This is a genomic window from Polaribacter uvawellassae (genome assembly GCF_039748955.1).
In the GTDB taxonomy this organism is placed as follows: domain Bacteria; phylum Bacteroidota; class Bacteroidia; order Flavobacteriales; family Flavobacteriaceae; genus Polaribacter; species Polaribacter uvawellassae.
Window position 1 is genome coordinate 461371 of the sequence record NZ_JBDIZN010000003.1, and the last position, 115343, is coordinate 576713.

The following is a 115343-nucleotide window of genomic DNA, read 5'->3' on the forward strand; positions in this document are numbered from 1 at the left end:
AATTTGCTTTACACCAAATTTAGCCAACTCAATAAAAGTGGCTTCTTTATCTAGGTTGATAAAAATATCACCAAAATCAAAAACGATATTCTTAATCATTTCTATATATTTTTAAAACATCTTTTTTGATGTTGATTTCTTCAATCAATGTTCCTTTTATTCCTGGTGATTTCACTCCTTTTTCAAATTCATTTTCTCCAACAAAAATCCTGGCTTCATCCCATAAATTTTCATCAATAAAAGTTTGCAACGTTTGCGTTCCGCCTTCTATAATTACAGACTGAATTTGATACTTATGCAACACATCACAAATTTGCTTTGCAATATTTTTAGTAAAATCTATTTCTTCAAAAACTACATTTGCTCTATTTTCTTTCCTCTCTTCTCTTTTTTCTATTAGAACTATCGTCTTCAAATCTCCATCAAAAATACTTGCCTCTTTTGGTATTCTCAAACTTCTATCTAACACAATCCTAATCGGATTATTTCCGCTCCAACTTCTTACATTTAACATCGGGTTATCAGCAATTACTGTATTTGTTCCCACCAAAATTGCATGTTCTTCACTTCGCCATTTATGTACCAATTGTTGCGAATATTGATTGGAAATCCAAATTGGTTTTGCGTCATTGCGAAGCAAATTTATTTGCTGTGGTAATCTTTTTATCGATTTTGAGATTACTTCGCTTTGCTCGTAATGACGAATTGGCGCAACAAAACCATTTTTCGTTGCTGCCCATTTTAAAACAATAAACGGACGCTTTTTATTTTGTACTGTAAAAAATCGCTTGTGATGTTCTTTACATTCGCTTTCTAATACACCAAGAATTACATTAATTCCTGCATTTTTTAATCGCTCAATTCCTTTTCCAGCAACCAAATTGTTAGTATCAACACAGCCAATTACAACATTTTTAAATTGATGTTTTACAATTAAATCTGCACAAGGCGGCGTTTTTCCAACATGAGAACACGGTTCTAAAGTCACATATATTGTCGCTTGTTTTAAAACAGATGTATCTTTAACTGAATTTATTGCATTTACTTCTGCGTGGTTTTCGCCGTAAACGGATGTAAATCCTTCTCCGATAATTGTATCATTTTGCACAATAACCGCTCCAACAGACGGATTTGGACGAGTTGTTCCTATTCCGTTTTTGGCAATTTGCAAACAACGCTGCATGTATTTTTCGTGTTGAGAAATGGGCATTATTTTAATTAAAAATGATAACTTGCTCCTGCAAAAATAGTCTATTAAAGTGAAAACAAAACAACCTATAATTAGAGAGATTCAACCAAAAGACAATCAACAGATTAAAAAAGTAATTCAAGATGTTTTAATTGAATTTGGAGTGCCAAAAGTTGGTACTGCATACGAAGACAAAGCGTTAGACGATATGTTTGAAACCTACAATAAACCAACTTCTGCGTATTATATAATTGATTTGGATGGAAAAATTATTGGCGGCGCGGGCGTTGCTCAATTAGACAATTACGATGGTAATATTTGTGAATTTCAAAAAATGTACTTTTTACCAGAAGCTCGCGGTTTAGGATTGGGAAGCAAAATGATTAGCATTTGTTTACAAAAAGCAAAAGAATTTGGCTTTGAAAAATGCTATTTAGAAACATTGCCGTACATGAAAGCAGCTACAGCTTTGTACAAAAAAAATGGTTTTATTTCTCTCGATAAACCCGTTGGAAACACCGGACATTATTCGTGTAATGTTTGGATGATAAAAGATTTGTGAAAAGAGAAGCAAGACAAAAGACAATGAAAATTAAAGAATTTAGAAATCATTTTAACAATGAGTTATCTGCTGTTTATCCTCAAACAGAAATTGATTCTTTTTTCTTTTTATTAATTGAAAAAGAATTGGGTTTACAGCGAATTGATTTGGCTTTAAATAATCAACTTTCCATTTCTAAAGACAAGTTTAAACATTTATATAATGCGCTTTCTCGCTTAAAATCGCAAGAACCGATTCAATATATTTTAGAAGAAACTGAATTTTATGGTTTGCCTTTTAAAGTAACAAAAGACACCTTGATTCCAAGACCAGAAACTGAAGAATTAGTTGAATGGATTCTTACTGAAGTTACAAAGTTACAAAGTAGCAAAGACACAAGTGAACAAAGTTATCGTGGAAAAAAAATTTCTATTTTAGAAATTGGAACCGGAACAGGTTGCATTCCAATTTCTTTAGCTAAAAACTTACCAAATGCTACAATTACTGCAATTGATATTTCACTAGAAGTAATAAAAATTGCAATGCAAAATGCTGAATTAAATAATGTTCAAATTCATTTTATTGAGCAAGATATTTTAAATACAAACTCGCTAAACGTCATTGCAAATGGAAAGAAGCAATCTCAAAATAATCTTGAGATTACTTCGTCGCAAACTACTCACAACAACATAATGTTCGATATTATTGTTTCCAATCCGCCGTATGTGCGTGAGTTAGAAAAAAAAGAAATACAACCAAATGTGTTAGAAAATGAGCCACATTTAGCACTGTTTGTTAAAGATGAAAATCCGTTAGTTTTTTATAAAAAAATTGCAGAATTGGCTAAAAATCACTTGACAAAAAATGGCGTTTTGTATTTTGAAATCAATCAATATTTAGGAAAAGATACTGTTGAAATGCTTTCTAAAAAAGGTTTTAAAACTGAATTAAAAAAAGACATGTTCGGAAATGATAGAATGACAAAATCTACATTATTATGATCAAAAAATTACTATTCTTATTTACACTCTTTTGTGTTTCTTTTATTGGGGTTTCTCAAACCAAAAACACTACTTTTTCTAAAATTGAATTGATAAAAGCAGCAAAAGAAATTATGAATTCAACCGGAACTTGTGCTTTAATCACACAAGATAAAAACGGAATTTCTAGAGCCAGAACAATGGATCCTTTTCCGCCAGATGAAAACTTAACAGTCTGGTTTGGCACAAATACAACAAGTAGAAAAGTAGCCCAAATCAAACAAAATAATTTGGTAACCATTTATTACAGAGACAATGACGATTCTGGGTATGTAATGCTTCACGGAAAAGCAACTTTAGTGAACAATCCGCAGGAAAAAAAGAAATATTGGAAAGAAACATGGAAATCTTTTTATCCAAATAAAAAAGAGAATTACACCTTAATAAAAGTGGTTCCTATTTGGATGGAAATTGTAAGTCCACCAAGAAACATTGTTGGTAATTCAGAAACTTGGGAACCACCGATGTTGTTTTTCAAATCAAAAAAATAATTTTACCTTTCCATTAAATTAACCAAAACTACAAATATGGAAGGTTCTAAAAGCAGAAGAGATTTTATTAAGAAAAGTATCGCAGCAGGAATTGCAATACCGTTATTAGGTTCAAGTTTTTTAGCCTGTGAAACTGAAAAAACTAAAAAATTAAGAATTTTAATTTTGGGCGGAACCAGTTTTTTAGGACCTCATCAAATTGCATATGCTTTAAAACGCGGACATTCAGTTGCTACTTTTACACGTGGAAAAACAAAATCTTCTGTACACAAAGAATTATTTAATCAAGTTGAACAATTAATTGGGGATAGAAACGATAATTTAAAAGCATTGGAAACTGGTGAATGGGATGTAGTCATTGACAATTCTGGAAGAAATGTACAATGGACTACAGATACAGCCGAGCTACTAAAAGACAGAGCAAAAATCTATATGTATACTTCTTCAACCGGTGTGTATTATCCGTATTTAGGTGATAACATTACAGAAGAAACCGAAACACTTACCAAAGAGCCAGAAACTTTAGAAAGCGAAGATGAAAAGTTAGAATATTGGTATGGCGTTATGAAAACCAATTCTGAAAACGCAGCAATAAAAGCTTTTGGTGCAGATAGAACAATTATTGCAAGACCAACTTATATGTTTGGACCTGGAGATAAAACCAATCGTTTTATTCATTGGCCAGTTCGTTTGGCAAAAGGTGGAGAAGTTTTGGTTCCTGGAAAAACAAATGATTTAGTGCAGTATGCTGATGTTAGAGATGTTGCTGAATTTATGATTCGTTTAGCTGAAAAAAAAATTACTGGAAAATTTAATATTGCTGGACCAACCCAACAACAAACAATGCTAACTTTTGTAAATGAAGCAAAAGGAGCTTTTAATATTGATACAACTATTGTTCCTGTTGATAATTATGATTTCTTACAAGAAAATGGCGTGTATTATTTAGTTCCTTGGATTCCTCCAATTGGTAAAAACTACGGATCTTCTAAAACTGCAAACCAAAAAGCCATTGCTGCTGGTTTAACATTTAGAGATCTAAAAACTTCTGTAAAAGAAATGCACGATTGGTGGTATTCAGACGCCATGACTCAAGAGCAACGAGATAAATTTGAGAAAAACCCTAAAGGTGTTTTAATGAAGGAAGAAGAAATTATTAAAAAGTGGAAAGCCTTAAGTAGTTAATTTAATACTGCTTTTCTCAATATTATTTTTAGCAATATCATTACCAATATATTTTCCAAAAAACGAAAAGAAAAAAGTAATAAGTACAATTGCACCCATAAATAACCAATTTGATTGAAACTTATAAATTGTATCAAAAATTTGATCTTTACTTAATGATTGTAATACAGCAAACGGAAAATAGAAATATTCTTTTAGACCATCATTAAAATTATCAAATCCAAAGAAAATATAAATAAAGGAAAACACATTCCAAGTAACTAAAGCGCTAAGGTTTTTAAAAAATTTAGAAGAAACTTTATAGTATTTATCACAAATAGATTCTATATGTTTAGAATTGCTTTGGTGACAACTCACTCCTTCTTTAATTTTCTTTTTATAACTACACATGTTTTTAAAACTATCAATCATAGAATAGCATAAAAAAATTGGTATGAGCATCATCACAATCGAAGCTGACATAAAGCAAATAAGAAGAATTACATATTCAATATAATCAAAAACTATCTGAGATTGATTGTTTTCTGAAATTTGAAAAACTAAAGGAGTATAAAGAATTAAAACGATTTTTTTCATTCATTTATTTTATGAAACCAATCTCATTCAATTAATTATTAATCTAGGGAAATAGTAAAAAATTCTGTTTAAAATCTATTTAAACAGACAAAAAAGCCGATTTGGTTAGTTGTACCTTCAAATGTAGTTAAAAAAATGTTAAAACCCAGATATTTTTTTTTAAAAAACAGAAAACCAACTTGTTAAGACATCATCTCTAAAACACATAAGTTATAACGAAACACAGAAAACTTACTAAAATTTACAATCAGAATTTCCTTATTTTTGCCGCATGGTAAAAGAGATTCAGTTACGTATTCAATTAAAAGAAGAAAAGATCACAGATATTCTGCTAAAAAAAGCAGCGCATCATTTAAATATTAAACCTTCTACTATTTCTGGCGTAAAAGTATTGCGCAAATCCATTGATGCTCGTAAACCTCAAATTTACTTTAATTACAAAATCGCGATTTATATTAACGAACCTTTGCTAGAAACTTCTGAATATCAGTTTGAATACAAAGATGTTTCTAACGCAAAAGAAGTGCATATTATTGGTTTTGGCCCAGCAGGAATGTACGCAGCATTGCGTTGTATAGAATTAGGTTTTAAACCCATTGTTTTAGAACGAGGAAAAAATGTACAAGACAGACGAAGAGATTTAAAAGCCATTAATCAAGACCATTTTGTAAACGAAGATTCTAATTATTGTTTTGGTGAAGGTGGTGCAGGAACGTATTCTGACGGAAAATTATACACCAGAAGTTTAAAGCGTGGCGATGTTCGTAGAATTTTTGAAAACTTGGTTTTTCATGGAGCTACAGAACAAATTTTAGTTGATGCACATCCACATATTGGAACCAATAAATTACCAAAAATCATTCAGAATATTCGTGAAAATATTATAAATCACGGAGGAGAAATTCATTTTGAAACACGCGTTACAGATTTTGTAATTAAGAACAATAAAATGAAGGCTATTCGATTGCAAAACGGAACAGAAATAACTGTAAATTCGGTGATTTTAGCAACCGGACATTCGGCAAGAGATATTTACGAATTGCTACATAAAAAAGAAATTGCTATCAAAGCAAAATCGTTTGCAATGGGCGTTCGTGTAGAACATCCGCAACACATTATAGATGCTATTCAATATCATTGCGAAGGAAAACGTGACGAATTATTACCAGCCGCAGCATATAGTTTAGTACAACAAGTTAACGAACGTGGCGTGTATTCTTTTTGCATGTGTCCTGGCGGATTTATCGTTCCTGCAGCAACTGCAAATGGCGAAGTTGTCGTAAACGGAATGTCGCCAAGCAAGCGAAATAATTTATATGCAAATTCCGGAATTGTTGTTGAGTTAAACATTGACAAAGATTTTGCAAAGTATGAAAAATTTGGTCCTTTAAAAGGACTAGAATTTCAAAAAGATTTAGAACGATTAGCTTATACTTCTGGCGGAAGAAGTCAAACTGCACCAGCGCAAAGATTAACAGATTTTGTTGAAGGAAATTTATCAACAGATTTGAATTCTACTTCATATCAACCCGGATTAAAATCCGCTCCACTACACTCTTTGCTACCCAAAATAATTGGCAGTAGATTGCGAAAAGGTTTTGAAGCATTCGGGCAAAAAATGCACGGATATTACACATCAGAAGCCAATATTGTTGGTGTAGAATCTAGAACTTCATCGCCTGTAAACATTCCAAGAAAAGAAAATTTAGAACATCCAGAAATATCAGGATTATTTCCTTGTGGAGAAGGCGGTGGTTATGCCGGCGGAATTGTTTCTGCAGCAATGGACGGCGAACGATGTGCAGAAGCAGCAATTGCCAATTTATAAGCTATTAATTTTAAGTTAAAACTGTATTTTTATTTCGTATAAAAATGAATAAAAGTGTATATTCGCTGCTGCTAAAAAAGAAATTTAATCAGGCATAATGAGCAATCAAAAGAGAAAAAGAAAAAAATCTAGAACTAAATTAGTGCATCAGTATTATAAATATACTGGTTTTTATGCGTTCGTTGGAAAAAGCATTCGTAAAGCAATCATTCCAATTTTCTTAGTTGTTGTTGCTTTGATTCTATTCAATAAGTATGTGTACAACATCAATGATGGACTAGAACGCATGACAGAAACTTTTTCAACTTTTGGAGTTTTATCAGTTTTCTTTATTTCTGAAACTTTATTAGGGATTATTCCACCAGAAATTTTTATAGCTTGGTCTAAAAAAACTGATAATCCTGTTGTAACTTTAGCGATTTTAGCTACACTTTCTTACACTGGTGGATTGATTACATATTTTATTGGAAAAGCAACTTTAAAAATAAAAAGTATCAAAAACTTTCTAGAAGTTAAAATGGCAAAACAATTAAAAAACACCAGTAAATGGGGAGGTTTTTTAATTTTAGCTGGAGCTTTATTACCAATTCCGTTTTCTATAACCTGTTTAACCGCAGGAATGATTAAATATTCTTTTAAGAACGTTGTGTTGTTTGGACTCTTTCGTTTTGCTCGTTTTGCTGTGTATGCATTGGCAATTTTCCAAATGGTTGATTAATTAGAAACTATAAATTAGTTTACTTTCATAATTATTTAACTAAAAACTACTTACTTAATTCGAATAACTTATTTTTGTGCTATGGGATTAACAAACAACGATATTTTTAAAAAATTACGTGTAGCTCATAAATTGAGAGATACAGATATCATTGAAATTTGCAAATTGGTAGATTTTAAAGTTTCTAAAGGCGAGTTAGGTGCGTTTTTTAGAAATGAAGAACATCCAAAATATATGGAATGTGGCGATCAAATTTTACGTAATTTTTTAAATGGATTAATTATTCATTTACGTGGACCAATGCCAGCTAAAGGAGAAAAACCACAACAAAAAACAAAACCAAATGACAACAAAAAAGATTTTAAAAAGTAGTTTTTTTATATTAACACTTGCATTGTTAGTTTCTTGTAATCAAGAACCAAAAGTACCTGCAGATTCTTTTACAGTTAGCGGAACCATAAAAGGCTTAGACACAAAGTACATGACAAGAAGCGCTTATGACCGTTCTGGAAAAAGAATTACAGATTCTATCTTTGTAAAAGACGGAACGTTTACCTATACAGCAAAAATTGATAAAGCAGAACACATTATTTTTTGGCCAAATGTAGAACGTACCATTAAAAGATCTGGTAGAGGTTATTATCCAGCAAAATCTTCTCAGTTTGCATTTATTGCAAAACCTGGAGACAACATTATTTTTAATGGAGAAGTTACCGATTTTATAAATGCATATCCAACAGGAACAAAAGGAAATGATGATTTAGCAAAAATCAACAAAAAAGTATTTCCGTTAATGAATGCATCTATAAATTACTTGTTAGAAAGAAACACTTTAGATAAAAACGATCAAAGATTTAAAGTAATTACAAGTTCTATAACAGAGTTAGATAATGAAGTTATTCGTTTAAAAAAGGAATTTGTAAAAAACAACCCAACTTCAGAAGCTGCTGTTTGGTATTTATCTGACATGATGCTTAGACGACAAATAACTAACGAAGAAGCTGTTACCTTTTTTAATAAGTTTGATAAAAACTTAGCAGATTTTACGTATTACAAAGAGCTTGCTTCTAGAATAAAAGGAATTGAAGCTACATTAATTGGCAAAACCGTTCCTGATTTTACAAGCAACAAAACCATTGATGGTTCAGAATTTACATTTAGTTCTCTACGTGGTAAATATGTTTTGATAGATTTCTGGGGAGTTTGGTGCGGACCGTGTGTAGAAGAAATGCCAACAGTAAAAAAATATGCTGATAAATATGCCGATAAATTGACCGTTCTAGGAATAAATAGTGGAGACACAAAAGAAAAAATGGTAAATTTCTTAAAGGAAAATGGATATAATTGGCAACAAGTAATGTCTGGTAAAGATACAGATAATTTGGTTTTAAAGTTTAACGTAGCTGGGTTTCCAACAAAATTTATTATTGATCCTGAAGGAAAAATTTTATATCGTTTCTTGGGTGATTCAGAAAAATCCTTTGCAAAATTAGACGAGTTACTAAAATAAGTGAATTCCTTTTTTTAAAAAAATTACAAGCTATCAGAATTTATTTTTGGTAGCTTTTTTTATACTATAATTATCACTGTTTTTCACATAAAAGTAATCTTGTCAGTTATAGACTTTTGAAGGCATTTAACTTGCTTCTCAACTTCTTTTTTATTATCTTAGCAACAAGCGCTATAACACAATTACAAACCTTAAAACAATACAAATGACAAAATTAAACTCAATCGGTTTAGATGTAGCAAAATCTAAAATTCTAGCAGAAAAACTTAATGAACTTTTAGCAGATTATTCTATCTTTTATCAAAACGTAAGAGGTTATCATTGGAATATAAAAGGAGATAAATTTTTTGAGTTACACGATAAGTTTCAAGAACTTTACGAAGATTTATTTATTAAAATTGATGAAGTAGCAGAACGTATTCGCACACTTGGTCATACTCCAAATCACAAATTTTCGATTTATCAAAAAGAAGCAAAAATAAAAGAAAGTTCTGAAGTAGCAGACGGCGTTCAAGATATGAAAGACACGCTAGAATCATTCAAAATTATTATCACGCTTCAAAGAGAGCTTTTAGATTTATCTGCAGATGCAGAAGATGAAGGAACAAATGCATTAATGAGTGATTATATTAGTGAGCAAGAAAAATTAGTTTGGATGTATTCTGCTTATTTAAAATAAATATATTAATCTCAACGAAACAAATAGAATTAAGAAAGTAGATAACACTAAAATAATACTATTATGAAATATACAGAAAATATTACAGGAATAAATATTAACGTTCAAGCAGTTGATATTTCTATTGAAGATGATGTAAAAGACACGATACGTAAATGCATCGGGCGTCTTAGTAGATTTTATGACAAAATAGAATGGGCAGATGTTTATTTAGAAGACAAAAAAGAAAAAAAGACAGAACAAAAACAAGTTAGTATTCGTTTAGGCATTCCAGGAAATGATCCTTTTGCATCAGAATACGGAAACAACTTTCATGCGTTATTAACAAGTGTAAGTGATAAATTACAAAGACAATTAGAGAAACGTTAATTTCTTGACAAACAGTTTTATCAGTTTAACTATATGATAAAAAGTAAGAGTTTTACTCCCAATTAGTTTTAATTACTAGTTGGGAGTATCTTTTTGTTATCATTAATTAAAAAAAGGCTTTACTCCTATTTCACAATTTATACACTTATCTTATATTACATCTTTTTGATTATAACACATTAAAAATTTTAGCTCAAAATTTAATGAGATTTACACAAACAATATTAAGAGGAATTGGTCAAGTGCTATTTCAAAACAATAGCTATTCTGGATTTTTATTTTTAATAGGAATCTTTTACAATTCTTGGTTATTAGGATTGGCAGCTTTAATCGGCACTATAATTAGCACAATTACTGCCCAAGTTTTAAAATATGAAAAAGCAGCTATTAAAAACGGACTTTATGGCTTTAATGGAACGCTAACAGGCATTGCAGTATTTCTTTTTTTTGAAGTTACTATTGCAACTGTTTTAGCTTTAATTGTTGGCGCAATTTTATCAACAGTTTTAATGAATTTTTTAAAGAAAATTATTCCACAATTTACCGCTCCTTTTGTGTTGGCAACATGGTTTGTAATATATGTATTGTTGCTTATTTTTAACTTTCAGTTAGCGATATCTTCAGAACCAATAGTAAATACGTTTCATTTTTTTACTGCTTTTAGCAATAGTTTTGGTCAAGTTATGTTTCAAGAAAATGTAATAACTGGACTATTTTTTCTATTAGCTATACTCGTAAATAGTAAATTAATGGCGGTTTATGCAATTTACGCTGCAGTTTTAGGTTCATTAACTGGTTGGTTATTGTTGGCATCTAGTTCTCCAATTAATTCTGGGCTCATGGGTTATAATGCTATACTTTGTGCAATTGCACTTACAGGGAAAAAATGGACTGACTTTCTGTGGATTACCATTGCAATAATACTTTCTACATTATTAAATATTGGATTAGAAATGACAGGAATAATTACACTAACCGCTCCTTTTATTTTAGCAACCTGGATAGTTTTGATATTAAAAAAAAGACTACAAAATAGTTAAGTTTGTTTCTAAACTTGTTTTTCGGTAACGTTCTCTAACGTTTGATATAAACATTTATACTGAACTTGTTTAAGTAATTGTAACTTTCGATATTATAAAAGTTATAGCAAATTTTATTTAACAACTAATTTGTAACAAAATGCTCTATTTAAGCGTCTTATTTTTATAAAAAATCATACTTCATGAATATAAGGTTAAAAATAATTTTTCTTGTTTTAAATTTAGTAACTGTTTTAAATTTAAATTCACAGATTGCTTCAGTATTTAATGATTTTAAATTTGGTGACTCTATCAACATTGTCCAAAAGGAATTAAGTAAAATATCCGATTTTATAAAGGTAATTGAAATTTCTAAACCTAAATTTCCTCTAGCAAAACATACTGAAACACATTTACTAGCATACAAAATTAGAATTAAATCAAAAACACTTGAGAAAGCCGTATTTACATTTTCAGATAATCGCCTTTGTTACATTGAAGCTAAAGGCAATGTCTTAAAGGTTTTTGGAGAAAACAGGAATGATAAGCCTCAAAACTTTTTGGGTTATCAAGTCTTTACCAATGACTTATTATTTATAAATAAGAAAGAAGATACTGCTTGGATATTGACTCCAGAATCAACTCATCCTAATTTATTTACCTGGAATAATCCTTTACTTATAGATTCAAATAAATCCATGAATTATAATACATCAGTCAAAATTCCGGAATTTATAGAAATGGGTGGTTCATTAAAAAATGAACTCACAAAATTTGAAAAAGAAAGTCAAATTATACAAGTAGATGACTTAGATGGTTCAGATCCTAATGCACAAATTCAAGTAAATGCATATGGAATTGAATATGCTGGTTTTCCAAGAAAATTTGAAGCTCGCTTCGGAAATGATAAACTTAATATGATTTGGATTCTAACGTCTAACGGAGAAGAGGATCGAATAAGAAAAAAATTAATTAAAGAATATGGTAAGCCAATTTTTATTAATATTAATTGGGAATTTTTTCATAATTGGACTGTAGCATTAAGAAAAGATAAGCCTGAGGTACTTTTTTTAACCAAAGAACTTGGAATGCAATATAAAAAAAGATTAAACAATTAGAAAAACTTACCACAACAAAGAACTAAACTAAAAAACAACTCTTTTTTTATTAATTTTGATCATTAATACTCTAAACTTAGACTTCTTTTTAAACTTTTTTATTCTCATTTTAAAAAACTATTTAGAAGCTAAAAAAAAGAAATATCTCTTCCTAAAATCTTCTTTCCATAAAATACTAGAAACTCGTACATTTGCCAAATGCGTATAGATATTATTACAGTGTCTCCAGAGTTGATACAAAGTCCGTTTGACTATTCTATCATTAAAAGAGCAAGAGATAAAGGTTTGGTTGATGTTCATTTTCACAATTTACGTGAATATGGCTTGGGCAATTACAAACAAATAGACGATACGCAATTTGGCGGCGGCGCAGGAATGGTATTGATGTTAGAACCAATTGATACTTGTATTTCTAAATTAAAATCTGAGCGAACTTACGACGAAATCATTTACATGACGCCAGATGCAAAAACACTAAATCAACAAACAGCAAATACACTTTCTTTACAAGAAAATATCATCATTTTAACCGGACATTATAAAGGTGTAGATCAACGTGTACGCGATTTATTTATCACCAAAGAAATTTCTATTGGCGATTATGTTTTGAGTGGTGGCGAATTGGCTGCAGCAGTTTTATGTGATGCAATTATCAGATTAATTCCTGGTGTTTTGGGCGATGAAACTTCTGCATTAACAGATTCTTTTCAAGATAATTTATTATCTCCGCCAGTTTATACACGTCCGTCTAAGTACAAAGGATTAAAAGTTCCTGAAGTTTTATTGTCGGGTAATTTTCCAAAAATTGATGCTTGGCGAACAGAAAAATCTTACGAAAGAACACAACAAATAAGACCAGATTTACTAAATGAATAAGTTGAAAAACTTCACACAAAAACATCCAGCATTGGCAGTTGTATTCGGATTTCAATTATTCCGTTTTTTACTGCTGCCTTTTATGGGATTGATGCCACAAGATGCCTATTATCATTTTTACGGAGAAAATTTATCGCTTTCGTATTTTGATCATCCAGGAATGATTGGGTATATTTTACGAGGATTTACAGAAGTATTTGGCAAAACAATTTACGTAGTAAAACTTGCCGATTTTGTGGTTACTTCATTTACATTATTAAGTTTTTACAAATTAGCAGGATTATTTTTATCGAAATCAAAGGCGTTACGAGCATTGGTTTTGATAAGTTCTACTTTATGCGTTTCTATTTTATCATTTAATTCAACTCCAGATGTTCCTTTATTATTATTCTGGACATTGACATTGATTTCTTTATACAAAGCAATTTTTGAACAAAAAAAATGGCATTGGATTTTTGCAGGAATCTTTATGGGATTGGCATTTGACAGTAAATACACAGCGTTATTATTACAAATTGGATTGTTGGCATTCTTAGTGTTTTCTTATCAATACAGAAAATTATTATTATCACCTTGGTTATGGCTTTCATTAGTGATTTCTGTTTTGGTAACTTTTCCGGTTTGGTGGTGGAATTACCAGAATGAGTTTGCTTCATTTGCTTTTCAAGGATCTAACAGAACAGGAAGTATTTCGCAATTTAAAATATCTCCCGATTATTTCTTCGGAGCAATCGGACATCAAATAGTTTTATTATTACCCGTTTTATTTGCAGTTTTTATCACATTTACTTTTAAGTTTATTAAAAGAGCATTACTAAAATTCAAATTACCAAAAGCAAAAACATTGTTTTTACTTGCTTTTTTCGTTCCTACTTTTGTTGGGTTTTTCGCTTTAACACCAATTTATTGGGTAAAGTTAAATTGGATGATGCCGTCTTATATTACAGGAATTATTATAGCTGGAATGTTTATCAGCAAAAAATTGATAAAAGCACAAATTATTACTTCCATTGTATTTCATGTATTAATTGCTGCACAAATTCTGTTTTATTTAGTTCCTATAAAAAGTGATGACACTTGGGTTGGCTGGAAAGAGTTAGCTATAGAAACGGAAAAACTACAAGAAGAATATCCAAATACGTTTATATTTTCTAATGATGGTTATAAAACATCCGCAGCATTAACTTTCTTTATGGATGAAAAAATTTATGCACAAAACATCATTGGATTAAATGCTTTACATTTTGATTATCTAGGCGATGATTTATCAGATTTAAATAATAAAAATGCGCTCTTTATAGATTCTGACACACGTTTTAAAAACGCTGACAAAAAAGGTGAAATTCCTGCAGAACTAAATGACTACTTTAAAAAAATAACCGAATTATCGCCAATAATCATTACGTTAAACGGAAAAGAGATTCGTAAATTTTGGGTGTACTACTGTGCTAATTATCAGTATAAAAAATAATATACTAAAAGTGTTCATATTCTAAAATATTTACTAAATTTGCAACCTCAAAATTAACCTCTGACGAAGAAATCGTGTAAGTTGGTTCTTGAAAAACCATAAATAACATTAAAATGGAATCTTTAATAAAATTTGTACAAGACGAATTTGTAACAAAAAACGAAAACCCAGCATTTGCTGCTGGTGATACTATTACAGTATATTACGAAATTAGAGAAGGAGAAAAAGTTAGAACTCAGTTTTTTAGAGGAGTTGTAATTCAACGTAAAGGAACTGGTTTATCAGAAACTTTTACAATCAGAAAAATGTCTGGAACAATTGGAGTTGAGCGTATTTTTCCTGTAAACTTACCATCAATTCAAAAAATTGAAGTAAACAAAAGAGGAAAAGTTAGAAGAGCTCGTATCTTTTACTTTAGAGGTCTTACTGGTAAAAAAGCAAGAATTACTGAGAAAAGAAGATAATTTTCTTTTACCAAAATTATATAAAAAAAGCGTTGTGAATTTCACAACGCTTTTTTTAATGAACAAATGTTCATAAAGCCTGTTTATATCTTGTTGATTACTAATTAGTTGAAATGTTTGTTTTTTAAAAGTTCTATACTATATTTGACTCGTAGAAACGGTGTAACATTATAATTAATCGCAAGAAAAAGCATGGTGTTACATTGAAGAAACAATAAAGTAACGTTCTTTATCATCGTTTTTCATAAACAAAGTAAAAATGATTTACAGCAATGATAATTCATTTTTAGAATTCTAGGGATGTGATCCGTAAAAAGAAAACAAGCGAAAATTCAGAATTAAAGCGAAAGCAGCAATTTCTTTAAATTTGAAAAACACATCGAGTTGTCAACATTAGGATTATATATACAAAATGTGTACGTAAAACTAGACAATTCAACAACTGAAATAAAAGAAGTTAATTTTTTATTGAGGCATAATTATTCACAAGCTGAATAGTTACTTGTAAAGCGTTGTAGGAATACAACAGAATTAACGGAAAGTATTTCAAAGAAGCCATATCATAACAAGCAATTGTTGGATATGGCTTTTATTATTAATAACAAATTCTGTTTTTAGTGTATTTCTTTTATCAAATTCTTATTTTACATAGCGCATTATTAATAATTTGATAGAATTATTCTCACCATTAATCACTAAATTTGCAGCACTTAATTCAATTATAAAAAACACAAGCAATGACAAAATCTGCTAAAATAATTTATACAAAAACTGATGAAGCACCAGCTTTAGCAACCTATTCATTTTTACCTATTGTAGAAGCATTTACAAAAGCATCTGGAATAGAAATAGCAACAAAAGATATTTCTTTAGCAGCAAGAATATTGGCAAACTTGTCAGAATATTTAACAGAAAATCAAAAAGTAAATGATGCTTTAGCAGAATTAGGAGATTTAGCAAAAACTCCAGAAGCAAACATTATAAAATTACCAAATATTAGCGCCTCTGTTCCGCAATTAAAAGCAGCAATAAAAGAATTGCAAGATAGTGGTTTTACCATTCCAAATTATCCAGATGAAGTAATTACAGAAGAAGATAAAAAAGTAATGGCTTGCTATAATAAAGTAAAAGGGTCTGCTGTAAATCCTGTTTTACGTGAAGGAAACTCTGACAGAAGAGCGCCCAAAGCAGTAAAAAATTACGCAAAGAAAAACCCACATTCTATGGGCGCATGGAGTTCAGATTCTAAAACACATGTTGCAACAATGAGCGAAGGAGATTTTTTTCACAATGAAAAATCTGTAACGATAACAAATGCTACTGATGTAAAAATAGAACACTTAGATACAGACGGAAATAGCACAATTTTAAAAGCTTCTACTCCATTGTTAGCTGGCGAAATTATTGACGCAACGGTAATGAGCAAAAAAGCATTGTTAAACTTCTTAGAAAAAGAAATAAATGATGCTAAAGAAAAAGATGTATTGTTTTCTTTACACTTAAAAGCAACGATGATGAAAGTTTCTGATCCAATTATTTTTGGACATGGAGTTCGTGTTTTCTTTAAAGAATTGTTTAAAAAACACGGAGAAACTTTTACTAAAATTGGCGTAGATGTAAATAACGGATTTGGTAATTTAATTAGTAGTTTAGATGAGTTACCAGCTGATAAAAAAGCAGAAATAAAAGCTGATATTGAAACTGCTTTTAAAAATAACCCTGCGGTTGCAATGGTAAATTCTGATAAAGGAATTACCAATTTACATGTACCAAGTGATGTTATTATTGATGCTTCGATGCCAGCAATGATTAGAACTTCTGGGCAAATGTGGAATGCAGCAGGAAAACAACAAGACACAAAAGCTGTAATTCCTGATAGTTCTTACGCTGGAATTTATCAAGCAACCATAGATTTTTGCAAAAAAAATGGCGCTTTTGATCCAACAACAATGGGAACAGTTCCTAATGTTGGTTTGATGGCACAAAAAGCTGAAGAATACGGTTCTCATGACAAAACATTTGAAATTGAAAAAGACGGAATTGTACGTGTTGTAAATTCTGATGGAAAAACAATAATTGAACACAAAGTAGAAGCTGGTGATATTTGGAGAATGTGTCAAGTAAAAGACGCTCCAATTCAAGATTGGATTAAATTAGCTGTAAGTAGAGCAAAAGCTACAGACACGCCTGCAGTATTTTGGTTAGATGAAAATAGAGCACATGATGCAGAAATCATTAAAAAAGTAAATACTTACTTACCAAATTACGATACAACTGAATTAGACATTCAAATTTTAGCACCATTTAATGCAACAGAATTCACGTTAAAAAGAGTCAAAGAAGGAAAAGACACAATTTCTGTTTCTGGAAACGTATTGCGTGATTATTTAACAGATTTATTTCCGATTTTAGAATTAGGAACTTCTGCAAAAATGTTATCAATAGTTCCTTTAATGAATGGCGGTGGATTGTTTGAAACTGGCGCTGGTGGTTCTGCTCCAAAACATGTGCAACAATTTTTAGAAGAAGGTCATTTACGTTGGGATTCTTTAGGAGAATTTTTAGCCTTAGCAGTTTCGTTAGAGCACTTAGGAGTTACAAATAACAATGAAGAAGCCTTGGTTTTAGCAGAAACTTTAGACGACGCTACGGATAAATTTTTAGACAATAAAAAATCTCCATCTCGTAAAGTTGGCGAATTAGACAATAGAGGTTCACATTTTTATTTAGCAACGTATTGGGCAGAAGCTTTGGCCAATCAAAATAAAAATAGTGCACTTAAAAATAGATTTACTGCAATTGCAAACGAGCTAAAAAAGAATGAAAACACAATTATTAACGAGTTAAACGCAGCTCAAGGAAGTGCATTAAACATCAATGGTTATTATTACCCAAGTGAAGAATTAACTTCTAAAGAAATGAGACCAAGTATTACGTTAAATGCAATCTTATCAAAATTTTAAAAAAATAAATATATTATTTAAAGGCGATGTAAAAATTACATCGCCTTTTTTAGTTATTTTTGATTTATGAGTTTTACCAAAACTACAGAACAAGATTCAAAGTACAATCATTTAGAAAAAATGAATGCTTCAACATTGATAAACAATATCAATAATGAAGATAAAACAGTTGCTTTTGCTGTAGAAAAAGCAATTCCACAAATAACCTCTTTAACAGAAGTGCTTGTAGAAAAAATTAAAAATGGTGGACGCTTATTTTATTTAGGCGCAGGAACAAGTGGACGATTAGGAATTTTAGACGCTTCTGAATGTCCGCCAACATTTGGTGTTCCGCATGAATTGGTTGTTGGTTTAATTGCTGGTGGAGATATCGCCATTAGAAAAGCTGTAGAAAATGCTGAAGATTCTACAACTCAAGGTTGGATTGATTTACAACAATACAAAGTATCAGAAAAAGATGTGGTAATCGGAATTGCTGCCTCAGGAACAACACCTTATGTAATTGCAGCATTAGAAACTTGCAATAAACAAAACATTATTACTGGTTGTATTACTTGTAATAAAAACAGTCCGTTGTCTAAAGTTTCTAAATTTGCGATTGAAGTAGTTGTTGGTCCAGAATTTGTAACTGGAAGCTCTAGAATGAAAGCTGGTACTGCACAAAAGATGGTATTAAATATGCTCACAACATCAACCATGATTTTACTAGGAAAAGTAAAAGGAAATAAAATGGTTGACATGCAATTATCTAACGATAAATTGGTAAACAGAGGAATTGAAATGTTAGCAAACGAATTAAACATCGACAAAGCAGCAGCAGCTATTTTGTTAGAAAAATACAAGAATGTTAGAAACGCAATTTTAAACTACAACAATGGGAACTAACACAGATTTACTAGGCAAAGGAATCAAACAATTATTAGTGTTGATTTCACTTTTAATTATTTCTCCAATTACTTTAAATATTGGTTTTAAAGCATTAAACAAAATGGAAGATTCTATGTGGATTGCTTATTTAATTTTAGCGGTTGCAATAGTCTTGTCTATTTCTACATTTATTTTAGCTTTTAAAACAGTTAAAACCTTTTTAGACGGATTGTTTAACAAATAATAATTGAACTCTAAAAGAAACATACAAAGATTACTTAATTGGGAATATTGGCCGAGTTCAATGTTTTATATTCCAAATATTCCTTTTGCTTTTTATCATGCAATAAAGGCAAAAAACTTGGTTTTTTATACTGCTGTTAATCCAGCAATAGAGAATTCTGGAATTGGCACAGAATCTAAGTTCAAAACCATGCAATTAATTCCGAAAGAATATTTGCCTGTAACCATTTTTCACGAAGCAAATTCTGACATTTCTGAATCAATTAAAAAAATCAAAAAACAAAATATTTCTTATCCTTTAATTGCAAAACCAGATATTGGTTTTAGAGGTTTGTTGGTGCAAAAGATTGCCACAGAAAATGAACTGATTCGTTATCTTGAGAAATATCCTATTGATATTTTAATTCAAGAATTTTTAACTGAAAAAAAAGAATGTGGTGTTTTTTATCTTCGTTTTCCAGATAGTCATAATGGAAAAATTACTTCAATTACATTAAAAGAATTTTTGCATGTTGTTGGCGATGGAAAACACACATTAGAAGAACTTGTTTCAACTGACGAACGCGCAAAAAATTATGTTGAAATCATTAAAAAAAATACAACAATTCCTTTAAGTACAATTATCAAAGAAGGTGAAAAAGTACAACTTTCTGATATTGGAAACCACTCAAAAGGAACTCAATTTATAAATGGTAATTACTTAATCTCTAAAAAACTAGAAGAAACAATTACCAAATTAAACAAACAAATTGATGGTTGGTTTTACGGAAGAATAGATATTAAATACAATACTTTTGAAGATTTAGAAAATGGTAAATTTAAAATCTTAGAACTCAACGGAATTTTAGCAGAACCCACTCATATTTATGATGCAAGTAAAACAAATTACTTAAAAGCATTAAAAGAAATGCGTGTTCACTGGAAGGAATTGTATAAAATTGCTAGGATAAATCACGATAAAAATAAGATTCCTTATCGCTCTACAATTGGTTTATTAAAAGATGTAAAAGGGTTGAATAGATATACTAAAAGTATTAAAAGACTCAATAAATATTAAAATATATTTCAATTTTTGTATATTAATACATTGATTACAAAAAACAAGAGTTATCGAAGATGCTATCATAATTATACTATCTTTTCCAGACACAATAGTTAGGCCTGCTTATTGGGAATCTTCAAGTAAAATTTGGCCAAAAATTGGTATTGGAAATAAGCATGCAATTCAAGCTGGTCATTCTGCTCTATTACTGATTAAAAAAAATGATTCTAAAATTAATTATTTTGATTTTGGAAGATATATAACTTCTTATGGAAAAGGGCGTGTAAGGTCAGCTGAGACAGATCCAGAAATTAACATTCCAATTCAAGCTAAATTTAAAAACTACAAATTAATTAACTTAAAAGAGATTTTATTATGGATAGAAAAACATCCCGAAAAAACTCATGGAAATGGTAGATTAGTAGCAAGTGTAAATGATAAAATTAATTACAATAAAGCTCTAAATTTTATTCAAAATTTAATTAGTAAAAAAGAACTTCCTTATGGTGCTTTTGTAAAAAAAGGAAGTAATTGTGCAAGGTTTGTTACGGATACAATTATTAACTCTTGTAGTAAAAAGAATATTATTTTAAAATTAAAAAGCTCATATATACTTACTCCAAGTCCGATTGGAAACACCTTAAAAGGAAAAACTCAGGAAACAGTTTTTACTATAAAAAATCAAATTCTCAAAGAATATAAAAACAGATCTATTTTAAAGGAATACAGAATGACGTTCTTTAAAAAATTTGAAAATGAGCTGAATTTAATTGGCACAGAATTGCCCGATATAGAAAAATTTAATCTAAATAACGCTACTTGGCTGTCTGGAATTGGTAGTGGTGCCTGGTTTAAGATTGAAAACAAACTCAATGACAATTATTATAAAATTGTAAGATATTGTTATAAAGGAAATAAAGATTTTGAGGCTATTTTTACTGTAAATAAATCATGTTTTGATGACAAACAAGAACATCAATTTTTGCATCCAACAAATTGTAAAGAAATAGTTGTTAAACAGAATAACAAAGTTTATATTTTTAAATAAGTAATTAGGATTTCATTTTTGTGTTCATTTTTACCAATCGTATTTTTTTTGTAATTTAGAACTATGAAGGAATGTAATTATGAAAAATAACAACTATTTATTTTTTAAAATCATATTAAGCTGTTTATTAATTTCTTACACAACTTATTCCTATAGTTATGAAAATTCAAATACTTCATTTTCTATAATTCAAACTTCAATTAACAACTATACAATACAAGGAAAAACTATAGACATCAAAACAGGAAAAGCCATTCCGTTTTGTAGTGTTGTTATTGATGGAACTTTTACCGGAACATCAAGTAATGAATTAGGAGAATTTGAAATTAAAGTGGATTCTTTACCTGCAAAACTAATTTTTACGCACTTAAATTATAATCAACAAACTATACATATAACTTCAAATAAGAACCTTGTTATTCAATTAACTCCATTTGTTCACGAGTTAGAAGAAGTTATCATATCAAATAAAAAAGATTTTTATGCATACGAATTAGCTAAAAAAGCGTTTCGAAGAGCAGATGTATATGCTAAAAATAAAAAATACGGAAAAGCATATTACAGACAAAATTCTAAAAACGGAGATGAATATTCTGAGTTTTCTGAAATTATTTATGACATTAAATATTCTACAGAAGGAATCAATGATTGGGATATTTTAGAAGGAAGATATGCACTAAAAGGCGGAGCAGTAAACAACAGGAACTATACCTTATTATCACGAATTTTAAAGTCTTTTCAGCAAAATTCTGAAGATTTAATTTTCCCGTTTAGAGATAATATTGATCATTTTTACAATGTAAAAGTCATTCAAAAAATCAATACAAAAAATGGCAAAATAGCAGTTGTTAGTTTTGATCCGTATTCAAAAATAAAAACACCCATTTTAAAAGCTGAAGCTTATATAAATATGGAAACTAATGAGCTTTTAAAATTAACTGCAACTTTAGAAAATGATGATTTTAAAGCAGTAAATTTTAAAGACGAAAATGCCGAAAAAAAGAAATATGTTTTGACTTATGAAATGGCGTTTAAAAAAGATAGTGTTTTTGATTTGGTAATGGATTATATGAAAGTAGATCAAGAGTTTGATTATTACAGAAATGACAGCTTAAAAACACATGTAACATCAACATCTACTCTTTCGTTTTTTGAGCATTATTTACCAAATTCTAGAAAGCGACTTGGGAGACAATTTGGTAATAACGAAAGTGATTGGCAAAAACTAAATGCAATTGGTTACAACCAAGAATTTTGGAGAGAAAATGCAATTGTAAAAAGAACACCAATTGAAGAAGAAATTATCAATTCTTTTGAAAGAAACAGTTCATTTGAATCAATTTTTTTTAATACAAGAGACCAAATTTCGTTGACACAATCTAATATTTCTGATGATATTTTTATACAAGAAATAGAAAAAAATATTCTTAATTACAATTCATACAAACCGATTGAAAAAGTCTACCTACACACAGACAAAGATTTATTAACCGAAAATGAAAATCTTTGGTTTAGTGCTTACGTTACTTTAGGTACAAAACATCATTATTCTTTTGCAAGCAAAGTTTTATATATTGATTTAATCAATCCGAAAGGAAAAGTTATTCAAAATCAAACAATTCTATTAGAAGAAGGTCGTGGAAAAGGAAGTTTAAAAATTCCAAAAAATAGTGTTTCTGGCGATTATCAAATTAGAGCATATACAAAGTGGATGCAAAATTTTGATGATGCTTTTTTCTTTACAAAAACAATTAAAATAGTTTCTAAAAACACTACAAAAACTCCTTTAAATAATACAAATATCGATTTGCAATTTTTCCCAGAAGGCGGATCAATGATTGCTGGCATAAACGGAAGAGTAGCTTTTAAAGCAATTGGTATTGACGGATTAGGAAAAGAAGTAAAAGGTAAAATTGTAGATTCTAACAATAATTTTATATCCAATATAAAATCAATAGAAAATGGCGCTGGCGTATTTAATTTTAATCCAAAACTTGGAGAAACGTATACTGCAATTGTAAATAATAATTTAAAATTTAAGCTTCCAAAAACAGAAAGTATTGGTTATAAAATGCTTGTAAGTAATATCAATCTAAAAAACATTAAAGTAAAAGTACAAGCCACAGAAAATTTAAGAGGTAAAAAGTTTTATGTAGTTGGGCATATCCATAATGAAAAATATTATCAAGGAAAATTTGAGTTTGGTGGTAAATTATTAGTGGATTTTGAAATACCTAAAAACAAATTACCAACTGGTATTTTTAAATTGACTTTGTTTAGTGAAGAAGGAATTCCTCTGGCAGAAAGAGCTGTGTTTGTTAACAATAATAACGAATTAAATATTACTGCAACTATTGATAATTCTAAACCAATATTAAACAATAAAATAAAAGTAAATATTGAAGTAAAAGACAGTAGAAATTGGCCTGTTTCTACTGGAGTTTCGCTTTCTGTAACCGACGCAGATAAGTTTAAAAGAAAAGAAAATAGTACAAACATTTTAACTCAAATCTTATTTGAATCAGATTTAAAAGGATTTGTAGAAAATCCTGCTTTATTCTTTAATGAAAGTAATAGAGCAACAAGATATCGTTTAGAATTGGTAATGTTAACGCATGGTTGGAGAAATATTGATTGGCAAAAAATTAAAAATGATGCATTAGTAAAGCTTAACAAATATCCTTTTGAACAAGGAATTAAAATTTCTGGAGTTGCTAAAAAATCAGGAGACATTTTGTCTTTTAAAAAAATAAAAATGGTTGCTCTTAGCGAAAATGAATATGCAACTTATACAGCTACAACAAATGATAAAGGTGAGTTTACTTTTGAAGATTTTAACAATATTGGAGAAACTAAAATCAACTTTAACGAAGTTAAAAGTGATGGTAAATTAATAGAAATTGATGTAGTTTTAAACACAACAAAATCAACAAAAAACTTACCTAGCAACTTTAAAAGGTTTACAAGTTTACCTTCAGAGAATGATTTAAAATACTCTAAACTTACTTCTTTAAACTTGATAAATGACTCGATTAATAAAAACGCAACATTATTAAAAGAAGTAAAAATTAAGAGTACAAAAAAGTATGAAAAGAAAGACATTACTAATTACGACAGGGATAATATGTCTGGATACAATATGGTACCTGACCATACAATTTTAACTGAAAAAATTAGTCATGGTGAACATTTACTTGATGTTTTAGCGGATATTCCTGGATTAGAATATATTCAAAACAGAATTCATATTAGAAGAAATCCAAAACCAGCTTTATGGATTATTGATGGAATGGAAGTTTTAGAATTACCTTACAATATGGATTTTTCAAATATTGAAAAAATAGAAGTTTTAAAAAGTGTAATAAGTACTGCAATCTATGGCCCTCGAGGAGTAAATGGAGTTATAATTTTTAAAACCAAAACAACTAAATTAAAAAATTCTAAAATTGATTTTGCTCCAAAGGCAATTATCAACGGACATTCTAAATATACCGAATTTTACAATCCAAAATTTGATGCAAAATCAGAAGCAAAACCTTATAACGAATTTAAAACTACACTTTATTGGAATCCAATGTTATTTACTGATAAAGACGGAAAAGCAACTATTTATTTTGATAAACCCAAAGATGTAAATATTTTTCAAATTGCAATTGAAGGCTTATCAAAATATGGAAATCCTGGTGTTTTAATCAAAACTTTAGAAGAAAAATAAGTGCACAAACTTCATTGAAATTATACTTTCTAAATTTCACTTTTTATTTTTTGGCACGTTCTTTGAAAAATATCTTTCAACGAGGAAGCTGAAAACCGAAAAGAGTAGGCACAATTAAATACTTAGAAATTATGAAAAGAGGATTACTATTATTGTTAGGATTATTGTCTTTTGTTTCTGTTCAGTCAAACGACTTTAACACATCAGCTAAAAAAACTATCATTACAAATCGCTATGATGAGGCTATAACTTTTGTTGAAAAAGGAATTCAATTTCATGTATTTTTAAATGGTGAATTTGAATTTAATAGCCTATCCAGAAACTCAAACTACTATAATTACAACGGTAGAACTTACGGTAATAATTCGATACGAGTAGATAGAGACTATAGAGGTAGAATAAAACGAATTGGAAGAAACTACATTCGCTATGATTACCGAGGAAATGTTACCAAAATAGGAAATATTAAACTGTATTACAAAAGAGGTTTATTAAGACGGATTGGTAATTTAAAGGTTTCTTATAATAAATGGGGCGAACCTTATTTTTATGGAAATGTAAACAGATATTCTAATTACGATTCTGATTTTCATATTTCAATAAACATTGGTCCAATTTTTAGTTATAATGATCGCTTTTTCTATAATAGAAGTTTTAACAACAACTATAAGAAATATAGAGAAGATAAAAAATACTACTATTATAAAGCAAATCCAAATGCTAAAGTTGATAAGAAAAATAAAATAATTAAAAGAAAAAAAGCTACAGTAACAACTAGAAAAAAAACAGTAAACACAAAAAGAAAAGTTGCTCCAAATAAAAGTAACAAACGAGTAAAAAAAGAAGCTACGAAAAGGAAAGTTAATAAAGTGTATGAAAAAAGAAGGAGTTAAACACTGCCAAATAAAAATCCCGCTTTTAAGCGGGATTTTTTTTATGTATTAACGAATCAGTTTTTTGTATTTAAGTCGTTTCGGAATCAAATCTCCTCCTAAACGCTTCTTCTTATTTTCTTCATATTCTGTAAAAGAACCTTCAAAGAAATATACTTGACTATCGCCTTCAAAAGCTAAAATATGTGTACAAACTCTATCTAAAAACCATCTATCGTGACTAATTACAACAGCACAACCAGCAAAATTTTCTAAACCTTCTTCTAAAGCTCTAAGTGTATTTACATCCAAATCATTTGTTGGTTCATCCAATAAAAGAACATTTCCTTCTTCTTTCAATGTCATTGCTAAATGCAACCTATTTCGTTCTCCACCAGAAAGCATTGAAACTTTTTTGTTTTGTTCGCTTCCTGCAAAATTAAATCGGCTTAAATAAGCTCTAGAGTTTACTTGCTTTCCACCCATCATTACCAATTCTTGTCCATCTGAAAAATTTTCCCAAATAGTTTTATCTGAATCGATATTAGAATGACTTTGATCTACGTAAGCAATCTTAGCTGTTTCTCCAACTTTAAAACTTCCAGAATCAGGAGTTTCTTCACCCATAATCATTTTAAAAATGGTTGTTTTCCCTGCTCCATTTGGACCAATAATTCCAACTATTCCAGCTTGCGGTAAATTAAATTCTAAATTTTCATATAATAATTTATCTCCGTACGCTTTAGAAACTCCAATTGCTTCTATCACATTTGTACCTAAACGTGGACCATTTGGAATATAAATCTCCAACTTTTCATCCATTTGTTTTTGATCTTGACTCATCAACTTGTCATAGTTCTTCAAACGTGCTTTTTGCTTTGTTTGACGTCCTTTTGCTCCTTGACGAACCCATTCTAATTCTCTTTCTAAAGTTTTCTGACGTTTAGAAGCAGTTTTACTTTCTTGTGCTAAACGTTTTGATTTTTGATCTAACCAAGACGAGTAATTACCTTTCCAAGGAATTCCTTCTCCTCTATCCAATTCTAAAATCCAACCTGCAATATTGTCTAAGAAGTATCTATCGTGTGTTACAGCAATTACAGTTCCTTTATATTGTGCTAAATGATGCTCTAACCAATGTACAGATTCTGCATCCAAGTGGTTTGTTGGCTCATCCAATAGTAATATTTCTGGTTCTTGCAATAACAATCTACACAAAGCAACTCTACGTCTTTCTCCTCCAGACAATACAGAAATTAATTTATCTGGTTCTGGAGTACGCAAAGCATCCATTGCAATTTCAAGTTTTGTATCTAATTCCCAAGCGTTTGATGCATCAATTTTATCTTGCAACTCTGCTTGTTGATTCATTAACTTTTCCATTTTATCTAGATCAGAATATACTTCTTCTAAACCAAACATGTCGTTAATTTTATTGTACTCGTCTAAAATTGCAACGGTTTCTGCAACGCCTTCTTTTACAATTTCTATGACCGTTTTTGTTTCGTCTAATTCTGGTTCTTGTTCTAAATAACCCACATTATAACCAGGAGAAAAAACAACATCACCTTGATAGTTTTTTTCTTTACCAGCAATAATTCTTAATAAGGTTGATTTACCAGAACCGTTTAAACCTAGAATTCCGATTTTAGCTCCATAAAAGAAACTTAAGTAAATATCTTTTAAAACTTGTTTGTTTGTACTTTGATAGGTTTTAGAAACCTTATTCATCGAAAAGATGACTTTCTTATCGTCTGACATAATTGAAAATAAATTTGAATGAAAAATTTAGAAGCTTACACTCTTCCTTTTAAAGCATTAAATACCCACGCAACTGCAAAGAAACCAACTCCAACAGCTGCAAAACCCCAACCAGCGACATCGTCATATCTAAAAGCTCCAAGAGCAATTAAGCCTAAGCCTACAAGAATCATAATAAATGTAGCCCAAGCCAATACGGTATTTTTATTCATTGCCATAATCGTTATGTATTTAATAGTTTAAAAGCAAATATCGTAATTATTTGTGGATAAAAATAGTTAGAAATGAATGAGTTTTAAATTTCTGCTGCCAATCTACATCCTTGGTTAATGGCTCTTTTTGCGTCTAATTCTGCTGCAACATCTGCTCCACCGATTACATGAACTTTTACATTTGCTTCTTCTAACGGAGAAAGCAATTCTTTAAACGGAAGTTGACCAGCACAAATTACAATTGTATCAACTTCTAAAACCTTAACTTCCTCATTTTGTATATAATGCAAACCAACATCATCAATTTTTGTATATTCTACTCTATTGATAAATTGTACGTTTTTCTTTTTTAATGTAGAACGGTGAATCCAACCAGTAGTTTTTCCTAAGTTTCCACCAAATTTTCCTTTGCTTCGTTTTAGCATATAAATTTCTCTAGGTGATGGGTCAATTTTTGACTCAACACCTTCAATTCCGCTTCTTGCAGTTAAGGTTTTATCGATTCCCCATTCTTTTAACCAAGCATCAATATTTAGAGAAGTACTTTCACCTTCGTGTGCTAAATATTCTGAAACATCAAATCCAATTCCGCCTGCTCCAATAACAGCAACACGTTTTCCGACTGGTTTTTTATGTTTTAAAACATCTAAGTAATTCAATACTTTTTTATTCTCGATTCCAACAATGTTTGGCGTTCTAGGTTTTATTCCTGTTGCTAAAACAATTTCATCAAAATTTTCTTTAATTAAATCATCTGCAGAAACTCTAGTATTTAATTTTACAGTAACATGATGCAAGTCCAACTGTTTTTTAAAATAGCGAATGGTTTCATAAAACTCTTCTTTACCAGGAATTTGTTTCGCAATATTAAACTGCCCGCCAATATCAGATTCTGCATCAAACAAAGTTACCTGATGACCTCTTTGACCAGCAATAGAAGCAGCAGCTAATCCAGCTGGACCAGCACCAACAACTGCAATTTTCTTTTTATTTTCTGTTTGATTATAATTTAATTCTGTTTCATGACAAGCTCTCGGATTCACCAAACAACTTGCTACTTTTTGCTGAAATACATGATCTAAACACGCTTGATTACAACCAATACATGTATTTATTTCATCATCTTTTTCTTGTGCTGCTTTATTTACCCATTCTGGATCAGCCAAAAAAGGACGCGCCATAGAAATCATATCTGCATCGCCATTAGCCAAAACTTCTTCTGCAGTTTCTGGCATATTTATTCTATTTGTAGTTACTAAAGGGATAGAAACTTCTTTCTTCATTTTTTTTGTAACCCAAGTAAAAGCAGCTCTAGGAACAGAAGTTGCAATCGTAGGAATTCTAGCTTCGTGCCAACCAATTCCTGTATTAATAATGGTTGCTCCTGCTTTTTCAATTTCTTTTGCTAGCTGCACAATTTCTTCCCAATCACTTCCATTTTCTACTAAATCTAACATAGAAAGTCTAAAAATGATGATATAATCCTTGCCAACCGCTGCTCTAGTTTGTTTTACTAACTCAATTGGTAAACGCATTCTGTTTTCATAAACTCCACCCCATCTATCCATTCGTTTATTGGTTCTTTTTGCAATAAATTGATTGATTAAATAGCCTTCTGAACCCATAATTTCTACTCCGTCATAACCAGCAATTTTTGACAATTTTGCACTATTTACAAAATCTTTTATAGTTCTTTTTATTCCAGATTCAGTTAATTGGAAAGGTTTAAAAGGAGTAATTGGCGATTTAATATTTGATGGAGCTACACTAAACGGATGATATCCATAACGCCCAGAATGTAAAATTTGCATACAAATCTTTCCGCCGTATTTATGAACTTCTTCTGTAATTAATTTATGACTTTCAGCGTGTTTTCTGGTTGACATTCTTGCAGAAAATGGTGCTGTCCAACCTTGTCTATTGGGAGCAATACCTCCAGTCACAATTAATCCTACTCCACCTTTTGCACGTTCACCATAATATTTTGCAATTCTTTCTAATCCGTTTTTCTCTTCTTCTAAACCGGTATGCATAGAACCCATTAAAATTCTATTTTTTAAGGTTGTAAATCCTAAATCTAAAGGTTGAAAAATGTGCTTATATTTTGTCATTTATTGTTCTTTTTAAAACTAGTTTACTATGCATGCATAATAATTAAGCAAGTTAGACTATTTTTATGAAAACAAAAAAACTCAAGAAAATAATTCTTGAGTTTTTTTAAATATAATACTATTAAAAATTAATATAAATATCCCATTTTTCCTTGCTGATAATCTCTCATTGCTTCTAAAATCTCCGTTTGTGTATTCATAACATACGGTCCGTATTGAGCAACTTTTTCATGAATTGGTTCTCCTGAAATAACAATTAATTTACTTTCTTTTGTTGTTGCAATCTTAATTGTATTACCATCAGCATTAAAAACAGCCATTTGAAAACTTCCTTTAGTTAATGTTGTTTCATCATTTACCTGTACTTCTCCATCTAACAAATACACCAAACTTTCATGAGTTTGTGGAATCTTAATTTCCAATTCACCTTTTCCAGTTGCTTCAATCATAAAAACATTGACCGAGGTTTGAGTTTTAATCCTTCCAAATTTTCCGTTTTGCTCTCCAGCTACAATTTTTAAGTTGATGTTTTTTGATGCGTCCTGAATACTTGGCATTTCATCACTTTTTACATGCTGATAATTTGCAGGAATCATTTTATATTTTGCAGGTAAATTTAACCACAACTGAATCCCTTCTATTGTTCCGCCTTTTTTTACAAACTCTTTTGTTGGTCCTTCAGCATGAATAATTCCTCTTCCAGCAGTTGTCCATTGAACATCACCAGCTTTTACTAAACTTTCATTTCCTAAAGAATCTCTGTGCAATTGTTCACCTTGAAATAATAATGTAATTGGCTCGAATCCTCTATGTGGATGTGGCCCTAAATCAAACGGATTGTTAAATTCACTGATTGCATACGGTCCGTAATGATGTAATAAAATAAACGGATTTACATTTTCTACTTCAGCAGTTGGTATTGGTTGTCGTAAACGGATTGGTCCCATATTTACTAACGGACTTTCTCCTAAATGTTTAATACTTTTATATGTTTTCATTATTTTTTTATCTAATTTTATCTAGCAAATCACTTAGTGTTTTTGCTTCTTCTTCTGTTAGATTGTCTAAAAATGATCTGTTATTTTGTTCATCAATTTTTGATAATAGTTTTAATCCAATATCAGAAATATTGATATAAACAACTCTCCTATCATCCTCGCAACGCTCTCTTTCAATGAGTTTTTTATCGCATAATTTATCCATTAATCGAGTTGCATTTGGGGCGCGCTCAATCATTCGTTCTTTTATCAACTGAACTTTTATTGGTTTTGCTGCACCTCTTAAAATTCTTAAAATATTATACTGCTGAGGTGAAATTCCGTAAGGTTTAAAGAATTCTGTTTCTTTACTACTTAGCCAATTTGCAGTATATTTAATGTTGATAAGGGCTTTTACTTTATTGCTCTTAAATTTCGAATTGATGTCTTTTGAAATATCTCCCATGTTCAAAAAGTTAAAAATTTTGATTGATAATCAATCTTACTCTTATTTTTCTGTTTCTTGTTTCTAAAACTTACGCTCTCAATTTTAAGTCTTGCATAATCTTATTAAACTCTTCAGTTGTTGGTGTTAAATAAATTTTATCATCCACAAATAATGTAGGAAATTTTATAGTTCCGTTATACAGTTCTTTTGTATGATTATTGGCTAATTTATCTTTTGAAATATCTTTATAAACATAAGGAACATCTGTTGCGTTTAAAAAATTCTTAAACGCAACTGTGTAAGAATGACCTTGTTTACCGTATAAAACTATTTTCATCTTTTTTTTTAAATTTAATGTAATCAATTACGCTTTAAAATCAATTTTTCTATGCATTCCATCGCAAAAAGGTTTGTTTTCTGATGCACCACATCTACAGAAAGCTGTAACTTTATCTCTTGTTTCTTTAGTCCCATCAGAATGTATAATTTCAATATTTCCTTTAATCATTAAAGGACCATTTTCTACACATTGTGCATTAATGATTTCAGCTGCATTGGTTTTGATTTCGTTTTCCATTTTTAAACTCAATGCTTTAGACGGACAAGCATTTACTTGATTTTTAATTCTCTCTGTAGTAGCTCCTTCCATGTTTATCCAAGGTCTATTCTTAGGATTAAAAACCTGAATTAAACCTTCCCAACATTTTTTTGAATGAATACACATATCTGGTTTCCAAACAACTGTAATATCATTATTACTATATTCTTTTATAATTTCTTTTTGGTTTGCCATAATGATCGTTTTTAAATTAATTTTTCAAATTCCTGAATAGCATCAAAAAGTTGCTTTTTAAAATCCTCTTTTACAAGTTCTCCGTTTTTAAAATTATCCGAAAAATTTGGTAAAGAAAAAGTTACAATTTCGCCTGCTCCATTTCTAGGAAACCTAGAAACTGCAGCTTCTAAAACAGATTTACCTCCTCTTCCACCAGGTGAAGCTGCCATTAATAGTAAAGGTTTCTCTCTAAATACATTGTTTTTAATTCTAGAACTCCAATCAAAAATATTTTTAAAAGCAGCAGCATAAGAACCATTGTGTTCTGCTAAAGAAAGTACAAATCCGTCATAATTATCTAATAAGTTTGTAAAGCGAATCACATCTTTTGGAAAACCGTCTTCTTTTTGTTTGTCTTCACTAAATATTGGCAATTCAAAATCTCGTAAATCAATTAAATCGTATGTAGTGTTTTTTAAATTTTCAGCTGCATATGTTACTAGTTTTTTATTGATAGATGTTGAGCTTGTGCTACCCGCAAATGCTAATATTTTCTTCATTCTTTAAAATTATAATTTTATGTGAATTTAAACAGTAATCAAATTAAAAACTGCCAACTTATTTAATCTTATTCTCTACTCTTGTTTCTCCTTTTACCATTCTTGCAACTGGACATTTACCAGCGATTTCGAGTAATTTTGTTCTTTGGTCGTCCGTAATTTCCTTTTCAAAAGATATTTCTTCAGATACATATTTACCATTTTCATCTTCATTTTGAGTAACATTTACAGTAATCTCACCAAGTTCCCAACCTTTTCTTTCTGAATACATTCTTAATGTAATTGCAACGCAACCGCCAATTGCAGTTAATAAATATTCAACAGGTGTTGGCGCATTGTCGTCTCCACCAAGAGAAACTGGTTCATCTATAACTGCAAAATGATTTCTCATTTTTGCTTCTGCTAAGTAATTTCTGTTTGTTAAAACAACATTCGAGTTTGCGTTTGACATTATTTTATTTTTTTATAAGTTATATAAGAAGTAAGAAGTAGTATCATTGCAATGATTGCACTAATTTGCTCTCCATCACCAATCATAAAATGTGCAAAAAAAGCTAATATAAATGCAAAGAAAAAACCAGAATAAGTCCATTCTTTTATGACTTTATTATCTATAAACCAAATTGAAATCAACCCTAATAATTTTAAAATTCCATATGGATAAATGATGTATGTTGGATATCCAAAACTAGTATACATTACTGCAACTTCTTCAAAATTAAAAAGGTTCATACCTGCTGAAAAAAGCAATAACATAGTTAACAAACCAGTAGAAACGTAATAAACAATTTTTGATGTTTTCATAATTGAAATGTAAATTTAGACAGCCACAAAAATACAACAAATTAAATTAGTTTCCAAGGAATATAATTTAATGGAAAATATCTAATCAAATCTATCACTAAAAACGGATAAAAATTTTCTTATTTTTACAGTCTAAATTTCAAGAATAAATGGACATCAACTTCAATAAAAACGAAGATTATAATAAACTTTTAGCTTCTGATTTAAAAAACAGATTGGTAAAAGTAAAACTTGGCGGTGGAAAAAGCAGAATAGAAAAACACAAAGCAAAAGTGAAACTAACTGCAAGAGAAAGAATAGATTACTTGCTAGACAGCAAATCAAAAAGCATAGAAATTGGCGCATTTGCTGGCGAAGATATGTATGCAGAACACGGTGGTTGTCCTTCTGGCGGAGTTGTTGTAAAGATTGGATATATCAAAGGAAAACAATGTATTGTTGTAGCAAATGACGCAACTGTAAAAGCTGGAGCATGGTTTCCTATCACAGGGAAAAAGAATTTAAGAGCGCAAGAAATATCTATAGAAAACAAATTACCAATTATTTATTTGGTTGATTCTGCTGGAGTTTATTTACCAATGCAAGACGAAATTTTTCCAGACAAAGAACATTTTGGGCGTATTTTTAGAAATAACGCAGTAATGAGCAGCATGGGAATTACACAAATTTCTGCAATTATGGGAAGTTGTGTTGCTGGTGGAGCCTATTTACCAATTATGAGCGATGAAGCTTTAATTGTTGATAAAACTGGAAGTATTTTCTTAGCAGGAAGTTATTTGGTAAAAGCAGCTATCGGAGAATCTATTGATAATGAAACTTTAGGCGGAGCAACAACACATTGCGAAATTTCTGGAGTTACCGATTACAAAGCGTTAAACGATAAAGATGCATTAGATAAAATCAAGAATATTATTGATAAAATTGGCGATTTTGACAAAGCTGGATTTAGCAAAACGGAATCTTTTCCTCCGAAAGAAAAAGAAGACGACATTTTCGGAATCCTACCAAAAGAAAGAAACGCACAATACGATATGTTAGAAATTATCAAACGTTTAGTTGATAATTCTGAGTTTGATCAATACAAAGAAGGCTACGGAAAAACCATTTTAACTGGTTATGCAAGAATTGATGGTTGGGCAGTTGGAATTGTTGCTAATCAACGAAAATTAGTAAAAACTAAAAAAGGCGAAATGCAATTTGGTGGCGTTATTTATAACGATTCTGCGGATAAAGCAACACGTTTTATTGCAAACTGTAATCAGAAAAAAATTCCGTTAGTATTTTTACAAGATGTAACTGGATTTATGGTTGGAAGCAAATCTGAACACGGCGGAATTATAAAAGATGGAGCAAAAATGGTAAATGCAGTTAGTAATTCTGTAGTTCCAAAATTCACAATTATTATTGGTAATTCTTACGGAGCAGGAAATTATGCTATGTGTGGAAAAGCATATGATCCTAGATTAATTGTTGCTTGGCCAAGTGCAGCATTAGCAGTTATGAGCGGAAATTCTGCTGCAAAAGTGTTGCTGCAAATTGAAACCGCATCTTTAAAAAAGAAAGGTGAAGAAATTACTCCAGAAAAAGAAACTGAACTTTTTAATAAAATAAAAGACAGATACGACAAACAAATATCTCCATATTATGCAGCTGCAAGAATTTGGACAGATGCAGTTATCAATCCGTTAGATACTAGAACCTGGATTTCTATGGGAATTGAAGCAGCAAATCATGCTCCAATAGAAAAGCAATTTAATTTGGGAGTTATACAAGTTTAGTTTTAATTTGTATTCGTAAAAATAAAAATCAGAATTTAGAAATGGGAAGAGCATTCGAATTTAGGAAAGCAAGAAAAATGAAACGTTGGTCTGCAATGGCAAAAACTTTTACCAGAATTGGTAAAGATATTGTAATGGCGGTTAAAGAAGGCGGACCAAATCCAGATACAAATTCCCGTTTAAGAGCAGTTATACAAAATGCCAAGGCAGCAAATATGCCAAAGGAAAATGTAGAACGTGCTATAAAAAAAGCAACTAATAAAGATACTGCTGATTTTAAAGAAGTTTTATTTGAAGGATATGCTCCTCACGGAATTGCTATTGTTGTAGAAACCGCAACAGATAACAACAACAGAACTGTTGCTAATGTTAGAGCAATCTTTAATAAATGTGATGGAAACTTCGGGACTTCAGGATCGGTAATTTTTATGTTTGATCATACTTGTAATTTTACTGTAAAAAAAGAAGATATTTCTGTTGATATGGAAGAATTAGAACTTGAACTAATTGATTTTGAAGTCGAAGAAATTTTTGATGATGAAGAAGGAGTTATCATTTATGCTCCGTTTGAACAATTTGGATCTATTCAGTCTTACTTTGAAGAGAATAAAATAGAAATATTATCTTCTGGTTTTGAAAGAATTCCTACTACAACTAAAAAACTAACTGAAGAAGAACAAGCTGATGTAGAAAAATTGTTAGAACGCTTAGAAGAAGATGATGATGTACAAAACGTATATCATTCAATGGAAATGTAAACTGTAAAAAAATAATAAAAATTAAAAAGCCACATCAATATAGATGCGGCTTTTTTACATTTAATAAATTAGTTGTTGATTATTTGATTTATCCCCCGACTTCAGCACAATCTTCCCTTTAACTCATCTAAATGTATAATTCAAATGTAAATTATATTTTTAACAAGCAATAATACCTACATACAACTAATGTACTACAGCATACATTTTATTGGTAAAAAACTACTACATTTATACATTATTGAGATTTTTATGAAAAAAAATAAAAAAAACATTTACAAAAGCATCATAATTTTATTTTTCTTTTTTTTAAACAATGCTACTTATAGTCAAGAAGTATTAATTAAAAATGGTGACAAATGGAGTTATTATGACAACGGCTACCTAGAAAGCAATTGGCACAAAAATCAAAATTTTAATGATTGGAAAACGGGCATTTCTCCTTTAGGTTATGGAGATAATCAAATTGCAACAACAATTAGTTTTGGAGATAATCCAAAAAAAAAGGAAATCATAAAATATTTTTCGAAAACAATTAACATTAAAGACATATCAAATTTTAAAGGATATGAATTTAAACTTTTACGTGATGATGGTGCTGTAATATATCTTAATGGAGAAGAACTATACAGAGAAAATATGTATAACGGCACAGTTACAAACAGTACAGTTGCAAAAACTTTTGTAGATAATGAACAAGAACAAACCTATTATGTTAAGGTTTTTGATTCATCAATTTTTAAACAAGGTGACAATACAATAAATATACAAATTCATCAAAGTAGCGAAGATTCTTCAGACTGTATTTTTAGCTTAGAGTTAATTGCTCATACAGATCCTAGCATTCTTATTGATGTTGTTAATGAACAAATAGAAACAAAGGATGTTTTAGAATCAAAAATTGATATTTTAAATTATAGCTTTATATTAAAAAATACAATAACACAATTAGAAATTTATAAAAACTCAAATCAAAATTTATACTTTTTACTGGCTGTAGTTGGTGGCTTATTGATTATAACTATAATTGGTAGTTTTATTGTTTATTTTAAAAACCGAAACAATGAAAATGTTTTTAACAATACTATTCAAAAGCTAAACAATGAAGTTTTGGAAAACGAAAAGCAAATGATTTCATTTTCTACACAACTTTTACATTACAAACAATATTTAAAAGAAATAAAAGCAGATTTAAATTTTATAAAAACTGACAATACAAAAGCACTAAATAACACCATTAAACAAATAGATTTTATTCTTGAGAGCAATGATGAATGGGAGCAATTAAAGCTACATTTTGACACTGTATTTAGTGGGTTTTATGACAATCTTCTTAGTAAATGTCCTACACTTACAGAAACTGAATTAAGACATTGTATGTTTATAAAATTACACATTCAAACAAAAGAAATCGCCAGAATTTTAAATGTTGACCCAAGATCTGTGCAAACTGCTAGATATAGAATAAAGAAAAAATTAGATTTATCTGAAGATCAAGATTTACGAAATTTTTTAATTACTATTTAAAAGCAAATCCAACGTCTTTTTCCGTTGTATTTTTTTTGTTGCAGTTTCAATAAATGCATCAACAAAATAAATTGCTTTTGGTGTTTCGAACCTAGAAAGTGTTTTTGCTTTACTTAAAATTATTGTTGTTTTTTTTCCTTCAACAACTAAAATAAGTTTTTCACCCAGGTTTGCATCAGGAACACCAGCAACAAAAAAACGTTGCTTCATAATCTTTGCTAATTTTTTTTCTATTGCTTCTGGATGTAATTTAATTCCGCCCGAATTGATTACATTATCAAATCTACCGAGCCATTTAAATTTATTTTTAGAAATTATTTTTACAACATCGTTGGTAACTATTTTTACATCCGAAACTTTTGGAGCATTAATCACCAAACAATTTCTAACATCTTTAGTTATTGAAACATTTGGCAAGGTTATAAAATGAGATTTTTCTACTTCGCTAGAAGTTCGGTTTTTAAATCCATTTAATTGCTTAACAGCAATATGAGTAATCGTTTCTGTCATCCCAAATGTTGCAAAAATTTTGGTTGATACATTCTGAATTTTAGAAACCAATTCTTCTGAAACCATTGCGCCACCAACAATTAACTTATCAATTCTATGAATTTGAGAAAGTGAACTTTCTAATTGCATTGGCACCATCGCAGAAAAATCGTAGGTTTTTTCTGTTTCTTCTAACGGATTTGAAACTGGCTCAACAATGTCTAAATTCCAACCTAAAACAATTGCTCTAACCAACATCATCTTTCCTGCAATAAAATCGGTCGACATACACAACAACGCTGTGGTGTTTTCTTTTAAATCAAAAAAAGAACCAGTTGCTAACGCCGAATTTATCATAAACTCTTTTTTGATCTGAATGGTTTTTGGTTTTCCTGTAGAACCAGAAGTTTGCACTTCAATAAACTCTGAATCAGAAAACCAATCGATAAAAAATTGCTTTGTTACTTCAGAAATTTCTTTAGAAAAAGAAATCAATTCATCCGAAGTGGAAAAAGAAATTCCGTTGAGTTTAAAGCTTATATGTAATTGATTATTGTTCACCAATTACAGGAATTTCTACTTTACCAACTAGTTTATTTTTCCAATTTGCCCAACCATATTTTTTTGAAAAAACAAGCAACAATAATGGATACAGCACAAAAACACCTATAAACATTTCTGCTCCAACTGACGGTTCTGATGTATCAACATACAATGCGTCTGTTCTAAAAACCATCCAATCTGTAGTTACTAAAAATGCTGCTACAATATTATTAGATGCATGTAAACCTAATGCTAATTCTGTTCCTTCATCCATCAACGTTGTAATTCCGTACAACAAACCTGTCCCGATATAAAACACCATTAAAATATAACCCAAACGTTCTACTTCTGGGTTCATTCCGTGTAATAAACCAAAAATTACGGATGTAACTATTAACGGAAACCATCTGTTTTTTACTAACGTTCCTAATCCTTGCATTAAATAACCTCTAAAAACCAATTCTTCTGCACTTGTTTGAAATGGTAAAAACACAAAAGAAACAAATAGCAATGTAAAAAACGGAATCGGTTTAAAATTCCAAGTATAATTTTCTGGAGACAAATACATTCCTATAAAAATTGATACAACAGAAATAATTCCCCATAAAGCAAACGCAAAGAAAACACGTTTCCAATCTATTTTATTTCTTGATGTTACAATAGAAACAAACTTCTTTTTATGTAAATATTTTACACATAAAAACAAAGTTAAAAGCGCAATCATAAAAGTAAAAATCATTAAAAACAAGAATAAACTAGTGTTCATTCCTATATCCATAAAATTAGATTTTAAGCCTTCTTGAAACTTATCTAAATCTCCATCGACTTCAAAAAAAGCAGCAATAACTAATGGTAAACCTGCTATTTGAATTCCAATAAACACCAAAACCATGGTAAGAATATATCGCCAAGAATCATTTTTCCCTGTAAAACCTTTTTGTATAAAGTCCATTTTTATGATAAATTAAAATTCCAGTTTTTGGAATTATTATATGTTAAACTCCCTTTTTGTATTTCTAAAGGAGAGTCAAAATTATTTGTATATAAACCTCCGGTTCCCAAACCTTGCGGCATCTTGTTTTGCAATGTAAACGTAAATTGTGCAATGGCATTTAACCCAACATTACTTTCTAAAGCAGATGTAATCCACCAATCAATATTGTATTTTTTTGCCAATTTAATCCACTGTTCACTTCCATTAAATCCGCCAATTAAACTCGGCTTTAAAATTATGAATTGCGGTTGAACTATTTGTAGTATTTCTTCTTTATTTGTTACAGAAAAAACACCAATTAACTCTTCATCTAAAGCAATTGGCAAAGGTGTTTTTTCGCATAAAATTGCCATTTCTTCTAATTGTCCTTGTTTGATTGGTTGCTCAATAGAATGAATTTCTATATCTGATAATCGTTTTAGTTTTTCTAATGCTTCTTTTGGAGTGAATCCTCCGTTTGCATCAACGCGTAATTCTATTTCTTTGGAGGAAAATTCTTTTCGGATTGACGTTAGTAAATCTAGTTCTGTTTCAAAATCGATTGCGCCAATTTTCATTTTAATACACGAAAAACCTGAAGCTATTTTTTCTTTAATTTGAGTTTTCATAAACTCTTTTGTTCCCATCCAAACCAATCCATTAATTGGAATTGATTTTTTACCTTTTGTAAATTCTGATGGAAATAATTCGAATGTTGCTTGACTTTCTAATGATAGAAATGCTTGTTCTAAACCAAATTGTATGCTCGGGAACTCACAGAGTTCTTTTAGCAAAACATTTAAACCTAAATATATATTTTGACACGTCCATTTTAGTTTTTCTTCATAATCTGGTCTGTCATCAACACTTAATGTTCTTAGAATTCCGCATTCTCCAATTCCTTGCTTTCCATCTTTAGTTAAAATGATAAACCAAGTTTCTTTGGTTTTTAAAATTCCTCGCGATGTTCCGCTTGGTCTTTTAAAGTTGAGAATATATTTGTGATACGTTGCTTGCAAAGTTTTACTGATTATACAAAGCGATTCTATTTCCTTCAGAATCTATAATTTGTGCCATGTATCCTATTTCATTTGAAATCAACGTTTTTGGTTGTAATATTTTTCCACCAGCTGCTACAACTCGAGACAGTTCATCAGAAATATCTCCAGATTGAGAATTAAAATACACAACAGAACCATGCGTTGCAGACGGAATATAATTTCCTTCACTTTTAACCAAAGAACCACTTATTCCCGGTACAGTAATGTCTTCGGCTGGCGGAAACCATCCCATTAATACGCCTCCAAAATCTTGAATTGAAATTTCTACATTAAAAACTGTTTCGTAAAACTTCTTAGCTCTGTCCATATCTAAAACAGGAACTTCGAACCAACTAATCATATTTACTTCCATAATTATTGCTTTTCTATATAAATTTTAAAATCTTCTAAATACTTTTGATCTATGTCTGTAAATGTTCCTTTAAAATAAGGGAACAAACAACTCATTAAATACGATTCGCTTTTACAAATTACATCTTTTACAATTGTGGTTTTTCCTTCAGAAAAGCTAAAATTATAATCGTCTGTTTTTAACATGTCATCAGCATCAAAAAACAAGGTTACTTTTTTGTTTGGGATAAAAGCCATCACTTTTTCATTCATCTCCATTTCTTTTCCTTGATTTTCTACAACCATTTTATATTCGCTTCCAACAATACCAGGTTTAACGTTTATCGGTGTTATCGACTTTACATCTTTTAACCATTCAGTCATTAATTCTTGATTATTGAACACAGAAAAAACCGTATCTAGCGGTTTATCAATTTCTACTTTTACTTGATAAGTTGTTTCTTTTATGATTAATCCGGTTGAAAAAAACACGATAACCAAAGCGGTTATAATACCTAAAATAATTTTAACTCCTTTCATTTTATAATTCGATTGAACTTCCTATTTCTAATAAAATAAGTTCTTTAGATTTTGATTTAAATTGTTGTTTTGCTTTTTCTGTATTAATTTCTATTGGCGGAAATGTATTAAAATGACAACCAATAACTCTATTACACTCTATAAAATCACTCGCAATAATTGCCTCATTAACATCCATTGTAAACACATCTCCGATTGGTAAAATTGCCGTAGTTAATTTGGTAAACATCGGAATTAGTTTCATATCAAAAGTAAGTGCGGTATCACCAGCAATATAAATTGATTGATTTTTTACTGTGAGTACAAATCCGCCAGGTTGACCACCGTAAGTTCCGTCTGCGAAAGATGAAGTGTGAATTGCATTTACATATTTTGCAGAAAAATATTCCGTTTTAAAAGTTCCGCCAAAATTTAGATGAGAACCTTTTAAATCTTTTGCCATAAAATAATTGACAATTTCGAAGTTAGAAAGTATAATTGCTCCAGTATTTTGAGCGATTTTCTCTACATCTAACACATGATCTTGGTGAGCATGCGTAACCAAAATGTAATCTGCTTTTAAAGAATTTACATCAATATGTGATGCTCTTGGATTGCCAGAAATAAATGGATCTACAATAATATGAATATTGTCGAATTCTATTCCAAAACAAGAATGTCCGTAAAAAATTATTTTCATTGTTTTTATTTTGTTCTTAATCTTCTTTTTCTAAGATAGAAAAATAGAAGGAACAAAATAATGATAAAAGGCCAAATATGTATCAAATACAAGAAGAAATCTTTCACATTTTCAAATCCTTTTTTAAATGCTTTAGAAATTTGACCAATAAAACTAGTTTCGATTGCAGAAATTTGCTTGTAAAAGGTGATGCTTAATGTTGAAAAAGAAACTTGATTTTGTAAATATTTTAAACGTCCTTCTGTTGATTCTATATCGGCTCTTAATTTACCTAATTCTCTTTCTACATCTAAAATTTCTCTAACAGTTTTTGCTTTTTTAAGAATTTCTAAATACTTAACTTCTAACGTCTTTTTCGTTTTTAATCTTGCCTCAACATCTAAAAACTGTTCTGTTACATCAGAAATTCTGATATTTTTTGAATCAAACTTCTCAACTCCTTTTGCAATTTCATTTAAAATTACATCAAATTTTTCGGCAGGAATTCGAGTAGAAATTGTAGTGCTAATTCTATCGTCAGATTTGTATTCGTTATCGCTTGCAATATAACCGTTGTATTGATTTACTAAATCAACAATAGTTTTTCTGGTTTTGTCTAAGTCTTTCGTTTCAAAAGAAACATTCCCAGTTTTAATTAATTTTCTTTGAGAATTTGACTCGTTTTGATTTGATTGCGGTTGTTCTAATTTTAATTTCTGACTTGTTACTGCCGATTTTCTTGAAGTTGTCGCGTCGTATTGCATCATTTCAAGTTCAGCTGCTCTTTCTTGATTAGAATCACAAGAAACTGTGATTAATAAGATACTTAAAAATAGAACTATTCTTTTCATGTTAAGATGATTTAATTTATAGAACCTGACCTAATCCAAAAAGAATGCCAAACAGAAAAGTACTTAACGCTACTTTTTTTAATTCGCCATCTAAACCTGCTTCATTGGTGTTTTTCATCACAAAAAGAAGATGTTTTAACAAAGGAAAATACGCAATCAAAAACAAAAACTGTATTGGATTTTTATATTGAATAACAACATATAAAAATGCAAATAAGAATGAAGCAATGATTAAAACAGAATGATACACCTTTGCAGATTCTGCTCCAATTTTAACAACCAATGTGTTTTTATGAGCTTTCTTATCATTTTCTCTATCACGCATATTGTTTAAGTTCAACACGGCAGTACTTAATAAACCAACAGAAAATGCTGGAAGAAAAATAATAAAATTTAGTTCTTTAGTAAATAAAAAGTAAGAACCAACAACACTTAACAATCCGAAGAAAACAAATACAAAGACATCTCCAAACCCGCTATAACCATAAGCCGATTTACCAACTGTGTATTTTATGGCTGCTGCAATGGATGCTATTCCCAATCCAAAAAACACGATAGAATTTATAAAATCATCTTTTCCAAATGCCACGTAAATTAACAACAAAGCAATAATTAGTGTGATAATTGTTGTAAGTATCATGGCCGATTTCATTTGCTTCGGAGAAATCGCACCAGAAGCAACCAATCTTTTTTCCCCTGTTCTGTTGTCGTCAGTTCCTTTGATTCCGTCTCCGTAATCATTTGCAAAATTTGATAAAACCTGAAATCCAATTGTTGTTAAAATTGCTAGCCAAAAAATGGATGATGTGTAAATTGGACCTGCTCCAATTGATATTTTTGTATTAAAAAGACTTTCTGAAATTCTAATTGTACTATCATTGTTTCCTAAAAAACTTCCAACAATAATTCCGGAAACCGACAAGGGCAATGTTCTTAATCTAGCTGCTTGAATATATTTTTTTACATCCATGGATTTGTGCTTGTTTGTACTTTGAATAAAGTATAATTATAAATTCTGTATGCTTCTTCAGCTTTTAAACACGGAATTCTTATTTTCCCAGATGCTGTTTGAAAAACAATATCCATAATGTTTTTTCTTTGCTGGAAAACTGTTTGTCTCATTTTTATGTTTTGCACTTTAAACAATGGCAAATAAGTACTGTGAGTTTCAATTCTTCCGCTTCTTATCAATAACAAATCGTCATCAATTTTATAATATTGCTTTTTATACTTTAAATGAATTAAATATAGTGATAAAGGAATTAATAACAGATTTATAAAAAACCAATACAATGTGAGCAATAAACTATAACCAATGATGTTAATAAAAAGCAATCCTATAAAGCTTCTAAAATACATTCTTACTTTATAATAAGAATCTGGCTTGTGTTTTTCTGATGCTTCTACTGTTTTATAATCAAATAATAAATTTTTAATTATTTCTATTTGATGTGATTCACATCCTACAATTTTAATCTGTTTGTTTTGCTTTTGATTGACTTTTCCGCTAACAGCTTGTTTAAAAACCACAAACGAAATGCCTAATAATTTTTTAATAGGATTGGTTGATATGGTAATATTCTGAACTTTTTCTTTTTTTAAAATGATGGATTTTTTGGTTAACAAGCCTTGATTTATTTCAAAAGACTCGTTTTTTATAAAAACGGATAAATTAAAATGGAAAAGTAAAACCCGTACAAATGAGCTAATAAATCCAACACTAATGAGCAATATCACAATAAATAACAAGACGATAAGGTTGCTAAACAAGGCATTAGAATCTACTTCTAAATATTTATCAAACTCTTCATTTTTACCGAAACCGTCAAAAGCATCTCTAACTTGTTGAAATATTCCAAAAAGTAATGCAGTAAAAATCAACAAACTTTGTAGGTGGTTTTCAGTAACGCTAACTTTTAATAATTCCTTAAAGTTAATTGTTAAAAGGGGTGTATCTTCATTTAGTTTTACAGCTTCTTCATTGTCTTTTTTATGTAAAGACATTTGCTCTTTTAGCAATTGTGCATCTTCATAGCTAAGCGCTTTAATATCTATTTCTGTTGTATTTGAACCCGCTGTTTCAAGACTAACTTGATATACATTGATAAGCTGCTGAATGATATTTTGCTTAAAATTTATATTCTGAATTCTATCAAAAGGAATTGCCGTGTCTGTTTTTTTTAAAATTCCTTGTTGTAAAATAAAATACTTGTTTTCAATTTTAAATTGAAACGCTCTATATACTAAATAAGCTCTAACAAACAGAAAAATTAAAACCGCGGCAATAAACAAGTAAAAGTAAATAATTTTATCAGCTGGTATTTGTGTTATTCTTCTGATAAATATAAAGATTAAAACCCACGTTAATTTTAAGGTTTTAAAAAGAAGTGCAAAATAAATAACGAGAATTCCTTTTGGCGATTGTCTAGAAAATTCAGAAAAATTAGATGTATTATTCATTAATTTTTTCGGTAATAAACTCTTTTATCTTATAAGTTTCTTCTTTTTTCAAACCTTTAATTACAAGGTCGTCACTACTATCACCAGCCGTAAAAACACTAATTGCCGCTAGGTTAAATAACCTAGAAATTGGCGCTTCATCTATTTCTACATGCTGAATTCTAGAAAAAGGAACTGTTGTAATTTTTTTAATCAAAACACCACTTTTATATGATATATCCTTATCTCTAATTGCATAAGCTCGTCTAGAAAAACCGATTATTGAAAAAATAATTATCAGTAAAAAAACTATTGAAACTCCAACATAAAGGTAGGTTGTGTACTCAGGAATTGCCTCGTTTAAGTTGTATTGTATCAAAAAGAAAAGTCCGACAAAAACAACAATCATAACGGTTACAATTGTCATTAAAAGCACCTTTAAATAATCTTTATGGATTTTATGAAACGTTACTTTTGAAATATCTGGAAACTGATGAACTGTACTATTTTTAAAATGGTCCAATATTTATTGTTTTAATGCTTCTTTAATCTGAATGGATGTGTCATTTTTTTCAGCTTGTACAAATGCTCCTGGATATTTTGCTAACAAACTTCTCCTATAACTTCTAGCTTCTTTATACGATTCAAAAGCACCCAATCTATATTTATACAATCCGTTTTCATTAACAATTGTAACATCATTAATCATTTCAAATTTTTTATTTGCTGATGTAAATGCTCCAATCTGAACCTTAAAAGTTAAGGGTTGTACTTTTATTTCTTCGTCAACAACTTTAACTGGTGTCTCAACTTTTTTAACAGGAAGAACAACTTCTTTTCCTTTTGGAGTTTTATCTCCACAAGAAATGAATACTAAAAATAAACTTATTAAAAATACTTGTAGTGTCTTCATATTATTTTGTTTTATAATTGATTCGCTTGTGCAATAAGCTCTGCGATATCTAACACAGCAACTTCTGCTTCTTTTTCTTTAAATTTTATGCCATCTGTCATCATTGTGTTACAATAAGGACAACCCGTTGCAATAATTTCTGGCTGTGTTTCTAACGCATCTTCTGTTCTTAACACGTTAATGTCTTTATCACCTTTTTCTGGTTCTTTAAACATTTGCGCTCCACCAGCTCCACAACATAAAGCGGTAGATTTGTTGCGTTTCATTTCAGTTAAATTAACACCCAAACGTTTAATCAAGTCTCTCGGTGATTCATATTCGTCATTTCCTCTTCCTAAATAACAAGGATCATGAAAAGTAACTTTTTTGCCTTTTAAGAGTGCATCATTAATTTCTAATCTTCCGTCTGCAATTAATTTTTTGATGTATTGTGTGTGATGAAAAACTTCATACTTTCCTCCTAAACTCGGATATTCATTTTTCAGCGTATTAAACGAATGAGGATCGCAAGTAACAATGGTTTTTACTTCGTACGCATTTAACACTTCTATATTTGTAACGGCTTGCATTTGAAATAAAAATTCATTTCCTGCTCTTTTTGCTGCGTCTCCAGTAGAACTTTCTTCAGTTCCTAAAACAGCAAAATCTACATTTGCTTGATGCAGAATTTTCACAAAAGCACGTGTAATTTTCTTAGCTCTATCATCAAAACTACCTGCTGCTCCAACCCAAAACAACACTTCTGGTTGTTTTTCTTGAGCCATCATATCTGCCATTGTTGGTACTATCATAAATTGCAAATTTTGAATTATGAATTATGAATTAATACAATTCGTAATTGATAATTGTTAATTAAAAAATTGTTTTTATTCTTCGTCTTTCCAGTTCAATCGATCCATTTGATTGTATTGCCAAGGTGCTCCATTATTCTCGATGTTTGTCATCATTGCATTTAATTCTTGAGGCGCAGCACTTTCTTCCATTACCAAATATCTACGCATATCAATAATGATTGATAATGGGTCAATATTAACAGGACATTCTTCAACACAAGCATTACAGCTTGTACACGCCCACAATTCTTCTGGAGTAATATAATCGTTTAACAATTGTTTTCCATCGTCTTTAAAAACTCCTCCGTTGGCATCAATATTTTTACCAACCTCTTCCATTCTATCACGCGTATCCATCATGATTTTTCTTGGCGATAATTCTTTTCCTGTAAGATTTGCCGGACAAGCAGATGTACATCGACCACATTCTGTACACGTATATGCATTCATCAATTGTACCCAATTTAAATCGGTTACATCAGAAGCTCCAAATTTTTCTGGCACTTCATCTTCTGCTCCTTCTACAGGCGCAGCGTATGGATCTGCACTTGGATCCATCATTAATTGTACTTCTTTGGTTACTGCTTCTAAATTATCCAATTGCCCTTTTGGCTGTAATTTTGCATAAAACGTATTCGGAAACGCTAATAAAATATGCAAATGTTTAGAATAGTATAAGTAGTTTAAAAATGCTAAAATTCCTACAATATGAATCCACCAAGCTGTTTTTTCAACAAGGTGTAGAGTTTCTGGTGAAAATCCGTTTAACATTGGATATACAAACTGGCTAATTGGATTTCCAACTCCTGCCTTTTGAAAATCGATATCAGAAGCGTTCATTATAATAAAAAGAGTCATTAAAACCATTTCGAAATACAAAATGATATTTCCATCATTTTTTGGCCAACCTGTCATTTCTTTGTTCCAAAAACGTTTAACTCTAATAACATTTCTACGAATCCAAAAAACAACAACAGAAACAAACACTATAGCTGCTAATATTTCAAAAGTTCCGATTAAAAAACCATAAAGAGCATCGCCTAAAAGAGGTTGAAAAACTCTATGTGTTCCAAACAATCCATCGATAATAATTTCTAAAACCTCAATATTAATAATGATAAATCCCAAATAAACGGCAACGTGCAAAATTCCAGAAACCGGACGACGAACCATTTTGTATTGCCCTAAAGCAATTTTTGCCATGTTTTTCCATCGCGCTGCTTTATTATCTGATCTATCTACATCTTTCCCTAAGTTGATATTGCGAATAAGTTTGCGAATATTCTTGACAAAAAAACCGATTCCGGCAATTAGTATCAGTGCAAAAATGATGTTTGGTAGGTATTGCATATCTATGTATTTGGTCCGTTTATTTTATTGATTTTCCAATTAACTTCGTCATCAGAATTTATTGAAATAATCTTTTTTAGTTATTAAGAAAAAACTTCTTTAATTACTGGTTTCGTTCTTTTTATTCTTTTCTGGATCATAAGGAACAGCACGTTTACCAAATAAAGAAAAGTGTACAAAACGCTTTGGATTCAATTTCATTTCTCTAATTAACTCTTCCAATTCTTTAGACATATTGGTTAAGTTATTATACATTGCATCGTCTTTAACTAATTTCCCCAAAGAGCCTTCTCCTTTTTGAATTCCAACCATTAATTGATTTACATAGTCTAAAGATGCCTGTGCTTTTTTAATTGTTAATCCGATATTTGCATTTACCAAAGTATCAGACAATTTCATTAAATTTTCTGTAATAACTCTAGTATTATCAAAGGTGTTTTTTATACCAACTTTACTAGAATCTAATAATTGATTTACAGAACTTAATGTGCTTCCTACATCTGCAAGCATAAATTCTAAACCTAAAATACTATTGTTTAAACTTTTTCTGGCTTTAACATCTAAGGTTTGATTTAAACCCAACAATAATGAATCTGCACTTACAATAACGCTTTCTACTTTTGCTTGAAGCGGATTTAACTTCTCACCAACTGTTGAAAAAATATCTGACTCTACTTCTCCTGTTAAATAATCTCCATCAACAGCTAATTCGCCATCATAAGATGGAATAATTGCTAAAGATTGACCGCCCATTAAACTTGCACTATAAATTTTTGCAATAGAGTTTTTTGAAAACTGAAAATCATTTTCAATTAGCATTTCTACTACTAATTTTCCTTTTTTATCTGGGCTCGAATTAAAATTTATATCAACAACACTACCAACTTGTAAACCATTAATTGTAACTGCACTAGACTTTTTTAAACCTTGAATATTATTATATTCTACAAAGAAATGACGTTGATTTTTAGCAAAAATATTTTCTCCTTTCAAGAAGTTAAAACCCCAAATAAAAAGAGCAATAACTACAACTGCAACAAATCCCGTTTTTAGTTCTCTAGACATACATTCTTATTTAAGTAACAATATTACTAATAATTTTTTTGAGATTATGTGTAAATCACCTTGTTTTTAATGCTTCTTTTACTGAAATTTTTTTTCCGTTCTTAAAAGCGGCAATGAAGGCTGATGAATATCCTTTCTTTTTTACTCGCTTTAGTAATGATTGTATGTTTTTATAATTGGCTGTTTTACCATAATAATATTTATAAAACCTTCCAACTTTTACACTTTCTACGTTTTTTAATCCTTTAAAATTATACGATTTTGTAGCTATTTTTTTTCTACTAGAAGCAATCTGAATTTTATATTCAATTGCTGTTTTTTTTACTTCATTTTTAGTCTCTACAACAATTGGATTATCATCAACGATAGTAATATCAGCATCAACGGTGTTTAATTTTAATTGATTTACATAAGATACAATAGAATTTGCAATGTTTTTTGCCATTGCTAGCTGACCGCTTTTAGAATTTAAAAAACGCCCTTCTTTTTTATTGGTTAAAAATCCTAGTTCTACTAATACACTTGGCATAATGGTTTCTCGCAATACTTGAAAATTATCCATTTTTACATATCTATTATGGCGTTTTAATTTTGTGACAAGATTATTTTGAATAATACTAGCCAATTGCAAACTTTGATCTAAATTTTCTTCTTGTAATAAGGATAAACCAATTACAGATTCTGGTGAATTTGGATCGTAATTATAGTTTTGTTTGTAATCTTTTTCTAAAAGAATTACGCTGTTTTCTCTTTTTGCAATTTCTAGATTTTGTCGATTTCCTCTAGCTCCTAAAACAAAAGTTCCTGCTCCATAAGCGTTTGAAGTATGAGAATCGCAATGAATAGACACAAACAAATCTGCTTTTATATCATTGGCAATACTTCCACGTTTCCATAATTCTACAAAAACATCATTTTTACGTGTAAAAACAACTTTAATATCTTTTTCTTTCCCAATGATTTTACCAACCTCTAATGCTACTTTTAGAGCTATGTTTTTTTCTCGATAACCGTTGCCAATATTTCCAGGATCATGCCCGCCATGACCAGCATCTAAAACAATTATATATGTTTTTTTCTGTGCAAAACTAAATTGTGTTGTACTTAAAAAAAACAAGCTGCAAATAAAAAGGGTAAAAAGCTTCGTTTTATGATTATATTTAAGGCGTTCTACTATTGACATCAATATTTTTACTTAATTTTGGCTTTTCAAATTTGGCACTTCAACAATTGAAGTATATTTTTACATTTGTCACAAAAATAGCATTAAAAGCGTTGCAATCAAACATACCACACATACTTTTATTTAGCTTACTTAGCCTTTTTTGCTTACAAACTAGTTTTGCTCAAGATATAAAACCAAAAACCAAACCAATTCTACTTCTTAAAGATAAAAAATCTTCCTTAAAAAAGGACAGTCTTTTGCTAAAGAATAAGTTGGATACCATTAAAATTGACACGATTGTAAAACCTAAAAGCTCAATAACATCTAAAATAACTCACAATGCTGTAGATTATATTTTACAAAATGCTAAAACAAAGCAAATTGAATTATACAATAAAGCTCATGTAACTTATGAAGATATCGATTTAAAAGCTGGCTATATTTTAATAGACAATAAGAATAACACACTTTTTGCAAGAGGAATAAAAGATAGCTTAGGTTATACGCAAAGACCTGTTTTTAAACAAGGTTCTCAAGAGTCTGAACAAGATTCTATTTTGTATAATTTTAAAACAAAACGCACACTTATTTACAACATCAAAACCAATCAATCTGGAATGATTACGTATGGCGAAAAGATGAAAAAAGTAAATGATTCTACAATATTTTTAAGAGACATAAAATTTACAACTTCAGATAAAGTAAATCCAGATTACTACATCAAAACCAGAAAAGCAAAATTAGTTCCTGGTAAAAAAATTATCGTCGGACTTAGTAATTTGGTTATTGCAGATGTTCCAACGCCAGTTGCAATTCCGTTTGCTTATTTTCCAATGACTGATAAAAGAGCCTCTGGCTTTATCATTCCAACTTGGGGAGAAGCTAGTAATCAAGGTTATTTTTTGCAAAACGGTGGTTATTATTTAGCGCTAAATGATTATTTAGATATTTCTTTAATGGGAGATGTTTACACAAACGGAAGTTGGGGTTTACGATCAGAATCTAGCTATGTTGTTCGCTATAAATACAATGGAAACTTTAGTTTTAGATACGAAAACTTAATCAGAAGTGTAAAAGGTTTTGATGATTATAGTAAATCGGCTAACTTTAACCTTCAATGGTCTCATAATCAAGATTCAAAATCAAATCCAAATGCTCGTTTTTCTGCTTCTGTAAATTTAGGAAGTAGTAAATATTTTAGAGAATCTTTAAACGAAGTAAATAGTTCTGATTTTTTAACAAACACGCTAAGCTCTTCCATTTCGTATTATAAAAAATTCGTTGGCACACCTTTTAATTTAAACGCAACTGCAAGTCATTCTCAAAATACAAACACACAAGAAATTAACATGACATTGCCTTCTTTACAAGTAAATATGGATAGAATTTATCCGTTTGCAGGTAAAAACGGAGTTAAGAAAAATGCTTTACAAAAAGTTGGTTTAAATTACAGTATGAAAGGAGATTATAGAATTAAAACTACAGATTCTCTTTTCTTTAAACCAGCAATGTTTGAAACTGCAAAAGCAGGAATACAACACACAACATCTGCAAGCACAAATATGAAAGTATTAAAATACTTTACCTTATCACCAAGTGCAAATTTTAAAGAAGTTTGGAATTTTGATTATATCAACAGGTATTATGATGCAGCTTCTGGAACTGCAATTAAAGACACAGTTAGAGGTTTTAAAAGCTTTAGAGAATATAGCGCTGGCGTTACTTTAGGAACAACTATTTATGGTGATTTTTCTTTAAAAAAAGGAGATATAAAATTACGCCATACAATGAGACCTTCAATTACGTACGGATACAGGCCTGATTTTGCCGATAAATACAATCAACAAGTACAGCAAAGTGTCGATCCTACAGATATTTTAACCTATTCTCCTTTTGAAGAAGGAATTTATGGAAGACCCGGAGCTGGTTTATCAAACTCAATTGGAATTAACCTTGATAATGTTTTAGAAGCAAAAATTGCATCAAAAGATTCTTTAGACACTGAAGACAAAAAAATAACATTATTAAATAATTTAAATTTTAGGACTAGTTATAATATTGCTTCAGACAGTTTAAAATGGAGTCCTGTTTCTGTTACAGCTGGAACTCGCTTTTTTAAAGATAAATTGTCAATCAATTTTGGAGCAACTTTAGATCCTTATCAAATTGATGGAAATGGAACTAGAATTAACAAAATAAATAGTAACATTTTTAGACTAACAAGCGCAAATATTACTGCAAATGTTTCGCTTTCTAGCAAGGATTTTGAGAAAAAAGAAAAAACATCTTCTAATAATACAAATCAAAATCAGTTTGGCGATTCTTCTCCCAATGCAACTAATAATAAAGATAAAAACGTAAAAGAAACCAAATTATATAAAGCCACAATTCCTTGGAATATTAGCATTGCTTACGCCATAAATTATTCTAATTACGGAATTACAAACAGCGGAATTGGCTCTAATTCTTTAATGTTTAATGGAAATTTAGAACTATCTCCAAAATGGAAAGTGAGATATAGTTCTGGTTACGATTTTAAAAATAAAGGATTTTCGTATACTCGTTTAGGATTTACACGAGATTTAGATAGTTGGAGTTTTAATTTTGATTGGTCTCCGTTTGGAAACAACAAATCTTACTATTTTAGAATTGGTGTAAATTCAAGTATGTTAAGCGATTTAAAATGGGATAAACGTAGTTTACGTGATAAATTATTATTTTAGGAATTAGGAATTAGGAATTAGGAATTAGGAATTAGGAATTAGGAATTAGGAATTAGGAATTAGGAATTAGGAATTAGGAATTAGGAATTAGGAATTAGGAAAAACTAAAATTTTGAAACTTACAAAACAATAAAACTTGTAACTTTTTTCACTTTGCTACTCTGAACCTCTGAACCTCTGAACCTCTGCAACTTTGAACCTTTAAACCTTTGAACCTCTGAACCTCTGAACCTCTGAACCTCTGAACCTCTGAACCTTTGAATCTTTAAACCATAAAAAAACAAAAACATGAAAACAATCATTACAACATCAAAAGCACCAGCGCCAATCGGGCCTTATAATCAAGCAACATTAGTTGGAAATACCTTATATACTTCTGGACAAATTGCGATAAATCCTGCAAATGGCGAATTGGTTTTAGATGATATTTCTACAGAAACCAAACAAGTAATGGAAAACGTAAAAGCGGTGCTAGAAGCTGCAGAAATGACGTTCGAAAACATTGTAAAAACCTCTATTTTTATTTCTGATATGAAAAATTTCGGAGCAATAAACGAAGTGTATGCAACTTATTTTAACGAAGCAACTGCGCCAGCAAGAGAAACTGTAGAAGTTGCCAATTTACCAAAATATGTAAATGTAGAAATTAGTGTGATTGCTGTGAAATAATGAGAAAATATATTCTTCCGAGTGCAATTAGTATTGTTCTATTTTTTATAATAATTAAACCTGGTATATTTAATTTAATTCCTTATTCAATACATCAAAGTTTTTTTAAATCATTAATTCAAGAGCACATTTTTATTTATATTTTTGATTTCTTGTTTTGTTTATTAATTTGGGTAATTATTTTTTCATTAACAAACAAAAAAAATAGATAATTAAATAAACTGATTTAAATTAATTCAAATCGCTTTTCAACTACAAAGAAGCAGAATACTCAAGTAAATCTAACAACTTTACGGAATATCCCATTTCATTATCGTACCAAGAAACTACTTTTACAAAGTTATCGTTTAGTGCAATTCCGGCATTGGCATCAAAAATTGAAATTCGTGGGTCGCTCACAAAATCTTGAGAAACAACTTCGTCTTCTGTATATCCTAAAATTCCTTTCATTTCATTTTCAGAAGCTTTTTTCATTGCTGCTTTAATAGTTTCATAAGAAGTTGGTTTGTCTAATCGAACTGTTAAATCAACTACAGAAACATCCATTGTCGGAATTCTAAATGACATTCCAGTTAATTTTCCGTTCATTTCAGGAATCACTTTTCCAACTGCTTTTGCTGCTCCTGTAGAAGACGGAATGATATTATGAATTGCAGATCTTCCAATTCGCCAGTTTTTAGAAGCTGGACCATCAACCGTGTTTTGAGATGAAGTTGCTGCATGTACTGTTGTCATTAATCCTTCTACAATTCCGAAATTATCATGCAATACTTTCACAATTGGCGCTAAACAATTTGTGGTACAAGATGCATTTGAAATAACGGTATCTTTTTTTGTTAACTTCGTATGATTTACGCCCATTACAAACATTGGTGCGTCTTTAGACGGCGCAGAAACAATTACTTTTTTTGCGCCAGCATTTATATGTAAATTTCCTTGTGCAATAGATTTAAAAATTCCTGTACATTCTAACACATAATCTGCGTTAACTTCATTCCATTTTAAATCTTCTGGATTTTTTTCGGCAGTAATTCTGATTTCATTTCCATTCACAATTAATTTTCCGTCTTTAACCTCAACTTCTCCATTAAATCTTCCGTGAACAGAATCGTATTTTAACATGTAAGCTAAATAATCTACATCCAATAAATCATTAATCGCTACAACTTGCATATTTTCTCTTTCTGCTGCTGCTCTAAAAGCCAATCTTCCTATTCTACCAAATCCGTTAATTCCTATTTTTATCATATATTCTGTTTTTTATGTTGACATAATATCAGAAACTCTTAAAAGTTCTTGATTTATTACATGTCCACCTTTTATTGCTTCTTGAAGTTCTGTCGTTATTACTTCATTATCTTTTAAACCGACCATTAAATTAGATTTATTTTCTAATAATAATTCTACTGCTTTTACGCCTAATCTACTTGCTAAAACTCTGTCAAAACAACTTGGCGAACCACCGCGTTGCATATGACCTAAAACTGAAACCCTTACTTCGTATTCTGGTAAATTATCTTCTACATATTTTGCTAATTCGTACACATTTTTTCCAGATTTATCTCCTTCTGCTACTACAACAATACTTGATGACTTTCCGGAATTTCTACTTCTTTTTAATGACTCTAACATTCTGTCTAAACCTAAATCTTCTTCAGGAATTAAAATCTCTTCTGCTCCTGCTCCAACACCAGCATTTAAAGCGATAAAACCTGCATCTCTTCCCATCACCTCAACAAAAAATAATCTATTATGAGAAGATGCGGTATCTCTAATTTTATCAATTGCTTCTACAGCAGTATTTAATGCTGTATCATAACCCAACGTGTGCGAAGTTCCAAAAATATCATTATCAATAGTTCCAGGAATTCCGATTACCGGAAAATTAAACTCTTCATTAAAAGTCATTGCTCCAGTAAAAGAACCATCTCCACCAATGATAACAAGTCCGTCAATATGGTTTTTTTGCAATTGTTCGAACGCTTTTTTTCGTCCTTCAGCAGTTCTAAAATCTTTTGACCTTGCTGTTTTAAGAATCGTTCCGCCTTTATTGATTATGTTATTTACAGTTCTTGCTTTTAATTCGATAAAATCGCCTTCAATCATTCCTTGAAAACCGCGATAAATACCAACACATTCTTTTTTATAATACGCACAAGTTCTAACAACTGATCGTATTGCTGCGTTCATTCCTGGCGAATCTCCACCAGAAGTCATAACTGCTATTTTTTTCATTGTATTCATACCTCTAATTGTAAAGTTAAGAAATATTAACTCATTTTAATAATATATTGGCTGGTATAAAAATTATTTTAACGCTTTAATAAACGCTGTAATTTCTGGAAAATGATTTGTGATTTTTTCAACAAATACAAATTGATTTTTTGCTCTCTCTAAATTATGATTTTGATGCTTGGTTTTAAAGTAGACATCATTATTTAGATAATCTGTTAAAAAACGCATACCCATAATAAAAGGCAATATTTTTATACTGATTGGCAGTAAATCGATTTCTTCTTTTGTAGCACTTTTAAAGCTTCGAAAAAAACCTTCAGTATAACTTTTAAAATACTCGAAATTAAACTCAATTTTACTTACATCAATTTCATCTTCATCAGCAGTATTACACAATGTTCTAATAGCATCGCCATAATCGAAATGCAAAACACCTTGCATTACAGTATCTGTATCAATTAAACACAATGCTTTATTTTCTTTTGAAAATAAAATATTTGAAATTTTAGTATCGTTATGTGTAAGTCTTAACGGTAATTTATGTTGTTGAATTGCAATATCAATTTCTTGCATTTTGTTGATATGCGTTTCTATAAAATCAATCAATTCTTTAGATTGATTGATTTTCTCTTCCGAAGCATTTTGTTGCGCTTTTTTAAATTGTTGATAACGAATCGTTACAGAATGAAAATCTTCTAAAGTAGTTGTGATTTTTGAAAGATCTATATCTTTTGTCAATTCTAAAAATGCTCCTGTAATTTTACCAGCTTCAAAAGCAATCTGAGTATTTTCTGCTTTTAAATAAGTAATAGAATCTTCGATAAAAATAGAAGCATTCCAAAAGTTGCCATCTGTATCTTCATAAAAAAAAGTACCGTCTTTTGCTTTTACAAAACACAATACTTTTTGCTGAATTTCTTCTTGAGGTAAATCCTTTAATTTGTGTTGTAAATGATCGCTAACACAAATTTTATTTTCAATTAATTCTTTCGCTTTCGGAAAAACAGTTTTATTAATTTTCTGTAAAACGTACTGCGGTTTGTGAGTTGTTTTAATTAAAAAAGTATCATTAATATGTCCAGAATTTAGTTCTTGATACGATTCAAATTCTGATTGAATTTCAAACTGATTAATGATACTTATTAATATGTTTTCCATTACCAAAGTTTTGGCGGATACACATTTTGCTGAATTAGTTCTTTTACTTTATTTACAACAACTTCTTTGTCTTCTTTGTAAGTAACGCCCATCCATTTTGCATTTGTACTTAATACTTTCATTTTGGCTTTGTTCATTTTTATTAAGTTGTCTACCACTAAAGGCAAAAAGAATTCTGCTTTTAATTCCTGACTGCTTTCTTCTAAAAATGCTTCGAACTCACTATCTAAAAAGTCTAAGAAAGTTGGCGTAAATCCAAAGAAATTCATAGATACAATTGTATCTCTAGACATAATTGCTTCGTTACCTTCTTCGTTTTCGAAAACAATTTCTTCTCCTCTTTTTGTAATGGCTGTTCTTTCTTTTATTTGCTGTAAATTATTATCTTTATCTGCAAAAGTTTCTCCTCTAGAAACGCTTCCGTTTTCTGACAACGTATTGTAAATTGGATAACCAACCATTGCGTAATCTGTTGATGATTCATCTGCATTCTTTAAGAAAGAAATAATCGTTTCAAAAGCATCTAATCCGTAAAAATCATCTGCGTTAATTACACAAAAATTATCTTTAATTTGATCTTTTGCAACTAGCAATGCATGTGCTGTTCCCCAAGGTTTTACACGGTTATTTTTACTATATTTTTCTGGCACTTTAGAAGTTTCTTGAATTGCATATTCAACTTCTACTTTACCTTCTAATTTTGCGCCAAAATCGGTTTTTACTTCTTCTAAGATATCTTTTCGAACAATAAACACAACCTTTGTAAATCCGGCTTTAATTGCATCAAACAAAGAAAAATCCATAATGGTTTCTCCGTGTTCTGATATTCCGTCGAGTTGTTTTGTTCCTCCATATCTACTTCCCATTCCTGCTGCTAAAATTACTAGTGTAAAGTCTTTCATATTTAATTTTTGGTTTTTGTTGGTTTAAACTCTGTAAAACGATTTGTTTTTGCTGTTTTAACAGAGTCTTTTTCTATATTAATTTCTTTCTTCTTTTTTAATCCTATTTTTCTAAGCAAATCTACTAAATTATTAAAATCTACTTGATATGTTAAACCGATTCCTTGAGTATAACCTTCTTCTTCTGTTGAATATTGAATTTCATTTTGACGATTAAAAATTACTGCTCTAAAATTTCCTCTTTCGTTTAATAAAACTTCAACCTTCACTTCTCCTACAACACTAGATTGCGTTTTAGAACCAACTGGCACACCAACTTTTCCGTTAACCATAACTCTGTCAGAAATTTGTGTACCAACAGCAAAGTTTACCAAATCGTCATTTATCACATTATTTACATCTGTTTTATCTGTAATTTCATAATCTACATCAAACTGAACTTTACCATCTTCGCTACTAATTAAACCTGAAACCAAATTTGAGATTGCATTAGATGTTGTTCCTATAATTGCATTTGAGCTATTAAAATTAGACTTATCTGGATTATGAAATGTGTTTAACACGAGCAAAGATAAAAATTGTTTGGTTTTTTCGTTTACATCATTGTCATTTAATTTAAATTCTAATTCTGATGCAATTGCGTTATTTACATTCGGAATTTCAATATCAAATTCTTGATTAGATGTAAATAAACCTCCGCTAATTCTTGTAATTAAATTTACAGGTATTTTTTTACTAGAGTTAAAGTTTTCTAACAACATAGACGGATTTGCCTTTGTTGTATAAACCGCAGTAATATTTAAATCCGCATCAGACGGACTTCCATCCCAAGAAATGGTTCCTCCTTTATTTACGTTAAATGTTTTATTTACTAAACCACCGTATTTAAATTCATATTTTCCTTCATCAACAATAAAGTTTCCGTCCATTCTAAATTTTCCTCTCGTATCAATTTCTATTTTTAAATTTCCATTTCCTCTACCATTTAGCAAACTTCCGTTAGATTTATCTATTACTATTTCTGCAATAGCATCTTTAGTTACTTCTAAATTTATGTCTAATGTTAATCCTTTTAATGCGTTTAATTCAAATTCTTCAATTTCTTTTTCGGTAGTAACTGTTTTACTACTTCTAAACTGAATTAGCTTGTAATTATCTACAATTTTAATATCATTTAACGGAATTACAAATTTTGTATTTGGATTTGTGGTTGCATTTACATCAATAAATAAGTTGTCTGTAAAACCATAAATTTTTGCATTTCCATTGATAAATGCTGTTCCGTAATACAAAGATTCTTCAGTTTCTTTGGTATCTAACACAACTAAATTATTGGTTAAGATATTTAAATCCATTTTCCAATATTTAAAATCTTCGTGTGATATCGTTCCACTAAAATCTCCTCTTGTATTATATTTAGTATCTAACAATTTTAATTCTTCAAAAATAAACTTTTGTTGATCTAACTTAATTTTTGTGATGCCTTCAAAATCATAATCAACATTTAAATACGGAAATAATAAACCTGCGTCTTTTAATTCTAATTCGCCTTTCATATTAGGATTTCTTAAAAATCCAGAAACATTAAATTGACCAGATGCTTCTCCTCTTAATTTAGACAACACATCTTGACCTAAAGGACTAAAGGCTTTTAATTGAAATTTATCGAGTGTTACTTTTAAATCTATAATTGGTCTTTCATCAGTAAAATCTATAAAGCCGTTTGCAAAAATACTTTTACGATCCGAGCTTTTTAAGGTTAAATCTACTGCATATTTTTCGTAAGAATTCTCTCCTACAATATTTAAATCTAAATCTCCTTGAGCAAAAGAATTTATTTTAAAATTAGAAACCGATAAGTTTCCCTTTGGACTATATTGTCCATCTTTTTGAAGGAAGTCTAACTTTCCGTTTAAAATTCCGTTTAAAGACAAACTATCTATTTCTGGCAACAAGCTAGATAATTTTACTTTCTTAAAATCTATTTTTAAATCTTTATGAGTTGAGTCTTTTACAATACCTTGAAAAGTAATTTCTTGTTCTTTTGATCTTAAATAAAAAGGGCTAAACTTAAACTCCTCTTTCTTTAAATCGAAAACTACTTTGCTGTTTTTATTATCCTGCGGATTAATTTTCCAGATATTATTCTCAAAATCGAAACTAGATTTTTGAATTCCTAAAACAGATTTTTTTTCTTGGTTAAGCGTATAAAAGAAATCTAAATTAAAGGTTTCATCAGGATTTAAATCTCCTTTAAATTCTGATTTTACAAACAGCGTATCATTCTTTGTTTTATTGATTAAGTTAAACTTGGTAGCATTAAAATAATCTGTATTAATTTTAGCAACTCTTAAATGCGTATTAAAGGCAATATTTTTATTATTAACGTAAAGATTAATTGAATCTAATGAACTGCCATAAGCGATAACTTTTGGGGTTGTTAAGTTTAATTTAAAGATATTTTTAGCAGTATTTATTTCTCCGTTTAAATTGGTGTTTTCATCAATATAAATATCTGGAAAAAACACATCTACAATTTGATTATAAATATTTAAATTATAGTTTATTGTTTGATTTGGCGCCACTTTATGCGGAATGTAATTTGCATAAATACTTCCCAAAGCATTTTGTGTTAAAGGTATAAGTTCACTAAACTTAAAATTGCCTTTTATATATCCTTGAGCAATTCCGTTTGCTTCAGAATTGCTATTTATATCGATAGATTTAATGTCGTCTTTAACTGTAGATGTTACTACAAATCTTTTAAAAGTATAAGATTTTTTTGGGCTTGTATATTCTACATTGTTAAACGTAGTAACACCAATAATGTCATCAAAAGTATTACCAACAATATCAAACTTTAATTCTCCTTTTATTTTAGAAATACTATCTCTTGTAAACAAGTTGGTTTTAACCAAATCTGCATCTTCTATAGTTGCTGTAAAATCGAACCTATTTACTTTTGATGAAAAATCTGCTAAACCGTTAAATCGCATTTTTAGAAACTCATCACTTACGTTTAAGTTTCCGTTAAAAAGTTTGTTTTGAAACAATCCGTTTACGTTAATATCTTTGTAAGTATATTCATTAAGATCTATTTTTTTAATAACGCCAATAATTCCAGTATTTATATTATCTACTCTAAATCCTGTACCGTTTACATCACCGTTTAAGGTTATTTTACCAACAAGTGGCTCGTTAAAAAATTTACCAATATTAAAGTTTATCAACTCTACATTTCCTTTATAATTTGCATTATCTATATTGGCAATGTTTGTAAGTTTTAAATCTGCTTTTGTAGTTCCTATTTTAGAAAAAATAACAACATTTAAATCTAGATTATTTTCGTTGACAAAGGTTTTACCTTTTAACGTAAAATCTCCCAACCTCTTAAATTCCGTTGGCAATATGTTTCCTAATAAATTAGGCAATACATTTTTTAATTCTTGATAGTTTGCAGTTACGTTTTGTAAATCTCCATCAAAAGAAAACCCTTTTTCTGTATCAATTGCATTTATAAACTTTAAATCTCCGTTGATAACAATTCCGTGATCAGAATTAATATCTAATTGATTTACTTTAAAATCATTTAACGTACCAACCAAAATTCCGTCTAAATTTAACACATCACCAACACCAAACTCACCATAAAAATTACTTAAATCTTCTAAAGAAACTCTACTCTTAGAAAAATCTGCTTTTATAGAAACTTTATCGTTAAAAAACTGTAAATCTTCTCTTTTATAAGTAAAAGTAATGTCTGCATTTATTTGAGAAGTTTCTGTTTCTAACACTGTTTTTTTAAACAGCATATTGGTTGTAGAGTACGTAAAATCTGTTGTTAAATTAGTTACTTGTAAACCGTTTTTTTCTCTAAAATATAAACCTCTAATTTTTGCAGTAACATCTGGTCCAAGAATTTTAAAATCGCTTAAACTACCACCGGCATTTTTAACATAAAATGGTAAACTGTCCTTTTTGTTTGCATCAATCAACTTAAAATTTAAGCTGTTCAAATACATATTAGAGCTGCTTAAATAAAATGGTTCGGATAAAGAATCTCTTGGAGAATTATCTTCAAAACTTTCAATAAAAATTGACAAGTTATCGTTTGTTTCTCCTTTATGAGTTTTTAAATGAAAATCAACTCCTTCTAAAGAAACACTTCCTAAATTTACTTTATTGTTAAATACTTTTTTTGCATTCAATAAAGAAGTGCTTAATTTATCTACAAAAATTAAGGTGTCGTTATGATGATCTCTAATTTCAACTCCTTTTAACCGAACAGAACCCAAAAAAGACAAGTCAACTGTTTTAATTACAATACTTGTATTAAATGATTTCTTTAAACTTTTGGTTAAAGTTCTAGCCAACCTAGTTTGTACTCCCGGAATTGAAAAGATAATACTTATCAAAAACAAGAATAGCAGCACATAGGCTAAAAATCTTACAAATATTTTAATCTTGTTTTTAATAATCAATTTTTTTCTAAAAGTGGAATAATCAGTGAATTCTAATCAAAAATATTGCCATTTATTGCAAAGAAAGTTGAAATTTTGGTAACTATTGAATTTGAATCAATATTTTTGCAACACAATTTAAACCTTTTAACCTTTTGAACCAAAAATCGATTTATATTTTAGGAATAGAATCTTCTTGCGACGACACAAGCGCCTCTGTAATTTACAACGGAAAAGTATTGAGTAATGTTATTGCAAATCAAGAAATACACGCTAAATATGGCGGAGTTGTTCCGGAATTGGCTTCGAGAGCACATCAACAAAACATTGTGCCTGTTGTACAGCAAGCTTTAGAACAAGCAAATATTGATACAAATCAACTATCTGCTATTGCATTTACGCGCGGACCAGGATTAATGGGCTCTTTATTAGTTGGCACTTCATTTGCAAAATCGTTGGCGTTAGGTTTACAAATTCCTTTGATTGATGTAAATCATATGCAAGCACATATTTTAGCGCACTTTATTGTAGAAGAAAACGCTAAAATTCCGCCTTTTCCTTTTATTTGTTTAACGATTAGTGGCGGACATACACAAATTGTAAAAGTGACCAATCATTTTGAAATGGAAATTCTTGGTGAAACTATTGATGATGCTGTTGGAGAAGCTTTTGACAAATCTGCTAAAATTTTAGGATTGCCATATCCTGGCGGACCGTTAATTGATAAATATGCGCAAGAAGGAAATCCGAAAGCTTTTCAATTTACAAAACCAAAAGTGGGCGATTTAGATTTTAGTTTTAGCGGATTAAAAACTGCTATTTTATATTTTATTCAGAAAAAAGTAAAAGAAAATCCGAATTTTATCGAAGAAAATTTGGTAGATATTTGCGCTTCTATTCAATATACAATTATTGAAATTTTAATGGAAAAATTAAAAAATGCGGTTAAGCAAACTGGCATCAAACATATTGCAATTGCTGGAGGCGTTTCTGCTAATTCAGAAATTAGAAAAAGATTGCTTTTGGCAGAAAAGCATTTTGGATGGACAACCTACATTCCGAAGTTTGAATACACCACAGACAATGCTGCTATGATTGCCATAACTGGATATCTAAAATATTTAAACAACACGTATTCTGAAATCGGAATTACCGCACAAGCAAGATTAAAAGTTACCGAATAATTTAAGTATCTTTAAAACATCTAAAAAGATACATGATGAAAACTAAAACGATTGTTTCACTATTTTTTATACTGCTAATTGTTATTTTTTCTTTACAAAATTCAGAAATTACAGATGTAGATTTTCTCTTTTGGAAAATTTCTGTTTCTCGGATACTAATCATTTTGGGAAGTTTTTCTTTTGGTGTTTTGGTTGGCATTTTGGTTTCTATGAAAAGAAAGACAACCTCAACAACAGGTACAAAATTAGAAGCATAAAAAAAGCGAGCTAATTCTTAAATTAACTCGCGTTTTAATTTTATAAATTGCTTTTTATCCTAAAATTTCTGTTAGCACTTTTGCTAATCTAATTCCGCCTTTTTGCAACTGAGTTCTTACTGTTAGAAAATGATCGTACATATAACGGTAGCTTAATTTTTCTCCTGATTTTGCAGAACCGTAAATCATTTGAGCCAATCCTTTAGATTCGTTTACCCAATCTACAACAGTACCTTTTTGTAATTCTTTTATCTGCGCTTTACTTAAAACTGCAGTATTTGATGCCAATTCTGTATAGGTCATATTAAAACTATCAATCATTTGGCTGTCCCAAACTCTGTGCATATTTGTTCCTCTGTTAAACCAATTTACTTGAAAATCGTTTCCTCCTCTATCAGTAACTCTACCAACATGCATTGGTTGATGTAAATCACCAATTAAATGCACCAACATTTTTAAATGAAAAACCTTGTCTTCTTTAGACGCATTATCATCCAACAAAACTTGCTTACATTTTTCAATTCCCATTACTAAATCTCCTTTTGGATTTTTAGTTGATGTTTGATATGTTTCATCATCATTTAAATTTACATAATGCCAAGTTGAATATTTTCTATATGCATTATCAGATTTAATATCATCGGCAAAAGTAGAAATCATTGCTAAACTTTGTCCGTTTAACAATTCTTTAATTTTTTTCTGTACTCTTTTTGATAAATGTTTTGTTGCAATTTCGCCAACTGCTCTATGACCTGTATTTCCCCAAATTATTTCTTTTTCACCATCAGACGCAAAAGAAAAATTGCTAATAAATACAAATGCTAGTATGTATAAAATCTTTGTTTTCATTTTTATGTTTTAAAATTTCGTTTGGCTAATTTATAAAAATAATACCTGATAAGTTTGGAAATATCAAAAAAAAACATATATCTTTATGATATCAATTTAATATCATAATAAAATACATATATCATGAGTAACGAAAAAAGCATAAAACCAGCAAACGGATATGTAATGTTTGCATTAGTATTAGTACTATTTATTGGAGGAATTGTAATGGCAATTAAACAAGAAAATCCTATTTGGATTTTAGTAACTGTAGTTGCTTTCATTTGTACATTTGGATTTATTTTAGTCAATCCAAATTCATCAAAAGTAATTTTACTTTTTGGTAAATATATCGGAACCGTAAAAACAAACGGTTTGTATTGGGCAAATCCGTTGTACAAAAAAAGAACCATTTCTTTAAGAGCAAGTAACTTTGATAGCGAACGCTTAAAAGTAAACGACAAATTGGGTAATCCAATTATGATAAGCACCATTTTAGTTTGGAGAGTAACAGATACTCATAAAGCTGCTTTTGATGTTGATAATTACGAGAATTTTGTAAGAGTACAAACTGATGCTGCTGTTAGAAAATTAGCAAGCATGTATCCGTACGATAATTTTGCAGACGAAGGAACAGAAGAAGATATTACTTTACGATCTAGCGTAAATGAAGTAAGTGAAGCTTTAGAAAAAGAAGTTGAAGAACGTTTGTCTATTGCAGGAATTGAAGTTCTAGAAGCAAGAATTGGTTATTTAGCATATGCACAAGAAATTGCAAACGCCATGTTAAAAAGGCAACAAGCTACGGCAATTGTTGCTGCGCGTCATAAGATTGTTGAAGGTGCGGTAAGTATGGTAGAAATGGCTTTAGAAGAATTAGGCAAAAAGAATATTGTTGATTTAGACGACGAACGTAAAGCAGCAATGGTAAGTAATTTAATGGTTATTTTATGTGGAGATAAAGATGCTTCTCCTGTTTTAAATACCGGAACTTTAAATCATTAAGATGATTATAATTGCTTTAAAATTAACAGCCATTTTTATAAGTTTTATCTCGGTACTACTCATCTATATATTTAAATAAAAGCAAGCGTATGTTAAGGTTTCAAATTAAAAACAAAAAAATACTTTTTATACTATTCGCTATTTTTATAGCACTAATTAGTTTTGGTGTTTTACTTTTAACAAGTAAATAGAATGAATAACAAAAACGCTTTTATCGGAATGATATTTGGAGCCGGAATCGGAATCATTTTTAACAGCACAGGTTTAGGTTTACCAATGGGAGCTGGTGTAGGATTGGTTATTGGCCTGATGTTAGACAAACAAAGTAAGAAAAACAATGAGTGAAAAACAAATTTTAGCAATTGCTATTGGAACAGCTTTAGGTACAAGTATAGGGACAACCTTTGGAGTTGTGTTTGACAATATTGCTATCGGAATTTCTATTGGATCTGGAGTTGGAACAGCAATTGGAACCGCATTAGCGTTTATTAATTTTGGAGAAAAGAAAGAATGTAAAGACAAACAATTATGAAAGAATATAAAGTAGTAAAATGGAAAATGGGTTTAACCAAAAATGAAGAAAGATTAGAAGACACCTTAAATGAACATGCTAGAAGCGGTTGGCAAGTAATTCATATTGGAGAACAAAACACACGCATTGTTTTAGAAAGAGATAAAAATAGATAATGAGAATTTTTAAAGAAGAACAGCGTTTTACACAAAGCTGGTTGATTGTTTTAATAACAATTAGTATGCTCGTTCCTTTATTCATCATCATTAAAGAATTTTCTAAAGAAAACTCAACAATGAGCATGAATGAATTTCTCTTTTCTATTATCCTAATACCATTATGCATACTACCAATATTCTTCTTTAAATTAAAAACAAGAATCGATGAAAAAGGAATTCATTATCAATTTTTTCCGTTTCATTTTAAAGCAAAAACAATTACTTGGTCAGAAATAAAAATGGCAAATACTAGAAAATATTTTGCCATCACAGAGTATGGTGGCTGGGGATTAAAAACCAGCTTTCTTTCAAGAAAAAAGAAAGGAATTGCTTATAGTGTTTCTGGAGATTTGGGTTTACAACTCCAATTAAAAAACGGAAAGAAAATTTTAATTGGTACACAGCTTATAGATGAAGTAAATTCCGTTTTAAAAACATACGAAGATAAAATACAAACAGATGAAAACTAAATTTTTATATATCTTTTTATTGATTTTCGCTGTTACTAACGGACAGTCAAAAATTACATCAGAAGAAATTTTGATAAAAAATGATTCCATCGAGTTACCAGGAACTTTAACATATTCAAATACAAAAACTCCGTTGGTAATTTGGGTTCACGGTTCTGGAAATGTAGACAGAAACGGAAATCAAGGTGCAATTGTAAAAGCAAATTACATCAAACAATTTAGAGACGAAATCAACAAAGAAAATATTGCTTTTTTTAGTTTCGACAAAAGAACATCAAACCCAAAGAACTTTAAGTTTTTAAAAGGAATTGTATTTGAAGATTTCATAAGTGATGTAGAAAAAATAATCGCACATTTTAAAGATGATAAACGTTTTACAGAAATTATAGTAGTTGGTCACAGTCAAGGTTCTTTAATAGCAATGTTGACTTCCAAAAACGCAACCAAATATGTTTCTCTAGCTGGTCCAGGAGCATCGATAGATCAAACAATGGTAAAACAAATTACTGCACAAAATGCACTTTTAGGCGAAGCAGCTGCAGCACATTTTAAAGAATTAAAGGAAACAGGAAACGTTAAAGAAGTAAATCCTTTATTAATTTCTATTTTCTCAAAACCTAATCTTCCTTTTTTTAAATCTTGGGCAAGTTATAATCCTATTATAGAAATTAAAAAACTAACAATTCCGGTTTTAATTATCAACGGGACAAAAGATTTACAAGTAAAGGTTGAAGATGCAAATGCCTTACACAACGCAAAACCATCATCAAAATTAGTGATTATAGAAAACATGAATCACGTTTTAAAAAACATCGAAAAAGATGCAGATAATATGAAATCGTACTATTCAGCAGATTATTCATTATCAAAAAAATTAATTACAACTGTTGTTGCATTTATAAAAAAGTAACCATGGCAAAAAAGAAAGCATTCGCACTGCGGATAAATGAAGATATGATGAAAGCTATTGAAAAATGGGCTTCGGATGAGTTTCGATCTACCAACGGACAGATTGAATGGATGCTCATGCAAAGTTTAAAAGAAGCCAAAAGAGAACCAAAAAAGAAAAGCGAAGAATAACATTCTTCGCTTTTCTTTTTTGGAATGATTTTAGCATTGAAGGTAATAAATACTAATTATGAGAAATTTAATTCTATGCTTTTTACTTTCTTTAAATTTCAACTCATTCTCTCAAGAACAGAAAAAAGATTCTTTATTTATTAAATTAGATAAAAAATACCTAGAAATTACAGAATTTCATAAATCTAAAGGTTTTCAATATTATAGTCTTATACAAGACAGAAATCATCATCCAGAAGATTGGTTTTATTTTTCTGAAGAAAAAATAATATACAATTTAAAACCAATAAAAATATTTAACATTATAGAAGTATTAAAAAAAGCAAATGCTTTTTATCAAATAAACAAATATGATGAATTTGATTTTTATCAATATTTAGAAAAAAAATATGATAAAATTTTTCTAATTACAAAAAACAGATTTATTCAGGTTGACATCAATTATTTTATAGAATAATACAACCCTAAGAATAACATTCCTTACATTTTTGTTAAAAAACACTCAAAAATTTTTGAGTTTTTTTTTGTTTCGTATCTTGTTGCTCTTAAAATAAAAAACAACTAACCTAAATACCATGAAAAAATTACTCTCATTACTTTTTCTACTTACAACTACTTTGATGTTTTCTCAAGAGTTCTCAATGGATCTTGTAAAAAACATGAAACCAAGAAATATTGGTCCTGGTGGAATGAGTGGACGTGTTACAGCCATTGATGTTGTACAATCTGACACAAATATTATGTATGCCGGAACTGCTTCTGGTGGTTTATGGAAATCTACTTCTGCTGGAGTGAAATGGGAACCAATTTTCGATAATGAATTAACGGCTTCTATTGGTGCGGTTGCCATTCAACAATCTAATCCAAGTGTAATTTGGGTTGGAACTGGAGAAGGAAATCCTAGAAATAGTTTAAATGGTGGATTCGGAATTTATAAATCTTTAGATGCCGGAAAAACTTGGAAAGCAATGGGATTAGAAAAAACACGTCATATTCATCGTGTTATTGTAGATCCAACAAATCCAGATATCGTGTATGCCGCAGCAATCGGTTCGCCTTGGGGAGAACATCCGGAACGTGGCGTTTATAAAACTACGGATGGAGGAAAATCTTGGAAACAAATTTTATTCAATAATAATAAAACTGGAGCTGCAGATTTGGTAATGGATCCATCAAATCCAAATAAATTAATTGCTGCCATGTGGGAACACAAACGCGAGCCTTGGTTTTTTAAATCTGGTGGAGAAGGAAGTGGTATGTACATTACACATGATGGAGGAGATTCTTGGAAAAAAGTGACTGACAAAGAAGGTTTCCCAAAAGGAGAATTAGGAAGAATTGGAGTTGCTATTTCTAGAAGCAATCCAAATACAATTTACGCATTGGTAGAGTCTAAAAAGAATGCGCTTTATAAAAGTATTGATGGCGGATTTAAATGGAGAAAAATAAATGAAAAATCAGAAATTGGAACACGTCCTTTTTATTATTCAGAAATTTATGTAGATCCACAAAACGAAAATAGATTGTATTCTATTTTTACTTACGTGAATGTTTCTGATGATGGTGGAAAAAGCTTCAGTCAGTTAATGCCAGCTTATGGTGTAAATAACGGAATACATCCAGATCATCATGCTTGGTGGATTCATCCAGAAAATGGAAACTTTATGATTGATGGAAATGATGGTGGATTAAACATTACAAAAGACAAAGGAAAATCTTGGCGTTTTATAGGTAATCTTCCTGTGGCGCAGTTTTATCATATTAATGTAGATAATGATTTTCCGTATAATGTGTATGGCGGAATGCAAGATAACGGATCTTGGGGCGGTCCAGCATATGTTTGGAAAGCACAAGGAATTAGAAATTCATACTGGCAAGAATTAGCATTTGGTGACGGTTTTGATGTGGTTCCAGATAAAGAAGATTCTCGTTACGGATACGCAATGAGCCAACAAGGTGCTGTTTCTAGATACGATCAAAAAACAGGTTATAGTTATTCTATACAACCAACGCATCCAGATCCAAATGTAAAATTACGTTTTAACTGGAACAGTGCTATTGGTCAAGATCCTTTTGACAATGCTACCGTTTATTTTGGAAGTCAATTTGTACATAAAAGTACAGACAAAGGAACTACCTGGAATGTGATTTCTCCAGATTTAACAACAAACGATCCAAACAAACAAAAACAATCTGAAAGTGGTGGTTTAAGCATGGATGCAACTGGTGCAGAAAACCATACAACAATTTTAGTAATTGAGCCATCGCCTTTAGAAAAAGACATGCTTTGGGTTGGTTCTGATGACGGAAGAGTTCACGTTACCAGAAATGGCGGCGCAACTTGGCAAGATGTATCAAAAAACTTAAAAGGATTGCCAAAAGGAAGTTGGATTGCACAAATAAAAGCATCAAACAAAAACAAAGGAGAAGCTTTATTAATTGCCAATGATTACCGTCGTTTTAATTATACGCCTTATGCATATAGAACTAAAAATTATGGAAGAACTTGGACACGCATTGTTGATGAAAACGATGTACAAAGTTATACCTTAAGTATTGTTGAAGATCTTGAAAATCCGAATTTACTGTTCTTAGGAACTGATGACGGATTGTACATTTCTTTAAATGCTGGAGATAAATGGACAAAATGGACGAATGGTTTTCCAACAGTTCCTGTAAAAGATTTGGTTATTCATCCAAGAGAGCACGATTTAGTAATCGGAACTTTTGGTAGAGCTGCTTGGGTTTTAGATGATATCAAACCTTTAAGAGCGTTGGCAAAAAGTAGTAAAAGTTTTGCCACGAAATTAGAAATGTTTGAACCACCAATTGCATATCAAGCAAGTTTTATACAACCAACAGGAAGCAGATTTGGTGCAGATGCTTTGTATCAAGGAGAAAACAGAAGACGTGGCGCACCAATTTCTTTTTACATCAACAAACCAGAAGCTGATAAAAAAAGCAAGGTAAAATGGGATGAAATTAAATTAGAAATTTTTGATGGAACGCGTTTAATTAGAACTCTAAAACAAAAAACTCCAAAAGAAAACGGTGTACATAAAATGTATTGGTTCTTAGATGAAAAAGGAGTTGCAAGAGCATCAAGATCTTTAAGAACATCAACTAGAGAACCAAGCGGAATTAGAGTAAAACCAGGAACATACAAACTAAAAATGAGTTTTGGAAACCAAGTTTCTGAGCAAACAATTAAAGTTGAATTTGATCCTAGATTAACTTATTCTAAAACAGACTTATCTACTCGCTATGAAATGAGCAAACAATTAGAGGCAAATAGTAAAACCATTGCAGAGGTTGTGAAACAATTAGTAGAAAGCAAAAATACTGTAAAAGAGATTTCTGAAAAATTATCGAAAACGGATAAGAAAAAATATGCTGCTCAAATAAAATCATCCAAAGAAATTACTAATAAAATTGACACATTAATTAGCATGTATCTTGGAACGATTGATAGAAGACAAGGAATTACTAGAAATCCTGAGATTACTGTAAATCAAAGATACGGAGCCGCAAGAAGATATTTAGGTGCGCGTTTTGGGAAAATCACCAAAACAGAAACTGAATTGATTAATCACTTTAAAGACGAATTGAAGAATGCATTAGATAAAACAAATACGTTTTTTAGTTCTGATTGGACAAAGTATAAAACCGAAGTGGAATCCATTCAGATTTCGCCGTTTAAAGAAACCAAAAGTTTTTCTGCAAACTAAACTAAAAACGAAGCTTTACCGCTTCGTTTTTTTTGTGCCTATAATTTTAATACTTTAGCCAAAAATATTTTATAATGACAGCACCAATTTTTACAAATGACGCAATTGTTTTCGGACTCTTAATGCTTTCTTTAGGATTTGTATTTTATACAGAATCAAAAACATCTGGTTTTTGGCACAAATTCTACAAGATTGTTCCGGGTTTATTTATGGCGTATTTTGTGCCAGCAATATTTACAACACTTGGAATTATTGCACCTGAATGGGAAACCACAAACAACCTTGGAGAAACCGTGAAACAAAGCTCGAGTTTGTATTATGTTTCTAGTCGATTTTTATTACCAGCAGCGTTGGTTTTAATGACCTTAAGCATCGATTTAAAAGCCATTTTTAATTTAGGTTCTAAAGCATTAATTATGTTTTTTACAGGAACTGTAGGAATTATTATTGGTGGACCAATTGCTATTTTATTAATTTCTGTTTTCTCGCCAGAAACTGTTGGTGGAGCAGATTTTGATGCTGTTTGGAGAGGACTTTCTACATTAGCTGGAAGTTGGATTGGCGGTGGCGCAAATCAAACAGCCATGTTAGAAATTTACCAATACAATCCACAGAAATATGGCGGAATGGTGTTTGTTGATATTGTAATCGCAAATATTTGGATGGCAATTTTATTAATCGGAATTGGTAAAAAAGATAAAATAGACAAATGGTTAAAAGCAGATACATCTGCCATTGAAGATTTAAAAAACAAAGTTACTTCATTTACCCAGAAAGTAAAAAGAAATCCTACGTTAACAGATTTAATGATTATGCTTGCAATTGCTTTTGGAACGGTTGGTTTTGGACATTTTGCTTCTAAATATTTAAGTCAGTTTTTTGGAAATTTAGTTGCCGGAATAGAATCTCAAACCGTTAAAAATATGTTTACCTTTTTAGATTCTCAATTTTTCTGGTTGATAAGTATTTCTACAATCGTAGCGCTTATTTTATCGTACACAAAAGCGAGAAATTACGAAGGTGCTGGCGCATCAAAATTAGGAAGCGTTTTTATTTATGTGTTGGTTGCAACTATTGGAATGAAAATGGATTTAATGATGATTTTTGACAATCTAGGATTAATTGCTATTGGAGCAGTTTGGATGTCAATTCATGCAGGATTATTGATTTTAGTTGCAAAACTAATCAGAGCTCCGTATTTCTTTTTAGCGGTTGGTAGTCAAGCAAACGTTGGTGGTGCTGCCTCTGCTCCTATTGTGGCGCAAGCATTTCATCCATCATTAGCAACTGTCGGAGTTTTATTAGCAGTATTTGGGTATGCAATCGGAACCGTTGGTGCAATTCTTGCTACAATTTTACTAGAATTAGCGTCAAAAGTTTAATAGAAATACGCATATTTGCAAACGCAAAAAATTATACTTTATAATGAAAAAAATACTTGTTTTAGGTTTCGCAATACTAATTGCTTCTTGTTCTTCTAAGAAAGAAGGAAACATGATTGTAAACGGTCAAATAAAAGGATTAAAAAAAGGAACTTTGTATTTACAAAAAATAGAAAAGGACACTATTTTAAAAACAATAGATTCGGTTTCGGTGTTAGGAAGTGATCACTTTACATTAACCGCAAATGTTGAAGAACCAGAAATGTATTACCTAACTTTTGATGGAAATACAACCAACAAATACATTACTTTTTTTGCTGATAAAGGCACCATTAATATTACAGACGATGTTTCTAAATTTGGTTTAAATCCTGTGATTACAGGTTCTAAAAACCAAGATATTTTAAATAATTACACAAAAATATCTAGACGTTTTAACGATCAAAACTTAGATTTAATTCAACGTAAATTTTACGCACAAAGATCAAACAATAAAGATTCTGTAGCTATTATTACCAAAGAATATGAAACGCTGTTAAGAAGACGTTATATGGTTACTGTTAACTTTGCATTGAATAACAAAGACAATCATGTTGCTCCGTATTTAGCGTTAACAGAATTGGTAAACGCAAATGTAAAATGGTTAGACACCATTAACAAATCGTTATCCGATGAAGTTAAAAATTCTATTTACGGTAAAAAATTAGAAAAATTTGTTGCTGACATAAAAAAATCAGAAATAAAAGAATAGAATCTTTCTAAATTTAATTCGTTTATTATTACTCGTTTTACTGCAATAAAAAAAAGCAGCTCATTGTATTTTTTATAGGGGATTAAAAATACAATGACACTACTTTCTTAAGTTAACCAAACTAAAAAGTTCTTGAGATATTAAATCCTAAGTGAATATCTCCTTTAAAAAAGTTACCCGTAGTTTCTGTAATAAAGCTTTTTTCTATCATGGTTATTGCGTTTGATAGAATTAACTGAAACACATGTCCGCCAGTTTCAATGTCAACTCCAAAAGCCATTGAATTTGTGGTTTTTAAAGATGATAAATGATCTAAAGCATAAAAATATTCGCTATTAAAAGAAACTCTTTTACTTAGTTTTATTCTTGTACCTAAACCAACTGCAAAAATATCGTGTGGATCTGCTTCAACTTTTACACTATTTCTATGCACATAAGTTGGTGTAATTTGAAAAGAAAAAGAAGGACTTACTTTTCTTGCAATTAAAACCTGACCAACATAAAATAAGCTTTCTTTAAAGGTTCTTTTATCTGCTGGATCGTAATCTTTTATTGTTTTTGCTGCTACACTTCCAAAAAGCGACACTGCAAAAGGAAATGATTTTTCTCCTTTTTTTTGTTTTAATAAACTATATTTAAGGAAAACATCATATGTTTTCTCAAAACTACTTCTTCCAAAACCCGCAGTTAAATTATCATTTAAGCCATATTCTAAAGCAAATCTAATATTTGATTGATCTAAACCAAACAGCTCATCAAAACCTAAATTAATTGCTCCGAACCTATGAGAAATAATAAATTCTAATTCTTTGTTTTTTCTGTTTTCAATAGAATGGCCGTTTATAATTCTGGTTCCTTTAAAAGTTGATGTTACTACATTATTTGATTTTGGTGTTTCTAAATCTAAAACATCTAGTAAGTCTTGTGCAGAAACCTGCAAACTTAAAATCATTAAAAAAATGGTTAGTGAAATTTTTCTCATAATACTATTTTTTATACGGTGTATGGTTAAACTCAAAACTTACTTTAATTTTTTTGGCGATATTCTTTACAACTACAGCCGGAATTTCAATATTAAAATCTGCCACTTTTAAATAGAATTCTCCTTTTACTAAAATTGATTCTGAAGTTTTTGTAAAACTTGCTGGAATAGTTATTTCTTTAGAAATTCCATGAATGGTAATGACTCCTTTTACTTCCGCTTTTGTATCAGACACATTTATAGAATCAAAATTTAAAATATCTCCTTTAAAAATTGCCTTTGGATATTTATCTGACTCCACATAATTTTCATTAAAATGCTCTTGCATTAATGCTTTTTTAAACATAAATGATTTCATTAAAATTGAAATTGCCATTTTTCCATTACTAGTATCAATTATGCTTAGCACTTGGTTGTTATCTGCTTTTATATCTTCCATTGCTGCAGAAGAGAAAAAAGTTACAGTACCATTTTTAGTTAAAAAACGTTCTTGTCCGTTTGCTATATTTATAAATAAAAAACAGGCAAGCATTGTATAAATTAGTTTCATTGTATTAAATTTTAGTTGGTTAATATTTCAGATTTCACAAGAATAACATCCATTAAATATCCTGTACAAATTCCTTTAACAGAAATTGTTTGTCCTTCTTTAAAATTGTGCATTTTTTTTGTTGATTCTTCTGATAAATGACAAAGTACACTTCCAAAATCATCATTTGTTTTTAAAGAAATGATTCCTAAACCTTTTTCAGTTTTTAATGATGCTATTTCTCCTTTTACTTCAATAATTTTTTCTAAATATTTTGTATTTGCATCGTTTTCATCCGACGAAAAATCTTTTAAAATTTTATTTGCGCTTAAAGAAATGTCTGCTTTAGAATTGGCAACATTTACATGTGGTTTATTGTAGATTTTATAAGCGACAAAAGCGCCAATAATTCCTAAAATTAAAATTGCTGATAGTATTTTTTTCCTTTTCATAATCTTAATTATTTAAAGCTCCACTATCAATCCAACTTACAATTACATTAATTTCTGCATTCGTTAGAGAACCGCCAAGCGGCATTCTTCTGCTAGAAACTGCACTTTTTACACTTGTTTTATTTGCACTAATAGTACTAAAACTTCTTAAATCTGGAAATTGACTCCCGTTATGACATTGAATACAGTTTGCATCAATAATTGGTTTTACATCTGTTGTAAAAGAAAAAGTTTCACCATTACCAGGATCATCTGGTTCTGTCATTTCTTCTATGTGATTTGTACATGAGAAAAAGAAAATACTTAGAAGAAGTATTAATAACTCTTTTCTAATTTTAAAATTGGTTTTCATATTTAGTTGGTTTTATAATTATTACGACAAAGTAACTACCAACTAAGGCTTTAGAAAGAATTAAGTTTTATGAAAGGGAAATATGAATGGTTAAAAAGGAAAAAAAAGCGTTAAATAGTATATTGATACTGCTGAAATTTAGCAATTAGGTTTACATATTTAGCCACTGTTTAAATTCTGCAGCTTTGTTTTTACTAATTATTATTTCTTCAGAAGTTTTAGATTGCAATAAAATTTTAAGTTGACTATTTCCGTATTTTATAATTTTATCTATTGCTGTAATACTAATAATAAATTGTCTGTTTGCTCTAAAAAACAATGTTGCATCTAAATTTGTGTACATATCATCTAAGCTTATATTTGTTGTAGATTTTTTTCCTTCAAAAGTTACCACATATGTAATTGTGTTTTCTGTATACACAAATGCAATATCTCCAATTGGAATAGAAACTAATTCATTTCTAATATATGTAAGAATTCTTTGACGCTCTTTATCAAGCGCCTCTTCTGTTTTATTCTCATTAGAAATTTCAACCACTTTTTCTTTATATGAAACTAAATCTGTATTTAATTTAGATAAATTTATTACCTCAGATGCTAAAGTAGAATTCTTTAACTCTAATTGTTTTTCATAAGCGCTTCCAATAATTCTAACTGCAAAAAAGGAAAGTACAATTACTACAACTCCCATAATTAAGAAGATTAAGTAAAAGTTTGTTTTTAATGCACTCATTTGAGCTGTAATACTAACTATATTTACATTAGCTGCAACGATTAAATCTGAATTTTTAACTGGAGATATATAAATTATTTCTGATGTATTTTCTTTTCTATTAACTAATATTTCATATAAGTCATCAGAATTATTTTTCACTTTTAAAGATGACAACAATGCTTCATTAGAATTAACTTGTTGACCAACTTTTGTTTTATCTGGATGACAAACTTCTTTTCCACCCCAATTAAAAACACTAATAAACCAACTATCTGAATTAGAACCTTCTATTGTTTTTTGAATATTTTCTATAATTTTTTCTTTTTTTATTCCTGATAAAAGCTGAAAACCTACAAGTTTAGCAATTTCATTTGCTTCTCTTTTACTAGATTCTACTTGGACTTCGATCAATTGATTTGCACTTGTTTTTATAAAATATTGTGATGCAATAGAAGCTATCAATAAAAAAATAACTGCAATAGATAAGAAAGTTAAAAAATATAATTTGTCCTTTTTCATTTTTAAAATCTTGGAAGATTATCAAAGCAAAAATAGAATAATATTTTACGCTTCTTTATAAAATTACAAAAATTGCAATTTATTCAACCGCTATTTTTCCTTTTTAAAGCCAAAAATTACCTTTCAGATAACTTTTTTAGTTTGCAGTTCAATGTTTTGTTTGATTTGCCCCAACATTAATATAAAACTAAAAAAAATGAAAAATTTTAAAAATCAAATTTCAATTTATGTTCTAATTTTATCATCAGCTTTAATAGTAAGTTGCTCTTCTAATAATGTTGAAGAAACATTAGAACCACAATTAACAGGAAGATCTAAAGTGTATAATTTAGCCGCTTTAACCAACACAAACATCTCTGGAACTGCAACCTTTTTAGAATATGAAGACAGCTCTACAGGAATAAAATTAGACTTACAAAACACAACTACCGGTAATACACATCCAGCACACATACATTTGAATACAGCTGTAGAAGGTGGAGAAGTTAAAATCACATTAGCACCAGTTGATGGAGCAACCGGAAAAAGTACTATCAATATTAAAACTAAAGATGACGGCTCTTCAATTACATATAATGAGTTGTTAGAATATAATGGATACATAAACATTCATTTAAGTGCATCACAAGCTGCAACAATAGTAGCTCAAGGTGATATTGGACAAAATGAATTAACTGGAAAACTAAAAGAATACCCTTTAGCAACAAAAGATGTTGCAGGAATTGATGGTGTTGCCAAATTTTATGAACGAGTAAATGGATCAACTTTAGCTGTAATTATTTTAAACAACCCAAAACCAGCTGGTTCATATCCAGTTCACATTCATTCTGGAGCTGCTGGAACTGGTGGTGGAATTATTTTACCTTTAAATAATGTTGATGGCGCAACAGGAAAAAGCAAAACACAAATTACAAAACTTGCTGATAATACAGATTTACCATATTCAGAAATTAAAAACTTAGATGGATATATTAATGTGCATAAAAGTGCTGCAGAAATTAGCACAATTGTTGCGCAAGGAAACATTGGAATTAACGATGGGAAACCTGTAATTACAAAAAACTATAATGTAACTAATACTGGTGGAACTGCTTATGTATTTAATAATGATGTTTTAACAAATGCAAGCAATCCAAACTTCACTTTAAAAAGAGGAAAAACATATACATTTAAAGTAAACACACCAGGACATCCATTTCTAATAAAATCTGTACAAGGAACTGGTACATCAGATATGTATAATGATGGTGTAACAGATAATGGAACCGCTTCTGGTACTATCACATTTACAGTTCCAGCAAATGCCCCAAATAAATTATTTTATAATTGTGAATTTCATGGAGTAATGACTGGCGAAATCACAATAGTTGATTAGTTTTGTAAATTGAGTTATCTTTGAGTAAAATCGGTATTAATACCGATTTTACTTTTAGATTTTTATAGATAATCTAAATTAAGACCATGGCAAAAAGAAATATATTCTTACTAATTTTAATCAGCATTTTGTTGATTATTAGTATGTATTTATATTTCAGAGTTTCAAAAGAAGCAACAATCAACATTGTTTCTGCTACAACTTCTTATAAAATAAATTCAGAGGATTTAGTTTCTGATTTTATTACTGAAGAAACGCTCACTAATAAAAAATTTGCTGGTAAAATAATTGAAATAAAAGGAAAAGTTAAAGAAATTTCTTTTCTTAACAATACAAACACAGTTATTTTATTTGGCAATGAAAACTCAGGTATTATTTGTGATTTCAATAAAAACCAAACTGAAGAAATAAAAGCACTAACCAAAAATCAAACAGTTATAATTAAAGGAATCTGCAAAGGTTTTTTAAAAGATGTTATTCTTTTAAACTGTTTATTAATTACCAAACAAAAGGATGAATAAATTAATTCCATTCATATTTTTTCTCACTTTTTTAGCTGATTTTAATGCTAATCAGAATCAATTTATTGCCAGGCAAGGGCAAATTTCTTTCTTTTCTTATACGTCTGTTGAGAATATTGAAGCCAAAAATAATCAGGTTTTAAGCATACTTGATATAGAGAAAAAAGAAATTGCAATAAGTATGTTAATGCGTGCATTTATCTTTAAAAAAGATTTAATGTATGAGCACTTTAACGAAAGTTATATAGAATCTGACTTACATCCAAAAGCCGTTTTTGAAGGCAAAATAATTGACTTTAATCCTTTAGAAAAAACACAAACTAGAATTGTTCGTGGTAAACTTACAATACACGGAATTACAAAAGAAATAGACATTAAATCAACAATAGAGAACTTAGATAAAAACTATATAATATTTGGAAGTTTTAACGTTTTAGTAAAAGATTTTGACATTAAAATTCCGCCTATTTTATCTAGTAATATTGCCAAAAACATCTCTGTCAAATTTAGATTTCAATACCAACCTTATGAAGAATAAAACAATATTTCAATTAATAACTTTAATTTTTTTGGTATGTTCATCTTCCATAAACGGACAAGATTTATTAGACAAATTAAATAAAGAATTTCCAGACAAACCAATTTTTGAGATTGCAACTTTTAAAACGACAAGAATTGCATTAGGTCATTCTATAGAAACACGTAAAAAAGGTGCTTTAGAAATTTCTTTCTATAACAGATATTGGAACATTCCTAACTTTCAAGGGCAACGTTTTTTAGCAGATAAAATAAGCACCCGTTTTGGTTTAGAATATGCTTTTTCAGATAATTTTACAGTAGGTTTTGGATATACAAATTTTGATAAAATCTCTGACAGCTATATAAAACACCGATTAATCAGGCAACAAAAAGGAGCTAAAAAAACACCTATTAGCATTACTATTTTTCAAGGAATGTCTCATAGAACAAGTACAAACAATGCTTTATACGGAGGGAATTCTTCTGATAAATATGCCTTTACAAGTCAGCTTTTAATAGCCAGAAAATTTAATTCTAACTTTTCTTTACAAATTGCTCCAACATTTATTCATAGAGCAGCAAACAATTTAAACAACAACCCTAACAATCAATTTTCAATTGGTTTTAGCGGAAGGTATAAAATTGGTGGTCATGCTTCTTTTGTTTCTGAATATTATCATGTTACAAATCCATTAAAATCTATAAATACATTCAATACTTTTACTGTTGGCGTAAATTGGGAATTGAGTTATTTACAATTACAGTTTCATGTTACAAATGCAAGAAATTTTGCTGAAGACACATTTATTACACAAACCACAAATAATTTTAATTTTAACGACCCAAATTTTCATTTTGGGTTTAATGCTACATTTGTATTACACACACGTAAAAATAAATTAAAGTAATCGCTTTATAATTTTGATTACAAGCTTTCTTGTTAAATGGCACACAAACAAAAGGGACAACTTACTAGTTTTGGAGAATTCCATAAACACTTACGGAAAATAGGAAAACGCTTTTTCTGGAAAAGTGAGCGTACTGCCCAAAAAAAAGAAATTGAAAAAGAAATTAGTAACAACTAATTTTTTTCTAATTCTAAATAAAAACAATTAACTTGTTCAAAATATCTATTTGATATTAAATTAATAACATCTCATTTTATGAAAAATTATTTAAATTTTTTAGCAGCAGTAATTATCGTATTTACAAGTTGCGATACAAGCACAACAGAAACTGTTGAAGTAAGTAAAACAACGCTTGGAAAACATATTGAACGTTTGGCTTCCGATGATTTTTTAGGAAGAAAACCTTTTACAAAAGGAGAAGAAATTACTGTAAATTATTTAAAAGATGAGTTTAAAAAACTAGGACTTTTACCAGGAAATGGCGATAGTTTTTATCAAGATGTTCCGTTGGTAGAAATTACGGGAACGCCATCAGAAAATATGGTAATTGCTGGCAAAAAAGGAAAATTCAATTTAAAAGTGTTGAAAGATTTTGTAGCAACAACTAATAGAGTTGAAGGAAATGTAAGTCTTAAAAATTCTGAACTTGTTTTTGCAGGATACGGAATTGTTGCTCCAGAATATGGTTGGAATGATTACGAAGGCATCGATTGGAAAGGAAAAACTGCTGTGGTTTTAGTAAATGATCCAGGTTTTAAATCTGGAGATTCAACCTTATTTAAAGGAAACGAAATGACCTATTATGGTCGTTGGACGTACAAATACGAAGAAGCAGCAAGACAAGGCGCAGCTGGAGTAATTATTATTCATGATACAGAACCTGCATCTTATGGTTGGAATGTTGTAGAAGCTGGTTGGAGCGGCTCAAGATTAACCATAGAAAGTGATGCTCCGCAGTTGAATGTAGAATCTTGGATTAGTGGAGAAAGCGCAGCAAAAATGTTTGCTATATCGACCATGAAAGGGAAAGATTACAAAACAATGGCGAGAGAAAAAGGTTTTAAACCCGTTCCGTTAGCAGTAAATGTTTCGGTTGATATTAAAAACAACATTAAAAAAGACATTTCTAAAAATGTGGTTGCCATGATTCCGGGAACCGACAGAAAAGATGAATATATTATTTACTCTGCGCATTGGGATCATTTTGGAATTGGAAAACCGATTGACGGAGATTCTATTTACAACGGTGCTGTTGATAACGCGTCTGGAACGGCAGGTTTATTAGCCATTGCAGAAGCCTTTAAAAAAGGAAAAGCACCAAAACGTTCTATTGTGTTTTTAGCGGTTACAGCAGAAGAACAAGGTTTGTTGGGTTCTGCGTATTATGCGGCGTATCCAATTTTTGATCCGAAGAAAACGGTGGCAAATATTAATATTGATGCGCTAGACAGTCCAGGAAAAATGAAAGATTTAACGATTACTGGTTTTGGACAATCTGAAATGGACGAATATGCTGAAGAAGCTGCGTTGCAACAAAACAGATATATCATTCCAGATCCTGTTGCAGAGAAAGGCTATTTCTTTAGATCAGATCATTTTAATTTTGCGAAAATCGGAATTCCTGCTTTGTACGCAAGTGGTTCTTATGAAGGATTTGATAAAAGTATTGAAGAAATAAAAGCCTACAACGATTCTTATGGCAAAAATAAATACCACCAACCTTCTGATGAATACAATGCAACCACAGAATTAAGCGGCGTACAATTAGATTTACAGCTCTTTTTTAATGTAGGAAGCAAATTAGCAAACGAAGATTATTTTCCGAAATGGTACGATGGCAGCGAGTTTAAAGCAGCTAGAGAATAATAACTAAATTGGTTTACAATTTTTAGTATCTTTATTAAAAATTGTAAACCAAAGGTATAACTTGTTGTTTCTCATTAATTAAACGGGGGTAATATTACAAAACATACACATAGAACGAGTTGGCAACAATATAAACAAACGACCAAATTAGAAATAAAATATGAATAAAGAGAGAGCTATAACTTATAGCCTATTAGCACACATAAGGAATAAAGGAACATTAATAAAAGGTCCGTTAGATATATTTAAACCTCTTGTCCAACGTGTAATCTCATTGTTAAATAATAAAGGTATCTATAGTGGAAAAAGCACAATGGAAATCAAAAAGGAATTTGACCAAAACTATAATATCAACATCCCAATTCCTGTCTTAAATAATATATTAAAACAAATTGCTAGTGATGTAAACACTACGGACAAAATATCTTTTGAACTCTATAAAGATAATTCGTTTAGCATAACAAAATACACCTTTTTAGACTATGAGGAAACAATCGCTGAAAAAGAAACAGCGATAAATGATATTGAAGAACTCTTCCAAAAATTCTGTGAGACATCTGATTTTGAAATAGAAGATAGCAGCTCAATTTTTAAATTCATAGAAAAAAATAAATTTTCTTTGTCAAAATACTTTTCGATTGAAACAGATTTAAATGGAGAAGATTACACAGCTGAGGCACAGTTTATAAACTTTTTTAGAAAAATACCTACCGTTTATAATCAAATAAAAGAGATTTATATTGGGTCAATAATATCAGGATTTATCCAATATAATCCAAGTGAAACTAAAATTGAGGTTGAACTTTTATTTGATACCAATTTCATAGTTGGATTATTAAACTTAAATACACCAGAATCAACACATACCTGCAAAACATTGATTGAAATTTCTAAGAATCAAAATTTCAAAATTAGAGTTTTAAAAGATACTATCGAGGAAACAAAACATCTTCTTAACCAAAAAGCTAAATATTTTGATTCTTCCTTTTTACAAAGGAAAGTATATCCAGAAGATATTTACAATGCTTGTGACAGACGTGGTTTAAAAAAAATGATTTGGAACGTATTTCAGACAACTTGGAAATTGAAATATCAAAATTTGGAATTTCCATAATCAATGATGAAAAGATTAAAAAAGAAGCTAAATACTCAAAGGAGTATCAAAAGTTAAAAGAATATAGACACAGTTCAGTATCTGCACTTCACGATGCAACAGCAGTAACATATGTTAAAAAGGTTAGGAAGAAAAAAATTAAACAATTCGATAAAGTAAATTGTTGGTTTGTTAATAATGTTACTTCAAGAGAAAGTTCGAACTTAGAAAATCAATACGAGTTTCAACCTGAAATAATAAAAGCGGATGATTTACTAAATATCTTGTGGCTAAGTAATCCACAAACAAAATTAAAAATGGATTCGGATGACCTTGCTGACATAGGATTAACATCTTCCATTGCCATAACATTAAATAAAGATTTACCTAAATCTAAAATTCTAAGAGAATTAGATGATAACATTCATAAATACGCAAGTGAAAGTTTAAGTGATTCAGATATAGTCAGAATTTCAACTAGAATTACTAACAAACAACTTAAAGATATTAAGGAACTAAATCAGTTAGCGTCAACTAAAAAAGAAGAATTTGTAAAACGACTTGAAGAAGAAGCTAATAAACAAAAAAAGATTGAAGAACATCGTAGTAAACGACTTGAAAATGTGCTTAAAGAATTCTCAAAAAAATCAGAGGAATTCCAAAAAAGTAGAAAAAAAATAGAAGTAACTGATGAATTAAAACAACAAAAAATTGAGAAACTTGAATCAACCAATCTTGAATTGCAAGAAAGATTAATTGATTCTAGAATGAAAAATTGGCAAAGAAAAAGTTTACTAATCTTGTTCGGAATTTATGTATTAATAAGTATCATTTTTTTAGTGATAATGTATTTCAACTCTTGGAATTTGGAAGCAGCGACTAAATATATAACCGATTTCAAATCAAATTTTATCATTTCATTCATAATATGGTCTTTAGCTGCAATTTTAAATGTTTTTGGTTTTAAACTAGTTTATGACAGATATTTTAATAATTCTAATATTAACAATAAAAGAAAAACAATTAAACTAAAATAAATACTGTTGCCAACAAAGAACAAAGCTAAAAAAACAACTCTTTTCTTCTTAAGCCGTATATAATTAAATATTTAAAAAATCATGCTAACATCCATCAATCCAAAATTACCGATGCGTAACAAAAAAGTGACGAGAGATTTTTACATCCAACAATTGGGTTTTAAAGAATTTGGCACAACAGATTATGACTATTATTTAATGCTAGAAAAAGACCACATTCAATTACACTTTTTTGAATTTAAGGAATTGAATCCAAAAGAAAATTATGGTCAAGTGTATATTAGAACAGACAATATTAAGGATTTTTATCAAACTTTATTAGATCATAAAACGAGGATTCACCCAAACGGTTTGCTAGAAACAAAACCTTGGGGACAAAAAGAATTTTCAATCCTAGATCCAGATAAAAATCTGTTAACATTTGGAGAAGCTATTTAAAAATAAAGCCTAACATCAAAGGTCTCAAATAAATTCCTTTTTACGCGCATAAAACATCTTGCATCACTTTTAAAGCACTAAGATTTAACGTAAATTGCCTTCCTAAATTAAGACAGGATTATGGAAGACACTACAAGGATCAATTATTTAAAAGATGTTTTAAAAAATATGCCAACAGATTGGCTAAACCTAACAACACATCAACTAGATATTTATGATGAAAAACTGGCAAAAACACAGTTTTTAGATCAGTTTGAAACTTTGTTTAATAACAATAATGCTACGTCTTCTGCATTGCGTAAATTACCAACTGCCTACGATTATATTCGATTAGGACATCCATTATCTTGTGTGTTAGAATGGACAATTGCTAATTTGCATCAGTTAACAGCAGAAAGTGTGATTAGTTTTTCTTCACAAACGGTTCCTGTTTTGGCAATTCTAAGAAAAAACTTATTAGAAAATAAAAAAACACAGATTGTTTATACAGACAAACTACCAGCAACTTTTAATGCTGATATTATAAAAAGTGTGTACGGTTATCAATTTGAATTGAAGAAAGTTGAAAATGAAGCTGACATTACTGCTTTTGATGGAAGCGTTATTTTTATTTCTGAACAAAATCAAATTTCTACAACAATACTTTCTAAAAACGTTGATTTTTATATCAATTTATACAACGGATTGGGAAGTGTTTTATTGGTAAATGGTGAAGAAAACAAGAATTACATTTCAGAAATTCAACATGTACGAAGAAGAGAAACCATTGCGATGACGCCAGCAAATTCTTTGATCGCTTTAAAATCGTTGACAGAAAATACTGCAATTGCTATTCAAAACAGCGATGTTACAACAAACAAAAAACGTGTTACAGATTTAATTAAAAGCATCACAGGTTCTAACACAAAAGCATTGGTTGGCTCAAGCGGATTGTCTGTTCAATATGCAATTATGATGGGATTAATTGATGATGCCATAGAAAATCACAAAGGAAAAGCGATTAAATTTATTGTTCCGCCAAATTGTTACGGTGGCACAAACGATCAAGCAAGACGCGTTGCTGCTTGTTTAGAAAATGTAGAAGTGGTGGATTTACCCGTTGATGGCGATAACGACATGGTACAAAGTATTGATGCGGTTTTAACTAAAATCGCTAGTGAAGATGCTGTTCCTTATATTATTGCAGAAATCCCGACAAATCCAAGAGTTGAAGTTCCGGATTTAATCCAATTAAAAAATGTTTTAAGTCAAGAACGCAAAACGCCAAATGGAAACATTGCGGTTGATCCCGTTTTTATTTTAGACCAAACTTTTTGTCCGAATGTACATTTCTTAGGAGAAGGAGAAATCCTATCAACAGTAAGAACTATTTCATATGCAAGCGGATCTAAATTTCCGAGTGGCGGAAAATGTACTGCTGGTTATGTCATCGGAAATACAAAAACGAATGCGTTGCTAGATAAAATCGAAATCCATTTAACGTTGTGTGATAATGAAGCTACCAATCTTCAATATGAAATTTTAGCAGCACAAATGCCATCAATGAAACAACGAATTAGCGATGCGTATAAAAATACACGAGAATTTGTAAACTTTATCAAAGAAACTTTACCAACTGCAAAAATTAATTTTGTTTCAGAAGAATTGGCAGCACAAGAATTTACGCCATCAGTTTTTTCATTAGATCTTCCAACAAAAGGGAAATCTGCCGAAGAAAAAGAAGCATATAAACGTGCATTGAATCTTCAATTAATCAATTTAATGATTGCTGAAATTCCGAATGAAAGCAAGTATTGTGTAAGTTATGGTCAGTTAAAAGGTTGTTATTGGACGATTCCTGCAACCTCCACACAAGGAACTACAAAAGAAGGCGATAAAGATTATATTATCCGTACAGCACTTTCTCCGAATATGGATTTAGAATTGCATAAAAAAGTTTTTTTAGATTTTGTAAAAACTATTTAAAATATAGATTTCTTAAGAGAAAAAAACATCCTTTTTCTAGAAAAGAATTTTAACACTTCACCTTTTTAAAAAACAGTTAAAACCAAACGGTTATTCAAGCTTTTATCCTTAAATTTGTGAACTTTTATTTTATACTTTTCAAAGATGAAAAAATTCTTAAATATACTTTACTCAACTCGTTTAATGGCTGTTTTATTTTTCCTATTTGCAGCTGCAATGGGAGTAGCCACTTTTATAGAAAATGATTACGGAACGCAAACATCAAAAGCTTTAGTTTATAATACTTGGTGGTTTGAAGCAATCATGATCTTCTTTGTAATTAACTTTTTCGGTAATATTTTTAGATATCGTTTACATAAAAAAGAAAAATGGCCTGTATTATTATTTCACGTATCTTTTTTATTCATATTAATTGGCGCAGGAATTACGCGTTATATTGGTTATGAAGGTTTAATGATTATTAAAGAAGGAGAAGTTACCAATAAATTTATTTCAGAAACAACCTATTTAAATGTTGTTATTGATGATAGCTCTCAACAAAAACCAACCATTCACGAACCTATTTTATTATCAGCTTGGGGAAGTAATAACTGGGGTTTTTCTACAAAATTTATAGATCAAAAAGTAGATTTTAAATTGGTAGAATACATTCCGTGGGCAGAAAAAAAATTTATTGAAGATGAAAATGGAGATGAATATTTATTCTTTGTAGAATCTAGCGAAGGTACAAGACACGAGCATTATATTAAAAAAGGTACTTCACAAAATATTCATAATGTTTTAGTTGGGTTTGATTCTGGAGAAAATTCAACAATCAATTTTACAACCGTAGATGGAGAATTAAAAATGTTGTCTAAAGAAGAAGGAACTTGGCTTAGAATGGCAGATCAAGCAAAAGGAAACATTACCAAAGATTCTTTAGCTACATTCAAATATTTATCACTTCACAATATTTCTGGTTTACAATTTGTTATACCAAAACCTGCCGAAAAAGGTATTTTAAAAATGATGAGTGGTCCAAAAAATGATCAAAAATATGACATCATCGTTGTAGATATTACTACAAATAATAAAACAGAAAGAGTTCAATTATTAGGTGGAAAATTTAATACACAAAACTCAGAAGAAGTTACTGTAGATAACTTGAATTTTAGAATGTTATATGGTTCTAAAACGCTGGAAACACCTTTTCATGTGAAATTAAGAGATTTTCAATTAGAAAAATATCCTGGATCAGAAAGTGCAGCTTCGTATGCGAGTGAAGTAACTGTAATTACAAAAGAAGAAACGTATGATTACAGAATTTATATGAATCATATTTTAGATTATAAAGGCTACAAATTATTTCAATCTAGCTACGATAATTCTAAAGAAGTAGAAGAAACCCATTTATCTGTAAATCATGATTTTTGGGGAACACTTTTTACCTACATCGGCTATTCGATGTTGTATTTTGGTATGATTAGTATTCTGTTTGCAAAAAAGACACGTTTTGATTACTTAAAAAATACATTGAAAAAAATTAGAAAGAAAAAAGCAGCTTTATCACTTATTGGATTGTTGTTTGTTTCTGTATCTGTTTCTGCACAACATCAAGAACATGCAATTTCAGAACAACAAATAGATTCTATTTTAGCAGCAAATATTGTAGATGCTAAACATGCCGATTTATTTAACACGTTGGTAATACAAGATGCTGGTGGACGAATGAAACCAGCGCATACTTTTGCCTCAGAATTGGTAAGAAAAGTAACACATCAAGAGACTTTTAAAGGAATGACACCGAGTCAAGTTTTTCTTTCTATAAAAGAAAATCCAAGATTTTGGGAAGTTGTTCCGATGGTGTATTTAGAAAAGGGAAATACTGAAGTTAGAGAAATTTTAGGCATATCAAAAGATGCAACACATGCAAGTTTAAAAGACTTTTTAACTACAAAAGGTGTTTATAAAATAAGAACAAGAATTGATGACGCTCAAAAGAAAAATGTAAAAAACAAGTTTGAAAAAGACTTAATAAACATTGATAAAAGAGTTGGATTAGTTTATGGGGCTTTATATGGTAATATCTTTAAAATATTTCCAATTCCGAATGATCCAAATAACACATGGGTTTCTCAACCAGAAACATTACATGCTGGTTTTAAAGGAACCGATTCTGTTTTTGTTCGTCAGGTTTTACCTGTTTATATTCAAATGCTACAAAAAGCAAAAGAATCTAAAGATTATACGCAGGCTGATAAAATATTATCCGGAATTAAAAATTTTCAAAAGAAATTTGGCGCAAATGTAATTCCTTCAGATGATAGAATTGATTTAGAAATAGCGTACAATAAATTTAGTATTTTTAGCCGATTAGCTAACTATTTTGGTATTGCTGGCGCATTATTAATTATTGTAGTTATCGCTCAAATATTTTCTGACAAAAAGGTATTTAGTTATCTAATAAAAGGACTAATTGCAATCATTATTGGGTTGTTTGTTTTCCACACTTTAGGATTAGGTGCGCGTTGGTATATTAGCGGAAATGCTCCTTGGAGTAATGCATACGAATCCATTATTTATGTTGCTTGGGCAACCATGTTGTTTGGTTTATCCTTCGGAAGAAGATCTGCTTTAACAATTGCAGCAACTACATTTTTAACTGCAGTTATTTTAGCATTTGCACATCAAAACTGGTTAGATCCAGAGATTGCAAACTTACAACCTGTTTTAAACTCATATTGGTTATTAATTCACGTTTCAATTATTGTTGCTAGTTACGGACCATTTTCTTTAAGTATGATTTTAGGAATCTTTGTATTGTTCTTAATGATCTTTACAAATGAAAAAAACAAAAAGAAATTAGATTTAGCAATCAAAGAATTGACCGTAATTAACGAAATGTCTATTACAGTTGGTTTAATAATGTTAACCATTGGAAACTTTTTAGGCGGAATGTGGGCTAACGAAAGTTGGGGACGTTATTGGGGTTGGGATCCAAAAGAGACTTGGGCGTTAATTAGTATTATGTTATATGCTTTTGTATTACACATGCGTTTAATTCCTGGTTTAAGAAGTAGATTTACTTTTAACTTGTGGTCTATTATTACGTATGCTTCTATTATGATGACGTATTTTGGAGTGAATTTCTACTTATCTGGATTGCATTCGTATGCAAGTGGAGACAAAGTAATTACACCAACTTCTGTTTATTACTCTATTGCATTTGTAGCAATAATAGGAACTTTTGCTTGGTTTAAGTATAGAAAATATTATAAAAAATAAGCTCTTAATTTTAAATTTCATTATTGAAATTTGATTAGAGGTGATAGATAAAAATAAAATGAAAGCTGTATTTTTGCTTTCTTAAAATTAAAATAACAATTTATGTTTCATAAAAATTTTAAATTAATTATTGCCGCATTAATTACTGCTTGGTCTGTGTACGAATTTTCGCAAGGGCATATAATGAACGGAATCTCGATTTTATTATTAGCAGGAATTTTTATCCTGTTATATTTTAAAAATGAATTTATTTTATTGGCATTCTTACAATTGCGTAAACAAAATTTTCCCGGAGCTCAAAAATGGCTGAATTATATTAAAAATCCAAGTGCAGCGTTAACCAGAAAACAAGAAGGTTATTATAATTTTTTACACGGAATTATGTTATCGCAAACAAATATTACACAAGCAGAAAAATATTTGAAAAAAGCTGTAAAATTAGGTTTATCGATGGGACATGATTTAGCAATGGCAAAATTACAATTGGCAGGAATTGCAATGACAAAAAGAAGAAAACGTGAAGCAACCATGTTAATGAACGAAGCTAAGAAATTAGACAAACAAGGAATGTTAAACGATCAAATAAAAATGATGAAACAACAGATGAAAAAAATCTAGTTTCTTCTAAATTATACACCAAAAAAGCTTCTGAAAATTCAGAAGCTTTTTTATTATCAATACTTTTGTAAGTACAACAAATTTATATCGACAGATTGGCTAATGTTCTACAAACTAAAAAGTTTCACTCTCGTTATATTTCTTATTGTGCTAAGCGCATGTACTAAGAACTCATTAGAAGAAATAAAAGTTGTTACAGAAGAAAGTCCTTGGATAAATGTAGAAAAACCCTATCCAACAGGAGAAATTGGTTTATTCCCTTTGCATAAAAATCCTATTTACAAAGCTGTAAATGAATTTTCTAATCTAAAAGATGATGATAAAGTAGCCATTGTTAGTTATCAAAATAAAATCAAAGTGTATCCTTATGTATACACAAACAAATATGAAATTGTAAATGATTCTATTGGCGATTATTTTTATGCAGTTTCATATTGTCCACAAACAAAAAGCGCCATTAATTTTAATAGAATTGTACAAAATGATACTTTAGACTTAGTTGCTTCTGGATATTTATACAAAGATAATATGGTTCCTTCTGATAAAGATTACAAGTTTTTTTGGTCGCAAATGCAAATGCAAGGAATAACAAAAGATGCAGATTTTTTAAAACTAAAAACATTAAACTTAATACAAACCAATTGGAAAACTGTGGTAGATTTTTTCCCAAATGCACAAGTATATTATTACAAAGGAGAAATAGCTACACCAAAAAACAATAATAATTCAATAAAATTAAAAACATCAGCAGAAATATCTAATGCAGATCCTGTATTTTCTATTATAGAAAATTTTGACGAAAGTGCAAAAGAAAAAATTGTTCACTCGTATGCAATTAAAGATTTTAGTAACGATATTACATTGCAAGAATTGATTTTAAATAGTGAGAAAACACTTTTAATTGGCAGCAAAAAACATTATTTTTTTACAACATTTATTGTTCCGAACGAATTGACTTTCAAATTAGAAAACAACAATTTTCCACCAACTTTAATTGACAATGAAGGCACAAAATGGAATGCATTTGGTTATGCTTTTGAAGGTCCAAAAAAAGGGCAACAATTGGCATCAGCAAAATCGTATGTTGCTTCTTGGTGGGCTTGGAAAGTTTTCTTTACTACTATTGAAATAAAATAAGTTTACTCAATTCTCTTTAAACTTAAATCTGGTTGAAATTCTAATAAGAACAACCCTCTATTTTGTGAAATACCAAATAGCCTTTTCTTAAAATCAAACTTGCTTTCTACACGGTAAGAAACTCCGTCTTTAAACGTGTCATACAAGTCTTTTCCAGAAGCTAATCGCATAATTACATCATAGGTAACATCAAAACCACGAGTGGCGTAATCTGAAGGCAAAGCTTTATTTCTTTGTAAATATTGCTTATTAAAAATCCTAGCTGCTAAAGAACTTTCATCAACATACGTATCTGTTACGTACACAAATTCTAATTGTGCAAGCTTGTTATAACCAACATAATCGTACTTATTAAAACCAAATAATTTAACTTTATAATTAGTTTTTTCTTGCGGCTCTTCGCCTTCTTCTGGCTCTGGCGGATCAGGAAAACTAATTAAACTATTAATTGCATTTGAAGCAATAACATTATTATTTGTTGCAATAATTACCCAATTATCAACTTTTGTTGAATCTGGTTTCATCATTTTTAAAAAACGCTCTTGTGCTATATATCCATAATGTGGAATAATTTGATGCACTTCATTAATAGAATCGTGCTGCTTTAAAATATTTGCAATTTGGTTTATCTCTGTAATTGATGTTGTTGTAGAATCACCAACAATAATAATATTTTCGTTTTTATATTCCTTAGAAACATACGACAACAATTTCTCTTTATATAAGTGTTTGTCTGGCGATGTTTTTACAATTCTAGAAGATGTAAAAGACGTTTGTGCATTTGAAAAAACAGGAAAAACCAATGGCGCTTTTACACTATTTGCTAATTTTATCGTTTCATCAGAATAAATAGAACCAATAATTACATCTTTATCTTCTAAAGAATTATCTGTAATAATATCGTTAATTTTTGTATTTCTATCTTCTGTGTCAAAAACAGAAAAATCAATTTGAATTCCTTGATTTCTTAACGAATCTATTGCTAATTCTGCTCCAAGATAAAAATCTGTTACAATATTTGGTAACGCTCTATTTTTAAAAATATCGTGAGATGTAACGGTATCAAAAACTTTTGCTCTAAAAGGCAATAACAGTGCAACTTTTAGTGTTGCATCATCTATTATTGAATCTTTATAAATTACATCTAATTTTTCACCTTCAATACGTTCTTTAATTTTTAATACAGCACCAAGTTTTAATCCGTCAGTTAAAGCTGGATTCAATGCTATTAAATCTGATTTTAACACATTGTAATATCTTGTTAAACTGTAAAAAGTATCGCCTTTTCTTACTGTATGAATTATAAAATCTTCATTTAAATCTTCAATATCATCAAGTTTTTTTATACTATCAGTATCAATTTGAACAGTATCTTTTACAACAATATCTTTCGATTTATCTTTTTTATTTAAGAGTTTAACTGAGCTATTACTTGGAAGTAAAATTTCTGTATCTGGTTTTGGTCTTCTTCCAACATCTGGATTTAAGTTTAATAAATCTTTAGTAGTAATATCTAGTTTTTTTGCAATCGTACGCATTGTTTCACCTTTCTTTACTTTATAGGTGATGTACTTTTTTTGCTGTCCGCAAGAAACGGCAATAGTGAAAATAAAAAAGACAACTAATAATTTAAAATGCTTCATGTAATTTGTTTTTCTGCTTTAAGAAAACGTTTTTCTATAGCTAGCAACTTCTGTAGTATAACACAAAATATGCCAGCTTAGTATATTATTCCCACTCAATTGTTGCTGGTGGCTTAGAGCTTATATCATACACAACTCTATTTACTCCTTTTACTTTATTAATAATATCGTTAGATGTTTTTTGTAAAAAATCATACGGTAAATTAACCCAATCTGCTGTCATACCATCTGTACTTTCAACAGCTCTTAAAGCTACAACTTTTTCGTAAGTTCTTTCATCTCCCATAACTCCGACAGAATTTACAGGCAATAAAATTGCTCCTGCTTGCCAAACTTTATCATATAATCCGCTAGTTTTTAACCCATTGATAAAAACTGCATCAACTTCTTGTAAAATTCTAACTTTTTCTTTTGTGATGTCTCCTAAAATTCTGATTCCCAAACCAGGACCAGGAAAAGGATGTCTTCCTAATAATTCTTTATCAATTCCCATTGATGCGCCAACTCTACGAACCTCATCTTTAAAAATCATACGCAAAGGCTCTACAATTTTCAACTTCATAAAATCTGGTAAACCACCAACATTATGGTGACTTTTTATCGTTGCAGACGGACCACCATTTACAGAAACCGATTCTATAACATCAGGATAAATAGTTCCTTGTGCCAGCCATTTTGCATCTTCTATTTGATTTGCTTCTGCATCAAAAACTTCGATAAATGCATTTCCAATTGCTTTTCTTTTTGCTTCTGGCTCAGAAATTCCTTTTAAAGCATCCATAAAACGATCTGAAGCATCAACACCTTTTACATTTAAGCCCATTCCTTCGTATTGTTTCAATACATCAGTGAATTCGTTTTTACGAAGCAAGCCATTATTTACAAAAATACAATGTAAATTTTCTCCAATTGCTTTGTGTAATAAAACAGCTGCAACGGTAGAATCTACTCCGCCAGAAAGCCCTAAAACAACTTTTTCAGTTCCAACTTTTGCTCTAATTTTTTCAACAGTACTTTCTACAAAAGAATCTGGTGTCCACGTTTGTGCAACTCCAGCAATTTTTACTAAAAAGTTTTCTAACAATTGTTTTCCGTCTGTAGAATGATACACTTCTGGATGAAACTGAATTGCAAATGTTTGTTCGCCTTCAATTTTATACGCTGCATTTTCAACATCATTTGTACTTGCTAAACGCAAACCATTTGTTGGTAATTCTTTAATTGTATCAGAATGACTCATCCAAACTTGGCTTCCTTTAGAAATGTTTTCAAAGAAAATTTCGTCATCTTTTACATATGATAAATTTGCTCTTCCGTATTCTCTTGTGTTTGATTGACCAACCAATCCGCCAGAAAAATGTGCTAAATATTGTGCGCCATAGCAAACAGCCAACAGTGGTTTTTTTCCTCTAATTTCAGATAAATCTGGGTGTGGTGGATCTTCAGAACGAACTGAAGATGGGCTTCCAGAAAGGATTACTGCTTTAAAATTTGTTAAGTCTTTTGGTGGATTGTTGTACGGATGAATCTCACAGTAAATGTTTAATTCTCTAACTCTACGCGCAATTAGTTGCGTGTATTGCGAACCGAAATCTAATATAAGTACGTTGTGTTGTTGCATGCGCAAAAATACTACAAGAATTTAGATTTTTTTACAAGAATTTTCATTTTTTTTATTCATATAAAAATGAAAATTAGTATTTAAAATTGATACACAATAGCATTAATATTCATTCCAGAACCTACAGAAGCAAAAATGACAACATCGCCTTTTTTAACTTCTTGATTTTCTATCTGTCCTTTTAAAACTAAATCCAATAAAGTTGGAACGGTTGCTACAGAACTATTACCATACTTATGAATGTTCATAGGCATTACTCCATCAGGAACTTGCTGCTTAAACAATCTATAAAATCGTTTGATAATTGCTTCATCCATTTTTTCATTTGCTTGATGAATGAACACTTTTTTAACATCATTTATGTGAACTCCACTTTTATCTAAAGCAGATTTCATAGCAGTTGGAACGTGGTTTAATGCAAACTCGTAAATTTTACGCCCTTCCATTTTTATGTATTTTTCATCATCAGTAGCATCTACAGCATTTGATTTTCCAAAGTATAAATAATATGCTTCTTCTTTTGAAAATGTTTGTGTTGCGTGACTTAAAATTCCGATATTATTATCCTTAGTAGTTTCAATAATGCAAGCTCCTGCCCCATCACTAAAAATCATTGAATCTCTATCGCTTTTATCAACAACTCTTGATAAAGTTTCTGCACCAATAACCAACGCTTTTTTCGCCATTCCCGCTTTTATAAACGCATGTGCTTGGATAACACCTTCAATCCAACCAGGACAACCAAATAAGATATCATAAGCAACACAATTCGGATTTTCTATTCCTAAACTATGTTTTACTCTTGTTGCTAAACTTGGTAAAATATCGCTTTGTCCTGCGGGATTTTTTACATCGCCAAAGTTATGCGCTAAAATAATATAATCTAATTCTTCTGGGTTTACACCTGAATCTTCAATTGCTTTTTGAGCAGCAAAAAAAGCCAAATCTGAAGTTGAATATTTACTTGCCGCATATCTTCTTTCTTCAATTCCAGTTATTGATTTAAATTTTTCTATAATTACATCATTACTCGTTTCAAATTTAGAGCCATCTTCATTTAAAAACTCGTGTTCTAAAAATGTGTCGTTTCCTTGAACAACGGTTGGAACGTAACAACCAGTTCCTGTAATTTTTGAATTCATCATTATTAGTACCTATTTAAAGCTTAAACAAGGTAAGACTTTTTACATAATTAATATAAAAATAGAGTGTTCTTTTATTAATTTTTATGAATTCTATAAAATTGAGTTGTGGTTTTTAATAAATATAAATTTAAAAAGAAATAATTTAAACTAATCGTACAATTTAAATTTTACTTGCATTACCATTGCAATAGAATTTGCTCTGTCTTTCATGTTTTGAGCAACTTGACCTTCAAAAGAATCGTCAATTGTAGTTGTTAAATACTCTAACCATTTCGTAAAATGTTTTTTTTCAAAACGAACTTTTTTATCAAAATCTAAATGTTTTTGTAGTACATTGTTTTTATATGTGCTTGTATAAAACAAAATATCTTGCCAAAAATCTGAAATAATATCGATGTGTTTATCTAAATGGTTTTGTTGAACTATCTCTTCAAAAAAAGGAAGCATTTCTAAATCAGAAGTCAACTTTTTATAAAATTCTGTAATAATAAAATGAATATCTTCTCTAGAAGAAATGTCTTTTTTCATTATAAATAAGTGCTATCAAATGAAAAAGGTAATAAAGACAACAGTGAATCTGTTCTAACAATTTTACCTACTTCTCCCATAAAATAAATTTCTATTGGTTCTTTTTGGTTGATTTCGTATTCCGATAATGTTTGTCTACAAGCACCACAAGGACCAACTGGTCTATCCACTTTAGAAATACTAGAACTTGCTGTAATTACCAATTGTTTTACTTTAACTCCAGGGAAATCTGAGCCAGCTTTCCAAATTGCCACTCTTTCTGCACACATTCCTGACGGATATGCAGCACTTTCTTGATTATTTCCTAAAATAATTTGATTGTTTTCTAATAACAATGCTGCGCCAACACTAAATTTAGAATACGGAGCGTATGCATTTTTTCGAGCTTCAATTGCTTTATTCATAAGCATTTGAACATTTGAAGGCAATTCTGAAACATCATCATAAACGGTTGCAGAAGCTACTACATCAATTTTTTTCATATAAAATCGTTAACTGGTATAGAAACGAAGGTACTAATAATCATCATAAATTTCGCCTAAATCAAACGATAAAGAAAAACGTAATGTGTTTTCTAAAGGATGATTTACATTTGAAGAGTTCATTAAATACGATAAATCTAATGAAAAAGATCTCGCTTTAAATCCGCCACCCATCGTAAAATATTGTCTATTTCCTTTGTCTTCACTTTCATGATAATATCCTGCTCTTAAAGCAAAAGCATTATTGTACAAATATTCTGCACCTAAAGCGTAGGTAAATTCTTTTAATTCTTCGCTAAATCCACCCGGAGCATCACCAAAAGAAGAGAACATTCCAGAAATAAATCCTTTGTCTTTATCAGAATTATCTGGTTGTGGAGTTGGCACTAATAATTTTGTAGTTTCTAAATTGATTCCGATAATATTAAAATCATCTAAGATAAAATCAAAACCACCACCTAATCTTAAATTTGTTGGAATAAAATCTTCTTTCCCTGGAACATAAGAAACTTTTGGCCCAATATTAGAAATATTAAATCCTAAACGATATCTTCCATTAAATGTTCCATAATTTTCTTCTAGAGATCTATAATAACCAGAAACATCTACAGAAAAAGAATTGATTGCTTGAATATCTGGATTTTGAACACTTAATTTATAATTAGAATGAATGTATCGCAAACCAACACCCATAGAAAAAGTTTCACTTAACTTTAAAGCGTATGTTCCAGAAACTGCTAATTCGTTAGGGTTTTCTTCTCCAATTGAATTCCCACTAGAATCTGTCAATTCTATTTTACCTAAAGAAAAGTATTTAAAATCTACAGCCCAAGCCGCATTTTCGCTAAATCTATTAACGTAAGAAACTCCTCCAATAAAAATATCATCAACCAAATTACGTAACCAAGGCGTATAATTTACACCAATACTTATTTGATTTGTATTAAATGCTATTTTAGACGGATTGTGGAATAAAGAAAATGCATCTGAAGAAGTTGCAACCCCAATATCTCCCATTCCTCCTGCTCTAGCATCTGGTGTAATTAATAAAAACGGTGCCGCTGTTGTAATAGAGTTAGATTGACTTTGTATGGTATTTAATACCATAACACATAAAATTATTGATAATAAGTAACTTTTCTTCATTTTAAATTTTTGCTTTTTTTGTAATCAAGTTGAGACTAAAGTATGACTAATTTTTCATATTTTTCTGAATACTGATTACTAATCGTTGATTTTACTTTTAATTTATAAATATAAACTCCTTTCCCTAATCGGTTACCAAAATCGTCTAAACCATTCCAATTGATACTTCTAGATAAATTTCCAGTAGTTTGAATTGTTCTATTTATTGTTTTGATAATTTTACCCGAAATGGTAAAAATTTGAACTTGCACCTCTAATGGTTCGTTTGGTTTGTTATGATTAAACCAGAACTCGGTAAAATTAACAAACGGATTTGGATAATTTAACACATTATCTAACACTAATCCGCTATCGCTAACAACCATGAAATTTAACGTAGCTTCAGAAGAATTATTATATGTGTCCCAAGCTTTTATTTTTAGTGTGTGGTTTCCAACCGATAAATCTCGTAATTGATATACCACTTTTCCTTTTGTAAAATCGTTTAATTCGGTTTCGTAATAATCGTTTAGTATAATTGGGTTTGCTTGATCACCATCTAAAATTGCAACAATATCATGATCTATCGAAGTTATTGACGTATTTATTCCGCTTACATCTGATAATGACACGATTAAATTAGGAGATGAATTTGTGTTTCCGCCTTCAATAAAAGATTCGTCATTCATAAAAATTGACAATTCAGGACCAACAGTATCATTTGTTGCATTAGGGTTAATTCCACCAACAACAACATCAAAATTTGCTCCAGATTTATCTTCTTTTTCATCAGATGCATAAAAGCTTAATTTCCCTTTTCCGTAAGCAACTTTAATATCTTTTGGCACAATAAAATCGAATTTAAAAGTACCGTTTGTAACACTAGATTTTCCTCTAAATAATTTACTTTCTCTAGAATCAAAATCCATTTTAATTCCGAAATTATTATTATCCAACGTTGTTTTAAGTATTGGCTTGTCAAAAACTGTTGTAGATAAAGTACCGTTAAAATTGGTTAAAACTTGATTTACATCATCAGTAACAACTCCTTCAAAACTCACTTTAGACAATGCTTTTAAAGTATCTAAAGATTGAGTAATGTTGATGCCATTCATTTTGGTAATTTGAACATTTGGTTTCGGAATTGCCAATTTCATTGCTGGATCACCTAAATAATAAATAAAGAATTTCTGAAAACTAGAAAATCCATTTTTTGCTGCCATCAAAGATTCAGCAATAGATTCATCTTCACCATTAAATTGTAATAAGATTTTTAACAAACGTTCGTTAAAATTTTGTCCGGTAGAAATAAAAACCTCTCTTGTTGTTGTAATTAAACTTACTGCGCCACCATTTTTGTTCCAAAAAATTAACTCACCAGCAGTTGTTCTTAATGGATTATCGAACCTAGAAAACTCACAAGTTACCGTAATAAATAAAGGTAATGTTTTTGGATTTTTTAAACTTTGTATTTGCGGAACTTCTAAAATTCGTTCACTTGCAAAACCATCTTCACCGCCATGACCAAAATAATCTAACATTAAAGTTCCTTTTTCAATAGCATTTGTTAGGGCAGTATTTACTTGCGGATAACGTTCGCCACCAGAAGAATTTTCTTGTTTATATGCATCCGCGTAAATTTTATTGATATTAAAAATTGGTTTATGTTTTTTAATAGAATCTGCAATTCTTTCAACTCCAGCTTGTAAAGTTTCTTCTCCTATTGCATCAATATCATCTGCGACCAACGTAATTGTATTTCTCCAATCACCAAAAGAAGCTGTATTGTAATAGCTTAAAATTTTATCTACAACTTCAGTTGCTTGTTGAACAGTAGAAACCGGAATTCTACCAGAAGCAACATCAATAGTATCTGATGTAAACATTAATCCTTCATTTGGGTCTAACATTACAAAGTAATCGTCTGTTACATAAGAAGTTGCTAAATTAAAACTCTGAGACGATTCAAAAACAGGAACTATATTATTGTTATCTATAATTCTATCTTTATAATCATAAGAACCATCGCCAAAAAAACATACATACTTTAATTTGCTCGCTGCATTTGTGTTTGTATCGTAAACTCGTTTAAGAAAATCTCTAACAGCAGTTATATCTGGTGAACCAGAACCAAATTCATTATAAATTTCTGAAAGTCGAACTACTTTTGTTGATAATCCAGAGTTATCTTGATGATAATCTGCCAATCTTTGTGCTTGTCCAGATAATTCATCATTTGTTATAACAATATAATTCACATCTTTTAACCCTCGTAAATTTTGATTTTTTACTAACGGATTATCACCTACTTCTGGAATAAAATAATCGGATTGATTTATAGCGATATATTCGTTTAAAACTCCACCATTTGCTTTAAATGTAAAATTATTTCCGTTAGATGAATTCGTTATTTTCTTAGGGTTGATAAAATCAGTAACATCCCAAAGTTGAGAAATATTTGTTGCATTTTGTATTTGATACTCTACAATTCCGTTTGTTTTAAAAGCCTCAAAACTTCTGAACGAAAACTGTTTTTCGTTAGCAACTAATTGTTTTTTTCCAATTACTTCTATATAATCTAAGTATGCTTTTGCACCTGGATTTCCATTATTATTATAGGTAATTGAAACGTCAATAGTAGAAGAATTTACATTAATTGTTGAAGAATTAAAATTTGGATAACCCAACGTTAATGAACCGCTTGTTACACTTGGGTAACTAATAGAAAACGCATTCTGAGTATTAACTACTACACTCATTGTTGATGACAAAGCAGAAATTGCTGCGCCTGCAACTTTAACTTTTATTGGGTAATTCGTGTCAATTGTACTAAAATCTAAGTTAAAGTTCTGAACATTTTCTACACTAAAATCTTCTCCGAACCATTGGGTTCCAATAGCAAATAAACTTCTAGTTTCTTTTTCATAAAACACAAAATCATCAAAGACAGAAATTGTTTTTGTAGCAGGATTTGTATTTGTTGGTAATTCTGAAATTCGTTTTCCGTTCGTTTCTGCTATAGTTAAAAAATAATATGCTTTATCAGAAAAAATATTTTGGCGATGACTTGCTGTTTCTAAATTCGGATTTAAAATCCAATCGTGTGGTCCTTTTGCATAAAAGAGTATAAAATCACCCGAATCAAAAGTCCCGTCATCTTCACCTTCAATATAAATTGCATTTTCTTGTAAATCAGCATATCTAAAATCGTTATTTTTTTGCGGCAACATTGCACCGCCGTTTCCGTAAATTCTAATATTTTTAGGGTTTAGATTTGCAGTGTTAATACCCATTTTTTGCAATACAGAAAAATCAATCTTAAATACACCTGTTGTATCCACAGAAAACTTATACCAATTACCGTTAGACAAAACAGAATTTGTAGTTTGTGTAAAACTTAAGGTGCTAAAACCAAAAAGTACTAAAAAAAGGAATTGTATTTTTCTCATTTCTTAATCAAAATAACGCTGTAAAGTTTACGATATTTTAAGCTAATGCAAGAATACTTATAATAAAGCTAAAAAACAATCGTTTATAAATTGAATAATTAAGATAGTCTGTAAAAAAAGTTAATTTTCTTGTTAGAAAACATTATTATTGTAAATTGCAAGGCTAAATAAAAACCCTAATAAATTTAAATAAGATACATGAAAAACTTATTGAAATTTTCTTTCTTAGTAATTGTTAGTTTAACGCTTACTAATTGTAAAACTTGTACAGAATGTACTTCTTCATTAACTGGTTGGAAATTTAACAACCCAGATTATGGAAACTATATAAAAGGTAAATCTTTTGAAGGCTCTAAACCACCTAGTGGAATGGTTGCTATTGAAGGTGGAACTTTTACTATGGGACAAGTACAAGATGACGTAATGTTTGAATGGAACACAACTCCTAAAAAAATGCACATCCGTTCTTTTTATATGGATGAAGCAGAAGTTACAAATGCAGAGTATATGTTGTTTATGCAATACACTAAAAATGTGTTTCCGCCAGAAGACCCAAAATACAAACATATTTATAATTCAGTTTTACCAGACACTTTAGTTTGGAGAAAAAGTTTAGGAAATACTGATTTATTATCAGAAAACTATTTACGTCATCCAGCATATGCAGATTATCCTGTTGTTGGTGTAAGTTGGCTGCAAGCAACTCAATATTGTAAATGGAGAACAAATGCTGTAAACTTAAAAATCTTAATGGACAAAGGTGTTATAAAAAACATCTGGAAAATGGATTCTATTGATTTTAAAGGCAAAAACACTTTTGATACAGATGTTTATTTAGATAATCCTTATGCTCTATTTGAAGGTGATTCTACAATTTATAAAAAAGGATTACCAAGTAATATCAAAAGAAAACCTGGAGATCCTAGACCAGAAAGAGGAGCATTTACTGGAAGACAAGTAACTTCTTCTGATGGAATTTTAGCGCAAAAATATCGTTTACCAACTGAAGCAGAATGGGAATATGCTGCAAAATCTATTATTGAAACCAGAGAATACAATAATCTTAAAGGAAGAAAAAAATATGCTTGGGCTGGAAAATACACGAGAGACAAATCTAAAAGATATAAAGGAGATCAATTAGCAAACTTTAAGCAATCTAAAGGAGATTATAGTGGTTTAGCTGGTTGGAGTAGCGATGGTTCTGATATTCCTATTAAAGTTAAATCATATCCGCCTAACGCTTTTGGTTTATACGATATGTCTGGTAATGTTGCCGAATGGGTTGCAGATGTTTACAGACCACACATCGATGTTGAAGCAAACGATTTTAATTATTTTAGAGGTAATATTTTTACTAAAAAGATGATTAACAAAGATGGTAAAGTTGTTATTGTAGACGAAAACTCTATTGAATATGACACGTTAGATAATGGAAAAATAATTCCGTTATATTTACCAGGAAGTATTAAATATGTTCCGATTACAAAAGATGAAATCTACATGAGAAGAAATTACGGTGTCGCTGACAATTCTAATTTAGGTGATGGTGACAGAAATTCTTCAAGATTTTATCAATCAGATTTAACACAATTTGCTAACGATCCAGCAATGTACAATTCTCCCAAAACACCTAGAGATGAAAGAGATAGCATTGGAAACATTGTTAAAAAATATGACACAAAATTTAGATCTACTTTAATTGGTGATAATACAAGGGTTTATAAAGGTGGTTCTTGGAGTGATAGAGAATATTGGCTAGATCCAGCACAAAGGAGATATTTACCAGAATACATGTCTACAAACTTTATTGGTTTTAGATGTGTTACAGATAGAGTTGGTCCAATGACTTACCAAAGAAGAACTGCAAGAAGCGCAAGAAGGTAATTTTTACTTTTCGAAAAAATATTAGACCTCATTGTATGTTTTTACAGTGAGGTTTTTTATATTTAAAATATGAATATTGAAACTTTATACAACATTTATTCTCAACATTATTTAGTTGATACAGATTCTAGAAAAATCAGAAAGAATACTATCTATTTTGCCTTAAAAGGTGAAAATTTTAATGGAAATATTTTTGCCGAACAAGCAATTTCTAAAGGCGCAATATTTAGTATTGTTGATGAAGAAAAATACGCAGTTAAAGAAAATATTATTTTAGTTGACAATGTTTTAGAAACATTACAGCAACTATCTAACTATCACAGAAAAAAATTAGGTACTCCTATAATTGGTTTAACAGGAAGTAACGGTAAAACAACAACCAAAGAATTAATCAATGCAGTATTAGAAACTCAGTTTAAAACCACAGCGACAATTGGTAATTTAAACAATCATATTGGCGTTCCGTTAACATTGTTATCCATGACACCAAAAACAGAAATTGGTATTGTAGAAATGGGCGCAAATCATCATAAAGAAATTGAGTTTCTTTGTTCTATTTCTAATCCTGATTTTGGCTATATTACAAATTTCGGCAAAGCGCATCTAGAAGGTTTTGGAAGCCTTGAAGGTGTTGTTGAAGCAAAATCAGAATTGTATGAATATTTAAAAAATAATCATAAAACCGCATTTATAAATACAAATGATGTAATTCAGGTTGATAAAACAAAAAACTTAAATACAATTCCTTTAAGCAATTCTATACAATTTATTGACGCAAATCCTTTTGTTAAGATTCAGTTTAAAAATCAAATCATTCAAACCAATTTAATTGGTAGTTATAACTTTAGTAATATTTCAGCAGCGATTACAATTGGACACTATTTTAAAATAACAATTGAGCATATTAAAAAAGCTTTAGAAAATTATGAGTCAACAAATAATAGATCTCAAATAATTAAAACAAAAAATAAGAATACTATTATTTTAGATGCTTATAATGCAAATCCAACTAGCATGAAATTAGCTTTAGAAAATTTTAAAGCGATAGAATCTGACAATAAAATTGCAATTCTTGGAGACATGTTTGAACTCGGTAAAGAAAGTAATAAAGAGCATCAATATATTAATGAGTATTGCACCGAATTAGGATTAGAAAATGTCATTTTAGTTGGTGAATTATTCAATAAAACAACAACACATTTCACCAAATTTCAATCATTTGAATTATTGCAAAAATATTTAGAACATGAAACTATTGAAAACCATCATATATTGATAAAAGGCTCAAGAGGAATGGCTTTAGAAAAATCACTAGATTTTATCGATTGATTTTTTCTTTATGATATTTTACCAAGTTATCAATTGGTCTTTGAATGATTCCTGTGATTTTTAAACCATATTTATTAGCAACAACTTCTAAAATGTCTCTAAAATAGAATGCAATAGATCCTATAAAGTATATTTGAGTTTCAGAAGGTTTCTTTAAAGGTAAAATTCTGTATTTAAAAAAGGTTTTAAATCCCTTCTTAATGATTTTTCGAATGTATTTTTCATCTTTATATTCAAACATAAATTTAGCAAAACCAGCTAAATACATATTTGGATTTTCTTGTCGATATAGATTAAACTTAACCGTATCAACATCTAAATTAAATTCGTTTTTAAATTTTGTAGCAATCGTTTTAGGCATTGTTTCGTAATAAAAATCTCTCAATAAAATTTTACCAAAATAATTCCCGCTTGCTTCATCCATTATTGTATAACCCAATGATGCTGTTTTCATTTCTAAATTTTCTCCATCAAAAAAACAACTGTTAGAGCCAGTTCCTAAAATACAAACTATAGCTGGTTTTTCTCCAGAAGTTGCATAAACAGCAGCTAGCATATCTTCTGCAACAACAACTTTAGCCTTTATAAAAATAGATTCTAATATATCCTTTAAAATTTTAACAGGAATTGGCGTTCCACATCCAGCACCGTAAAAATGGATTTCTGAAATTTGTTCTTTAACAGTTATTAATTCTGAAGCAGCTAAAATTCTTTTTTGTAATTCATTCTCTGATACAACAGCAGGGTTTAAACCAAGAGATTTAACTCTAAAAACTTCTTTTCTATTAGCGTTTAGAGCGATCCAATCAACTTTTGTAGAACCGCCATCAGCAATTAAAATCATAAAATTTAAATAATAAGGTTTTCAAATATATTATAACAAAACCGAATAAGCAATGATATAAAAGATTAGATTTAGATTTATAAAAATTTATAGAGACAATGATATATTCTCTTTTGCTTTAAAATTGTAAATTTGCTTTTAAATATGTATTAAAATGTTGTTTTTAAAAAAGAAAAAAATCCCTTTAACAGAATTGTTTCCAGAAGGTTTTGTTGATATTCATTCTCATTTATTACCGGGAATTGATGATGGAGCAAAAAACTTAAAAAACTCTATAGAATTAATAAAAAAAATGAGTTTTTATGGAATTAAAAACTTCATTACAACTCCGCATGTTTTAGGAGAAATTTATCCAAATAGCAGCTTGATCATCAAAGAAAAACTTATTGAAGTTCAGACTGAATTAAAAAGGCAAAACATTTCTGATGTTACAATTTCTGCAGCTGCGGAATACATGATGGATGAACAGTTTGTTCAACTTTTAGAAAAAGATGATATTTTAACATTAAAGGATAATTATATTTTGGTTGAAATGTCATATTTCAATGCACCATTTAACTTGTATGAAATTATTTTTGAAATTCAACTAAAAGGTTACAAGCCGATATTAGCACATCCAGAACGTTATAATTTTTTTCATACAAATTTTGACAATTATTATAAATTAAAAAAAGCTGGTTGTTTATTTCAATTAAACTTATTATCGTTAACTCCACAATATGGAGGAGCAGTACAAAAAGTAAGTTCAAAGCTTCTACAAGAAGGTCTATATGATTTCGTTGGTACAGATACTCATCATTTAAAACACCTTCAATTATTACAAGAAATTGGAGGAAAAAAAATTAAAAAATCTATTTCTCATTTATTAAAGAACAATATGAAATTTAAATAAAAAAGAGCAACTTTAAGTTGCTCTTTTTTATTTACTAAGATTTATTAAATATTTTTTTATACCAAGGTTTTTCATCAACAACATATCCATAACCATAACCACCATAGCCATAGCCATAACTCCTCTTAGGGTCTGTGTCATTTAAAACCATTGCCATATTTGGTAACCGTTTTTCATTATACAATGTTTGAGGAACAGCTAACAAACGTTTGTCAAGGTAATTAGCCCTAGCAATATACATAAACATATCTGCATATTTTGCTATTAATAATGTATCTGTAACTAAATTTACTGGTGCTGTATCTACAATAACATAATCATAATCATCCTTAATAATTGTAAATAAGTTTTCAACTCTTTTAGTCATTAATAATTCTGCAGGGTTTGGCGGAACAACTCCTGAAGAAATTACATCTAAACTTTTAATTCCGTTAATGTTAAACTTCAAATCATCTAATAATAAATTATCATCAGTAATATAATTTGTTAATCCTTTTCTATCTGGAATACCCAAATACTCAGTTACTTTTGGCGCTCTTAAATCCATTCCCATTAGTAAAACTTTTTTGCCAGAAAGAGCTAAAGAAGCTGCAATATTAATAGAAATAAAAGATTTTCCTTCTCCACTTGTTGTAGATGTAATAAAAATAGTATTAGATTTATTTTTGCTACTAGCTAACATAAAATCTAAATTGGTTCTTATCAATCTAAATGCTTCAGCTGTACTTGAACGAGAGTCATCACCACCAATAACAATTTTATTTTTCTCATCAGATTTTGGAATGTCTCCTAAGAACGGAATAGATAAATTATCTTCTAAATCTTTTTTATTATGAATTTTTGTATCAAAAAGGTTTTTAAGATATATAATAGCAAATGGAATTAATCCCCCAAATAATAATGCCGCTAAATATATAATATTTTTCTTTGGGGAAACTGGTCTTGTACTTCCATAGGCTTTATCAATAATTTTAGCATTTGCTACAGTTACCGCCAATGAAATATCAGTTTCTTCCTTTTTCTTTAATAAATAAGAATATAATCCAGAGATAATTTCTTGTTCTAAACGAATATCTTGTAACTCCAACTCTTGCATTGGAACTCCAGAAATTTTTGATTTAATTTTAGCATCTTCTTTTTCTAATTGATTCAGTTTTAACAAAATTCCTTTCTCAGAATTTTGCAAACTTTTATTTAAACTAGATTTTAAACCATCTACCTGTTCTGTTAAATTAACAACAATAGCATTAATTTTTGTTGCACCCGTTCTAATAGCTCGTTTTCTTTCGAGAATTAATCTATTGTACTCAGAAATTATTTGTGCTATTGAAGCATCATTAGGAACCAAACTAGCTGGTAAAACTTCCTCCTCTTTTCCTTCTTGATTTTTTAATTCTTGATTTAATGATTGTATTAAAGATAAACTGATTTTTGATTCGATAATTTGTTTATTATTTTCAGTCAGAATCGTTAAAATCAATTCAGCTTCTGCTTTTATATCCGTTAATTTATTATCTACTTTAAAGTTTTTTAAGTTATTATTAATGCTCTTTAATGTTATCCCAATTGTATCTAATCTTTCATCAATAAAATTCTTAGTCTTTTCAGAAACTAGGTTTTTATCTGTAATAGCATCTTCATTATACAAAAGGATTAATGTATCTAAAAAATCTTCAGCTTTATTTTTAACCGCATCATTTAATGTTAAGTCAATAACACTTGAATTCTTATTAACTGGAGTTATACTCACTGCTTTTTGATATGAATCTATCAAACCATTTAAAGGTTTAACCGTGATTTTAATTTCTGAATTTAAAAAATTCTCCTGCGACTTAGAATTATTAATAACCTTAAAGGTCATTTTATCATTTTGTATAATTTTATTAAATAAATTTGTACTTACCTCATCACCTGATTCAGATATTAATTTAAATTCAGTACTAGTAATAGGTAAAATTTTGAGGATAGTATCTATTTCATAAAACATTGAATCTTTTTTAACAACATCTATTAAAATGGGTGATTTTTTATTGTACAGTTCTGATTCTTTAACTCTTCCACTAGAAAAATAAGAAACTGTATAGTTTAACCTCTTAATAACATCACCAATAATTTTTCTAGATTTGATAATTTCTATTTCATTATCAATATTGTTAGTAGATCCTCCTAAAATCCCTAAATCTTCAAAAGCTTTCATTTCCGCAGAAATTCCACCTTTCTGATTTTCTTTAATTAAAATAACTGCCTTTGCACTATATTGTGGAGTTGTATATCTTAAGTATAAAAAAGCTAAAGTTATTGACAATATCCCACCTAAAACAAACCACTTCCAGTAGATTAGATATTTTTCTATTTCTTCCCTAATATTTAATGTATCGTTCTCAATATTAAGAGAATTATATTCTTTTTGTTTTTGCATTTTTTATCTAGTTAAAATAGAAATTAGTGAAATCAAAACAGATGCAACAGAAATATATAAACCTGTGTTTTGATTATAGGATGCCGACTGAACTTTTGATTTGTTTGGCTCTACATAAACAACATCATTTTGTTGTAAATAAAAATAAGGTGAAGAATAAATAGTATTTGATTTTAAATCAAGTGTTTTCGTAAGAATTCCTTCATTCGTTTCTCTGATCACTTTAAAAACTCTTTCTCCTGTAATGTTTAAATCTCCAGCTAATGCTAATGCATCTAAAACAGTAACCCTTTCATTTGCTATTTGAAAAGTTCCAGGGTTTTTTACGTCACCCATAACATTAATTTTAAAATTTAAAATCTGAATGTTTATTTGAACTTCTTCTACTTGTGGTTTTATTTTTTCTTTTAATTTCTGAATCGTTTCAACTCTTGTTAAACCTTCTACTTTTATTTTTCCAATTACAGGAAAATCAATTTCTCCATTAGTATCGACTAAATAACTTTGTTGCTTAGGAATTCCATTTACAGTATTAGTAACGGCATTGTATGCAACTGTTGGTAAATTAAATTGCTTTACAATTTCCAAATTTTCAGCAGAAACATTAATTGTTAGTAAATCATCTTTTTTAAATTTTAATGCAAAATTTTTAGCATTTTTATGCATTACCTCTAAATTACCTTGAAAATAAACAACATTCTTCTTTGAAACACAAGATGTTAAAGTAAATATAAAAATTATTAAACTAAGAAAAGTCTTTGTCATATTAATGTGTTTTTTTTTGCGAAAATACCATAAACAATGTTAATTAGCAACAGTAATATCTAATTTTTCATATACCGAATTGTTAGATATATATTCTGGAACTAATTCTTTAATGATACGAACTGTTTTTTGGCTTTTTATTTTTTGATTTTCTACACATAGTTTCTCAATTTGCTGAATAGTTTTTTCAATATCTAATTCCTGAGTTTTTGCTATCATTATTTTTTCATGATAGGTAGAGATGGTGTTTTCTCCAGTTGCTAATAATTCTTCATACAACTTTTCTCCAGGGCGCAAACCTGTAATCTTAATGTCAATATCTTCTGGATATTTTAATCCTGATAAAAAAATCATCTTTTTAGCTATGTCAAATATTTTAACCGATTTCCCCATATCAAATATATATATTTCTCCTCCAACTCCCATTGTTCCTGCCTCTAACACCAATTTACACGCTTCTGGAATCGTCATAAAATAACGAGTAATGTCTTTATGTGTAACTGTTAACGGGCCTCCATTAGCTATCTGTTTCTTAAATAACGGAATTACGGATCCATTAGAACCTAATACATTTCCAAAACGCGTAATTGTAAATCTAGTTGTGTTACTTTTTTTACTCAAACAACTGATATACATTTCAGCTACTCGCTTAGTCGCACCCATTACATTTGTTGGGTTTACGGCTTTATCAGTTGAAACCATTACAAATCGCTCAACATTATATTTAAGTGATAAATCTGCTATTGTTTTTGTTCCAATAACATTCACTTTTACAGCCTCACAAGGGCTTTCTTCCATTAGAGGCACATGTTTGTAAGCTGCTGCATGAAATACTTTTTGAGGAGAAAGCTCTTGAAATAACAACTCCATTCTTTTGTCATCTCTAACATCAGCAACAATAACTTTAAAATTTTGAATTCCGTTTTGTATTAACTCTTGCTGTAACTCATACAAATCAGATTCTGCTTGATCTACTAAAACAAGGAGCTTGTGCTTGTATTTACACAATTGCCTTGATATTTCACTTCCAATTGAGCCCGCAGCACCTGTAACCAAAATAATTTTATCATTTAAATCTCTCTGTAAAATTGGATTATCAATAATAATTGGCGCCCTATCCAGTAAATCTTCAATCTTTACATCTCTAATTTGATTTGCATGTAAATTTCCATCAATCCAAGTAGATAATGGAGGAACAATTTTAACTTCAACATCAAAAGGGATAAAGTAATCCGTGATTTCAAGTAATCGATCTGGTTTTACATTTTGAATTGAAATAATTATTTCATCGATATTGTTTTTCACAATAAAATCAGATGTAATTTTATTTAAACTAAAAATTTTAATTCGATCAATTTTTTTATTGATTTTACGGGTGTCGTCATCAATAAAACCTACTACTTCATAATTATTCTTTGTATCTCTGTTTAATGCTCCATAAGTAATAATACCAGAATCACCAGCTCCATAAATCAATACATGTTTAACTTCCCCTAATTCAGTAGTTAGAACCTCAAAAAAAGCTTTAAAAATAAATCGACTCAATGTTAATATAAATATATTAACTAAATAATGAATAATGATAATTGATATTGGTATTGTAAAATTTGGAAAAAAAATAAAAACCCCATTAAACATTATAACAAAAAAAGTAAGAGTTGTTAATAGCGTAGCAGCCAAAAATACATTAAACACATCTCTAGTACCTGTATGCCTTATAATCCCTTTATAAGAGCCAACGATCAAAAAACTAATAAGAGATAGAATTATTATTAAAGGTATTTGTAGAATTAAATTTTGTGTATCAAAATTAAAGCTAGCATTAAAACGAACAAAATAAGCAAACACAAAAGAGATACTAACAGAAATAATGTCAATTATTAAAACCAGCCATTTAGAAGCGTACCTATTTATCTTCTTTAAAAAAAAATGTTTAACCATTCTCTATTTATTTTTTAGCTAAATTACGATAATTTATGATTTATTATTATTAAACCTCTAAAGAATTGAATAAATGTAAAAAACAATGTTAAAAGTTTAAATTATCAAAACTTTAAAAATGCCTACTAAAAAAAAGAGTTTGAGAAAACTATATTATAAACTAAAACAACCTATTTATAGATTTCCTTAAAAGTCTTAAGAATAATCCCCATATCTTTTAATAAATTACTTTGAGTAATATACTTTAAATTTATTTCCAGTTTCTTAGGCATGATATAATCAATATAAAATTGATTTGGGTTTTTATGTTCTGATAGAATTTTATTTTCATTTATGAATTCAATTGATGCGAGACTTGTAATACCGGGTCTAACACTTAGTGTCTTCATTTGAACTTTAGAATACAAATCTACATACTTTCTAACTTCCGGTCTTGGCCCCACAAAACTCATATCTCCTTTAAAAACATTAAATAATTGTGGAAGTTCGTCTAATTTATATTTCCTTAAATAATAACCAATTGAGGTAATTCTTGAATCTCTATCTCCTATGGTCAATAATCCCTTTTTATGTGAATCAACCTGCATGGTTCTAAATTTAAATATTTTAAAATCCTTATTATCTCTACCGACTCTTGACTGTTTATAAATTGGAAAACCTTTAGAATTAAATCTTATTAAAAAAGAAATTATTAAAAAAAACGGACTTAAAAACAGAATTCCTATAGTCGAAAAAAAAACATCAAATAGCCTCTTCATCTATAAAACCTCTAAACCATAATTCTAGATTAACGATAGCTCTTAATTCTCTTGTATAATCTTGTTCGCCGTTTAAATGTTTTTTTAATATGGTTGATAAATAGTTAATGTTAAAAATTTCTCTACTTTTTAAACTATCACTATTAATAACTTCAGAAACATAATCTTTAAGGTGAGTTTTAAACCATTCGCCAATAGGAACAGTAAACATTTGTTTATCTCTATAGACTATATTTTCTGGTAAATATTTTAAAGCAAACTTTTTAAGAATATATTTAGTTTCACCATCTCTTAATTTAAAATTTCCACTTAAAGATTGTGTTAGTTCAAAAAGTCTGTAATCTAATAATGGGCTTCTAGTTTCTAATGAATTTGCCATTGCCATTTTATCTGGTTTAACTAAATTATTACCAGGCAATAACTGTTTAGTATCGAAGTGAAGTATTTTATTAGTAAAGTCCTTTTTATCAACTTCGTTAATAGTAGATTGAAAAATTTCAAAAGGAATTTTATAATTCACCTCCTTTTTAAAAGTTGGAGTATACAATTCTTCAAATTCATTATCATTTTTAATTAATGAAATACTGTCAAAGTATTCAATTTCTGATTTATCAAAAGAATTAAAGTATTTAGTATATCCTGCAAACGCTTCATCACCTCCATCTCCAGTAAAAACCAATTTATAATCTTTAGCTGCAAATTTTGATAAAATATAAGTTGGTATAAATGAAATATCTCCATGAGGTTGATCATTGTGCCAAGTAGTAGTGTTCCACAAATCAATAATATTACTTTCTAAAATATGAATATTATTATTTAAGTCATAAAGCTTGGCTACTTCTTTTGCCCAATTTGACTCATCAAATCTTTTTTCTTTAAAACCTATTGAATAGGTGTCTAAAGAAATGTTAAACTTTTTTTTAGTCATTGCACAGACTAAACTAGAATCTAAGCCTCCGCTTAAAAAAGCTCCAATTCCTACATCGCTCCTTAGCCTTATTTTAATAGCATCAGTTAAAATTTCATCAATTTTTTCAAACACTTCATCTTCATCTAAGTTTTTAAATTCTTCTTTGTTTTCGATACTCCAATATTCTGTTTCTTTATTATTTAAAGATTTAGTATCTATTTCTAAAAAACATCCAGGTTTTACATGTCTAACTTTAACAAAAATTGTTTCTGGAATCGGAATATAATTAAACTTTAAATAATTATGTATGGACTGTTTGTTTATTTTCTTATCAAAACCATCTAGTTTAAGAAAGGTTTTCATTTCAGATGAAAAATGAATTTCATTTTCATTTTCATAAATATAAAGCGGCTTAACACCTAACCTATCCCTTCCTAAAATAAGCTTTTCCTTTTTTTTATCGAAAATTGCAATTGCAAACATTCCGTTAAATAGCTTAAAACACTCAGTTCCTTTGTACTCGTAAGCTCTTAAAATAACTTCAGTATCACTATTTGTAATAAAGCGAAAACCTTTTTCTCTTAGAATGTCTCGTACTTCAATAAAATTATAAATCTCCCCATTCTGAACAACTATTACATCGTTTCCTTCGTTATAAAATGGTTGTTGACCATGTTGTACATCTATTATACTTAATCTTGTGTTTAAAAGACAAATATTATCTGAAAAATGGTATCCATTTTCATCAGGTCCTCTATGATTTAAATTTTTTATTGTATTTTTTATATATTTTTCTTCGTTAATTTTTTTAAACGAAACAAATCCGGCTATTCCACACATAATTTAGTAACTCCCTTTTTTTAAAACTCTTATCGTCCAAAAAACGATTAACAAGTCTAATTTTAAACTAATTTTTTCACTATAAAAAAGATCATACATTTTCCTACTTTTTACAGATGCATTATGCCTGTTTCGGCATTGAGCCAATCCAGTAATACCAGGTAAAACACTA

Annotated in this window: 108 protein-coding genes and 1 pseudogene (2 of these 109 only partly in view); 56 read left to right on the plus strand and 53 right to left on the minus strand. The window is 29.7% G+C overall.

Annotated elements, in window-relative coordinates; all coding sequences use genetic code 11:
* Positions 1–99, minus strand: the beginning of a protein-coding gene (locus ABDX67_RS09285; RefSeq protein ID WP_347174735.1) for an HAD family hydrolase. 513 nt of this gene lie to the left of the window's left edge; only the first 99 of its 612 coding nucleotides appear in the window; it begins with the start codon at positions 97–99; its stop codon lies beyond the left edge, outside the window.
* The gene (ribD, locus tag ABDX67_RS09290; protein ID WP_347174879.1) at positions 92–1204 is read right to left on the minus strand and encodes a bifunctional diaminohydroxyphosphoribosylaminopyrimidine deaminase/5-amino-6-(5-phosphoribosylamino)uracil reductase RibD; all 1113 of its coding nucleotides are present in this window, start codon (positions 1202–1204) and stop codon (positions 92–94) included. Before ribD ends, ABDX67_RS09285 begins: the two co-directional genes overlap by 8 nt.
* 55 nt (positions 1205–1259) lie before the next feature.
* Here ribD and ABDX67_RS09295 point away from each other — a divergent pair, with 55 nt between their 5' ends.
* Genes ABDX67_RS09295 through ABDX67_RS09310 form a run of 4 tightly spaced genes read left to right on the plus strand, consistent with a single transcriptional unit; the run spans position 1260 to position 4446 of the window.
* Entirely contained in the window at positions 1260–1751 is a 492-nt protein-coding gene (locus ABDX67_RS09295; RefSeq protein WP_347174736.1) for a GNAT family N-acetyltransferase, read from the plus strand.
* Between the two features lie 23 nt (positions 1752–1774).
* The gene (gene prmC / locus ABDX67_RS09300; RefSeq protein WP_347174737.1) at positions 1775–2731 is read left to right on the plus strand and encodes a peptide chain release factor N(5)-glutamine methyltransferase; all 957 of its coding nucleotides are present in this window, start codon (positions 1775–1777) and stop codon (positions 2729–2731) included.
* Positions 2728–3261 carry a pyridoxamine 5'-phosphate oxidase family protein gene (locus ABDX67_RS09305; protein WP_347174738.1) on the plus strand — a complete coding sequence of 178 codons (534 nt, stop codon included), beginning with the start codon at positions 2728–2730 and terminating at the stop codon, positions 3259–3261. Before prmC ends, ABDX67_RS09305 begins: the two co-directional genes overlap by 4 nt.
* 36 nt (positions 3262–3297) lie before the next feature.
* Entirely contained in the window at positions 3298–4446 is a 1149-nt protein-coding gene (locus tag ABDX67_RS09310; RefSeq protein WP_347174739.1) for an NAD-dependent epimerase/dehydratase family protein, read from the plus strand.
* Here the strand turns inward: ABDX67_RS09310 and ABDX67_RS09315 are convergent.
* On the minus strand, positions 4435–5022 hold the full coding sequence (locus tag ABDX67_RS09315) for a hypothetical protein (RefSeq protein ID WP_347174740.1): 588 nt from the start codon (positions 5020–5022) through the stop codon (positions 4435–4437). The genes ABDX67_RS09310 and ABDX67_RS09315 overlap by 12 nt on opposite strands.
* A 271-nt stretch (positions 5023–5293) precedes the next feature.
* Between ABDX67_RS09315 and ABDX67_RS09320 the strand changes: the two genes are divergently transcribed.
* The 19 genes and pseudogenes from ABDX67_RS09320 (at position 5294) to ABDX67_RS09405 (ending at position 25845) form a co-directional block, all read left to right on the plus strand.
* Positions 5294–6850 carry an NAD(P)/FAD-dependent oxidoreductase gene (locus ABDX67_RS09320; protein ID WP_347174741.1) on the plus strand — a complete coding sequence of 519 codons (1557 nt, stop codon included), beginning with the start codon at positions 5294–5296 and terminating at the stop codon, positions 6848–6850.
* Positions 6851–6947: 97 nt separating this feature from the next.
* A complete protein-coding gene (locus ABDX67_RS09325) occupies positions 6948–7568 on the plus strand; it encodes a YqaA family protein (protein WP_347174742.1) in 621 nt (206 codons plus the stop codon).
* Between the two features lie 81 nt (positions 7569–7649).
* Positions 7650–7940, plus strand: coding sequence for a DUF1456 family protein (locus ABDX67_RS09330; RefSeq protein ID WP_347174743.1), 291 nt, complete (start codon positions 7650–7652; stop codon positions 7938–7940).
* Complete coding sequence (locus ABDX67_RS09335) at positions 7912–9078, plus strand: redoxin family protein (RefSeq protein WP_347174744.1); 1167 nt, start codon at positions 7912–7914, stop codon at positions 9076–9078. The genes ABDX67_RS09330 and ABDX67_RS09335 overlap by 29 nt, the downstream gene beginning before the upstream one ends.
* Positions 9079–9283: 205 nt before the next feature.
* Positions 9284–9757, plus strand: coding sequence for a Dps family protein (locus ABDX67_RS09340; RefSeq protein ID WP_347174745.1), 474 nt, complete (start codon positions 9284–9286; stop codon positions 9755–9757).
* Positions 9758–9820: 63 nt separating this feature from the next.
* Entirely contained in the window at positions 9821–10126 is a 306-nt protein-coding gene (gene hpf, locus ABDX67_RS09345) for a ribosome hibernation-promoting factor, HPF/YfiA family (RefSeq protein WP_347174746.1), read from the plus strand.
* Between the two features lie 203 nt (positions 10127–10329).
* Complete coding sequence (locus ABDX67_RS09350; RefSeq protein WP_347174747.1) at positions 10330–11166, plus strand: urea transporter; 837 nt, start codon at positions 10330–10332, stop codon at positions 11164–11166.
* Between the two features lie 182 nt (positions 11167–11348).
* On the plus strand, positions 11349–12263 hold the full coding sequence (locus tag ABDX67_RS09355; RefSeq protein WP_347174748.1) for a hypothetical protein: 915 nt from the start codon (positions 11349–11351) through the stop codon (positions 12261–12263).
* Positions 12264–12461: 198 nt separating this feature from the next.
* Positions 12462–13139 carry a tRNA (guanosine(37)-N1)-methyltransferase TrmD gene (gene trmD, locus ABDX67_RS09360; RefSeq protein ID WP_347174749.1) on the plus strand — a complete coding sequence of 226 codons (678 nt, stop codon included), beginning with the start codon at positions 12462–12464 and terminating at the stop codon, positions 13137–13139.
* Entirely contained in the window at positions 13132–14610 is a 1479-nt protein-coding gene (locus tag ABDX67_RS09365) for a glycosyltransferase family 39 protein (RefSeq protein ID WP_347174750.1), read from the plus strand. Before trmD ends, ABDX67_RS09365 begins: the two co-directional genes overlap by 8 nt.
* A gap of 113 nt (positions 14611–14723) precedes the next feature.
* On the plus strand, positions 14724–15074 hold the full coding sequence (gene rplS, locus ABDX67_RS09370) for a 50S ribosomal protein L19 (RefSeq protein ID WP_347174751.1): 351 nt from the start codon (positions 14724–14726) through the stop codon (positions 15072–15074).
* 737 nt (positions 15075–15811) lie between these two features.
* Positions 15812–18037, plus strand: a complete 2226-nt coding sequence (locus tag ABDX67_RS09375; RefSeq protein ID WP_347174752.1) for an NADP-dependent isocitrate dehydrogenase — start codon at positions 15812–15814, stop codon at positions 18035–18037.
* A 66-nt stretch (positions 18038–18103) separates the two neighbouring features.
* On the plus strand, positions 18104–18922 hold the full coding sequence (gene murQ, locus ABDX67_RS09380) for an N-acetylmuramic acid 6-phosphate etherase (protein ID WP_347174753.1): 819 nt from the start codon (positions 18104–18106) through the stop codon (positions 18920–18922).
* Positions 18912–19148: a DUF6095 family protein gene (locus ABDX67_RS09385; RefSeq protein ID WP_347174754.1), complete on the plus strand. Its 237-nt coding sequence runs from the start codon at positions 18912–18914 to the stop codon at positions 19146–19148. The genes murQ and ABDX67_RS09385 overlap by 11 nt, the downstream gene beginning before the upstream one ends.
* A gap of 3 nt (positions 19149–19151) precedes the next feature.
* Positions 19152–20204, plus strand: a complete 1053-nt coding sequence (locus ABDX67_RS09390; protein ID WP_347174755.1) for an ATP-grasp domain-containing protein — start codon at positions 19152–19154, stop codon at positions 20202–20204.
* Between the two features lie 73 nt (positions 20205–20277).
* Positions 20278–20763 (plus strand): annotated as a pseudogene (locus tag ABDX67_RS13490) (DUF6695 family protein); the annotation flags it as partial.
* 156 nt (positions 20764–20919) lie between these two features.
* A complete protein-coding gene (locus tag ABDX67_RS13495; RefSeq protein WP_488168665.1) occupies positions 20920–21237 on the plus strand; it encodes a DUF6695 family protein in 318 nt (105 codons plus the stop codon).
* 79 nt (positions 21238–21316) lie between these two features.
* Positions 21317–24952, plus strand: a complete 3636-nt coding sequence (locus ABDX67_RS09400) for a carboxypeptidase-like regulatory domain-containing protein (RefSeq protein ID WP_347174756.1) — start codon at positions 21317–21319, stop codon at positions 24950–24952.
* A gap of 131 nt (positions 24953–25083) precedes the next feature.
* On the plus strand, positions 25084–25845 hold the full coding sequence (locus tag ABDX67_RS09405; RefSeq protein WP_347174757.1) for a hypothetical protein: 762 nt from the start codon (positions 25084–25086) through the stop codon (positions 25843–25845).
* 48 nt (positions 25846–25893) lie between these two features.
* Here the strand turns inward: ABDX67_RS09405 and ettA are convergent, their stop codons facing one another.
* The 10 genes from ettA to ABDX67_RS09455 all read right to left on the minus strand — a co-directional run bounded on the left by ettA (position 25894) and on the right by ABDX67_RS09455 (position 33472).
* A complete protein-coding gene (gene ettA / locus ABDX67_RS09410; protein WP_347174758.1) occupies positions 25894–27585 on the minus strand; it encodes an energy-dependent translational throttle protein EttA in 1692 nt (563 codons plus the stop codon).
* A 35-nt stretch (positions 27586–27620) separates the two neighbouring features.
* Positions 27621–27803, minus strand: a complete 183-nt coding sequence (locus ABDX67_RS09415; RefSeq protein WP_347174759.1) for a CAL67264 family membrane protein — start codon at positions 27801–27803, stop codon at positions 27621–27623.
* 77 nt (positions 27804–27880) lie between these two features.
* Entirely contained in the window at positions 27881–29908 is a 2028-nt protein-coding gene (locus ABDX67_RS09420; RefSeq protein WP_347174760.1) for an oxidoreductase, read from the minus strand.
* 128 nt (positions 29909–30036) lie between these two features.
* Entirely contained in the window at positions 30037–30906 is an 870-nt protein-coding gene (locus tag ABDX67_RS09425; protein ID WP_347174761.1) for a pirin family protein, read from the minus strand.
* Between the two features lie 7 nt (positions 30907–30913).
* Positions 30914–31351, minus strand: coding sequence for a MarR family winged helix-turn-helix transcriptional regulator (locus tag ABDX67_RS09430; protein WP_347174762.1), 438 nt, complete (start codon positions 31349–31351; stop codon positions 30914–30916).
* Between the two features lie 70 nt (positions 31352–31421).
* Positions 31422–31670 carry a glutaredoxin family protein gene (locus tag ABDX67_RS09435; protein WP_347174763.1) on the minus strand — a complete coding sequence of 83 codons (249 nt, stop codon included), beginning with the start codon at positions 31668–31670 and terminating at the stop codon, positions 31422–31424.
* Between the two features lie 27 nt (positions 31671–31697).
* Positions 31698–32126, minus strand: a complete 429-nt coding sequence (locus tag ABDX67_RS09440; protein WP_347174764.1) for a (4Fe-4S)-binding protein — start codon at positions 32124–32126, stop codon at positions 31698–31700.
* 11 nt (positions 32127–32137) lie between these two features.
* Positions 32138–32668 (minus strand): NADPH-dependent FMN reductase, encoded by a 531-nt coding sequence (locus tag ABDX67_RS09445; RefSeq protein ID WP_347174765.1) that lies wholly within the window; start codon positions 32666–32668, stop codon positions 32138–32140.
* Positions 32669–32726: 58 nt separating this feature from the next.
* On the minus strand, positions 32727–33119 hold the full coding sequence (locus ABDX67_RS09450) for an OsmC family protein (RefSeq protein WP_347174766.1): 393 nt from the start codon (positions 33117–33119) through the stop codon (positions 32727–32729).
* On the minus strand, positions 33119–33472 hold the full coding sequence (locus tag ABDX67_RS09455; RefSeq protein WP_347174767.1) for a DoxX family protein: 354 nt from the start codon (positions 33470–33472) through the stop codon (positions 33119–33121). The genes ABDX67_RS09450 and ABDX67_RS09455 overlap by 1 nt, the downstream gene beginning before the upstream one ends.
* 149 nt (positions 33473–33621) lie before the next feature.
* On the opposite strand from ABDX67_RS09455, the gene ABDX67_RS09460 reads away from it, so the two are divergent.
* The 3 genes from ABDX67_RS09460 to ABDX67_RS09470 all read left to right on the plus strand — a co-directional run bounded on the left by ABDX67_RS09460 (position 33622) and on the right by ABDX67_RS09470 (position 37535).
* Positions 33622–35250, plus strand: a complete 1629-nt coding sequence (locus tag ABDX67_RS09460) for an acyl-CoA carboxylase subunit beta (RefSeq protein ID WP_347174768.1) — start codon at positions 33622–33624, stop codon at positions 35248–35250.
* Positions 35251–35291: 41 nt separating this feature from the next.
* A complete protein-coding gene (locus ABDX67_RS09465) occupies positions 35292–36008 on the plus strand; it encodes a YebC/PmpR family DNA-binding transcriptional regulator (protein ID WP_347174769.1) in 717 nt (238 codons plus the stop codon).
* A gap of 252 nt (positions 36009–36260) precedes the next feature.
* Positions 36261–37535, plus strand: a complete 1275-nt coding sequence (locus ABDX67_RS09470) for a helix-turn-helix transcriptional regulator (RefSeq protein ID WP_347174770.1) — start codon at positions 36261–36263, stop codon at positions 37533–37535.
* On the opposite strand, the gene ABDX67_RS09475 is transcribed toward ABDX67_RS09470, so the two are convergent.
* The 15 genes from ABDX67_RS09475 to ABDX67_RS09545 all read right to left on the minus strand — a co-directional run bounded on the left by ABDX67_RS09475 (position 37521) and on the right by ABDX67_RS09545 (position 50763).
* Complete coding sequence (locus ABDX67_RS09475) at positions 37521–38585, minus strand: AMP-binding protein (RefSeq protein WP_347174771.1); 1065 nt, start codon at positions 38583–38585, stop codon at positions 37521–37523. The genes ABDX67_RS09470 and ABDX67_RS09475 overlap by 15 nt on opposite strands.
* Entirely contained in the window at positions 38575–39519 is a 945-nt protein-coding gene (locus tag ABDX67_RS09480; protein ID WP_347174772.1) for a CPBP family intramembrane glutamic endopeptidase, read from the minus strand. The genes ABDX67_RS09475 and ABDX67_RS09480 overlap by 11 nt, the downstream gene beginning before the upstream one ends.
* 2 nt (positions 39520–39521) lie before the next feature.
* On the minus strand, positions 39522–40559 hold the full coding sequence (locus ABDX67_RS09485; protein WP_347174773.1) for an o-succinylbenzoate synthase: 1038 nt from the start codon (positions 40557–40559) through the stop codon (positions 39522–39524).
* 4 nt (positions 40560–40563) lie between these two features.
* A complete protein-coding gene (locus tag ABDX67_RS09490; RefSeq protein ID WP_347174774.1) occupies positions 40564–40953 on the minus strand; it encodes a VOC family protein in 390 nt (129 codons plus the stop codon).
* Between the two features lie 2 nt (positions 40954–40955).
* Entirely contained in the window at positions 40956–41471 is a 516-nt protein-coding gene (locus ABDX67_RS09495) for an SRPBCC family protein (protein ID WP_347174775.1), read from the minus strand.
* Position 41472: 1 nt separating this feature from the next.
* Positions 41473–42150, minus strand: coding sequence for a metal-dependent hydrolase (locus ABDX67_RS09500; RefSeq protein WP_347174776.1), 678 nt, complete (start codon positions 42148–42150; stop codon positions 41473–41475).
* 5 nt (positions 42151–42155) lie between these two features.
* Entirely contained in the window at positions 42156–42980 is an 825-nt protein-coding gene (locus ABDX67_RS09505; RefSeq protein ID WP_347174777.1) for a DUF4349 domain-containing protein, read from the minus strand.
* 16 nt (positions 42981–42996) lie between these two features.
* Positions 42997–43950 (minus strand): 1,4-dihydroxy-2-naphthoate octaprenyltransferase, encoded by a 954-nt coding sequence (menA, locus tag ABDX67_RS09510; RefSeq protein ID WP_347174778.1) that lies wholly within the window; start codon positions 43948–43950, stop codon positions 42997–42999.
* The gene (locus ABDX67_RS09515) at positions 43941–45440 is read right to left on the minus strand and encodes a PH domain-containing protein (RefSeq protein WP_347174779.1); all 1500 of its coding nucleotides are present in this window, start codon (positions 45438–45440) and stop codon (positions 43941–43943) included. The genes menA and ABDX67_RS09515 overlap by 10 nt, the downstream gene beginning before the upstream one ends.
* Complete coding sequence (locus tag ABDX67_RS09520; RefSeq protein ID WP_347174780.1) at positions 45433–45942, minus strand: PH domain-containing protein; 510 nt, start codon at positions 45940–45942, stop codon at positions 45433–45435. Before ABDX67_RS09520 ends, ABDX67_RS09515 begins: the two co-directional genes overlap by 8 nt.
* 3 nt (positions 45943–45945) lie before the next feature.
* Complete coding sequence (locus ABDX67_RS09525; protein ID WP_347174781.1) at positions 45946–46332, minus strand: SPOR domain-containing protein; 387 nt, start codon at positions 46330–46332, stop codon at positions 45946–45948.
* A gap of 11 nt (positions 46333–46343) precedes the next feature.
* A complete protein-coding gene (locus tag ABDX67_RS09530; protein ID WP_347174782.1) occupies positions 46344–47123 on the minus strand; it encodes a (Fe-S)-binding protein in 780 nt (259 codons plus the stop codon).
* Between the two features lie 75 nt (positions 47124–47198).
* Positions 47199–48515 (minus strand): 4Fe-4S dicluster domain-containing protein, encoded by a 1317-nt coding sequence (locus ABDX67_RS09535; protein ID WP_347174783.1) that lies wholly within the window; start codon positions 48513–48515, stop codon positions 47199–47201.
* A gap of 99 nt (positions 48516–48614) precedes the next feature.
* Positions 48615–49580: an MlaD family protein gene (locus ABDX67_RS09540; RefSeq protein WP_347174784.1), complete on the minus strand. Its 966-nt coding sequence runs from the start codon at positions 49578–49580 to the stop codon at positions 48615–48617.
* 55 nt (positions 49581–49635) lie between these two features.
* Positions 49636–50763, minus strand: a complete 1128-nt coding sequence (locus ABDX67_RS09545; RefSeq protein ID WP_347174785.1) for an N-acetylmuramoyl-L-alanine amidase family protein — start codon at positions 50761–50763, stop codon at positions 49636–49638.
* A 254-nt stretch (positions 50764–51017) separates the two neighbouring features.
* Here ABDX67_RS09545 and ABDX67_RS09550 point away from each other — a divergent pair, with 254 nt between their 5' ends.
* Both ABDX67_RS09550 and ABDX67_RS09555 read left to right on the plus strand, forming a co-directional pair.
* On the plus strand, positions 51018–53468 hold the full coding sequence (locus ABDX67_RS09550; RefSeq protein ID WP_347174786.1) for a putative LPS assembly protein LptD: 2451 nt from the start codon (positions 51018–51020) through the stop codon (positions 53466–53468).
* Positions 53469–53756: 288 nt separating this feature from the next.
* Positions 53757–54137 carry a Rid family detoxifying hydrolase gene (locus ABDX67_RS09555; RefSeq protein ID WP_347174787.1) on the plus strand — a complete coding sequence of 127 codons (381 nt, stop codon included), beginning with the start codon at positions 53757–53759 and terminating at the stop codon, positions 54135–54137.
* A gap of 252 nt (positions 54138–54389) precedes the next feature.
* Here ABDX67_RS09555 and gap read toward each other — a convergent pair whose 3' ends face one another.
* The 5 genes from gap to ABDX67_RS09580 form a co-directional block, all read right to left on the minus strand.
* Positions 54390–55385, minus strand: a complete 996-nt coding sequence (gene gap, locus ABDX67_RS09560; RefSeq protein ID WP_347174788.1) for a type I glyceraldehyde-3-phosphate dehydrogenase — start codon at positions 55383–55385, stop codon at positions 54390–54392.
* Between the two features lie 12 nt (positions 55386–55397).
* Entirely contained in the window at positions 55398–56381 is a 984-nt protein-coding gene (gene pfkA, locus ABDX67_RS09565) for a 6-phosphofructokinase (protein WP_347174789.1), read from the minus strand.
* Positions 56382–56444: 63 nt separating this feature from the next.
* Entirely contained in the window at positions 56445–57530 is a 1086-nt protein-coding gene (locus ABDX67_RS09570; protein WP_347174790.1) for a phosphotransferase enzyme family protein, read from the minus strand.
* Positions 57530–58432: a nucleotidyltransferase family protein gene (locus ABDX67_RS09575; protein WP_347174791.1), complete on the minus strand. Its 903-nt coding sequence runs from the start codon at positions 58430–58432 to the stop codon at positions 57530–57532. Before ABDX67_RS09575 ends, ABDX67_RS09570 begins: the two co-directional genes overlap by 1 nt.
* 2 nt (positions 58433–58434) lie before the next feature.
* Positions 58435–62805 (minus strand): translocation/assembly module TamB domain-containing protein, encoded by a 4371-nt coding sequence (locus ABDX67_RS09580; protein ID WP_347174792.1) that lies wholly within the window; start codon positions 62803–62805, stop codon positions 58435–58437.
* Between the two features lie 242 nt (positions 62806–63047).
* Here ABDX67_RS09580 and tsaD point away from each other — a divergent pair, with 242 nt between their 5' ends.
* Both tsaD and ABDX67_RS09590 read left to right on the plus strand, forming a co-directional pair.
* A complete protein-coding gene (gene tsaD, locus ABDX67_RS09585; RefSeq protein ID WP_347174793.1) occupies positions 63048–64076 on the plus strand; it encodes a tRNA (adenosine(37)-N6)-threonylcarbamoyltransferase complex transferase subunit TsaD in 1029 nt (342 codons plus the stop codon).
* Positions 64077–64111: 35 nt separating this feature from the next.
* Positions 64112–64333: a LapA family protein gene (locus ABDX67_RS09590; RefSeq protein ID WP_347174794.1), complete on the plus strand. Its 222-nt coding sequence runs from the start codon at positions 64112–64114 to the stop codon at positions 64331–64333.
* Positions 64334–64387: 54 nt separating this feature from the next.
* Here the strand turns inward: ABDX67_RS09590 and ABDX67_RS09595 are convergent, their stop codons facing one another.
* Complete coding sequence (locus ABDX67_RS09595; RefSeq protein WP_347174795.1) at positions 64388–65182, minus strand: S1/P1 nuclease; 795 nt, start codon at positions 65180–65182, stop codon at positions 64388–64390.
* A gap of 123 nt (positions 65183–65305) precedes the next feature.
* Between ABDX67_RS09595 and ABDX67_RS09600 the strand changes: the two genes are divergently transcribed.
* From ABDX67_RS09600 to ABDX67_RS09650, 11 genes are all read left to right on the plus strand, one after another.
* Complete coding sequence (locus ABDX67_RS09600) at positions 65306–66166, plus strand: SPFH domain-containing protein (protein WP_347174796.1); 861 nt, start codon at positions 65306–65308, stop codon at positions 66164–66166.
* Positions 66167–66358: 192 nt separating this feature from the next.
* The gene (locus ABDX67_RS09605) at positions 66359–66511 is read left to right on the plus strand and encodes a hypothetical protein (RefSeq protein WP_347174797.1); all 153 of its coding nucleotides are present in this window, start codon (positions 66359–66361) and stop codon (positions 66509–66511) included.
* Positions 66504–66698 carry a glycine zipper domain-containing protein gene (locus ABDX67_RS09610; protein ID WP_347174798.1) on the plus strand — a complete coding sequence of 65 codons (195 nt, stop codon included), beginning with the start codon at positions 66504–66506 and terminating at the stop codon, positions 66696–66698. Before ABDX67_RS09605 ends, ABDX67_RS09610 begins: the two co-directional genes overlap by 8 nt.
* Complete coding sequence (locus tag ABDX67_RS09615) at positions 66695–66853, plus strand: DUF4177 domain-containing protein (protein WP_347174799.1); 159 nt, start codon at positions 66695–66697, stop codon at positions 66851–66853. The genes ABDX67_RS09610 and ABDX67_RS09615 overlap by 4 nt, the downstream gene beginning before the upstream one ends.
* Positions 66853–67365, plus strand: a complete 513-nt coding sequence (locus tag ABDX67_RS09620) for a hypothetical protein (protein WP_347174800.1) — start codon at positions 66853–66855, stop codon at positions 67363–67365. The genes ABDX67_RS09615 and ABDX67_RS09620 overlap by 1 nt, the downstream gene beginning before the upstream one ends.
* The gene (locus ABDX67_RS09625) at positions 67355–68275 is read left to right on the plus strand and encodes an alpha/beta hydrolase family protein (protein WP_347174801.1); all 921 of its coding nucleotides are present in this window, start codon (positions 67355–67357) and stop codon (positions 68273–68275) included. The genes ABDX67_RS09620 and ABDX67_RS09625 overlap by 11 nt, the downstream gene beginning before the upstream one ends.
* A gap of 2 nt (positions 68276–68277) precedes the next feature.
* Entirely contained in the window at positions 68278–68445 is a 168-nt protein-coding gene (locus tag ABDX67_RS09630; RefSeq protein ID WP_347174802.1) for a type II toxin-antitoxin system antitoxin, read from the plus strand.
* Between the two features lie 58 nt (positions 68446–68503).
* Positions 68504–68902, plus strand: a complete 399-nt coding sequence (locus ABDX67_RS09635) for a hypothetical protein (RefSeq protein ID WP_347174803.1) — start codon at positions 68504–68506, stop codon at positions 68900–68902.
* 118 nt (positions 68903–69020) lie between these two features.
* On the plus strand, positions 69021–72173 hold the full coding sequence (locus ABDX67_RS09640; protein ID WP_347174804.1) for a VPS10 domain-containing protein: 3153 nt from the start codon (positions 69021–69023) through the stop codon (positions 72171–72173).
* Between the two features lie 74 nt (positions 72174–72247).
* On the plus strand, positions 72248–73555 hold the full coding sequence (locus ABDX67_RS09645; RefSeq protein WP_347174805.1) for a DUF819 family protein: 1308 nt from the start codon (positions 72248–72250) through the stop codon (positions 73553–73555).
* 43 nt (positions 73556–73598) lie between these two features.
* Positions 73599–74306 (plus strand): DUF4369 domain-containing protein, encoded by a 708-nt coding sequence (locus ABDX67_RS09650; RefSeq protein WP_347174806.1) that lies wholly within the window; start codon positions 73599–73601, stop codon positions 74304–74306.
* 121 nt (positions 74307–74427) lie between these two features.
* Here ABDX67_RS09650 and ABDX67_RS09655 read toward each other — a convergent pair whose 3' ends face one another.
* The 5 genes from ABDX67_RS09655 to ABDX67_RS09675 all read right to left on the minus strand — a co-directional run bounded on the left by ABDX67_RS09655 (position 74428) and on the right by ABDX67_RS09675 (position 77855).
* On the minus strand, positions 74428–75288 hold the full coding sequence (locus ABDX67_RS09655; RefSeq protein ID WP_347174807.1) for a DUF5777 family beta-barrel protein: 861 nt from the start codon (positions 75286–75288) through the stop codon (positions 74428–74430).
* Between the two features lie 4 nt (positions 75289–75292).
* Positions 75293–75838 (minus strand): YceI family protein, encoded by a 546-nt coding sequence (locus ABDX67_RS09660; RefSeq protein ID WP_347174808.1) that lies wholly within the window; start codon positions 75836–75838, stop codon positions 75293–75295.
* Positions 75839–75849: 11 nt separating this feature from the next.
* Complete coding sequence (locus ABDX67_RS09665; RefSeq protein ID WP_347174809.1) at positions 75850–76269, minus strand: OB-fold protein; 420 nt, start codon at positions 76267–76269, stop codon at positions 75850–75852.
* Positions 76270–76273: 4 nt separating this feature from the next.
* Positions 76274–76621 (minus strand): c-type cytochrome, encoded by a 348-nt coding sequence (locus tag ABDX67_RS09670; RefSeq protein WP_347174810.1) that lies wholly within the window; start codon positions 76619–76621, stop codon positions 76274–76276.
* Positions 76622–76772: 151 nt separating this feature from the next.
* Positions 76773–77855 (minus strand): LytR/AlgR family response regulator transcription factor, encoded by a 1083-nt coding sequence (locus ABDX67_RS09675; RefSeq protein ID WP_347174811.1) that lies wholly within the window; start codon positions 77853–77855, stop codon positions 76773–76775.
* 196 nt (positions 77856–78051) lie between these two features.
* Here ABDX67_RS09675 and ABDX67_RS09680 point away from each other — a divergent pair, with 196 nt between their 5' ends.
* The 12 genes from ABDX67_RS09680 to ABDX67_RS09735 all read left to right on the plus strand — a co-directional run bounded on the left by ABDX67_RS09680 (position 78052) and on the right by ABDX67_RS09735 (position 92596).
* Positions 78052–79230, plus strand: a complete 1179-nt coding sequence (locus ABDX67_RS09680; RefSeq protein WP_347174812.1) for a hypothetical protein — start codon at positions 78052–78054, stop codon at positions 79228–79230.
* 86 nt (positions 79231–79316) lie between these two features.
* Complete coding sequence (locus ABDX67_RS09685) at positions 79317–79751, plus strand: OB-fold protein (RefSeq protein WP_347174813.1); 435 nt, start codon at positions 79317–79319, stop codon at positions 79749–79751.
* Entirely contained in the window at positions 79744–80289 is a 546-nt protein-coding gene (locus tag ABDX67_RS09690) for a YceI family protein (protein WP_347174814.1), read from the plus strand. The genes ABDX67_RS09685 and ABDX67_RS09690 overlap by 8 nt, the downstream gene beginning before the upstream one ends.
* Positions 80279–81178 carry a DUF5777 family beta-barrel protein gene (locus ABDX67_RS09695; RefSeq protein ID WP_347174815.1) on the plus strand — a complete coding sequence of 300 codons (900 nt, stop codon included), beginning with the start codon at positions 80279–80281 and terminating at the stop codon, positions 81176–81178. The genes ABDX67_RS09690 and ABDX67_RS09695 overlap by 11 nt, the downstream gene beginning before the upstream one ends.
* A gap of 255 nt (positions 81179–81433) precedes the next feature.
* A complete protein-coding gene (locus ABDX67_RS09700) occupies positions 81434–83044 on the plus strand; it encodes a M28 family metallopeptidase (RefSeq protein ID WP_347174816.1) in 1611 nt (536 codons plus the stop codon).
* Between the two features lie 160 nt (positions 83045–83204).
* The gene (locus ABDX67_RS09705) at positions 83205–84158 is read left to right on the plus strand and encodes a hypothetical protein (protein WP_347174817.1); all 954 of its coding nucleotides are present in this window, start codon (positions 83205–83207) and stop codon (positions 84156–84158) included.
* Positions 84101–85174, plus strand: coding sequence for an Asp23/Gls24 family envelope stress response protein (locus tag ABDX67_RS09710; protein ID WP_347174818.1), 1074 nt, complete (start codon positions 84101–84103; stop codon positions 85172–85174). The genes ABDX67_RS09705 and ABDX67_RS09710 overlap by 58 nt, the downstream gene beginning before the upstream one ends.
* 81 nt (positions 85175–85255) lie before the next feature.
* Positions 85256–85612 (plus strand): bleomycin resistance protein, encoded by a 357-nt coding sequence (locus ABDX67_RS09715; RefSeq protein WP_347174819.1) that lies wholly within the window; start codon positions 85256–85258, stop codon positions 85610–85612.
* A gap of 120 nt (positions 85613–85732) precedes the next feature.
* Positions 85733–87577 carry a PLP-dependent aminotransferase family protein gene (locus ABDX67_RS09720; RefSeq protein ID WP_347174820.1) on the plus strand — a complete coding sequence of 615 codons (1845 nt, stop codon included), beginning with the start codon at positions 85733–85735 and terminating at the stop codon, positions 87575–87577.
* Between the two features lie 144 nt (positions 87578–87721).
* On the plus strand, positions 87722–90841 hold the full coding sequence (locus ABDX67_RS09725; protein ID WP_347174821.1) for a cytochrome c biogenesis protein CcsA: 3120 nt from the start codon (positions 87722–87724) through the stop codon (positions 90839–90841).
* Positions 90842–90943: 102 nt separating this feature from the next.
* Positions 90944–91459 carry a DUF2892 domain-containing protein gene (locus tag ABDX67_RS09730; RefSeq protein WP_347174822.1) on the plus strand — a complete coding sequence of 172 codons (516 nt, stop codon included), beginning with the start codon at positions 90944–90946 and terminating at the stop codon, positions 91457–91459.
* A 147-nt stretch (positions 91460–91606) separates the two neighbouring features.
* Positions 91607–92596, plus strand: a complete 990-nt coding sequence (locus tag ABDX67_RS09735) for a DUF3179 domain-containing (seleno)protein (protein WP_347174823.1) — start codon at positions 91607–91609, stop codon at positions 92594–92596.
* Positions 92597–92598: 2 nt separating this feature from the next.
* On the opposite strand, the gene ABDX67_RS09740 is transcribed toward ABDX67_RS09735, so the two are convergent.
* From ABDX67_RS09740 to porU, 7 genes are all read right to left on the minus strand, one after another.
* Entirely contained in the window at positions 92599–94239 is a 1641-nt protein-coding gene (locus tag ABDX67_RS09740; RefSeq protein ID WP_347174824.1) for a LysM peptidoglycan-binding domain-containing protein, read from the minus strand.
* Positions 94240–94324: 85 nt separating this feature from the next.
* Positions 94325–95860 (minus strand): glutamine-hydrolyzing GMP synthase, encoded by a 1536-nt coding sequence (gene guaA / locus ABDX67_RS09745; RefSeq protein ID WP_347174825.1) that lies wholly within the window; start codon positions 95858–95860, stop codon positions 94325–94327.
* An 80-nt stretch (positions 95861–95940) separates the two neighbouring features.
* The gene (locus ABDX67_RS09750; RefSeq protein WP_347174826.1) at positions 95941–97005 is read right to left on the minus strand and encodes a 3-oxoacyl-ACP synthase III family protein; all 1065 of its coding nucleotides are present in this window, start codon (positions 97003–97005) and stop codon (positions 95941–95943) included.
* Between the two features lie 147 nt (positions 97006–97152).
* The gene (locus ABDX67_RS09755) at positions 97153–97533 is read right to left on the minus strand and encodes a group III truncated hemoglobin (RefSeq protein ID WP_347174827.1); all 381 of its coding nucleotides are present in this window, start codon (positions 97531–97533) and stop codon (positions 97153–97155) included.
* Positions 97533–98015, minus strand: a complete 483-nt coding sequence (gene cdd / locus ABDX67_RS09760) for a cytidine deaminase (protein WP_347174828.1) — start codon at positions 98013–98015, stop codon at positions 97533–97535. Before cdd ends, ABDX67_RS09755 begins: the two co-directional genes overlap by 1 nt.
* Before the next feature lie 33 nt (positions 98016–98048).
* A complete protein-coding gene (gene porV / locus ABDX67_RS09765) occupies positions 98049–99161 on the minus strand; it encodes a type IX secretion system outer membrane channel protein PorV (protein WP_347174829.1) in 1113 nt (370 codons plus the stop codon).
* A 35-nt stretch (positions 99162–99196) separates the two neighbouring features.
* Positions 99197–102589: a type IX secretion system sortase PorU gene (gene porU, locus ABDX67_RS09770; protein ID WP_347174830.1), complete on the minus strand. Its 3393-nt coding sequence runs from the start codon at positions 102587–102589 to the stop codon at positions 99197–99199.
* A 198-nt stretch (positions 102590–102787) separates the two neighbouring features.
* Here porU and gldJ point away from each other — a divergent pair, with 198 nt between their 5' ends.
* Together gldJ and ABDX67_RS09780 are read left to right on the plus strand one after the other, a co-directional pair.
* Complete coding sequence (gene gldJ / locus ABDX67_RS09775) at positions 102788–104473, plus strand: gliding motility lipoprotein GldJ (protein ID WP_347174831.1); 1686 nt, start codon at positions 102788–102790, stop codon at positions 104471–104473.
* Between the two features lie 69 nt (positions 104474–104542).
* Positions 104543–105802, plus strand: a complete 1260-nt coding sequence (locus tag ABDX67_RS09780; RefSeq protein WP_347174832.1) for a UDP-N-acetylmuramoyl-tripeptide--D-alanyl-D-alanine ligase — start codon at positions 104543–104545, stop codon at positions 105800–105802.
* Here the strand turns inward: ABDX67_RS09780 and ABDX67_RS09785 are convergent.
* On the minus strand, positions 105792–106646 hold the full coding sequence (locus ABDX67_RS09785; RefSeq protein ID WP_347174833.1) for an N-acetylglucosamine kinase: 855 nt from the start codon (positions 106644–106646) through the stop codon (positions 105792–105794). The two genes, ABDX67_RS09780 and ABDX67_RS09785, sit on opposite strands and share 11 nt — an antisense overlap.
* Positions 106647–106800: 154 nt before the next feature.
* Between ABDX67_RS09785 and ABDX67_RS09790 the strand changes: the two genes are divergently transcribed.
* Positions 106801–107538: a tyrosine-protein phosphatase gene (locus tag ABDX67_RS09790; protein ID WP_347174834.1), complete on the plus strand. Its 738-nt coding sequence runs from the start codon at positions 106801–106803 to the stop codon at positions 107536–107538.
* A gap of 34 nt (positions 107539–107572) precedes the next feature.
* On the opposite strand, the gene ABDX67_RS09795 is transcribed toward ABDX67_RS09790, so the two are convergent.
* The 6 genes from ABDX67_RS09795 to ABDX67_RS09820 all read right to left on the minus strand — a co-directional run.
* Positions 107573–109957: a GumC family protein gene (locus tag ABDX67_RS09795; RefSeq protein WP_347174835.1), complete on the minus strand. Its 2385-nt coding sequence runs from the start codon at positions 109955–109957 to the stop codon at positions 107573–107575.
* A gap of 3 nt (positions 109958–109960) precedes the next feature.
* Positions 109961–110722: a polysaccharide biosynthesis/export family protein gene (locus ABDX67_RS09800; protein ID WP_347174836.1), complete on the minus strand. Its 762-nt coding sequence runs from the start codon at positions 110720–110722 to the stop codon at positions 109961–109963.
* Positions 110723–110761: 39 nt separating this feature from the next.
* Positions 110762–112663 carry a polysaccharide biosynthesis protein gene (locus ABDX67_RS09805; protein WP_347174837.1) on the minus strand — a complete coding sequence of 634 codons (1902 nt, stop codon included), beginning with the start codon at positions 112661–112663 and terminating at the stop codon, positions 110762–110764.
* A gap of 170 nt (positions 112664–112833) precedes the next feature.
* On the minus strand, positions 112834–113421 hold the full coding sequence (locus ABDX67_RS09810) for a sugar transferase (protein ID WP_347174838.1): 588 nt from the start codon (positions 113419–113421) through the stop codon (positions 112834–112836).
* Positions 113405–115171 carry an asparagine synthase (glutamine-hydrolyzing) gene (gene asnB / locus ABDX67_RS09815; protein WP_347174839.1) on the minus strand — a complete coding sequence of 589 codons (1767 nt, stop codon included), beginning with the start codon at positions 115169–115171 and terminating at the stop codon, positions 113405–113407. The genes ABDX67_RS09810 and asnB overlap by 17 nt, the downstream gene beginning before the upstream one ends.
* A gap of 3 nt (positions 115172–115174) precedes the next feature.
* Positions 115175–115343, minus strand: partial view of a sugar transferase gene (locus tag ABDX67_RS09820; RefSeq protein WP_347174840.1) — the final stretch only. It continues 407 nt past the right edge of the window; the window shows 169 of its 576 coding nt (coding positions 408–576); its start codon lies beyond the right edge, outside the window; its stop codon occupies positions 115175–115177.

What these genes read in the sequence shown, in the direction of transcription:
- prmC (WP_347174737.1), top strand. Translation starts at nt 1,775, where the DNA reads ATGAAAATTAAAGAATTTAGAAATCATTTTAACAATGAGTTATCTGCT.
- ABDX67_RS09305 (WP_347174738.1), top strand. Translation starts at nt 2,728, where the DNA reads ATGATCAAAAAATTACTATTCTTATTTACACTCTTTTGTGTTTCTTTT.
- ABDX67_RS09310 (WP_347174739.1), top strand. Translation starts at nt 3,298, where the DNA reads ATGGAAGGTTCTAAAAGCAGAAGAGATTTTATTAAGAAAAGTATCGCA.
- ABDX67_RS09315 (WP_347174740.1), bottom strand. Translation starts at nt 5,022, where the DNA reads ATGAAAAAAATCGTTTTAATTCTTTATACTCCTTTAGTTTTTCAAATT.
- ABDX67_RS09320 (WP_347174741.1), top strand. Translation starts at nt 5,294, where the DNA reads ATGGTAAAAGAGATTCAGTTACGTATTCAATTAAAAGAAGAAAAGATC.
- ABDX67_RS09325 (WP_347174742.1), top strand. Translation starts at nt 6,948, where the DNA reads ATGAGCAATCAAAAGAGAAAAAGAAAAAAATCTAGAACTAAATTAGTG.
- ABDX67_RS09330 (WP_347174743.1), top strand. Translation starts at nt 7,650, where the DNA reads ATGGGATTAACAAACAACGATATTTTTAAAAAATTACGTGTAGCTCAT.
- ABDX67_RS09335 (WP_347174744.1), top strand. Translation starts at nt 7,912, where the DNA reads ATGACAACAAAAAAGATTTTAAAAAGTAGTTTTTTTATATTAACACTT.
- ABDX67_RS09340 (WP_347174745.1), top strand. Translation starts at nt 9,284, where the DNA reads ATGACAAAATTAAACTCAATCGGTTTAGATGTAGCAAAATCTAAAATT.
- hpf (WP_347174746.1), top strand. Translation starts at nt 9,821, where the DNA reads ATGAAATATACAGAAAATATTACAGGAATAAATATTAACGTTCAAGCA.
- ABDX67_RS09350 (WP_347174747.1), top strand. Translation starts at nt 10,330, where the DNA reads ATGAGATTTACACAAACAATATTAAGAGGAATTGGTCAAGTGCTATTT.
- ABDX67_RS09355 (WP_347174748.1), top strand. Translation starts at nt 11,349, where the DNA reads ATGAATATAAGGTTAAAAATAATTTTTCTTGTTTTAAATTTAGTAACT.
- trmD (WP_347174749.1), top strand. Translation starts at nt 12,462, where the DNA reads ATGCGTATAGATATTATTACAGTGTCTCCAGAGTTGATACAAAGTCCG.
- ABDX67_RS09365 (WP_347174750.1), top strand. Translation starts at nt 13,132, where the DNA reads ATGAATAAGTTGAAAAACTTCACACAAAAACATCCAGCATTGGCAGTT.
- rplS (WP_347174751.1), top strand. Translation starts at nt 14,724, where the DNA reads ATGGAATCTTTAATAAAATTTGTACAAGACGAATTTGTAACAAAAAAC.
- ABDX67_RS09375 (WP_347174752.1), top strand. Translation starts at nt 15,812, where the DNA reads ATGACAAAATCTGCTAAAATAATTTATACAAAAACTGATGAAGCACCA.
- murQ (WP_347174753.1), top strand. Translation starts at nt 18,104, where the DNA reads ATGAGTTTTACCAAAACTACAGAACAAGATTCAAAGTACAATCATTTA.
- ABDX67_RS09385 (WP_347174754.1), top strand. Translation starts at nt 18,912, where the DNA reads ATGGGAACTAACACAGATTTACTAGGCAAAGGAATCAAACAATTATTA.
- ABDX67_RS13495 (WP_488168665.1), top strand. Translation starts at nt 20,920, where the DNA reads ATGACGTTCTTTAAAAAATTTGAAAATGAGCTGAATTTAATTGGCACA.
- ABDX67_RS09400 (WP_347174756.1), top strand. Translation starts at nt 21,317, where the DNA reads ATGAAAAATAACAACTATTTATTTTTTAAAATCATATTAAGCTGTTTA.
- ABDX67_RS09405 (WP_347174757.1), top strand. Translation starts at nt 25,084, where the DNA reads ATGAAAAGAGGATTACTATTATTGTTAGGATTATTGTCTTTTGTTTCT.
- ettA (WP_347174758.1), bottom strand. Translation starts at nt 27,585, where the DNA reads ATGTCAGACGATAAGAAAGTCATCTTTTCGATGAATAAGGTTTCTAAA.
- ABDX67_RS09415 (WP_347174759.1), bottom strand. Translation starts at nt 27,803, where the DNA reads ATGGCAATGAATAAAAATACCGTATTGGCTTGGGCTACATTTATTATG.
- ABDX67_RS09420 (WP_347174760.1), bottom strand. Translation starts at nt 29,908, where the DNA reads ATGACAAAATATAAGCACATTTTTCAACCTTTAGATTTAGGATTTACA.
- ABDX67_RS09425 (WP_347174761.1), bottom strand. Translation starts at nt 30,906, where the DNA reads ATGAAAACATATAAAAGTATTAAACATTTAGGAGAAAGTCCGTTAGTA.
- ABDX67_RS09430 (WP_347174762.1), bottom strand. Translation starts at nt 31,351, where the DNA reads ATGGGAGATATTTCAAAAGACATCAATTCGAAATTTAAGAGCAATAAA.
- ABDX67_RS09435 (WP_347174763.1), bottom strand. Translation starts at nt 31,670, where the DNA reads ATGAAAATAGTTTTATACGGTAAACAAGGTCATTCTTACACAGTTGCG.
- ABDX67_RS09440 (WP_347174764.1), bottom strand. Translation starts at nt 32,126, where the DNA reads ATGGCAAACCAAAAAGAAATTATAAAAGAATATAGTAATAATGATATT.
- ABDX67_RS09445 (WP_347174765.1), bottom strand. Translation starts at nt 32,668, where the DNA reads ATGAAGAAAATATTAGCATTTGCGGGTAGCACAAGCTCAACATCTATC.
- ABDX67_RS09450 (WP_347174766.1), bottom strand. Translation starts at nt 33,119, where the DNA reads ATGTCAAACGCAAACTCGAATGTTGTTTTAACAAACAGAAATTACTTA.
- ABDX67_RS09455 (WP_347174767.1), bottom strand. Translation starts at nt 33,472, where the DNA reads ATGAAAACATCAAAAATTGTTTATTACGTTTCTACTGGTTTGTTAACT.
- ABDX67_RS09460 (WP_347174768.1), top strand. Translation starts at nt 33,622, where the DNA reads ATGGACATCAACTTCAATAAAAACGAAGATTATAATAAACTTTTAGCT.
- ABDX67_RS09465 (WP_347174769.1), top strand. Translation starts at nt 35,292, where the DNA reads ATGGGAAGAGCATTCGAATTTAGGAAAGCAAGAAAAATGAAACGTTGG.
- ABDX67_RS09470 (WP_347174770.1), top strand. Translation starts at nt 36,261, where the DNA reads ATGAAAAAAAATAAAAAAAACATTTACAAAAGCATCATAATTTTATTT.
- ABDX67_RS09480 (WP_347174772.1), bottom strand. Translation starts at nt 39,519, where the DNA reads ATGGACTTTATACAAAAAGGTTTTACAGGGAAAAATGATTCTTGGCGA.
- ABDX67_RS09490 (WP_347174774.1), bottom strand. Translation starts at nt 40,953, where the DNA reads ATGGAAGTAAATATGATTAGTTGGTTCGAAGTTCCTGTTTTAGATATG.
- ABDX67_RS09495 (WP_347174775.1), bottom strand. Translation starts at nt 41,471, where the DNA reads ATGAAAGGAGTTAAAATTATTTTAGGTATTATAACCGCTTTGGTTATC.
- ABDX67_RS09500 (WP_347174776.1), bottom strand. Translation starts at nt 42,150, where the DNA reads ATGAAAATAATTTTTTACGGACATTCTTGTTTTGGAATAGAATTCGAC.
- ABDX67_RS09505 (WP_347174777.1), bottom strand. Translation starts at nt 42,980, where the DNA reads ATGAAAAGAATAGTTCTATTTTTAAGTATCTTATTAATCACAGTTTCT.
- menA (WP_347174778.1), bottom strand. Translation starts at nt 43,950, where the DNA reads ATGGATGTAAAAAAATATATTCAAGCAGCTAGATTAAGAACATTGCCC.
- ABDX67_RS09515 (WP_347174779.1), bottom strand. Translation starts at nt 45,440, where the DNA reads ATGAATAATACATCTAATTTTTCTGAATTTTCTAGACAATCGCCAAAA.
- ABDX67_RS09525 (WP_347174781.1), bottom strand. Translation starts at nt 46,332, where the DNA reads ATGAAGACACTACAAGTATTTTTAATAAGTTTATTTTTAGTATTCATT.
- ABDX67_RS09530 (WP_347174782.1), bottom strand. Translation starts at nt 47,123, where the DNA reads ATGATAGTACCAACAATGGCAGATATGATGGCTCAAGAAAAACAACCA.
- ABDX67_RS09535 (WP_347174783.1), bottom strand. Translation starts at nt 48,515, where the DNA reads ATGCAATACCTACCAAACATCATTTTTGCACTGATACTAATTGCCGGA.
- ABDX67_RS09540 (WP_347174784.1), bottom strand. Translation starts at nt 49,580, where the DNA reads ATGTCTAGAGAACTAAAAACGGGATTTGTTGCAGTTGTAGTTATTGCT.
- ABDX67_RS09545 (WP_347174785.1), bottom strand. Translation starts at nt 50,763, where the DNA reads ATGTCAATAGTAGAACGCCTTAAATATAATCATAAAACGAAGCTTTTT.
- ABDX67_RS09555 (WP_347174787.1), top strand. Translation starts at nt 53,757, where the DNA reads ATGAAAACAATCATTACAACATCAAAAGCACCAGCGCCAATCGGGCCT.
- gap (WP_347174788.1), bottom strand. Translation starts at nt 55,385, where the DNA reads ATGATAAAAATAGGAATTAACGGATTTGGTAGAATAGGAAGATTGGCT.
- pfkA (WP_347174789.1), bottom strand. Translation starts at nt 56,381, where the DNA reads ATGAATACAATGAAAAAAATAGCAGTTATGACTTCTGGTGGAGATTCG.
- ABDX67_RS09570 (WP_347174790.1), bottom strand. Translation starts at nt 57,530, where the DNA reads ATGGAAAACATATTAATAAGTATCATTAATCAGTTTGAAATTCAATCA.
- ABDX67_RS09575 (WP_347174791.1), bottom strand. Translation starts at nt 58,432, where the DNA reads ATGAAAGACTTTACACTAGTAATTTTAGCAGCAGGAATGGGAAGTAGA.
- ABDX67_RS09590 (WP_347174794.1), top strand. Translation starts at nt 64,112, where the DNA reads ATGAAAACTAAAACGATTGTTTCACTATTTTTTATACTGCTAATTGTT.
- ABDX67_RS09595 (WP_347174795.1), bottom strand. Translation starts at nt 65,182, where the DNA reads ATGAAAACAAAGATTTTATACATACTAGCATTTGTATTTATTAGCAAT.
- ABDX67_RS09600 (WP_347174796.1), top strand. Translation starts at nt 65,306, where the DNA reads ATGAGTAACGAAAAAAGCATAAAACCAGCAAACGGATATGTAATGTTT.
- ABDX67_RS09605 (WP_347174797.1), top strand. Translation starts at nt 66,359, where the DNA reads ATGAATAACAAAAACGCTTTTATCGGAATGATATTTGGAGCCGGAATC.
- ABDX67_RS09610 (WP_347174798.1), top strand. Translation starts at nt 66,504, where the DNA reads ATGAGTGAAAAACAAATTTTAGCAATTGCTATTGGAACAGCTTTAGGT.
- ABDX67_RS09615 (WP_347174799.1), top strand. Translation starts at nt 66,695, where the DNA reads ATGAAAGAATATAAAGTAGTAAAATGGAAAATGGGTTTAACCAAAAAT.
- ABDX67_RS09620 (WP_347174800.1), top strand. Translation starts at nt 66,853, where the DNA reads ATGAGAATTTTTAAAGAAGAACAGCGTTTTACACAAAGCTGGTTGATT.
- ABDX67_RS09625 (WP_347174801.1), top strand. Translation starts at nt 67,355, where the DNA reads ATGAAAACTAAATTTTTATATATCTTTTTATTGATTTTCGCTGTTACT.
- ABDX67_RS09630 (WP_347174802.1), top strand. Translation starts at nt 68,278, where the DNA reads ATGGCAAAAAAGAAAGCATTCGCACTGCGGATAAATGAAGATATGATG.
- ABDX67_RS09635 (WP_347174803.1), top strand. Translation starts at nt 68,504, where the DNA reads ATGAGAAATTTAATTCTATGCTTTTTACTTTCTTTAAATTTCAACTCA.
- ABDX67_RS09640 (WP_347174804.1), top strand. Translation starts at nt 69,021, where the DNA reads ATGAAAAAATTACTCTCATTACTTTTTCTACTTACAACTACTTTGATG.
- ABDX67_RS09645 (WP_347174805.1), top strand. Translation starts at nt 72,248, where the DNA reads ATGACAGCACCAATTTTTACAAATGACGCAATTGTTTTCGGACTCTTA.
- ABDX67_RS09650 (WP_347174806.1), top strand. Translation starts at nt 73,599, where the DNA reads ATGAAAAAAATACTTGTTTTAGGTTTCGCAATACTAATTGCTTCTTGT.
- ABDX67_RS09655 (WP_347174807.1), bottom strand. Translation starts at nt 75,288, where the DNA reads ATGAGAAAAATTTCACTAACCATTTTTTTAATGATTTTAAGTTTGCAG.
- ABDX67_RS09660 (WP_347174808.1), bottom strand. Translation starts at nt 75,838, where the DNA reads ATGAAACTAATTTATACAATGCTTGCCTGTTTTTTATTTATAAATATA.
- ABDX67_RS09665 (WP_347174809.1), bottom strand. Translation starts at nt 76,269, where the DNA reads ATGAAAAGGAAAAAAATACTATCAGCAATTTTAATTTTAGGAATTATT.
- ABDX67_RS09670 (WP_347174810.1), bottom strand. Translation starts at nt 76,621, where the DNA reads ATGAAAACCAATTTTAAAATTAGAAAAGAGTTATTAATACTTCTTCTA.
- ABDX67_RS09675 (WP_347174811.1), bottom strand. Translation starts at nt 77,855, where the DNA reads ATGAAAAAGGACAAATTATATTTTTTAACTTTCTTATCTATTGCAGTT.
- ABDX67_RS09680 (WP_347174812.1), top strand. Translation starts at nt 78,052, where the DNA reads ATGAAAAATTTTAAAAATCAAATTTCAATTTATGTTCTAATTTTATCA.
- ABDX67_RS09685 (WP_347174813.1), top strand. Translation starts at nt 79,317, where the DNA reads ATGGCAAAAAGAAATATATTCTTACTAATTTTAATCAGCATTTTGTTG.
- ABDX67_RS09690 (WP_347174814.1), top strand. Translation starts at nt 79,744, where the DNA reads ATGAATAAATTAATTCCATTCATATTTTTTCTCACTTTTTTAGCTGAT.
- ABDX67_RS09695 (WP_347174815.1), top strand. Translation starts at nt 80,279, where the DNA reads ATGAAGAATAAAACAATATTTCAATTAATAACTTTAATTTTTTTGGTA.
- ABDX67_RS09700 (WP_347174816.1), top strand. Translation starts at nt 81,434, where the DNA reads ATGAAAAATTATTTAAATTTTTTAGCAGCAGTAATTATCGTATTTACA.
- ABDX67_RS09705 (WP_347174817.1), top strand. Translation starts at nt 83,205, where the DNA reads ATGAATAAAGAGAGAGCTATAACTTATAGCCTATTAGCACACATAAGG.
- ABDX67_RS09715 (WP_347174819.1), top strand. Translation starts at nt 85,256, where the DNA reads ATGCTAACATCCATCAATCCAAAATTACCGATGCGTAACAAAAAAGTG.
- ABDX67_RS09720 (WP_347174820.1), top strand. Translation starts at nt 85,733, where the DNA reads ATGGAAGACACTACAAGGATCAATTATTTAAAAGATGTTTTAAAAAAT.
- ABDX67_RS09725 (WP_347174821.1), top strand. Translation starts at nt 87,722, where the DNA reads ATGAAAAAATTCTTAAATATACTTTACTCAACTCGTTTAATGGCTGTT.
- ABDX67_RS09730 (WP_347174822.1), top strand. Translation starts at nt 90,944, where the DNA reads ATGTTTCATAAAAATTTTAAATTAATTATTGCCGCATTAATTACTGCT.
- ABDX67_RS09740 (WP_347174824.1), bottom strand. Translation starts at nt 94,239, where the DNA reads ATGAAGCATTTTAAATTATTAGTTGTCTTTTTTATTTTCACTATTGCC.
- guaA (WP_347174825.1), bottom strand. Translation starts at nt 95,860, where the DNA reads ATGCAACAACACAACGTACTTATATTAGATTTCGGTTCGCAATACACG.
- ABDX67_RS09750 (WP_347174826.1), bottom strand. Translation starts at nt 97,005, where the DNA reads ATGATGAATTCAAAAATTACAGGAACTGGTTGTTACGTTCCAACCGTT.
- ABDX67_RS09755 (WP_347174827.1), bottom strand. Translation starts at nt 97,533, where the DNA reads ATGAAAAAAGACATTTCTTCTAGAGAAGATATTCATTTTATTATTACA.
- cdd (WP_347174828.1), bottom strand. Translation starts at nt 98,015, where the DNA reads ATGAAAAAAATTGATGTAGTAGCTTCTGCAACCGTTTATGATGATGTT.
- porV (WP_347174829.1), bottom strand. Translation starts at nt 99,161, where the DNA reads ATGAAGAAAAGTTACTTATTATCAATAATTTTATGTGTTATGGTATTA.
- porU (WP_347174830.1), bottom strand. Translation starts at nt 102,589, where the DNA reads ATGAGAAAAATACAATTCCTTTTTTTAGTACTTTTTGGTTTTAGCACC.
- gldJ (WP_347174831.1), top strand. Translation starts at nt 102,788, where the DNA reads ATGAAAAACTTATTGAAATTTTCTTTCTTAGTAATTGTTAGTTTAACG.
- ABDX67_RS09780 (WP_347174832.1), top strand. Translation starts at nt 104,543, where the DNA reads ATGAATATTGAAACTTTATACAACATTTATTCTCAACATTATTTAGTT.
- ABDX67_RS09785 (WP_347174833.1), bottom strand. Translation starts at nt 106,646, where the DNA reads ATGATTTTAATTGCTGATGGCGGTTCTACAAAAGTTGATTGGATCGCT.
- ABDX67_RS09790 (WP_347174834.1), top strand. Translation starts at nt 106,801, where the DNA reads ATGTTGTTTTTAAAAAAGAAAAAAATCCCTTTAACAGAATTGTTTCCA.
- ABDX67_RS09795 (WP_347174835.1), bottom strand. Translation starts at nt 109,957, where the DNA reads ATGCAAAAACAAAAAGAATATAATTCTCTTAATATTGAGAACGATACA.
- ABDX67_RS09800 (WP_347174836.1), bottom strand. Translation starts at nt 110,722, where the DNA reads ATGACAAAGACTTTTCTTAGTTTAATAATTTTTATATTTACTTTAACA.
- ABDX67_RS09805 (WP_347174837.1), bottom strand. Translation starts at nt 112,663, where the DNA reads ATGGTTAAACATTTTTTTTTAAAGAAGATAAATAGGTACGCTTCTAAA.
- ABDX67_RS09810 (WP_347174838.1), bottom strand. Translation starts at nt 113,421, where the DNA reads ATGAAGAGGCTATTTGATGTTTTTTTTTCGACTATAGGAATTCTGTTT.
- asnB (WP_347174839.1), bottom strand. Translation starts at nt 115,171, where the DNA reads ATGTGTGGAATAGCCGGATTTGTTTCGTTTAAAAAAATTAACGAAGAA.